A 113,785-nucleotide genomic window follows, 5' to 3' on the forward strand; every position below is an offset into this window, starting at 1 on the left:
CTAACCAGTACTAATGACCCGAGAGGCTTAACCTTACAACACCGAAGGTGTTTTTAGAGAGACGAGATTCAGCTTGTTCAAAGATTGGTTCTGGTGGTTGCACGGGAAGAGAGTGTAACGGCTGGAATGAAACAGAATTTGCCTGGCGGCGATAGCGCGGTGGTCCCACCTGACCCCATGCCGAACTCAGCAGTGAAACGCCGTAGCGCCGATGGTAGTGTGGGGTCTCCCCATGTGAGAGTAGGGAACTGCCAGGCATCAAATCAGTAGAAACCCTCAGCGCAAGCTGGGGGTTTTTGCGTTGGGGCGAAAAAGAAAAAAGCGACCACCCCGCAAGGTAGATATCGGCAGCCCGGCAGGCCAGACTGTTATGCCCAAACAGCTAATTAAGGCTCATTCTACGAATGAGCCTTAATAAATGGTTAGTGCAGAATCTGCGCCAGGAAAGACTGAGTACGTTCCGATCGCGGATTGGAGAAGAAGATCTCCGGCGGCGCCTGTTCGACGATCTCACCCTGATCCATAAAGATCACCCGGTTAGCAACTGTGCGAGCGAATCCCATTTCATGGGTGACGCACAGCATAGTCATACCGTCTTCGGCCAAACCAAGCATGGTATCCAGCACCTCTTTGACCATTTCAGGATCTAACGCCGAGGTAGGCTCATCGAACAGCATGATCTTGGGTCTCATACACAGCGAACGCGCGATAGCGACACGCTGTTGTTGGCCTCCGGAGAGTTGTCCTGGATACTTATGCGCATGGGCCGAAATGCGCACGCGTTCCAGATAATGCATCGCCAGCGCATCGGCCTCTTTTTTCGGTATGCGATGTACCCAGTTAGGTGCCAGCGTACAGTTTTGCAAAACGGTGAGATGCGGGAAAAGATTGAAGTGTTGGAACACCATGCCAACTTCCGTTCTGATTTTTTCAACGTTGCGGCTGTCGCTATTCAGCTCGATGCCATCGACAACAATTCGTCCTTTCTGATGTTCTTCCAGATGGTTGATACAGCGGATCGTCGTTGATTTTCCCGAACCTGACGGGCCACATAGGACAATACGCTCACCTTGTTTCACCTGAAGGTTGATGTCTTTAAGTACGTGAAAATGACCGTACCACTTATTCACGTTTTCCAGCGTAATCATGTAGTCAGCGGATTGTGTTAACGCATTCTGATTCATGGATGACCTCAATGAGACTTATGTCCGGTATCAAACCGTTTTTCCAAATGTTGGCTATAGCGCGACATGCTGAAACAGAAGATCCAATAGATCAGCGCGGCGAAGACGTAGCCTTCGGTAGACATGCCCAACCAAGCGGGATCGACTGTGGCCTGCTGGATACTGCTGAACAGATCGAATAGTCCGATGATGATTACCAGACTGGTATCTTTGAACAGCGAGATGATGGTATTGACCAGACCGGGGATAACCATTTTTAGCGCCTGAGGCAGGATGACCAGAAACTGCATCCGCCAATAGCCTAATGCCAGCGACTGTGCTGCTTCATACTGTCCTTTCGGCAACGCTTGAAGGCCGCCTCGTACCACTTCGGCCACATAGGCGGATTGGAACAGAATGACTCCCACTAAGGCGCGTAACAGTTTGTCTATGTTAGTCCCTTCCGTCAGGAACAGCGGCAGCATCACCGAGGACATGAACAGCACGGTGATCAGCGGTACGCCACGCCAGAATTCAATAAATCCAATGCATAGCATACGGACGATAGGCATTTCCGAGCGTCGGCCCAGCGCCAGCAAGATCCCGAGCGGCAAAGCGCCCGCAATCCCCACGGCGGCGATAATGATGGTGAGTGTGAGTCCGCCCCATTGGCGTGTTTCCACGTGAGGCATCCCACCAAATCCGCCGGACAGCAGCCCCCAGGCGATGAGTGGGTAGACAATGCACCATCCGGCGATATAACGGCCGCGATGCGGCACCTGTTTCCAGAACATGGGGAAAATGCTCAACAGCGCCAGCACCAGCGCGAAGTTGATTCGCCAAATCTCTTCAGTGGGGTAGAGGCCATACATAAAGTGGCTGAAGCGGGCGTGAATAAACACCCAGCAGGCCCCTTCGCGGGTACAGTCATTGCGGGTTGCGCCCAACCAGTTGGCGTCGAAGACCGCCCAGTTCAGAAGTGGCGGCACCCCTTTCCACAGCAGCCAAAGGCAGAAAAGGGTCAGCAGGCTGTTGGGGAGGCTGGAAAACAAATTCCGTCGAACCCATGCGATGGCGCTGCTAACAGGCATCGGGCGATTTGGTGTATGTGAAATCATGTTCACCCTGCTCCTCTAGCGCTCAATTAAGGCGATTTTGCGGTTATAGATATTCATCAGCAGCGAGATGAGCAGGCTGATAATCAGGTAGACCGACATCGTCATGGCAATCGTCTCAATCGCTTGACCGGTCTGATTCAGGACCGTACCGGCAAACAGCGACACCATATCCGGGTAACCAATCGCAGCAGCGAGAGAGGAGTTCTTCACAATATTCAGGTACTGGCTGGTCAGCGGCGGAATGATGACGCGCATTGCTTGAGGCAGGATGACCTTGCGTAGTGTGATCGCTTTTGGCAGGCCAAGCGATAGCGCTGCTTCATGCTGGCCGTGCGATACCGATTGAATACCAGAACGGATGATTTCGGCAATGAAGGAGGAGGTATAAACTGAAAGCGCCAGCGCTAGCGCAGCGAGTTCCGGGATCATGACCAGACCGCCGTTGAAGTTAAACCCTCTCAATACCGGGAGTTCCCAGCTCAATGCACCACCAAAGGTGATGTGCGCCAAGCCCAGCAGTAGTGCAAGGATCAGCAATGGCCACGGCCAGTTTCTTCGATAGACGCCAGTTTCAAGGTGATAGCGCTGATTTATGCGAACGATGAGAACGGTCGCGAGTGCGGTAATAACCACGGCGATTAGGGCTGGAAGGGCGCCAGGCCCGAAATCCGCCGCCGGGATATACAATCCGCGGTTACTCAAAAACACTGCATCCAGCGTACTAACCGCCTGGCGAGGCCCCGGGAGATTGCGTAGTACCGCAAAGTACCAGAAGAAGATCTGCAGCAGAGGCGGAATATTGCGGAACGTTTCGATATAGAAGGTGGATAGCTTACGGAGCAGCCAGTTATCAGACAGCCGGGCCAGACCGACCATAAATCCTAACAAGGAAGCGCAGACAATACAGATGGCTGACACCAACAGCGTATTCAGCAAGCCGACGACGAAGACGCGGGCGTACGTATCGCCCTGCTGATAGTCGATGAGATGCTGGACAATACCAAATCCTGCGGAGTTATCCAGAAAAGCAAAGCCGGACGTAATGCCACGTTGCGCCAAATTAGTAATGGTGTTGTGCAACAGATAGGCTGCGAAAGACAGTACGACGACGACAGCGATAATTTGGTACAGCCAGGCGCGCACCGCAGGATTAGTCAGTGATAAATCACCTTTTACGGTTGGGCGTTGCAGCATGATGAAGCCTCGGTAGCAGTCAAACGGGAGCACGGCGACAAGGCCGTGCCCGATTTACTTGGGGGATTAACGAACGGCGGGCGCGTATTGAATACCGCCATTGGTCCACAATTCGTTCAGTCCGCGTTTGATTTTCAATTCGCTGCCCATACCGACGTTGCGCTCAAATATTTCGCCGTAGTTACCGACCTGTTTAATAATTTTGTAGGCCCAGTCAGCGGGTAATTTGAGATCTTTTCCGTAATTGCCTTCTTTGCCGAGCAGATGAGCCATATCCGGTGTTGTCGGTTTTGCCAGCATCTGGTCGACGTTCTGAGAGGTGACCCCCATCTCTTCCGCGTTCAGCATGGCGAACAGGCTCCAGCGCACGATGGAAAACCACTCTTCGTCTCCACGGCGAACGACCGGTCCCAGCGGTTCCTTGGAGATGACTTCAGGCAGCACGATGTATTCGTTGGGATTAGCCAATTTGATGCGCAATGCATACAACTGAGACTGGTCGGAAGACAGCGTGTCGCAGCGTCCGGACTCCAGCGCTTTGGCGCTCTCATCGGAGCGGTCGAAGGTCACCGGCGTGTACTTCATGCCATGAGTTTTGAAATAGTCGGCGACGTTCAGTTCGGTATCGGTCCCCGCCTGAATACACACCGTCGCGCCGTCCAGCTCCGTCGCGCTTTTCAGCCCGGCTTTGTTGTGGGTCAGGAAACCGATGCCGTCATAATAGGTGACGCCGGTGAACAGCATGCCCATGCCCGCGTCACGCGAAGAGGTCCATGTCGTGTTGCGGGACAGCAGGTCCACTTCGCCTGACTGCAGCGCCGTAAAACGTTCTTTGGCGGTCAGCGGGGTATATTTCACCTTGTCGGCATCGCCGAAAACGGCAGCCGCGACGCCCCTGCAAACATCCACATCAATACCGGCATATTTGCCGCTGGCATCGGCATAGGAAAAACCCGGCAAGCCATCGCTGATACCGCATTGGACAAAGCCTTTTTTCTGTATGGCGTCCAGCGTGGCGCCAGCATGGGCCTGTTGCATCGCCGTCAGAAGAGAAGCGCCTGCGACCAGCGTAGAAATGAACAATTTTTTCATCATCTTATGTGCCTAATGAGTTGTGTGCTGTGGTAATGGACGCAGCGTTGCGTCCGTCCTGTCTGCCGGCGCCGTCATTTGGATATTGGGCCGTGACGTGATTAAGCAAAACTAATGCCAATCCGTGACGGATGCTCTCTGGCTGACGGCGGGGAGTTTTGTGAGGGAGGACACAAAACTTGCAATGTATTGCACCAATATAATCACGGCGCTCAAAAAAATTGCCTGTATTTGGTGCGAAACGACCTCATTGGCGGATTTAGCAGAATGCCGCGATCTTAACCAGTGCATCGCCAAGGTGTTTGTTGTCTTTTTTAGTGCAACTTGTTACTGAATTGCTGGATGAGCGGCGCGGGTAGGGTTGAAGGACGAGACTATGGCGGGCGGGTGAAAGAGATGAATATCAGTAAAATAAAGGAGTTATTCGGCCCTCCGCATCGCGGAAGGCCGGGCGCCATGTCAACGAACGTTATGCCGTTGATAAAAGCGTTCCAAGCGCGTCTGCGCTTTGCTGAGAATGGTACAAAACAGAAGGTAAATAATGGCGGCTTCGACGTAGAGAATGAGCGGTTCATAGGTGACGGAGACGATGCGCTGAGCGGCAAGAAACATCTCCGGCACGGTGATGACGGCAGCCAACGAGGTATCTTTGATCAGAGAGATAAAGGTATTCGATAGTGGGGGAAGGGACACAAATACCGATTGGGGAAAAATGACCCATCGAATAGCCTGAGTTCCCTTCATGCCTAGCGAGTAGGCGGCGTTCCACTGTCCCTGAGGCACGGACAGTATGGCTCCACGTACAATCTCGGAACTATAAGCCCCTACATTAAGGGTGAAACCGATCAGCGCGGCTGGAAATGCGTCCAGAGTGATCCCGGCGCTGGGTAGCCCATAAAAAATCAAAAACAGCTGCACCAGCAGCGGCGTGCCGCGAATGACCCAGACGTAAAAATCGGCAATCCATTTCAGCGGACGAGGCCCGTAAAGCCGGATCAAGGCGACGACGATCCCGAGCGCCAGCCCGAGAATGAAGGAGATAATGGCGAGGGGAACGGTGAACTTCAGTCCAGCAGAAAGCAGACTCCAAAAGGAGTCTGCCATAAGTTGTAGCCAGGGTGGCATCTAACACTCCGATATCTTTGCGGTTACTGGGAAACATCTTCCCCGAAGTATCGCACAGAAATCGTTTTATACGTGCCATCCGCTTTCATCTGGTCCAGCGCGTGGTTAATTGCCTCGACCAGCGGGGTTTGTCCTTTACGCACCAGAATGGCGGACGGATCGCCGCTTTCAGCGGTGGCGGCGACTTTGACTTTCGCATCCGGCTTCTGTTTTTTGAAGTCGAGGAATGACAGATTGTCGTTCAGCGTCGCATCGGCGCGGCCGCTCATCACCAGGTCCAGCGATTGGTTAAACCCATCGGTAGGGACGATATCCGCGCCGTACCGCGTCGCTAGCTTCGAATAATTACTGGTCAGACTTTGTGCGGACTTATGACCTTTGAGATCTTTAAACGTCTTGATCGTGGTGTTGTCGTTGCGGACAACCAGCACAGACTTCGCATCAATATAGGGTTTGGAGAAATCGAATTTCACCTGACGTTCAGGCGTGATACCGACCTGATTAACGACGGCGTCATAGCGGCCTGCGCTCAGCCCGGCGATCAATCCGTCCCAACGTCCTTCGACGAACTCGGCTTTAACGCCGATTTTCTCGGCCACTGCACGGCCTATTTCCACATCAAAACCGACCAATTTCCCCGATTTATCGTGATAGGTATAGGGAGCATAGGTCCCTTCCGTACCGAATTTCATGACCCCCGCGGCCTTAATGGTGCTGAGATCGTCCTGCGCCTGTACCAGAGCACTGGTGACAAGTAACGCGCCAGTCAGTAATGCAACGCTGATTTTTTTCATCGTGGTTCCTACAAAGACGGGAGAGAGCAACCGGCATGCTTATGAGGCCGAGCGGCGAGAATCTACGTGATATCACCACGCATTGCTAATCACATAAGGTGATGGTTTATAGCAACAAAGCATAAATATAGTGGTGCGCGGCGGTTTTTTCCACAACGGGGGAGCCGTTGGTGCTGGCGTGAGGATAAATAAAGAAAAAGGGACGGATAATCCGTCCCTTCGAGCCTGGCGTGATGGCGATGAGCTGTCCGTTAACCCCAGACGGCGTCAGCGATCTCTTTGACCAACGCAATTTTCGCCCACTGCTGCGTTTCGGTGATCTCGTTGCCTTCTTCCGTTGAGGCAAAGCCGCACTGAGTGCTGAGGCACAGGCGTTCCAGCGGTATGAATTGGGAGGCTTCCTTGATGCGGTCAATGACCGCCTGTTTGTCTTCCAGTTCGCCGAACTTGGAAGAGATCAACCCCAGAATCACCTGTTTATCGCCAGACACCTGAGCCAGCGGAGAGAAGTCGCCAGCGCGTTCGGTATCGAACTCGAGATAGTAGGCGGAAACATTTTCACGGGCGAACAGCACGCTCGCTACTGGCTGGTAACCACCGCTGGCGGCCCAAGATGAGGCATAGTTGCCGCGGCACACGTGCGTCGTCAGCACCAAATCTTCCGGCGCGCCTTCCACGCTCGCATTGTTGACCTTCAGATACAGCTCGGCCAGCGTGTGTACTTTGCTGCCTTCAACCGGTTCTGCGTGATGCCCGCAGCCGCAGCTTGTGGAGTTCGGCGTATCGGCGCCGCCGCCGCCCGCGAATTTCGGGTCGACCAGCATGCCCCAGGTGCAGTCATCCAGCTGTAGGTTACGGCATCCCGCCGCATACAGCTCTGTGATAAAGGTTCGGTAGGCCTTGGCGATATCCTGAACCAGCGCATCTTCAGTTGGGTAAAACTCCAGCGTCTTGGCTTTATTGTCAGGACGCTGCAGCTCGGCCAGAAACTGTGCCGCGGAAGGTACGGTCAGTCGCGGTATAATGCCAGGCTCTGCGAACTGGAGCAGGAATTTAAAATGTTCGACGAACGGATGGTTCTCGCCGGAGATCTTACCCGAGAGGTGCGCGGTTTCCGGACGGGTTTCCTTGTCGGCAAACGCGTAGCCTTTGGCGATGAGTTTTTTTTCCACCCCGTTAAGGCCCCACATGAAATCGAGGTGCCACCAGCTACGACGGAATTCGCCGTCGGTAATCACCTGCAAACCGGCTGCTTTTTGTTTATCGACCAGTTCGGTGATCGCTTTGTCTTCAACGGCCCGAAGCGCGTCGGCGGAAAGGTTACCCTGGGAAAATTGTGCCCTGGCATCATGCAGATATTGTGGTCGAAGATAGCTTCCTACTACGTCGGCACGAAAGGGGGGGCGTCGCGTTTGAATGGTTGTCATGAATATAAATGCCTTATTAATTATTTTAGTGGGCAGAGATTATCATGGAACTAATCCCCTCATGAGATGAAATTCTCTCAACGTGATTGAGAGAATTTCACGTTGGGCGGCGTGCGGAACCGAGCGATATATTCATCGACTAGACTGTGGGTATGAACGTGGAGCGGTGGGAAAGGGCGAAAATGACGCGAAGGTGTGCTGATGTGTTAAGAATTCGATAAGCAGGGTAAAACTAGTTAAGAAAGCACGATTTAAGACATTTCGTTATTCAAGACTGCCGTAGTGTGGACGATAGTGCTGTGTAATCTGCTTACTAAAGGCAGGACCATTCGAGGAAGTCAGTTATGAAAAAAATTACGTTGGCTATGGTAATGACGGTTTTTACCGCAAGTAGCCTGCTCTCAACCGTTTCTTTTGCAGCGGGTCCGGATCATCAGGACGGTAAGCAATGGCAGCAGGGACCGGGAAGCCAGCAGCATGGCGGCCATGACGGCAATCGTGGCGGTCAAGCGAACCGCGGCGGACATGGCGAACCAGGCCGGCAGCAGTCACACGTACAGCGCGGAGGCGACCGTGACCACTTTGTCTCCCATGGTCACGATTTCAGAAGGGGCAAACCGGCTCCGGCTCGTTATCGCGGCAATGATTATCGTGTCAACGACTGGCGCGCTCGCGGCTTGAGACAGCCGCCGTCAGGCCAGCATTGGGCTTACATCGACGGCAACTATGTGCTGATTGCCGCCGCGACGGGTGTGATCACCTCGATTATTCTCAACAGCGCCCTGCAACATTAATGTTAACAAGTGCCGGAGCGAGTCTCCGGCACCGCTTATCCCGCTTTTTTTCTCCCGCCCTTATCCGCGCGACTTGTCAGTTCGACAACGTCGGCGTCGATGATTAGCCGAACCAGTCTGCGAGTTTATCGCGGGTCTGCCGTTTGACCTCTTCGTTGATGTACAGGCTGACGGTGCCCATAGCCCCGGCAAGAACGCCCAGATCGTCTGTGAAACCCACCACCGGCAGCGCATCCGGAATGGCATCGACGGGCAGGACGAAGTAAGCCAAAGCGGCGTAGATGGTCGTTTTGGCCCATACCGGCGTATCAGGCCGTTGTGCGGCGTAATAGAGCCATAGCGCTTTTTCAATCACTTCGCGCCCGGCCTTTTTGGCGTAGCCGACTATTTTCGTCCAAAAGCGCGTTTCATTGAAATCGTCTGCCTGAGTGAACTTATTTACCATCGGTTTTCGCTCCTGGTCAGTGGCTCTGTTCATCGCGTGTTGCTGTCTCTCATTGTCGTCCTATCGGTCGACGTTTGGCGTCACGCGGATGACTTCATTATGGCAAAGAGCAGGGCGAATCGGCGGGAAAAGGGCACAAAAAAGGCGCTGATGATGGTTCATCAACGCCTTGTGAAAATACGGATGCCGAACGTTATCAGTTCATGCCGTATTTTTTCAGTTTCTTACGCAAAGTGCCGCGGTTGATACCCATCATCAGTGCTGCACGGGTCTGGTTGCCGCGAGTATATTGCATCACCATGTCCAACAGTGGTTGCTCTACTTCAGCCAGTACCAGCTCATACAAGTCATTCACATCCTGACCGTTCAGTTGAGCAAAATAGTTCTTCAGTGCCTGTTTAACCGAGTCGCGCAGGGGTTTTTGGGTTACCTGAGCCTGAGAGTTTACGGTGGAAACGGTCAGTACGTCAGAATTCACGCGTTGTTCGAACATAGTTCTGTCAGCTCTTTTTCTGTTTACGCAAGATTTTCAAAATATGCCTCCAACGCCTCCAGCTGTTCGCTGGCATCCTCAATGGCGTTGAATGTGCGCCTAAACTGGTCGTCCGGGGCATGTTCCTGGAGATACCAGGAAACGTGCTTACGAGCGATACGGAATCCCTTGCCTGGACCATAAAAGTCATGCAATTCCCGTATATGCCCGATCAGCAAGCGCTTCACCTCTGCCAATGGCATCGGCGGCAGCAGCTCCCCTGTGTCCAGATAATGCTGGATTTCCCGAAAGATCCAGGGTCTTCCCTGAGCGGCCCGTCCTATCATCAGGGCATCGGCCCCGGTGTAATCGAGAACCGCTCTGGCTTTATGCGGGTCAGTAATGTCGCCATTCGCAATGATGGGAATGCCGACGGCCTGCTTAACTGTCCGAATGCTGTCGTACTCGGCCTCGCCATTGAACAAGCACGTACGTGTTCGTCCATGAATGGTGAGAGCCTGGATACCACAATCTTCAGCCAATCTGGCAATTTGTACACAGTTGCGGTGCTCTGGAGACCAGCCCGTACGAATTTTCAGCGTCACCGGTACGTCTACCGCTTCCACCACCGCCGTCAGAATCTGTTTCACCAGATCAGGATGCTGCAGTAATGCAGACCCCGCCATCTTGCGGTTCACTTTCTTGGCTGGACATCCCATATTGATGTCGATGATTTGCGCGCCGAACTCAGCATTGATGCTGGCCGCCGCCGCCATCTCCCCTGGATCGCAGCCAGCAATCTGCACGGCTCTGATACCAGGTTCATCGCTATGCACCATGCGCAAGCGGGACTTGTCCGAACGCCACACTTCCGGATTGGAAGAGAGCATTTCGGACACTGTCATTCCAGCGCCCATCATGTGACAGAGTGCTCTGAATGGGCGATCGCTAATACCAGCCATCGGGGCGGCTATCAAACGATTGGGAAGCTGAAATTGTCCAATGTGCATAGACAAAGAGTGACCATACTGTGTCTGCAAGGGCGCGTATATTACGCATTTTTCACGCGATAGGAAAGGCCAAACTTTGAGCAATTACGCGGAACAGATCAATAAAATGGCGTTTCATCAAAAGAAATTTTCATTTTAACGATACATATCATGTGGTTATGTGAATCCCCACTCTGTGGGCCACGCAGTCGACAAGGGCTTATTAGAAGTGAAAAGACCGTAAAGATGCGGCATCAGGGAGCGATTCATGGGGCAATGAAGGCAATTGGTAGTGAAAAATGCATCATATTCAGTGGAAAGAGGAGCATTCTATCGGTCTGGCGACGGCACTAGAATGCTCCTGATTTCTGTCATTGCCGTGGCGGCAGGTTCCTATTCTTGGTCGATTTCGTCTATCGCCGCGTCAATTTCGTGGCTGATGTGTTCGATGTCAGCGGGAGAAAATTCGATGTCCGGCTGCTCCCCGGTATCACGCAGAATTTTTTGGGCAATGAGACGTGTGACCGGCAGGATGATAGAAAAGTGGTCGCCGTGCGGCACGCTATAGGCATGAAAGGACACGCCCGCGTTTTGTGCATCCTTCTCCATCTGGGGCAATGAATATTCCCAGTAATTATCGCTGCCTTCAAAATAGTAAGTCGGCGATTTGAGGTGCGTGATAAAAGTGCGAGGGGAGCGCAGGTAAAACTCACGCGAATTTTGGGTGTTGAAGGATGGGCCGACGGCGGTGGGGCCGCGACTCAATCTCAATTCTAAATCAGGCACGCCCCCAAGTGAAAACGCTGCGCGGAAACCATGTTGATACTCGTTTCCCAAAAGCGTCATCGTCCCGCCTGTGCTGTGGCCGGCGAGATATATGCGGTCGGGGTCGACGTAAGGAAGTTTAGCCAGATAGTCTCTCGCGGCATGTAAATCGTTAATCTCGCCATAAAACATCTCGAACTTGCCGGGATTGTCATTTTCTCCACGCCAGCTTGGCATCATCGTAACGATGCCGGCCTCTGGGAATGCGCGACCGCTTTGATCGTTGTCGGCGTCCTGAGGTTCCCAAAGGAAGCTTCCTATGCCGCCATAACCTCCGTGGGCCCACACCACGGCCGGATGTCGCTTGCCGTCTTTGGGATCGGGCGTCAGATAGGCGACCAGTTCACCCACGGGCGACGGATATTGTACGGTCTTATACCGCTTCACTGGCGGCGTCTCAGCCTTGCCGTCGGGTTGCAGCGTATCTTTGACCAGCTCGGTCTGAAAACCGGCTCGAGCCTGCGAGAGATCGATATCGCTCAATGGATAGTGCGCGCTAACGGCGGATGTCCCGGCGGCGAACAGCCCCGCCGCCAGCAGAATGGGTTTCAAGTTGCTATAAATCACTGCAATATTCCTTTTGTCGTCAAATAGCCTGACTACCACTGTGTCATGCGGTGTGTGGTTAAACCGGTGAGGAGAAGGGAATGATAAAGAAGCGGAACGCGCGGAATGGCGTCCCGCCAAGGCTTCAGGCGCGTTTACAGCGCCTTTCTGATACCGGTAATTCGGCACCACTCTTCTTTTTCCGCCACAGGATCCAGCGTGAACTTATCCTGATAGGCTTCTGATACGTTCGCGGCCTGTGTCGCTAGCACGCCGGAGAGGCCCAGATGACCACCCGCATTAGGTAATGCGCCGATCAGCGGAGCCAGTTCCCGCAGAGGGCCTGCCAGTATGTTGGCGACGACGACGTCGGCGGAAAGCGCTTCCGGCTGGTCTTGCGGCAGGTACAGCTCCAGACGCTCGGACACGCCATTGCGCTGGGCATTATCGCGGCTGGCCTGAATGGCCTGCGGGTCGATATCGATGCCGATGGCGCGGGCGGCGCCCAGCTTCAGCGCCGCGATGGCCAGAATGCCGGAGCCACAGCCGAAGTCGATGACGGTTTTCCCTTGCAGGTCGAGACCGTCCAGCCATTGCAGGCACAGCGCGGTGGTAGGATGCGTGCCGGTGCCGAAGGCCAGACCGGGGTCCAGCATCACGTTGACCGCCTCCGGATCGGGGATATCACGCCAGCTGGGGCAAATCCACAAGCGCTTGCCGAACTGCATCGGATGGAAATTATCCATCCATTCACGTTCCCAGTCTTTATCTTCTAACTGCTCGATTTTGTGTTTGAAACCCGCGCCCAGCAGCGGTTCCTGTTCCAGGATCGCGACGACGGCCTTCATGTCGGTCTCGGCGTCGTACAGACCGATCACGTCGGTATCGCCCCACAGGCGCGTTTCGCCCGGCAGCGGCTCGAACACCGGCGTGTCATGAGTGTCCTGAAAGGTGACGGACACCGCGCCGCTTTCGACCAGCGCGTCTCCCAGGGGTTCGGCATGTGCGCCGGAAGTATTAATTTTGAGTTGAATCCACGGCATAACGGCCTCTTACTTAACGTCGGATGAAGTAACGGCGGCGGGCGCGGCGTGCCCGAACCGGTTACCAATAATAAATGCCAGCAGGCTTAATGCCAGTGCGGGGACGATCGGATGAAATCCGCCCCATTGGATCTTGAAGCTGGCCAGCAGGGTATAACAGAGCGCACCCCCTATCATGGCGCACAGCGCGCCCGTCGCGTTGGCGCGTTCCCAGTACAGTCCCAGTACCAGCGGCCACAGGAACACGGCCTCCAGTCCGCCGAACGCCAGCAGATTGAGCCAGATAATCATTTCAGGCGGTCGCCAGGAGGCCAGCAGCACCAACAGTCCCAGCACCAGCGTGGTCAGGCTGGACAGGTGTTTGATGTATCTTTCGTTGCTGGCCCGCTGAGGGCGGACGCTGAGATACAAATCTTTGACGATGGTGGCCGATGCCTGCAGCAAATGCGCATTGATGTTGGACATAATCGCCGCCATCGGCGCCGCCAGAAAAATACCGGCGGCCAGCGGAGGCAGAACGGCGATCATCAGCTCAGGCAGAACCTGGTCGGGGATAGTGAGGTTGGGCAGAATCGCTCTCCCCAATGCTCCTGCCAGATGCATGCCGAGCATCAGAACGGTAATGACGAGGGTGCCGATGATGATGCCGCGGTGCAGCGCTTTACTGTCCCGATAGGAGATACAGCGTACCGCCGTGTTCGGCAGGCCGATAACGCCAAAGCACACCAGCAGCCAGAACGAGGTCATGAACGGTCCGGACAGCACATCGCCGGGACCGTGCGGAGAGACCAGCGCCGGGTCGATATGACGCAGTTTTTCCACTGCGACGGGCAGGCCGCCCGCGGCATAAATCACGCCGACCACCAGCAGCAACGTCCCCACCAACATCACGATGCCCTGCATGGCGTCATTGAGCACGCTGGCCCGGAAGCCGCCGAAAGCGGTATACAGCGCGATGGTGACGCCGAAGATCAACAGCCCGGTGTCATAAGGAATGCCGACCGCGGTTTCGAGCAGACGAGCCCCGCCGATAAACTGTACGGCCATGGCGCCGATGAAGGCGACCAGAAGACTGAGGCTGGCGAACCAGACCAGCAGCCGACTGCCGTAGCGGGCGTATAACATATCGTTGAGCGTGATCGCGTTATAGCGCCGCGCCAGAATCGCGAACTTTTTTCCCAGAATGCTGAGCGAGAGCAGCATGGTCGGCACCTGGATCATCGCCAGCAGTACCCAGCCAAGTCCATATTTATAAGCGGCGCCGGGACCGCCGATGAAAGAGCTGGCGCTCACGTAGGTCCCAATCAATGTCATGGCCAGCACGAAGCCGCCCATCGATCGGTTGCCGAGAAAATATTCACGCAGGAAATTGCCTTGCTGGCGGCGGGTATAGGCGTAAACGGACAGCCCGAAGACCAGCAGCAGGTAGGCGATCAGCGGAATGACGATCTGGCTATGCATCCTCATCCTCCAGCGAGATATCGCGGAACAGATGGCGGACCATCAGCCAGCATAGAATGATGAAGGCCAGCGGCAGCAGCAGGCACGACATCTCGAACCAGTGCGGCAGTCCGGTGATGCCGGATTCGTTACCTGGCAGATACGCGGCGGCAATCCACAGCAGCAGGTAACCCAGCGTCAGGCCGAGCGCCCAGCGCGCTTCCCGGTGTGCCTGAAGAAAACGTTTATCCATCTTGTTATACAACCCAATTGGTATTCATCAGTAAGCGTGTGCAAAACAGGGGATTTTACGGTATGTGAGCGCATTGCCTAGCAGGAATTCACGTTCAGGTGCGGATAGCTGGAGATAAACCGGTGCGTTTCTGAATGCGGGAAGGATGCAGAAAAAGCAGTAATCGACTGAATACTCGTTATTTTTATCTTTTATCACGGGGGCGAAAAGACAAGGCCGGTCGACTGCCTGAAAGCGATCGACCGGCCTTTATCTCGTCTGCGGCGTGTTACTGCAGGCCGAGTTTCTTCTCCAGATAGTGGATGTTGGTGCCACCATGCTGGAAGTTTTCGTCGTTCAGGATCTTCAACTGCAGCTCGATGTTCGTCTTGATGCCGTCGATGATCAGTTCCGCCAGCGCATTACGCATACGGGAGATCGCCACGTCGCGGCTTTCGCCATAGGTAATCAGCTTGCCGATCATGGAGTCGTAATAAGGAGGCACGGTATAGCCTGCATAGATGTGCGATTCCCAACGAACGCCAAAACCGCCCGGCGCGTGGAAACGCGTGATTTTACCCGGACTAGGCAGGAAGGTGTTGGGGTCTTCCGCATTGATACGACACTCGACCGCATGGCCGCGGACATGCACTTCTTCCTGTTTGATCGACAGCGGCAGACCGGCGGCGATGCGCAGCTGCTCTTTGATCAGGTCCACGCCAGTGACCATTTCGGTGACGGGATGTTCCACCTGAATACGGGTGTTCATTTCTATGAAATAGAATTCGCCGTTTTCATACAGGAATTCGAACGTACCGGCGCCGCGATAGTTGATGTCCACGCAGGCCTTGGCGCAGCGTTCGCCGATGTAACGGCGCAGTTCGCTGGTGATGCCCGGCGCTGGCGCTTCTTCCAGCACTTTCTGGTGGCGACGCTGCATGGAGCAGTCACGCTCAGCCAGATAGATCGCCTGGCCCTGACCGTCCGCCAGTACCTGAATTTCCACGTGGCGTGGGTTTTCCAGGTATTTTTCCATGTAGACCATATCGTTGTTGAACGCGGCCTTGGCTTCCGCCTTGGTCATGGAAATGGACTGTTCCAGCTCTTTATCGCTGCGGACGACGCGCATACCGCGTCCGCCGCCGCCGCCGGAAGCTTTGATAATCACCGGGTAACCGATGCGTTTAGCAAAGGCGCGGTTCTTTTCCATATCGTCGCCCAGAGGACCATCGGAACCAGGAACGCAGGGAACGCCGGCTTTTTTCATCGCGCTGATCGCGGACACTTTATCGCCCATCAGGCGAATGGTGTCAGCGCGAGGGCCGATAAAGATAAAGCCGGAGCGCTCAACCTGTTCGGCGAAGTCGGCGTTTTCGGACAAGAAGCCGTAACCGGGGTGGATGGCCACCGCGCCGGTAATTTCAGCGGCGGAGATCAATGCGGGAATGTTCAGGTAGCTTTTGGTGGACGGCGCAGGGCCGATGCACACCGTTTCGTCAGCCAGCAATACGTGTTTCAGGTCGCGATCCGCCGTGGAGTGCACGGCGACGGTTTTGATGCCCAGCTCTTTGCAGGCACGCAAAATACGCAACGCGATCTCACCACGGTTAGCGATAACAATTTTATCTAGCATGGTACGCCCCGTTATTCGATGACAACCAGCGGCTCGTCAAATTCAACCGGTTGACCGCTTTCCAACAGAATGGCTTTCACCACGCCTGCTTTATCTGCTTCGATTTGGTTCATCATTTTCATGGCTTCGACGATGCACAGCGTATCGCCGACGTTAACCTGCTGGCCGACTTCCACAAACGCTTTCGCTTCCGGGCTTGGCGTACGGTAGAACGTCCCTACCATCGGCGAACGTACGATGTGACCGCTGATTGCGGCGGGTGCTGCGGCGACTTCGGCTACCGGCGTTTCGGCCACGGTAGCGGTCAGTGCAGGCTGAGGCTGCATCGGCGCATAGGCCTGCTGCATCATCGGATAGGGCTGTGCAGCGGGGGAACGGCTGATGCGTACTGACTCTTCACCTTCGGAAATTTCCAGTTCGGCGATGCCGGATTCTTCAACCAGTTCAATCAGTTTCTTGATTTTACGAATATCCATGAATGGGGTTCCGTACTCTTGTTAATTGGAAATTGACAGGCGTTTTACGGCCGTCTGTAAAGCGTAGCTATAACCATCTGCACCCAGGCCACAAATGACCCCGACTGCCACATCGGACAGATAGGAGTGGTGGCGGAAGGGTTCACGCGCATGCACGTTAGACAGATGAATTTCGATAAAGGGGATGGCGACCGCCAGCAGCGCATCCCGCAGCGCAACGCTGGTATGGGTATACGCCGCTGGGTTGATCAGAATGAAGTCGGTGTTGCCTCTGGCCTGATGAATGCGGTCGATCAGCGTGTGCTCTGCGTTGGACTGCAGATGCGACAGCTGAACGTTCAGCGCCAGTGCTTCTTGTTCCAATCCGTTAACGATTTCCGTCAACGTGGTACGGCCATACTTCTCAGGCTCGCGGGCGCCCAGAAGATTCAGATTCGGACCGTTCAAAAGCAAAATGTTGAACTTATCTACCATTATGCTGCTATCTCCCGCGATTCGCTTGGTGCTGCACAAAATAGCGCGAAGCTATTCGTTTGTCACCTTTCTAGGCGCAAATTGTCCGATGCCTAAAAACAAAGTCGTGCATTATAATCATTTCGTTGCAATTAGCAGCCATATAGTGGCTTTATCTGCGGAGATATTCATCTCAGCTTCCTTTCCGCCCCGTTTCGGCGCTTTTATCACACCGCTAGACCCCGGAGCTTCAGCGCCACCACTGGCGAAATTTTTTATAACGCATCAGTAACAAAATGAGGGCGAGAAGAGTATAGAAAATAGGTTGCGGAGACAACGTTTTAACCGACCAAATGTAGTGGATAGGGGCAAGAATAGCGACGAGATAAAGCGTGTTATGCAATTTTTGCCAGCGAGATCCCAACTTGCGCATCATGGCCTGCGTGGACGTCAGCGCCAGCGCCAGCAGGAATATCCAGCTGACAATGCCGAGCGTGAGATAGGGGCGGGAGAAAAGCTCGCTGACCAGCAGCGAAAGGTGACTGAGTCCCCATTCCAACAGCGCGTAGCTCGTCAGATGCAGCGTCGCCCAGGCGAAGCACCACAGGCCGACGGGCCGTCGACAGCGGATTAGCAGCGGCTGTTTGCCATAGCGCGCCAACGGCGCTATCGCCAGGGCGGCCAATAGCCATTTCAGCGCGATTCTGCCGGTAAAATGCTGGATATCCTTCGCCGGATCGGCGCTCAGCCATCCCTGGTTCGCGGTCAGAAACAGCCACAGTAGCGGCAATATTCCCGCCAGATGAATCAGTACCTTAATCCAAAACAGGTGTCGGGGGTGCAAACGCATTCGACGCTGACTCCACGTGTTGGGCTCGAATAATTTAGAAGTTCGCCCGCAAATCCAGACCGCGGTACAACGAGGCCACCTCGTCTGCATACCCGTTGAACAGCAGGGTCGGTTGCCGCTGCACATCGAGAATACCGCCCGCGCCGATCACCCGTTCCGTCGCCTGCGACCAGCGTGGATGGTCCACGTGCGGGTTCACGTTGGCATAAAAACCATATTCGTTCGGCGCCGATAAGTTCCAGGTCGAGGGAGGTCGTTCGTGCGTGAAGCGGATTTTCACGATGGATTTAATGTTTTTGAATCCGTATTTCCACGGCGCCATCAGCCTCAGCGGCGCGCCGTTTTGCGGCGGCAGCGTTTTGCCGTAAACGCCCACGGCCATCAGCGTCAGCGGGTTCATCGCTTCATCCATCCGCAGCCCTTCGACGTAAGGGTAATTCAGTCCCCCGCCGATAAAGCTGTCCTTTTGTCCCGGCATCTGTTCAGGATCGTAGAGCGTCTGAAACGCGACATAGCGCGCGTTGCCGGTAGGATTGGCGAATGCGATAAGTCGAGAAAGCGGAAAGCCGATCCAGGGCACAACCATCGACCAGGCCTCAACGCAGCGGAATCGATAGATGCGTTCTTCCAGCGGGAAGCGCTTGAGAATGTCGTCCATATCCAGCGTGATGGCTTTGGCGACTTCGCCGTCGATCTCGATTTTCCAGTCTTCGGTTTTCAGGCCGCCCGCGTTGGCCGCCGGGTCCGCCTTATCCAGTCCGAACTCGTAAAAGTTGTTGTAACCGATGACTTTGTCTTCCGGCGTGAGCGGCAGATCCAAGCGCCAGTTCGGCGGCTGATTGAAGGTCAGCGGTTTGCCCGGCGGGGCTTTAGGCCTTTCTCCGCCTTTGAGCCAGGACAGCAAGTCCGCCTGCGCGGACAGCGGTAACGAGAGGGCTGCGGTGGAGATGCCCAGAAACTTCAGCAGTTGGCGACGCTGGTGGAACAGGGCTTCCGGCGTGACATCTGCTTCGGTCGGCGTGCGATTTTTTTTCATGGTATTCCGCCTTTATGCCTGTGTGGTGACTCGATGCGCGGCGTTCAACTGGTGTACCACGGTATGGCTTGGGCCTATTTCTGTCGGCGTGATGGGCGCGGCCGTAAGAAAAGGGGGGCGAACTCCGCGAGTCAACGGGGTTATATCCGGTGTCTCTAAACCGTTTGCGCACGGCTCATCGTCAAAGGGATCGCTAGCAGGGTCCAAATGAGGCGGTTCTTAATATATAGATGATTCCGCCGCGGAGAGATTCCGTGCAATAAAGAAAATTTTTCTCTGTCTGAGCGTCATGCGAAGAGACCACCCGAATAGGGATGGTCTAAAAAGAATAGCCCTGGCGGGTTTAACGCAGCTTCACCAGAGTACGGCCCGTCACCCGGTTAGCGATGAGATCGGCGGCGGCGGCGGGCACCTCTGTCAACCGGATCTCTTTGACGACCTGGTGATAGAACGAGGCGGGCAGCAGTTCGGCCAGCCGTTCCCAGGCCTTTTGTCGGCGCGGCGGCGGCGCCATGACCGAATCCACGCCCTGTAGCCGCACGTTGCGCAGAATGAACGGCATGACGGTCGTCGGCAGCGCGATGCCTCCGGCCAGACCGCAAGCGGCGACCGTTGCGCCATAATTCATCTGCGCCAGCAGGGTCGCCAGCACGTTATCACCCACGGTATCGATAGCGCCGGCCCAGCGCTGTTTCTCCAGTGGACGCGGCGCGGTGGTAAATTCCTGTCGGTCGAGCACCTGACCTGCGCCCAGTTGCCGCAGGTAATCGGCGTTTTCCGTCCGTCCGCTCAGCGCGGTCACCTGATACCCTAGCGCATGAAGCAGCGCAATGGCGGTGCTGCCCACGCCGCCGCTGGCGCCGGTGACGATAATCTCGCCGTCTGCAGGCGTGACGCCGCCTTCTTCCAATGCCATGACGCACAGCATGGCGGTAAATCCTGCGGTGCCAATGATCATGGCCTGACGTGTCGAGAGTCCTTCAGGCAGCGCGACCAGCCAGTCGCTTTTCACCCGAGCCGACTGCGCGAGTCCGCCCCAATGATTCTCCCCGACGCCCCAGCCGGTCAGAATCACGGACTGCCCGACGACGAAAGCGTCGTCGTCGCTGCGGTGTACGGTTCCCGCGAAGTCAATGCCGGGTATCATGGGAAACTGGCGGACAATTTTTCCTTGGCCTGTGATAGCCAGCGCATCTTTATAGTTGATGCTCGACCAGGATACATCGACGGTCACGTTCCCTTCCGGCAGTTGCGTCGGGTCGATGGTGCGGACTTCAGGCACCGTTTTACCCTGGTGCTGTTCGAGAATCAGAGCCTGCATTGCATTACCTCCTTATCAGAGATCGAACAAATGGGTAGAGGGAAGTCAGGTAATGACTATATTGGTAATAGACATGACATGCACTGATAAACCGCAAGGAGCAGGCGGCTGTGCCGCTGCCGCATTTATTCGGTTATAAGGCCTAGGAGTAAAAGACCCAAGGATGAGATTGACCACCAAACTTTCCATGCTGATGACGACGCTGACCCTGTTGGCGATTGCGCTAATGTTCGTCAGCAGTATCTCCAGCTTCATTTACTACAGCCAGAAACGCATGGAGCACCAACTTAAAGCGGTGGCGACCAGCGTCGATCAGGCCCTGCTGGCGAACTCGCCCAGCGAGATCGCAGCGTGGCTGCCGCCGGTGATGAGGAGCCTGGGGATCGTCGAGCTGGAGATCCAGCAGGGGCAGGACAGCAGCGATGTCGTCAGCCTGCGGGAAGACAAGCCCGATGACCGGACGATTATGTATCGCCGGGCGCAGATGTCGCTCATGCAGCATCCCAATATTTCGCTGAAAATGATCTACGTCGATCCGCTGATGGGCTCCCCCCGTTATCTGTTTTCGTTTCTGTCCGTCATGGCGGTGATGCTGGTGATGTCGATCGCCATCTTTTATGCCGTGCGCTGGCTGCGGCGGCAGATGGCTGGGCAGGAGCGGCTTGAAGCGCGCGCGGAGCGCATTCTCTACGGCGACAGCGAAGTGGTGCCGTCCGGCTCTGGTCGCGAATGGCCGGTCAGCGTCAGCGGCGCGCTCGACAAGCTGTTGGGCGATCTGGTGGAAGCACGGGAAGCCAAAGGTCGAGTGGATACACTGATCCGCGCCTTTGTCGCACAGGATGCGGAAACCGGTTTAAATAACCGGTTTTTCTTCGATAACCAACTGGCGACACAGCTGGAAGATCCGGAGTCCGTTGGCACTCACGGCGTGGTGATGATGGTCCGACTACCGGATTTCGACACGTTGCATGGCACTCACGGTTATGACAGCTCGCTGGCGGAATACTGCACGGCCCTGATTAATCAGCTTGCTTTGTTCGTTCACCGCTATCCGGCTGTGCTGGTGGCCCGCTATCACCACAGCGATCTCGCGGTGCTGCTGCCGCATCGAACGTTGAAGGAGGCGGAAGGCGTCGCGGCGCAGATGGTGCGGGACGCTGAGCGCCTGCCCGCGCCGTCTTGCATTGATAAAGACGATATTTTGCATATTGGCATCTGCGCCTACCGCGGCGGTCAGCGGGTGGATCAGGTGATTGAGAATGTGGAAGACGCAACCCGTCATGCCGTATTGCAAGGTGGCAGCGGCTGGTGCGTTTTTGACCGTCGCGTGCCGGAAAAAGGACGGGGGAGCGTGAAGTGGCGCACGTTGCTGGAAGACACGCTGTCGCGCGGCGGCCCGCGTCTCTACCAAAAACCGGCAATCACCAGTGAAGGCAGGGTGCATCACTACGAGCTAAGCAGCCGTATCGACGATGGCACGCAGGAATTACTGGAAGCAGAGTATATGCCGCTGGTGCGCCAGCTCGGTCTCACCGCCAGCTACGAACGGTTGCTGGTGACCCGCACGCTCGCGCTGATAGCGGGTGATACCGACGTTACGCTGGCAATCCCTATTACCGTGGATTCCCTGCTACAGCCTTCATTCCTGAGGTGGTTATGCGAAGCGCTGCAACAGAGTGCTCACGAACAGCGTTCTCGTCTGCTGCTGGAACTGGCCGAGGCCGACGTGTGTCAGTACCTCGGCCGTTTGCGTCCGGTGATTGCCGAACTGACCGGGCTGGGCTGTCGGTTGGTGGTGGCGCAGGCTGGTCTGACGCTGGTGAGCAGCGACTATATCAAGTCACTGCCGGTCGAGGTGATCAAACTGCATCCGGCGTTGGTGCGCGGGGTCGATCAGCATCCGGAGAACCAGCTATTGATCCACAGCCTGACCGAAGCCTGCGTCGGTACGAAGACGCGCGTTTGCGCCGTCAGCGTTCGTACCCGCGAAGAGTGGCTGACGTTATTGGATAAGGGGGTTCGCGGTGGTCAGGGCGCATTGTTTGCCAACTCGGCGTCCGTCGGGAATACGCTGAAAAAATATTCACAGCAGTTCCATGTTTAATATGAATGTCCGGCCCGATTTAGCGTAGAATGAGCGCGCCGTGGAGAGCATGTCGTTACTGCTGATATCACCGCGAAAATGTTAGATTTTATGTCCGTTGTCGGCGCAAATTTTCGGGATTGTGCGCGGCCAGTCTAGATGCCGCCTGAGGGTACCCCCCTCCATGAGTTTCGTGCCTAACCCAAATTTGTGCGGCATACGTCTTTTTCACCGTAGCAGAGCCTGTTCGCGCCTTGTCGCTGCTGCGTGTGGTTGGTAAAGTAGGCGGATTTTATTTATTTCCGCCCCCAGCTTGCAGGATTATCCTTTAGTTATGTTTAAGAAATTTCGTGGCATGTTTTCCAACGACTTGTCCATCGACCTGGGTACCGCCAATACCCTGATTTATGTAAAAGGACAGGGCATTGTATTGAACGAACCTTCCGTGGTGGCGATTCGCCAGGACCGCGCGGGTTCTCCGAAAAGTGTTGCCGCAGTAGGCCATGACGCCAAACAGATGTTGGGCCGTACGCCGGGCAATATCGCGGCTATCCGTCCAATGAAGGATGGAGTGATTGCCGATTTCTTCGTGACTGAGAAAATGCTGCAGCACTTTATCAAACAGGTGCATAGCAACAGCTTCATGCGCCCCAGCCCGCGCGTGTTGGTCTGTGTTCCGGTCGGTGCGACTCAGGTTGAACGCCGCGCGATCCGTGAATCCGCACAGGGTGCGGGTGCGCGCGAAGTGTTCCTGATTGAAGAACCTATGGCGGCGGCTATCGGCGCGGGGCTGCCGGTATCTGAAGCGACTGGCTCCATGGTGGTGGATATCGGTGGCGGTACCACGGAAGTGGCGGTGATCTCCCTGAATGGCGTGGTCTACTCCTCTTCGGTCCGCATTGGCGGCGACCGCTTCGACGAAGCCATCATCAATTACGTTCGCCGTAACTACGGATCGCTGATCGGCGAAGCGACGGCGGAACGCATCAAGCACGAAATCGGCTCCGCCTACCCGGGCGACGAAGTCCGTGAAATTGAAGTGCGCGGCCGTAACCTGGCTGAAGGGGTACCGCGTGGCTTCACGCTGAACTCCAACGAAATTTTGGAAGCCCTGCAGGAGCCGCTGACCGGCATCGTCAGTGCGGTCATGGTCGCACTGGAACAATGCCCGCCAGAGCTGGCGTCCGACATTTCCGAACGCGGCATGGTGCTGACCGGCGGTGGCGCTCTGCTGCGCAACCTGGACCGTCTGCTGATGGAAGAGACCGGCATTCCAGTGGTGGTCGCGGAAGATCCGCTGACCTGCGTTGCGCGTGGCGGTGGTAAAGCGTTGGAAATGATCGACATGCATGGCGGCGATTTGTTCAGCGAAGAATAATCCGGCCTGCCAGAAATAAAGAAGGGGGAAACCGTATGGATGAAGGTTTGTTGTGTTCATCCCGTCTGGTTGCCCCCTTTTTCATTGTCGAGGAATACGCCATTTTATGAAGCCGATTTTTAGCAGGGGTCCCTCCTTGCAACTGCGACTTTTTCTAACCGTCATCACCGCCATTGTCATCATTATTGCTGACAGTCGGCTCGGTACGTTTGTCAAAATCCGCACTTATATGGATACCGCCGTCAGCCCGTTCTATTTTCTGGCGAATGGTCCGCGCGCGGCGTTGGACAAGGTCTCGGCCAAGCTGACCTCCCGGGAACAGCTGGAGCGCGAGAACGCGGCGCTGCGCCAGGAGCTGTTATTGAAGAACAGCGACCTGTTGCTGCAAGGACAGCTCAAGCAGGAGAACGCGCGGCTACGCGAACTGCTGGGCTCTCCGTTGCGGCAGGATGAACACAAGATGGTGACGCAGGTCCTCTCCGCCGGTATCGACCCTTACAGCGATCAGGTTGTGATCGACAAAGGCGCCGTCAACGGCGTGTATGAAGGCCAGCCGGTCATCAGCGATAAAGGCGTTGTCGGACAGGTGATCGCCGTCGGACAACTGACCAGCCGCGTGTTGCTGATTTGCGATGCTTCTCACGCACTGCCGATCCAGGTGCTGCGTAATGACATCCGCTTGATTGCCGCGGGCAACGGCTGCACGGAAGATTTGCAATTGGAGCATTTGCCGAACAATACCGATATCCGTGTCGGAGATGTGCTGGTCACCTCCGGTCTGGGGGGACGCTTCCCCGAAGGCTATCCCGTGGGCGTCATTTCTTCGGTGAAAGTCGACACTCAACGTGCCTATACGGTCATCCAGGCGCATCCCACGGCGGGACTGCAGCGTTTGCGCTATCTTCTCCTATTGTGGGGAGGGGATAACGACGCCCACGCCGCCATTTCTCCGCAGGAAGTGCAACGAGTAGCGAACGAACGCCTGATGCAGATGATGCCGCACGTGCTGCCGTCTCCTGACTCGATGGGACCGCCGGCGCCCCCGGCGAACGTGGCTTCTCCGACGGATAGCGCTCCTGCGGGCGGTCGCGCGCCGAGGGGCGAGCAATGAATCGTTATCGTCGCAACGGCAACGGGATTATCTGGCTGTCGTTCCTGATAGCACTGGTGCTGCAAATTATGCCGTGGCCGGATGACATCTATATGTTCCGCCCCTCCTGGCTGACGTTGTTCCTGATTTACTGGGTGATGGCGCTGCCGCACCGGGTAAATGTGGGAACCGGCTTCATTCTTGGGATCATCACCGATCTGATTCTTGGAGCGACGCTGGGCGTGCGCGCGTTGGGACTGAGCATCGTGGCCTATCTGGTGGCGTTTCGCTTCCAGCTCTTCCGCAACATGGCGCTGTGGCAGCAGGCCTTGATCGTCATGCTGCTGTCGCTGTTGTTGGATCTGTTGGTCTTCTGGGCAGAGTTTTTGGTTCACGACGTGACGTTTCGTCCGGAAGCGCTATGGAACTGCGTGGTCGATGGTGCGTTGTGGCCGTGGCTGTTTTTATTGATGCGGAAAATCCGCCGTCAGTTCACCGTACAATAGAGGTCGTGCATGACAGCACTGTATTTAGCGTCATCGTCTCCCCGGCGTAAAACTCTTCTGGAGATGTTGGAGATCCCGTTCGTGACGCTGACGGCTGACGTGGAAGAGCAGAGACGGCCTGGCGAAACGCCGGAACACTACGTGAGTCGTCTTGCGCAGGATAAAGCGGCGGCGGGCGTGGCCGTCGCGCCGCAGGATCTCCCTGTGCTCGGCGCGGACACCATCGTGGTTCTGGAAGGCGATGTGCTGGAAAAACCACGCGACGAGGCGCACGCCGCCGAGATGCTGCGGACGCTGTCCGGCCGTCGGCATCAGGTGATGACGGCCATAGCACTGGCCGATAAAGAAAAAACATTAAGTCAACGTGTGGTCACCGAAGTGGTTTTTCGGCGGCTCTCAGAACAGGATATCGTTAGCTACATTGCCAGCGGTGAACCCATGGATAAAGCCGGCGCCTATGGTATCCAGGGCAAAGGCGGGTGCTTCGTAAAATCCATTGCGGGAAGTTACCACGCTGTTGTGGGACTGCCGCTGGTGGAAACCCTTGACTTGTTCAGCCGATTTGCCGAACTGCGTACAGCAAGAGGAACCCATGACCGCTGAGTTACTGGTAAACATTACACCTTCAGAAACGCGCGTCGCTTACATTGACAACGGCACGATGCAGGAAATTCACATCGAGCGCGAAGCCAAGCGCGGCATCGTCGGCAACATCTATAAAGGGCGGGTCAGCCGCGTGCTGCCCGGCATGCAGGCGGCGTTTGTCGATATTGGTCTGGATAAGGCGGCTTTTTTGCACGCCTCCGACATCATGCCGCATACCGAATGCGTGGCGGGCGACGAACAGAAAAACTTCCACGTCCGCGACATTGCGGAGTTAGTGCGTCAGGGACAAGATCTCATGGTGCAGGTGGTCAAGGACCCCTTGGGCACCAAAGGCGCGCGTCTGACGACGGACATCACACTGCCTTCGCGCTATCTGGTCTTCATGCCGGGCGCCTCGCACGTCGGCGTCTCCCAGCGTATCGAAAGCGAAACTGAACGTGAGCGCCTCAAACGTATCGTTTCCGCCTACTGTGACGAACAGGGCGGATTCATCATTCGCACCGCCGCCGAAGGCGTGGGCGAGCAAGAGCTGACGGAAGACGCCGCTTTCCTGAAACGCCTGTGGGCCAAGGTGATAGAGCGTAAAAAGCGCAATAAAACCCGTTGCCAGCTGTATGGCGAACTGGCATTGGCGCAGCGTATCCTGCGGGATTTCGCCGGCGCGGAGTTGGATCGCATTCGCGTCGACTCTAAGCTGACCTTCGACTCTCTGGTGGAGTTCACCTCCGAATATATCCCCGAGATGGCCAGTAAGCTGGAGCTTCATGCGGGTAAGCAGCCGATTTTCGACCTCTACGATGTGGAGAACGAGATTCAACGCGCGCTGGATCGCAAGGTGGAGCTAAAGTCAGGCGGCTATTTAATCATCGATCAGACCGAGGCGATGACGACGATTGATATCAACACCGGCGCCTTCGTCGGGCATCGCAATCTGGATGAAACCATCTTCAATACCAATATCGAAGCGACGCAGGCGATAGCCCGCCAGCTGCGACTACGTAATCTGGGCGGCATCATCATCATCGACTTTATTGATATGAGCAACGAAGACCATCGTCGCCGCGTGCTGCATTCGCTGGAGCAGGCGCTCAGTAAAGATCGGGTAAAAACCAGTATTAGCGGTTTCTCTCAACTAGGATTAGTGGAGATGACCCGTAAGCGTACCCGTGAGAGTATCGAGCACGTATTGTGCAGCGGCTGCCCCACCTGTCACGGTCGCGGGACGGTGAAAACGGTTGAGACCGTCTGCTACGAAATCCTGCGTGAAATAGTGCGCGTACACCATGCTTACGATTCCGACCGCTTCCTGGTTTACGCCTCGCCGCGTGTTGGCGAGGCGCTGAAAGGCGAAGAGTCCCATGCTCTGGCCGAGGTGGAAGTCTTCGTCGAGAAGCAGGTCAAAGTCCAGATCGAACCCCTGTACAGTCAGGAGCAGTTCGACGTAGTGATGATGTAATACAGACGGCGTGTGAATACCGGCGGCCGGCGATAGCGGAAAACGCAGAGTCGACGCGGTGCGGAGACGGCATATCTGACAGCCTCGCTGCCGGTGATGGACAACAAGGAGACATGCGTGAGGCGACTGCCCGGAATCTTACTTGCTACGGGAGCCACCCTTATTGTACTGGTTGCGCTGGGGGTCAGTGGACTGAGGCTTGTCATGCCGCATCTGGACGATTTGAGGCCGAGGCTGGTGGCTTGGGCGCAGTCAATCTCCGGGACTTCCATCGAGGTCGCGGGTCTTCACGGCAGCTGGGAGCCGTTCGGCCCCACGCTGGAAATCAACCATATTCGCATTCAGCATCCGGATGCTGACTGGCAGTCCGAACGGGTCACGCTGGCGCTGGATGTGTGGCAATCCTTGCTTCATCTGCGCTGGCAGTTCCGCGATCTGACCTTTTACCAGATGCAGCTGGACATCAAACATCCCCTCAATTTTTCGCAAAAAAATAACGATAGCGGCTGGCAGGCAAATCAAGTGGCCGACCTGTTTCTGCGGCAGTTCGACCGCTTCGATTTGCGCGACAGCCATATCACCTTTTTGACGCCCTCCGGCCCGCGAGCCGAACTATTTATTCCCCAACTCACCTGGCTAAATGGCCACAACCGCCATCGCGCCGAGGGGCAAATCAGCCTGTCGAGTTTTAACGGACAGCATGGCGTGGTGCAGATGCGCATGGATTTGCAGGACGATCAGGGATGGCTGAATGACGGCACACTTTATCTGCAAGCCGATGATATCGACATGAAGCCCTGGCTGAGCCGCTGGTTGCGAAGGAATACCGGTCTGGAGAATGCGGACTTTAGTCTGGCGACCTGGCTGCATGTGCGTAACGGCGAGATCGCCGGGGGCGACATTCTGCTGAATAAAGGGACGGCGGGCTGGCGCGACGGCAAAGAGACCCATCGCATCAGCGTCGACAGTATGATGCTGCAGGCTAGTCGACAGGATAGCGGCTGGCAGTTGACCATCCCAACATTGAATGTTGCGACGGACGGGCAGGACTGGCCTCAGGCGGCCGTCTCCGCGCTGTGGCTTCCTGCCGATAAGCCGGTCGATGGCGAGGCGCTACAGGGCGAACTGCGAGTTCGCAGCGGCAGTTTGGCGCTGGAGCGTTTTACGCCGCTATTGCCCTTGCTCTCTTCCGCGATGCCAGAGCTGAAAACACGCTGGCAGGCGTTGCAGCCAAAAGGCCAACTGACCACGCTGGCGCTGGATATTCCGCTGGCGACGCCGCAGGACAGTCGCTTTCAGGTGGGTTGGCAAGATGTCAGCTGGCAGCCCTGGCAGATGCTACCGGGCGTTGACCATTTTTCCGGTACGGTGAGCGGAAGCGTGGGAAGCGGTCAGGTGCATCTTCAACTGAAACAAAGCACGTTGCCTTATCCAGGCATGTTCCGCGCGCCGCTGGAAATGGCGAAGGTGGAAGGGAACCTGTATTGGCGGAGCGACGACCAAGGGTGGACGCTATGGTCGAAGGGGTTGGACGTCCAGGCCAAATCGCTCTGGGCCAACGGCGATTTTGACTACCATCATCCCGCGCAGGGTGAGCCGCAGCTGAATATTCTCGCCGGGCTGCGTTTAAGCGATGGGGCGGAGGCGTGGCGTTATTATCCCGAACATTTTATGGGAAAAAGTCTGGTCAATTACCTCAGTCAGGCGGTGCAGGGCGGCTCGGTAGACAACGGCACCCTGATATTTTCCGGCAACCCATCGCACTTTCCCTTTGCGCATCATGATGGACAGTTTCAGGTGTGGGTGCCGCTGAAAAACGCCAAGTTCGGCTTTCAGCCCGGCTGGCCCGCATTGGACAGTGAAAATATCACGCTCAATTTCCTGAATAACGGGCTGTGGATGAATGCGCCGCAGGCGCGGCTCGGCAATGTTAAAGGCCGGAACATCGATGCCGCGATCCCCAACTTTCAGCAGGAGCTGCTGCTGATAAATGGCGACCTGAACGGCAGTGGCAAAGATGTGAGTGATTACTTCATGCAGACGCCGCTGAAATCCACGCTGGGAACGACGCTGCAACAATTGCAGATCGGCGGTAACGTGGCCAGCACGCTGCATTTGTCTATCCCGCTGAACGGTAAGCAGGTACGGGCGAGCGGCGAGGTCACGATGAATGACAATAGCCTGTTCATCAAACCGCTAGGCGTCACGCTGCGCCAGCTCAACGGTCGCTTCAGTTACGACAACGGTAATTTGAAGAGCGAGCCGTTGCAGGCCAGCGTATTCGGCCAGCCGCTGACCGCCAGTTTCACCACGGAAGAGCAGGAAAACGCGTTTCAGGTCAATGTGGATCTGCTGGGGAGCGTACAACCGGCGCGGCTGCCGGGCTTACCTGCCGACGTCGTGAGTGCGTTGGGCGGCAACGCGACGTGGAAAACACAAGTGGGCGTGACGCTGCCGCACAAGGGCGGCGTCACCTACGATATCAACGCCCAGGCCGACCTGAAAGAAGTAAGCAGTCACTTACCTTCTCCGCTCGACAAGGCCGCAGGCAAAGCGCTCCCGGTCCAGCTGAGCGCTAAAGGCGATCTGCGCGGCTTTACGGTACAGGGCGTGTTGGCGAAAAGTCAGCGATTTAACAGCCGTTGGCTGCTGAAGAAACAGTCGGTCGTGTTGGCACAGGCTGTCTGGCAGAACGGCGGTAAAAATATGCCGGCTCTGACCGGCGAGGACGGCATCACGCTGCATCTCCCGGAGCTTGACGGCGAACGCTGGCTGGGGCTGCTGTCCGGCGCGAAGTCCGGCCTGGGGTCGGGAGGCGGCGGACTTTCGCTCCCGGCGCGCGTCACCGTGACGACGCCGCAGTTGACGCTGGCGGGCCAGCAATGGCGCGATCTGGCGCTGAGCGCGTATTCCACTGCGGGCGGCACCGCGGTGACGGCGCGCGGCCGCGAGATCGACGGACGCCTGGAAATCCCGCGTACCGGCGTGTGGCGGAGCGACGTGCGCTATCTTTACTACAACCCTCAATGGTCCGGGAGCGCGGCTTCCCAGACGTCGGGCAAAGCTTCCGCGCCCTTTACCATCACCAACGAAACTTTTGCCGGGTGGCCTACGCTACAGGTGAACTGCACCGAATGTTGGGCGATGGGACAAAATCTGGGCCGGATTCAGGCTCTGTTGGTGCCTGAGAGAAACAAAATTTCGATCCGCCACGGGCTGGTGGATGACGGCAAGGCGCGTTTGACGATCGACGGCAGCTGGCAGCAGGCCGAGGGGGGAAGCCGCACTTCGCTGAAAGGCGTGCTGTCCGGCGATAGCCTGACGGAGAGCGCCGAGTGGCTGGGCATTGCCACGCCGCTGCGGGGTGAGTCATTCAACATCGATTATGATCTTTACTGGCATGGCGAGCCGTGGTCTCCGGACGTGCCCACGCTTAGCGGTATCCTGCAGACGCATCTTGGCAAAGGGGAAATCACCAGCGCGAGCAGCGGGTCGGCCGGGCAACTGCTGCGCCTCATCAGCTTCGATGCGCTGCTGCGCAAATTGCAGTTCGACTTCAACGATACCTTTAACAAAGGCTTCTATTTCGACAGCATCCGCAGCTCCGCCTGGATTAAGTCCGGCGTGCTGCATACCGATAATCTGTTGGTCGACGGGCTGGAGGCGGACATCGCGATGAGCGGCGATGTCGATCTGGTGAAGCGGCAGATCAACATGGAAGCCACGATCGCGCCGGAGCTGTCCGGTACGGTCGGGGTGGCCGCGGCTTTTGTGGTCAATCCCGTCGTCGGCGCGGCGGTATTTGCCGCCAGCAAAGTGCTGGCGCCGCTGTGGAATAAATTTTCCCTGATTCGTTACCATATTTCCGGTAGTGTGGATCAACCGAAGATTCAGGAAGTTCTGCGCGAAAAGCAGAAAGCCCGCGCGGCGACATCCGGCCAGTAAGGGCGGTATGTTTATCTGATTACCTTGACATTAAGAGTGACATCCTATGAGTCTGACGTTAGTCAGTGAGCAATTACTCACAGCCAACAAGCTGAGCCTAAACGATTTAAACGCCATTCTGGAGACGCTGAATGCGCGTCGTCTGGACTATGCCGATCTCTATTTCCAATCCAGCTACCATGAGTCTTGGGTATTGGAAGATCGCATCATCAAAGACGGGTCCTACCATATCGATCAGGGCGTGGGGATCCGGGCCGTCAGCGGCGAAAAAACGGGGTTCGCCTACGCCGACCAAATTACCTTGAACGCCCTGCAACAAAGCGCTCAGGCGGCCCGCAGTATTGTAAGAGAACAGGGCGACGGACGCGTGCATGCTCTTGGCGAGTCGGCGCATCGCGCGCTGTATCCGAGCCAGAACCCGCTAGATAGCCTGACGCGGGAAGAGAAAATCGCCCTGTTGCAACGCGTGGACGCCACCGCGCGTGGGGAAGACGCCCGCGTGCAGGAAGTCAGCGCCAGCCTGACCGGTGTGTATGAGCTGGTGCTGGTGGCGGCAACCGATGGCACGCTGGCGGCGGATATCCGTCCGCTGGTGCGCCTGTCCGTCAGCGTACTGGTGGAACAGGACGGCAAGCGTGAACGTGGCTCCAGCGGCGGCGGCGCGCGTACCGGTTACGACTATTTCTGGCAGTCTGTGGACGGCGAAGCGCGGGCGGAAGCCTGGGCGAAAGAAGCCGTACGTATGGCGCTAATCAACCTTTCCGCCGTCGCGGCCCCTGCGGGGTCGATGCCCGTCGTGCTGGGCGCGGGCTGGCCGGGCGTGCTGCTGCATGAAGCGGTCGGTCACGGTCTGGAAGGCGACTTCAATCGTCGCGGTACCTCCGTATTCAGCGGCCAGATAGGCAATCTGGTGGCATCTGAACTCTGTACCGTGGTGGATGACGGCACGATGGAAGGCCGTCGCGGCTCGCTGGCGATGGACGATGAGGGCGTTCCGGGTCAGTACAACGTGCTGATCGAGAACGGCGTATTGAAAGGTTACATGCAGGACAAGCTCAACGCCCGCCTGATGGGCGTCGCGCCGACCGGCAACGGTCGCCGTGAGTCCTATGCGCATCTGCCGATGCCGCGCATGACCAACACTTACATGCTGGACGGGAAATCCACGCCGGAAGAAATTATCGCCAGCGTCGACTACGGCCTGTATGCGCCGAACTTCGGCGGCGGTCAGGTGGACATCACCTCCGGCAAGTTCGTGTTTTCCACGTCGGAAGCCTATCTGATCGAAAAAGGTCGCATCACCAAGCCGGTCAAAGGCGCGACGCTGATTGGTTCCGGTATCGAAGCCATGCAGCAGATCTCTATGGTGGGCAACGATCTCTCGCTGGATATGGGCGTCGGCGTTTGCGGTAAAGAAGGCCAGAGTCTGCCGGTCGGCGTCGGTCAGCCGACGTTGAAGCTGGACAGCCTGACGGTAGGCGGCACGGCTTAATCACCCTCCGTTCTCCTCCGTCGTCTCGGCGTGCTGTCAGGGCGCCGCCGGCGGAGGCGTCTCCTGGCGATATCCTTGATAGGTCAGCGCCACCTTTTTGAAGTACTCCGTCAGATAATTAATGCACACCTGCACCTTCAACGGCAGATGATCCTTGCGCGTGTATAACGCATAGACCGGCCGCGGATCGGAATGGTAGTGGGAAAACAGAATCTCCACCTCACCGCGTTTAATCTCCTCAAGGACCCACATCAACGGCACATGCGAAATGCCCGCGCCGTGCTTGAGCCAGCGGATTAGCGTCTGGGAATCATTGGTGACGAAACGCCCCTGCGGCTTCAGACGCGTCGTCAACCCTTCCGGCGAGATCAGCTCGAATTCGCTGTCGGGCCGCACGCTGTATTCCAACCAGGAAAAGTTGTCGATGTCAGACAGTTTCTCTGGCGCGCCGTTCTGCGTCAGGTAGCTTTTGGCGGCGCAGACCACCATCGGCATCGAACCCAGACGGGTGGAAAACAGACTGGAGTCCTGCAGCGCCCCTACGCGAATCACGATGTCCAGACCGTCGGCGATCAAGTCCGGCGCGGGGATGCCGCTGACCAGATTGACGGACAGCCCCGGATACTCCTTCAGCATTTCCGCCGTCATCGTCGCCAGGACGTTTTGAGCCATGGTCGAGGTGCTGCCGATACGCAGCGTACCGATCGGCGTGTTGGTAAACGCATACAGCTGATCGTGAACTTCATGCGCTTCGACCAACATGCGACGGCAGCCGTGGTAATAGATTTTTCCCGCCTCGGTCAGCCCGATGCTGCGCGTACTGCGGTTCAGCAGCTTCACCTGCAACGCATTTTCCAGCTTGGTTACCGTTTGGCTGACGGCGGAGACGCTCATTTTCAACTGCCGGGCGGCGGCGGTAAATGAACCGAACTCCACCACTTTGGCGAAGACGGTCATGCTTTTTAATCGTTCCATTATTAAGCCTGGCTTAAAAGTGATTTAGATCACGCTGGGTAGATAAGGTCATAATAAACATCCATAATAAGGCGTGTCTAAACAGGAAGCGCGGTGTTCTCCTCGCCGGATTCCTGCCTTTGTTACCTCAATGAATGAAAAAGTAACCGCTTCATCATACCGATCATTCGTTATGTGTGTTCTTCATTATTGTTATCAGTCTTGCTGTGTCTTCCCCTCGCCCGCAGTCAATGGCTGCGGGCGGAGGTTTTTTTTGGTTATTTGCTATGCTGCTTACAGGGCGTATTACGCATCAGAGTGAGAGATAAGAAAAAGATGAATTCGCTTCCGGTCATGGTTCTGTTCGGCCTGTCGTTCCCGCCGGTATTTTTTGTCCTGCTGGTCTCGCTGGCGCTGTTTTATATTTGTCTCCGTCTGCTGCAGCCGACCGGGATCTACGATATCGTCTGGCATCCTGCGCTGTTCAACACCGCGTTGTTCTGCTGTCTGTTTTATCTGCTTTTCCGTTTCGGTCTTTGAGGTCGTTGTGAATACATCCGCTCTGACAATCTATCTGAAAAAATTTGCTCGCATCGCCATTACGCTGGTGTTGGTCCTGTTGGCCATCATGGCGATTGTGCGGGTGTGGGCGTTCTACACCGAGTCCCCCTGGACGCGCGACGCGCGATTCACCGCCGATATCGTCGCTATCGCGCCCGACGTCAGCGGACTGCTGACCGCCGTCAACGTCCACGATAACCAATTGGTCAAGAAAGGCGACATCCTGTTCGAAGTCGACAGACCTCGCTATCAGCAGGCGCTGGCCGAAGCGCGGGCGAACGTCGAATATTATCAATCGCTGGTCGTTGAGAAAAAACGGGAAGCAGGCCGTCGTCTGAAGCTCGGGACGCAGGCGCTGTCGCGCGAAGAAATCGAACAATACGGCAATACGCTGGAAACCACGAAACATCAGTTGGCGCAAGCACAGGCCGCGCTGGAACTGGCGCAGCTCGACCTGGATCGCACCGTCGTCCGCGCTCCGTCGGAGGGTTGGGTGACCAACCTGAATTTGCAGGTCGGTGAATTTATTACCCGCGGCGCGACCGTGGTCGCGCTGGTGAAAAAAGATTCTTATTACCTGTGGGCGTATATGGAAGAGACCAAGCTGGGCGGCGTTCGTCCCGGCTTACGGGTGGAAATCACGCCGCTCGGCAGCAACCGCATTTTGTACGGCACCGTGGATAGCGTGGCGGCGGCGGTGACTAACAGCAATATCACCACCGACAGCAGCGGTTTGGCGACGGTCGACTCCAATCTGGAGTGGGTGCGGTTGGCGCAGCGGGTGCCGGTGAAGATTCGGTTGGACCAACAGATGGGTAACCTCTACCCGGCGGGTACCACTGCGACGGTCGTGGTCACAGGGGAAAAAACGGAGCATACAAAATCCATGTCGCCGATGTTGAAACTGATGCACCGGCTGCGCGAGTTCGGGTAAAGCGCCGCCATGTTCAATTTCCCCGGATTCATCCGGCTGCGGTTTGCCTTCAAGCTGAGTTTCGCGATCCTGCTTTCGCTCATGCTCGGTTTTTATATGCAGCTTGAAACCCCGCGCTGGGCGGTGCTGACCGCCGCGATCGTGGCCGCCGGCCCCGCCTTCGCCGCCGGCGGGGAGCCATTTTCGGGCGCTATTCGCTATCGTGGGCTGCTGCGTATCCTGGGCACATTTATCGGCTGTATCGGGGCGCTGGTCATTATTGTCAGTACGGCGCGCGCGCCGGTCGTGATGCTGATGCTGAGCTGTCTGTGGGCGGGAGCCTGCGTATGGATCTCCTCGCTGGTGCGGGTGGAAAACTCCTACGCTTTTGGGCTGGCCGGCTATACCGCGCTGATTATCGTTGTGACGACGCAGAGTACGCCGCTTCAGGCGCCGCAGTTCGCCGTCGAACGCTGCAGCGAGATCGTGCTCGGCATCATGTGCGCTATCCTGGCGGATCTGCTGTTCTCCCCGCGATCCATTAAACAAGATATCGATCGTGCGATGAAAGCGCTGCTGTTGGATCAGTTCCAGCTGTTGCAACGCTGCGTGTCCGGCGCCTCGAAAGAGGAGCTGGATGCTAACTGGCATGCGCTGGTGCGTAATACTCAGGCGCTGAACGGCATGCGCAGCCAGCTGCGCGTCGAGTCGTCCCGCTGGCAGAACAGCAACCTGCGCCTCAAAAGCATGGTGACGCAGTCCTGGCTGATGATCACCCAGGCCTGTGAAACCTACCTGATCCTGCAAGACACCCAGGCGCCTATCAATGGCGCGCTGGCCCTGATGTTGGAGCAGCCCGTGACGTCGTCGGAAGAGGGACGTCAGCGCTTACGCCAGCTGCGCTATCTGGTGGCCGTCAACGGCGCCAGCCTGCCGCCGTCGCTGGTCGGCTGGGTCGCGACGGCGACGCGTTACCATTTACTGATGCGGGGCGTGCTGAACAACGGTCGTATCAACCGCATTGAGGCGGATGCGCTGACGGCGGACGCAGCGGTCAAAGCTACGTCGGCAGAAACCCATCACGCCATGATCAACGGGGTGCGGACCTGGGCGGCCACCACATTGGGGTGCCTGTTCTGGCTGGCGACGGGATGGAATTCCGGCAGCGTCTGCATGGTGATGCTCGCCGTCGTCACCGCGCTGGCGATGCGCTTGCCCAATCCGCGCATGATGGCCAAGGATTTTCTGGTCGGGACGCTGTTCGCGCTGCCGCTCGGCTCCTTGATGTTTATGCTGGTGCTCCCCGCCACCCAGCAAAGTCAGCTATTGCTGTGTCTCAGCCTCGGCCTGATGGCGTTCTTTATTGGTATCGAGGTACAGAAGCGACGGCTGGGATCGCTGGCGTCGCTAGCGACGACCATCAATATTCTGGTGCTGGATAACCCGATGACCTTCGATATCGCACAGTTCCTGGACAGCGCCATTGGGCAAGTCATCGGTTGCTTCCTGGCTTATCTGGTCATTTTGCTGATTCGGGACAACTCGCTGGCCTGGACGGGACGGACGCTGATGAACCGCTTCGTTTTCGGCGCGGTGTCGGCATTGAACACGCGTCAGGAACGGCGGCAGGACAACTACCTGCCCGCGCTGTATCAATACCTGTTTCTGCTACTGAACCGCTTTCCGGGCGATATCGCCAAGTATCGGCTGGCGCTGTCGCTGATTATCGCGCATCAAGGGCTGCGGCAGCTGGATATCCCGGTTAGCGAAACGCTGGCGTCGCATCATCGGCGGTTGCGCGCAACCGCCGGTCGGGTGATCAAGGCGAAACAGGATACGGCGCGCAGCCGCTATTTCACACAGCTGCTGGAGGAGATGGACGCGTATCAGCAGGCTTTGTTGGACCACCGGGTAGCGGAAAAAACCATTGCGTCGGTCAGTCGCCTGATCGCGCTGCTGCGGCGAAATCAGCATGCTTTCATCGGCTAACGACGCCGGACACGCGCAGGCTCACCGTGCCGCCCGGCGGGCTATCTTTGTTTAGGTGGACGGTCTAATATCTTCCTTCAACCCACTGTTCGACTTCTTCCACCGCATCGTGTGTGGCGACACGCGCGGATGACGTATAGGTAACGACGCATTATGACTTTGCATCTTTGGTTGGTTTACACCGGCGTGATCGTGGCGTTGATCGCCATACCCGGCCCGTCGGCGCTCATTAGCATGACTCATGGTTTACGCTATGGACAAAGACGCGCGATCGCCACCATCGCGGGCGGGGCCAGCGCGGCGTTGCTGCTGATGACCGGCTCGGCGCTCGGACTGGGCGCGATCCTCGCGGCGTCGACGACGGCGTTTATGCTGCTGAAGGGGGTAGGCGCGGCTTATCTTATCTGGCTGGGTATTTCGGCGTGGCGGGCGAAAACAGGCCCGGTGGCGGAAACAGAAAGCGTGGCGCTGCCGGTTGATGAACCCGGCATATTCACGCTGTTTAGACGCGGTTTCACGGTGGGGATCAGTAATCCGAAGGATCTGCTGTTCTTCGCCGCGCTGTTTCCCAATTTTATCGACACCAGCGCGCCGCACGTCGGTCAGTTCGCGCTGCTGGCGCTGACCTGGACGGTGCTGGATTGCAGCATCATGTTCTGTTACGCCTGCATGGGAAAACGCGTGTCTTCCCTGTTTTCGCACCCGAAACGCCTGCGGATGTTCAACCGCGCGTCCGGTTCGCTGTTTATTTTTGCGGGCACCGCGCTGGCGGCATCAGCCAGGTAGCGCTAGGGCGGACCGGCGGCGAGGAACACGCCAACTGCCGGTCACGGTCTTACGCTTCGGTTTCGGCCAGTTCTCGCAGATATTGATACAGCTGACGGGAAGATTTCGGGGGCTTGTTCGCGGCCTGTTCTTTCTGGGCATTCCGCAGTAATGAGCGCAGCTGCTGGCGATCGGCCTGCGGATAAAGCGTCAGCACGTCAGTGATGGCATCGTCTCCCTCCGCCAGCAGACGATCACGCAGTTGCTCCAGCTTATGGAACAGCGCCACCTGTTGGTTATGGCGGTTCTTCAACTTATCCAGCGCCTGCTGAATGGGTTCCGGGTCGCGTGCGCGCAGCATTTTGCCGATCAATTGCAACTGACGTCGGCGGCCTTCTTTCTTGATGCGCTGGGCCAGCTCGACGGCGGCCAGCAGCTCTTCATCCAGCGGGATGCGTTCGAGGGCATTCTTCCCCAAGGCGACCAGTTCCGCCCCAAGATCTTTCAGGGCTTCAGCATCACGTTTGATTTCGCTTTTGCTGACCCAGATAATTTCGTCGTCGTCTTCTTCCTGGCTGGTAGGCGGGACGTCGTCCTGCCAGTCTTCGGGGTGTTTATTCATGCGTGGTTTCCTCAAAAAGAGGCCGATCCTATCAGGTTATGGCTTGCTGCGAAATTGTCGGCAGATCCTGTTAGACTCAAGGATATCACGCTACCTCTTTATTACGCAGAGGTATGGCACGAATCGCGCGCAGACGCGCCTCGTGACCGCCTACAGTATCAGGATGTTTTCTTACTCATGATGGCGAATCAATGACAATTATCACTCAGGTTGCAGAGCAGCGAAAAACGCTGGAACAGGCAGTGGCGCAGGCGCTGGAGTTGGCCCGCGCCGGTTCGGACGCGGCGGAAGTCGCGGTAACCAAGACCACGGGGATCGGCGTCAGCACCCGCTATGGCGAGGTGGAAAACGTTGAATTCAACAGCGACGGCGCGTTAGGCATCACCGTCTACCATCAGCAGCGCAAAGGCAGCGCGTCCTCGACGGATCTCAGCCCGCAGGCCATTGCCCGTACGGTGCAGGCGGCGCTGGATATCGCCCGTTACACCTCGGTTGACCCGTTCGCCGGTCCGGCGGATGAAGCACTGCTGGCGTTTGATGCGCCGGATCTCGATCTGTTTCATCCCGCTGAACTGGATGCGGAGCGCGGCATTGAGCTGGCGGCCCGCGCGGAGCAGAGCGCGCTGCAGGCGGATGAACGTATTACCAACACGGAAGGCGGCAGCTTCAACAGCTACTACGGCGTCAAGGTCTTCGGCAACAGCCATGGCATGTTGCAAAGTTACTGCTCGAGCCGCCACTCCATGTCCAGCTGCGTGATCGCCGGCGAAGGCGGCAACATGCAGCGCGATTATGCTTATACCCTCGGACGCGCGCTGGACGATCTTGAAACGCCGGAGTGGGTCGGTCAGGAGTGCGCGCGCCGCACGCTGTCGCGACTGGCGCCGCGCAAACTGTCTACGATGCAGGCGCCGGTGATGTTCAGCGCGGAGGTGGCGACCGGCCTGTTCGGCCATCTGGTGGGCGCGATTAGCGGCAGCAGCGTTTATCGCAAATCGACGTTCCTGCTGGACCAGTTGGGCCAGCAAATCCTGCCGGAGTGGCTGACGATTCGTGAGTTGCCGCATCTGCGCAAAGGACTGGCGTCCACGCCGTTCGACAGCGAAGGGGTACGCACGCAGGAGCGAGACATCGTGAAAGACGGCGTGCTGCAAACCTGGCTGATGACCTCCTACGCGGCGCGCAAACTGGGGATGCAGAGCACCGGTCACGCGGGCGGTATCCACAACTGGCGCATCGCCGGACGCGGTCTGGACTTCGACGGCATGCTGCGTGAGATGGGAACCGGCCTGCTGGTAACCGAACTGATGGGACAGGGCGTGAGCGGCGTAACAGGCGACTATTCACGCGGCGCGGCTGGCTTCTGGGTGGAAAATGGTCAAATCCAGTACCCCGTCAGTGAAATCACTATCGCGGGAAACCTGAAGGACATGCTGCGCAATATCGTCACCGTTGGCGACGATATTGAAACCCGCAGCAACATCCAGTGCGGATCGGTCCTGCTGCCAGCCATGAAGATCGCCGGGGCGTAATTTCTGGGGCGCGCGGTGCATTTTACGTCGCGCGTCCGCTACAGCTTCAGCCTCAATCCATCGTATGCAGCATGCACATGCTTCGGCAATGGGTGCTCCCGCAACCAGCGATCCAGCGAATGACCGATATGCGTCAGGTACATTTTCCCCGGCTTTAACCGTTCAAAGATGTTTAGCGCCAAAGTCAGATCGTTGTGATTCCTGGGCGGCGTGGGCTGCGGGGGGGCGCTGCAGTCGAGCACGAGATAATCCACCGGCCGTCCGGCCAAGAACCGCTCGGTTTCTTCCGGTAGACCCACGGTATCCGTGAGGTAGGCCAGCGAAGCAAACTGCGTCTGAAACAGATAACCATAGGTCATTCTGGAGTGATTCAGGGGCAACGGGGTGGTTGGCACGCGGCCAAACGCGACCGTCTCAAAGGGTTTCAGCGGCGGCTGAAATTGCAGAATGCCGGGGTGTTTATAGAGATCATCGCAGCCGTTCGGATCGGGCGGGCCGAACACGGGGATCGTCTCGCCGCAGCCCCAGCGCAGTGGGAAGAGTCCCTGAACGTGGTCCATGTGGTAATGGGTGAGCAGAAAGCGGCGAATCTCCCCGGCGCTGAAGCGGCTGTCCAGATCGGGCAAGCCCGCGTCGATCAGCGTCATTTCCCCATGATCGATCAGCGCGGCGCAGCAGGCGCGCCGCCGCCGTTGCGGAGACGACCTTGCGCTTTGGCATACGCCGCAATTACAACCGAAGGCGGGAACCTGCTGCGCGCCGCCGGTGCCCAGGAAATGAAATATCGACGTGTGCCGCTTTTCATCACACATTCTCTTTCCTCTCCGTTTGGGACAGCAACTGCCAGAACTGCGCCAGCGTCTGGGGAAGAGGACCGTCGTTATGCAGTAAAGCGCAGTCTGGCGGTAAGTTGCGCTGTTGCTCCTGCGCTCGTAACAGTCGCTCTTCGATCTGACGCGCATTTTCCCGTCCGCGCGTCAGCAGCCGTTGACGCAGGGTCGACGGCGACACCGCCAGACAGAGCGGAAACAGCCGCGAGCCGTAACGTCGTTGCGCCTGCTTGAGGTAAGCGCGCGAGCCGTTGACGGCCACATCCAGATCCCGTTCCAGCCACAGATCGATTTCGATGCCGATGGCGTAATGGTGATGATGCGCCCGCCAGTCCAGAGCGAACAAGCCGTGATGACAGCGTTGGCTAAACTCGTTCACCGTGAGCGACACGTGGTTTTCACCGGGCAGACCGGCAGGTCGCGTGATGTAGCGGTGAGCGACCAGCAGGCGTTGCGGGGAGCTGGCGCGAATGGCATCCAGCAGACTGTCCTTTCCTGCGCCCGAAGGCCCTATCAAATAGATCAGTCTGCTCATTTCAGAAAACCCTCTCGCCTTGTCGCCATACCCGTTTCAGCACCATCTGCGGGCCATGACGACGGACCAGTACCAGGTCGGCGCGCATTCCCTCTGCGACCAGACCCCGATCGTTCAGTTGCAAAGCTTGCGCCGGGTTATGGCTGATCAACGCGATAGCCTGAGGCAGACTGTAGTTGTTGCGCTCGTCCTCGGCTATGAGAAAAGCGGCTTCCAGCAGGCTGGCGGGATAGTAGTCCGAAGAGAGAATATTCAGCAGGCCTTCTTCCGCCAACTGATGCGCGGCGACGTTGCCTGAGTGCGAGCCGCCGCAGATCACGTTGGGCGCGCCCATCAGCACCTGCATACCGACCCGATGGGCGGCGCGCGCGGCGGCGGCCGTCGTGGGAAATTCGGCGATAGACACGCCGTGGCGGTAGGCGTCCATCACATGATCTTCCGCGGCGTCGTCGTGGCTGGCCAGCGTAATACCTTTGGCCTGGCACAAACTGACGATGCCTTGACGGTTGGCCTGGGACCAGCGCTGCGAGCCTTCAATCTGTTCCGCTTCGAACTGCGCCATTTGCTCATCGTTCAGGAGGTATTTGCCTTTATAGTACTCATGGTACTTCTCTCGCGAGGCGAACTGGCGCTGCCCTGGCGAGTGGTCCATCAATGACGCCAGCGTGACCGACGGCAGATCGCAAAGCTGTTCAAACAGCGGCAGCGTATCTTTATGAGGGAGTTCGCAGCGCAGGTGCAGCAAATGTTCCGCGCGATTCAGGCCGGCTATCTGGGTCGCAACCACCGTGTCGGTCATTTTGAGCAGGTTGTCGAGGCGGTGGCCGCCATCCCGGATATCGCCAACGGAGATCGCATCCAATACGGTGGTGATCCCGCTGGAGATAATGGCGGCGTCGTGCGCGCGCATCGAGGACGCCGGCGGCCAACTGACGCCGGGACGCGGGGTGAAGAATTTGTCGAGGTTGTCGGTATGCAGCTCAATCAGTCCTGGGATCAGCCAGGCGCCGTCGCCGTCCAACGCGCCCGGCAGGCGGCTCGGCGCATCGCTGATGTGCTGAATCACACCTCGATGAACCGACAACGATCCGCTGATGATTTCGTCCGACATCACCATCCGTACATTACTAATGATCATAGGACTCCTCCTCCTGAGACGCGCTGACGGACATGGCATAGATGCGGTCCGAGACCCGAGCGCGAACTTCTTCATCATGGAAAATACCGACGATAGCCGCGCCTCCCGCTTTGGCCTGAATGATGGATTGCGTAACGGCTTCGCGATTGTCCGCATCCAGCGAAGCGGTCGGCTCATCCAGCAGCAAAATGGGGGAGTCGCCGATCAGTCCGCGGGCGATATTGACCCGCTGCTGTTCGCCGCCGGAGAACGTAGCAGGCGCCAGCGACCATAACCGTTCCGGCACATTCAGCCGGGTCAGCAGCTCACCGGCGCGGATTTCGCTTTCCTGACGTGGGATACCCCGCTCCAGTAAAGGTTGGATGACGACGTCCAGCGTGCTGATGCGTGGGATGACCCGCAAGAACTGGCTGACCCAGCCGATCGTATGTCGACGGACGTCGAGGAGGTCGCGAGCGTCGGCTGACACCATATCCACCCAGCCGTTCTGATGGCGCGCGTAGATATGGCCGCTATCCGGCTGGTAGTTGCCATAGAGCGAACGCAGCAGCGTAGATTTTCCGCTGCCGGAATGGCCGTGGAGGGCGATGCACTCTCCGCTTTTCACCGTCAGATTGATGTCTCTGAAAACCGGCAATCTAACGCCCTGCTGGTTATGCAATACGAACGTTTTACTTACATTTTCAATGCGTAGGCGAAGATCCATAATTGACGCCTCCTGGGGAGATGGCTCTGCTAGAGGATGGATGACACCAGCAGTTGGGTATAAGGATGATGAGGATCGTCCAGCACGCGGTCGGTCAGTCCCTGTTCGACGACTCGTCCCTGTTTCATGACCAGCAGCCGATGGGACAGCAGACGCGCTACGCCCAGATCGTGGGTGACGATGACGACGGCCAACTGCATGTTCGTCACCAGCGTACGCAGCAGATCCAGCAGGCGAGCTTGTACCGAAACATCCAGTCCGCCGGTCGGCTCATCCATAAAAATGAGGCGCGGCGAGGTCACCAGATTGCGGGCGATTTGCAGACGCTGCTGCATCCCGCCGGAGAAGGTGGTCGGCAGATCGTCCATACGTTCAACAGGCAGCTCGACGTTGCGCATCCAGTGCGCGGCCGTCTCGCGGATGTGGCCGTAATGACGGTCGCCGATAGCCATTAGACGTTCGCCGATGTTGCCGCCTGCGGAAACCGCCGAGCGCAGTCCCAGCAGCGGATGCTGCCAGACAATACCCCATTCGGTGCGTATCAGCGCCCGACGCTGACGTTCGCTGATGTCATAAATCGGCCATGTTCTTTGCTGGCGATCTCGGTAGGTGACGGAGCCATGCTGGGGCGCCAGACGGGCGGAAATCGCGTTCAGCAGGGTAGTTTTACCTGACCCGGACTCTCCGACAATTCCCAGAACCTCACCGGGCCAGAGCTGGAACGACACATCCTGGAATCCTTTCCCCGGCGCATAGAGATGGGTGAGCGCATCGACGGACAGCAGCGGACCGTCATGCTCATGGTGGTTATTGAGTGTTCCCATGCTTTTTCTCCTGGTTGTCCCGTTGCTGCTGGCAATAGTCGGTATCTGAGCAAACAAACATGCGGCTGCCCGCATCGTCGATGACTACTTCATCTAGAAAACTGTTGCGTGAGCCGCAGATTGCGCACGGCTCGTCCCAGTGCTGCACGGTGAAAGGATGGTCGTCGAAGTCGAGGCTTTCGACCGGGGTATAAGGGGGAACCGCATAAATGCGTTTTTCGCGCCCGGCGCCAAACAGTTGCAGGGCCGGCATCATGTGCATCTTGGGATTATCGAATTTGGGGATGGGAGAGGGGTCCATCACGTAGCGCTGATTGACTTTGACCGGATAGGCGTACGTGGTGGCGATGTGCCCATAGCGCGCGATGTCCTCATACAACTTGACCTGCATGACGCCGTACTCTTCCAACGCGTGCATTTTTTTGGTTTCCGTCTCCCTCGGCTCGATAAACCGTAACGGCTCTGGGATCGGGACCTGGTAGACGATGATCTGGTCCTCCTTTAGCGGCGTCTCCGGTATTCTGTGGCGCGTCTGAACGATGGTCGCTTCTGTCGTCCTTTCCGCCGTTTTCACTTTCGCGACGGTTCGGAAGAAGTGACGGATAGAGACGGCGTTGGTGGTATCGTCGGCGCCCTGATCGATGACCTTGAGGACATCGTCCGGCCCGATAATGCTGGCGGTCACCTGAATACCGCCGGTTCCCCATCCGTAAGGCATGGGCATCTCCCGGCTGGCAAAGGGCACCTGATGGCCGGGAATGGCAATGGCTTTGAGTATGGCGCGGCGGATCATGCCCTTGGTGTTTTCGTCCAAATAGGCATAGTTGTAGGCTCTTTCTTCAATTTCTTCAGCAACGTTAGTCGTCATGATGTGGGTCTTCCTGCGTGGATAAATACTCCTGTCGAAGACGCTTGAGGAGTTCCAGCTCTGATTGAAAATCGACGTAATGTGGGAGTTTCAGGTGAGAGACGAAACCGGCCGCTTCGACATTGTCGACATGAGACAGAACAAACTCTTCATCCTGCGCCGGGCCATGAATGTCTTCGTGATAGTCGGCGGCCTGTAGAGCACGATCCGCGAGGGCGACGGTGATCGCTTTGCGTTCGGCTCGCCCAAAGGCCAGACCATAGCCGCGGGTGAAGTGCGGGGCCTGTTTCATGGGTTTGATAAAGCCATTGACGGTTTCGCACTCCGTTACCAGGATGTCGCCGATTTCCACCGCCATATCCACTTCCTGAATGAACATCACCACCGTGACCAGGCCTGTGCGGATTTCGCCAACAAAAGGGTGATTGCGGCCATAGCCGCGCTGGGTGGAGTATCCCAGCGACAGCAAAAACCCCTCATCGCCGCGGATCAACTGCTGTAGCCGCGCCGAACGCGGACACGGATAGCTCGGCGGATCGACGGTGATATCCGCCGGCTCTTCGTCGCGTTCATCCACCGGCGGCACCAGCTCCTGCTGTGTCAGGAAGTGAAAGGCATGAGGAACCGTGTCCTCGATGGGTGCCTCATCCTGTGTTTCCGGCTCCGTCGGGGCGGTTGGCGGTTCGCCCTCCGCCAACAGCGTGAAGTCCAGCAGCCGATGGGTATAGTCGTAAGTCGGCCCCAAGAGTTGCCCGCCTGGAAGATCTTTGAAGATGGCGGAAATGCGCCTTTCCAGACGCATGGATGCAGTAGCCAGCGGTTCGCTCACCCCCCAGCGCGGCAGGGTAGAACGGTAGGCGCGCAGCAGAAAAATCGCTTCGACGAGATCGCCGCTGGCCTGCTTGATTGCTAGCGCAGCCAGTTCACGGTCGTAAATATTGCCTTCGGTCATGACGCGGTCGACCGCCAGACCGAGCTGTTGTTCAATCTGTTCACAGCTCAGTTCCTGAATATGCGGCTGACCGCGCCGACGACAGGCTTGAAGTTGGTGTGCGGCTTCAATGGCTTTTTCACCGCCTTTCACTGCAACATACATCAGCACTCCTCCACTCGAGTGGTTCGGGGGATAGCGAGCAGCTTCTTGCCGGAGGTAAACAGAAAATCGAGTCCCATCGGGAAAGGATGTGGCCGCTCACAGAGATAGCGCCGTATCGCGCTGGGAAGATGCGGAGAGATGATTTTGACGTTATTCACGCCAGGGCCGCTGAGCTTCAGGCATCTGCCGTTGTTAAGCCCATCAACTTCCATAATGATGGTGGCCGATTTCTCCGGCTCTATTTCGTTGCCGCAGGGGAAACACATCAGATCGTGTTGGATGGGGCGACTATCGAACTTGTTAGTTTTCCCGTTCAACAGGACGAAATACGCTTCTGCCGCGTTAGAAGTAATCGGCACATTGGTATGTAAACACAGCGTTCTCAGCAACAGTGGGTTACTGATATTTCGATCGATGAACAGCGGTGTTTTCTGGCTGGTCAGTGTCAACAGCACCGCGATAGTGGATGATGAAATGTTGTTCAGTTCCTCGATGCCGGGAACGGTCACCGTTGCCCCGGGTTCGCTCATGGCTTTGACGATTTTTCTGAAGCAGGCCTGAGTGCCGAATACCGGATTGGAGAATCCATTCAAAATGTCCATGATTACTCTCCTCTGACCAACGTAAAGAAGTTGACTCGACTGGTGGCGACTTCACGGCGCTGTTGGTCATGTTCAGCTTGCAGTTGCTTGGCGAGAGGGGAAACCAGACGCTTCCACAGCGGGTTGAAAGCAGACTGGGTTTGTAATAAGGCATCGATGAAGGCACAGCGTTCCGCATGGGGTTTGTCTCTGCCGACGATATAGCTGTAGCCGCAAATTCCGTCCTTGAGTTGCAATGCCGCGCGGGTCACGGTCATGTCGCCCACCATAAAACGCTGTCCTGTGGTTTCCATGCGACCTTGTAGTTGGAGCAGGCCGATCTCCGTCGGCCGCAGCAGTTGATAGTCCACGGCAATATTGAGGGGTTGCCAATATGACAGCAGTGCTTCGGCACGGCTGCGTGACAGTACGGACATCCAATAAGCGCGTTGCTCTTTCTTCGTCATCATTTACGCCTCCGGCTCTTGCTGTTGTGATTGCTTCGACAAATAGGCAAAACACGCGGTCTGATCCTGTGGCGCCCTGAGGGCTTCGGCGGTATCCAGATAAATACGCTGGATAGGGTCGAAAAAGGTGCTATGGACCGTTTGTTCACGAAACAGGGCGTGAGCCAGATCCAGGTCCTTGATACGGATATCTAACGGAACGGAAATCAGGTTTGATGGGTGAAGATAACGATTCAGCATTACATCCATATAGGTGGAGCGACCTCGCCCCAACGGTAGTGCTTGCTGCAATGTCGTCTGGCTGATGCCGCACTTCTCGGCTAACAGAATCGATTCTGCGGCGACCAGCAGGTGGACGGCCTCACAGTAGTTGTTGATGACTTTCATCGTCTGTGCGGCCCGGTTGCTGTCCATGACGACATAGTTGTCGCTCAGAGAGGAGAGCAACGCGGGGAGGACATCGGAAAAGTCAGTCGGTATTGGGCCTGCCCAGCAGGCCAGTTTGCCGGTGCGCGCGCCTTCGGGGCCCCCGGAGACGGGGGCTTCCAGGTAGTGAGCGCCGTGGCGCAGGAAAAAAACCTCCATTTGCTGGCTGTCCTGGGGGCCGATGGTGCTGATGTTGACAATAAGTGGCTGATATTTTTTGAGTCTGCTGGTTATTTCCGGCGTGCAAAAAAGGGCTTTCATGGCCTCAGCATCTGTCAGACAAACCAGAATAATTGATCGTTCACGCGTGAATAACTGGCTGAGTGAATTCACAGCGCGTGCGCCGTTGCCGCTTAGGGCTTCGGCTTTACTCACCGTACGGTTGTAGAGGCTGAGAGAGTATTGGCACTGACGTAATCTGAGTGCGATCGCCTTTCCCAATACGCCGATGCCAACCAGAGAAATGTGTTTTGTCATAGGGAGCATCCTTTCAACGTCACCGCTTCGGGGAAGGGGTGGCAGGGGTGTTATCAGCTGGAATGAGCTGGCTGCGACAGGAACCGCATAAAGCAGGTTCGATTCTGGGAAGGCGATGTCGTGGGCCTTCCTAGATTGTCGCGGTGTCCAATGCGGCATTTCACTTCGATAAACTGACTCCCCTGACTCATCAGCGCCTTGTGAAGCGTTGCCCGCAGGGCTTCTCGGCTTCCTACCGCTGTGACCCTGCTATAGCCACAGGCGGCAGCGATGGGCGCTAAGGGGAGGCGCGACGCCGCCGTCCGCTGACCGCCGACTGACTCATGGGCGCCGTTATTAATGACGATATGGATAAGCGTGGGGGAAAGGGCGCTATTGGTCAGCCCGCCCATGTGCATCAGCGTCGCGCCATCGCCATCCAGACAGACGACTTTCTTACCCGGTCGACCTTCGCTGATACCCAGCGCTATCTGGCTGGCGAGGCCCATGCCGCCTACGGTCAGAAAGTCGCGTTCGTGCTCTTCCCCACGCTGTTCTCGTAGCTCGAACAGTTCGCGCGACAGCATTCCGGTGGTACTGATGATGGGGACATCGGCCGGTAGTGCGGACAGGACTTCCGCGACGATCTCCTCGCGCAGCAGCGTGGCCGAGGTTCGCGCCGGCTGCCTGGCTTGTTGGCAAGGAGAGAAAGTATGTTTACGTACGACCAGGGCGACAGGACGTTTTTCGCGTTGCGCCTGTTCCAGCAGCTGTTCTATCTGCGGGAAGTCAATATCAGGCTCGCCTTCCAATATATGATAGGGAATATTGATTACATCTAACTGCGGTAGTGTGACCCGACCTTGCATCACATGCTGTGGTTCGTCATTCAGTTGGGTTCCGTCGGGTTTGGTTTCACCACGCCAGCCGATAATAAATAGCATCGGGATGCTGTAAACGTCTGTCGCCGCCAGCGAACAAATTGGATTAACGATATTTCCCAGTCCGGAATTTTGTAAATAAACCACAGGTATTGAGTTTGTTGCCAAATGATAGCCAATGGCCATTCCTGCCGCAGTGCCTTCATTGCAAGCTAACTGATGCCGAATATCTTCTTTTGTTCCGTCGATAGCCAGACAGAATTCTTTTAATAAAGAGTCAGGGACGCCACTATAGAATCGAATACCTTTATGGTGTAAAAAACCCAAAAAATCGTCAGGGTTAATCATGATAAGTTCCTTCTTTTTTAATGATTAATTGTGTTGCTGGATTATTATTCTTGGGTGATTATTTCGTTCCGGGAATTAAGTTGAGTATCTCCTTTATAGAAATACATTTGTCTTCGATTTCTCGTGTGCGGCCATATTTGAGAATTTGGGGGAGAATTTCTCGCATGGCCGGATAAGATGCGCGCAACATATGGTTAGCATAAATAATGATGTTAAAACCACTTTTGACCAGGTGTTCGAACGTAATTTCATTAAAACTGGTCGGTACGCAAACTAAAGGGATCTGCGGATAGTGACTGCGGAATATTTTAGCAAATTCGAGAATTTCATCCGGGGTTCTAAGCCGACTATGGATCATGATGCCGTCGGCTCCCGCCTCGACATAACGCAGTGCGCGGTCGATGGCATCGTCCATACCGGTTTCCAATATCAGGCTTTCAATGCGTGCAATCAACATAAATTCCGGCGTCAACTGAGCCTCTTTGGCCGCTCTGATTTTCGTGCAGAAGTCATCCACCGTAGCTTGGGTCTGTTTCACTTCATTGCCGAATAGAGAGTTTTTCTTCAGACCGGTTTTATCCTCAATGATGATGGCGGAAATTCCCAGATTTTCGGCCTCTCGGATGTGGTATACCAGATGTTCTATCTGGCCGCCGGTATCACCGTCAAAAATTAATGGGCTGTTCGTAACATTGAAAATATCAGCGATGGAATTAAAACGGCGGCTGTAATTGACTAATTCCGTATCGGGTTGACCTCTCAAAGTAGAATCGGTCAGAGAGCTGGACCAAAAAGCATCAAATTTGTGATTCACTCCTCCTTTTATATATTCGGCCTCTTCAATCAGCATGGCGGATAATGGACTGTGGGCTTCCATGACGCGGATCGCTTTTTTGTTATTTAGTAGTTCCCTCAATGCGCCACGACGAGAACCTGGCGTTTGGCCTTTATTGGCTATACTTTTAGACATATTAATATCCTCATCTATGTATTCCTTTTACTTAATCTTAACCCGTGGTTACTCAACACCGCCAAATGATATGAGATTACTCCGGCTTACTCATTCATAATTTGGATGGGGAGTGTCTTCGTATTTTTATTAATAATGGCTTTCATTTCAAATCAGATCTTTTTTTTGATTTTTTTTATGGCTATTTATATCTGCATGAAGTTAAAAGAGAAAATGGCAGTATTTGTTAATTCAAATAGGATAAACTCCTTATTAATCTCGCGAATACATATGATCGTCTATTGTTTAAGGCCATTTCTGGTTTTTGGGCCTAAGGACAATTTGAGATTTCTTTATAAAAATGAAGATAAGAAAATAACTACATGTTATTTATCCGGTTTAGTTGTGAACTCGGGCTTTTTTTAAATTAACAAAAAGATTGGGGACCTTTATAGGAACACGTGTTTTTAATTTATCGGCTGCGAAAGGTATGATCCTAAAATAGTTTAGGCGTAGGGAATTCTGGGCGATAACAAGGCGAGGGGAAATGGAAGGTACGAAGACGAAAAAATGAGCTGAAATCTGGTTATTCTTCGTCAAAGCCGGCGTCGAATAGTTTTACGACGGCCGCGAGCGCTTCGTTTTCGTCCGGACCGGTCGCTTCGATTTCAATACGCCGGCCCTTGGCGGAATCCAGCATCAGCATGGCAATCACGCTGCTGGCTTCCGCCTGCGTGCCGCTCTCATTGCGCAGAATGACTTCAGCATCGAAGTTTTGTACGAGCTCGAATAGCTTCATCGCCGGACGGGCGTGCATACCCAGACGGTTTTTGACTTCAACGGTATGTCTTACGGTCATGATTTACGTTTTTCCAGCGTACGGTGGCGTAGTTGCACGTTTTTGCCTCTGGAGCGGAAGTAGTCGGCCAACTGCTCGGCGATATACACCGAACGGTGTTTACCGCCGGTGCAACCAATGGCGACGGTCAGGTAGCTGCGATTGTTGGTTTCCAGCATCGGCAGCCATAGCTCAAGGTAGCTGCGCGTTTGATAAATAAAATTGTGCACTTCGGTATGGCGATCCAAAAACGCCGCGACGGGTTTGTCCAGCCCGGTCATGGGGCGTAGTTTGGGATCCCAGTGCGGATTTGGCAGGAAGCGGACGTCGAACACGTAGTCGGCGTCGATAGGAATGCCGTGCTTGTAGCCGAATGATTCAAATACCATCGTTAGCTCGCGTTCCCGCTTGCCCAACAGGCGGGCGCGCAGCATCTCCGCCAATTCGTGCACCGACATCTCGGAGGTGTCGATGATCAAATCGGCGCGGGAGCGCAGCGGCTCCAGCAGATTGTTTTCTTCGTCGATGGCATTTTCCAGCGACAGGTTCTGGCTGGACAGCGGGTGCAGGCGACGAGTGTCGCTATAGCGGCGGATCAGCGTATTGCGATCGGCGTCCAGAAACAGCAGCTGCGGCGAGAAACTGCTTGGCAGTCGGGTCAGCGCCTGCTCCAGCACTTCCGGCGTTTCCGGCATATTACGTACGTCAATGCTGACCGCCGCCGAGATGTTCCGCGCGGCCAGGGTATTGGCCAGATCCGGCAGTAGAATCACAGGCAGGTTATCCACGCAGTAGAAACCCATGTCTTCCAGCGCGCGCAAGGCCACGGATTTTCCCGAGCCTGAACGACCACTGACAATCATCAGCACCATCTGACGACTCCCCTCAGGCAGCGGAATGGTGAAGGTCTCGCTGCCACCGTTAGCTTATGTAAGTCATCCGGCCTTGGCCGGAATGATTACCGGACGCGAGCGTTGGCGCACGGCGTCCGGTCGTTTCATTTTCTTGGTCTGGATGCGCTTCGCCCTGATATTTTAGGGCTGCTCGTCGCTATCCGATTCGGTCATGATCTGATACAGCTCTTCGTCGCTCTGCGCACCCCGCAACCGACGGCACAGCGCCTTATCCGACAGCTGTCTGGCGGCTAGCGCCAGCGTATTTAAATGGGTTTTACATTGTTCGGCGGGAACCAGCAAGGCAAACAGCAGGTCCACGGGCTGGTTATCTATGGCATCAAAGGCGACGGGTTTCTCCAGATGGATGAAGACGCCCACGGCGCTCAATGTGTCCTCGTTATCGAGCTTCCCGTGAGGAATAGCAATACCGTTGCCAATACCGGTGCTGCCCATCCGTTCACGCGCCAGAATGGCTTCAAAAATAATCTGCGAGGGCAAATTGAGCTGTGCCGCAGCGAGTTCGCTGATGATTTCCAGAGCGCGCTTTTTACTCTGGCAGCTCACGGCGTTGCGGGTGCACTCCTGTCGAAGTACGGCGCTGAGTTGCATAATGGAATCGTTATTCATTTTGTATTCACCTGACAACACTCGGGCCTCCAGCTACCGAAAGGGCTGCCCTTTCGGTCCCTGCGCCTGGAGGCGGGGGAACAATCAGTGCTGCTTCAGTTTATCCTTATGTTTGTTTAACTGTCGCGCCAGTTTGTCGATGAGAAGATCGATGGCGGCATACATCTCTTCCGCTTCCGATGTGGCATGCAGCTCACCGCCGCTGACGTGGATCGTGGCTTCAGCAATCTGCTGAATTTTCTCCACCTTCAGCACTACGTACACCTGATTAATGCGATCGAAATATTGTTCCAGCTTCGCAAACTTCGTATTGAGAAATTCGCGCAAGGCATCGGTAATTTCAACATGGTGTCCGGTAATGTTCAGCTGCATAGCGTCTTCCTTCTCAGTTCAAGGTCAAACCAGTTGTTTACGCTGGTTGGACGGTGGGATGGATAAAGACTCGCGATATTTGGCGACGGTGCGCCGGGCCACGATGATTCCCTGATCGGAAAGCAGAGTGGTCAGCTTGCTGTCGCTCAACGGTTTGGCGGGATTCTCCGCAGCGATTAATTTTTTGACCAACGCCCGGATGGCGGTAGACGAGGCCTCTCCGCCGCTGTCCGTGTTGACGTGGCTTGAGAAAAAATATTTCAGTTCGAAGATGCCGCGGGGGCTGTGCAGGAACTTCTGCGTCGTGACGCGAGAAATGGTGGATTCGTGCATTTCCACTGCCTGGGCGATATCCGCCAGCACCATCGGCTTCATGTACTCTTCGCCGTGGTCGAAGAAGGCCTGCTGTTGTTCGACAATGCAGCGGGTCACTTTCAGCAGCGTGTCGTTGCGGCTCTCCAGACTTTTGATGAGCCAGCGGGCTTCCTGAAGGTGACTACGAATGAACTGACCGTCGCTGTCGCTGCGCGTGCTGTTGCCCAGCGCGGCATATTGTTGGTTGATTTGCAGCCGCGGTACGCTGTCGGTATTGAGTTCGACGGACCATTGGTCCTGCACTTTACGCACCAGAACGTCGGGGATCACGTATTCCGACTCGCCGGTGTTGATGGACTGTCCCGGACGCGGATCGAGGGATTGAATCAGGGCCAAGGCTTCTTTCAGCACGTCTTCTTTTAAACGGCTGGCGCGAATCAGCGTACGGAAGTCATGATTCGCCAACAGGTCGAGATATTCGCTGACGATCAGCTTGGCTTCTTCCCAGCGCGGCATCTTATTGTCGAACTGGGACAACTGCACTAGCAGACACTCGCGTAGATCGCGCGACGCGACGCCCACCGGATCGAAGCGCTGTACCCGTTTCAGGACGGCCTCCACTTCTTCCATCGTCAGCTCTTCATTACCGACGCTGTCGCGGATTTCTTCCAGAGAAACGGTGAGGTAACCCGTGGGATCGACGGCGTCGACGATGGAGGTGGCGATGGCGGCATCGGTGTCGGAGAACGGCGTCAGCTCCACCTGCCACATCAGATAGTCTTGCAGGGATTGTGTGGTTTCGCCCTGGTAGACCGGCAGCTCATCATCGCGGTAGTCGGTGCTGGTGCCGGAGGGCGTGCCCGCCGTATAGATTTCATCCCAGGCGGCGTCCAGCGGCAGCTCGTCGGGCATCTCTTTCTGCTCCAGCGCCTCCCGGGTATCCAGCGCTTCGCTGCTGCTGCTTTCTTGCGTCTCGACCTCCTCGTGGGGATCGGTTTGTTCCAGCAAGGGGTTGCTTTCCAGCGCCTGTTGAATTTCTTGCTGGAGTTCAAGCGTGGACAGCTGCAACAGGCGGATTGCCTGCTGTAACTGTGGCGTCATTGCCAGTTGCTGGCTAAGCCTGAGTTGCAAACCTTGCTTCATAAATAGCGCTAACTTCCCTTGGATAATACGAACAAAAATATGACGTCAGAGTCGGAAGCCTTCGCCCAGATAGACACGTTTGACCTGTTCGTTGGCCAATATATCCGCCGGTGTTCCGTGGGCGATGAGATGGCCCTGGCTGACGATATAGGCACGTTCACAGACGTCCAGCGTTTCGCGGACGTTATGGTCGGTGATGAGGACACCCAGACCGCTGTCGCGGAGGTGTTCAATAATTTTCTTGATATCTATCACCGAAATTGGGTCCACCCCGGCGAAAGGCTCATCCAGCAGGATGAACTTAGGATTGGCTGCGAGCGCTCGGGCGATTTCCACTCGACGACGCTCCCCACCGGAGAGGGATTGTCCCAGACTATCGCGTAAATGAGCAATATGAAACTCTTCCATCAGCTCATTGGCGCGGTCAGCCTGCTGTTCCTGCGTCAGATCCTTACGGATTTGCAGCACGGCCATCAGGTTATCGTAAACGCTCAACCGCCGGAAAATCGACGCCTCCTGCGGCAGGTAGCCGATGCCGCGGCGCGCGCGGTCGTGAAGCGGCAGCAGACTGATATCATCGTCGTCGATAATGATGCGGCCTTCATCGCGCTGGACGATGCCGACGACCATGTAAAACGTGGTCGTTTTGCCTGCGCCGTTCGGACCCAGCAGGCCGACGATTTCGCCGGAATTGACTTTCAGGCTGACGTTTTCCACAACCTTGCGGCCTTTGTACGCCTTAGCCAGATTTTCTGCGATTAATGTAGCCATGAGTTATTGCGTCGCTCGCTGTTGCGGTTTGGGGGCCTTGGCCGGGGCGGTGCGCTGGCCATTTTTGTCCTGCAGCTGAGAAGGCACCAGCACCGTGGTCACGCGCTTGCCTTTATCGCTGAATGCTTCCATCTGCTGCTGCTTGACCAGATAGGTGATGCGGTCGCCTTTGACATTGCTGTCCAGCTGTTCCAGATAGGCGTCGCCGGTCAGGATGACGTTGTCTTTATCCAGCTCATATCGCATTTTCTGTGAGTGGCCTTTGACCGGCTTTCCGTTGTCCTGCATCTGGTAGAACGTCGCCGGATTCCCAAACCCTTCGATGACTTCGCGGCCTTGCTGGCCCTGTGGACGGGTGACGACGACTTTGTCCGCCTGAACCTTGATCGATCCTTGCGTGACGATGACATTGCCGGTAAATGTGACGACGTTGCCCTGCATGTCTAACGACTGCTGGTCGGAGTCGATATGAATCGGCTGATCGGTATCGCCGGTCAGCGCCAATACCGGCATGCTGGCGGAAAACAGCGAGCTGGCGATCAGCGTGTAGCGCAGTGCTTTATTGATTTTTTGGAATTTCATAGGAGGTTTTTACCTTTTCGATCAACTCTGCTGTCTTGTTGCGCAGATTTCCGCGCATTTTCAAACCATTGGAGGTAAAGCTGGCACCGTAAAGCGTGACCTCATCATCGGATGAGACATCCTGGGTGACCAGGTTTACCTGGGCATTCTCTGTTTTGACCCGTTCCAGCTGCGAATCTGTCGTCAGACTGTTCATCTCGACATGGCCGTACAGATACAGCATGCGGTCCTTAGTCAGTTTGGCCCGATCCGAGCGGACTGACCAGGTGGCGACGCCTAATTCGTTGTACATCGTGGCCACCGGCTGGGTGAACCAGGTCAACTGGTCATTTTCGTAATATTCGGCTTTTTCAGTCACCAGCTTGTAGGCCAGTTTTCCCGTTGGGTCATACACCACGGTGAGGTTTTGCTGAGTGGTATAGGTCGGCGCGTTGCTCTCCGACACGGCAGGCGTTGCGTCATCGTTGGTACCGGTCAGATTCAGGCCGATCAACACCAGTGCGATCAGGGCCAGCAGGGCGGTCAGCCAGCGCTTTGTTTTATTCATATCGACAACCCTTTAGCGAACTCCAGCTTGTCCTGCGCCTGTAAAATCAGGTCGCAAATCTCGCGTACGGCGCCGCGCCCGCCTGCGGTGCGCGTCACATAATCCGAGCGGGGCAACAGCAGCGGATGGGCATCCGCCACCGCGACGCTCAGTCCGACTTCCGCCATCACCGGCCAGTCGATCAAATCGTCGCCGATATAGGCGACCTGATGGGCCTCAAGCGCCAGTTTATCCAACAGCTCGCGGAAGGCCAAAAGCTTATCAGACTGTCCCTGATATAGGTGAGAAATCCCCAGGGTCTTGCAGCGGTCTTCCAAGAGCTTGGCTGAACGACCGGTGATAATGGCGACGTCAATGTCAGACGTCAGCAGGCAGCGGATACCGTAGCCGTCCCGAACGTTGAACGTTTTCAGCTCTTCGCCCTGATTGCCCATGTAGATTAGGCCGTCGGACAGAACACCGTCCACGTCGCAGATGAGCAGTCGGATTTCTCGGGCCTTGTCCATCGCTACGCCGGCGACAGGGCCGTAGCAGGTCTCGGTATTCGGCGGGGTTTCACTCATTTCACGCTTGTCCTTGGTTTACAGCCGGGTTGAAGTCGTTGGGTCAATTCAGGGGTGACGGCGTGGCTGGATTAAACCACACCTGCACGCAGCATGTCGTGCATATGCACGACGCCGACCAGGCGATCGTCTTGCGCGACCATCAGTGCCGTCACATGACGCGATTGCATCAGGTTCAACGCATCCACGGCCAGCATTTGCGACGTGACGCGGATACCGCCGGCGGTCATGACGTCGACGATGCGCGCGCTGTTCAGATCGATATTCAGATCGAATATACGGCGCAGGTCGCCATCGGTGAATATTCCCTCGATAGTGCCGTCAGGAGCGCAGATGGCGGTCATTCCCAGATTCTTACGGGTGATCTCCAACAACGCGTCGCGCAGGGAGGCATCGCGAGGAACGCTGGGGATTTCGTCGCCGCTGTGCATGATATCGTTCACCCGCAGTAACAGTTTGCGGCCAAGTGCTCCGCCCGGATGGGACAGCGCGAAGTCCTCCGCGGTAAATCCTCGGGCCTGTAGCAGCGCCACGGCAATCGCGTCGCCCATTACCAGCGTAGCAGTTGTGCTGGAGGTAGGGGCCAAGCCCAGCGGGCAGGCTTCCTGCGAGACATGAATGCAGAGATGGTGGTCGGCGGCTTTTCCCATGGTGCTTTCGGGATTGCCGGTCATGCAGATCAACGGGACGTGCAGACGTTTGAGTACGGGGATCAGGGCCAGGATCTCATGGGATTCGCCGGAGTTGGAGATGGCGATAACAATATCCTGAGCGCTAATCATTCCCAGATCGCCGTGGCTGGCCTCGCCGGGATGCACGAAGAAAGACGGGGTTCCGGTACTGGCGAAAGTGGCGGCGATCTTGCAGCCGATATGACCGGATTTTCCCATTCCCATCACGACGACTTTGCCCGTGCAGCGGAAAATCATCTCGCAGACGCGGGTAAAATTATCATCAATATATTGATCCAATTGCGCCAACGTTTCGCGCTCAATGGATAAAACCTGTTTCCCTGCGCTCTGGAAATCGAAATCGGAGGGTAGCTCAAAGTGTGACATGTAAAACGTCCTGCGTGGCCGTTAAGGCCCGGCTATGAAAAAAAGAACAGCACGGTGAGGTAAGCGATAAACGCGCACAGCAATAGCGCGCCCGCGCCCTGACCGATGCACCGTTTCTGGCGTAGGCATAGTGCCGCCAGCAGTACGCTGGCCCCTAGCATCACCCAATAGTCGCGGCTGAATGCCAGTGGGTTCAACGCGCCGGGAGAAAGCAGCGCCGGTACGCCCAATACAATGCCGATGTTAAAAATGTTGGAACCGATCAGGTTGCCGAGCGCAATGTCGTCCTCTTTCTTCAGCGTGCCGACGATTGCGGTGGCGAGTTCAGGCAGGCTGGTGCCGATAGCCAGCACCGTCAGACCGATGGTCAATTCGCTGATATTGAAGCTGCGGGCGATCACGGTGGCATTGTCCACGACGATGCGGGTCGCCATCGGCAAAATAATGACGCCCAGTACCAGCCACAGCAAGGCGACGGCAGCGTTATTGTCTCGAGGCAGCTCATCCATCTGCTCGCGCGTTAGGCTATCAACCCCCGCTCGTTGGGCCGTGCGGGCCATGCGCAGTATCAGCGTGATGGAGATCGTGGCGGCCAGCAACAGTATTACGCCATCCAGTCGGCTGAGGGCATGGTCGTACAGCAACACTCCGCACAACGCGGTGACGATTAACATCAGCGGCAGTTCCCGGCGCACCAGCACCGAATGGAAGGTCAGCGGACGAATCAACGTGGCGCTGCCGAGGATTAGCAGGATGTTGGCGATATTGGAGCCGAGCACGTTGCCCACCGCCATATCGATCTGGTGATTCATCGCCGCGTTGACCGAGACCATCAGTTCCGGCAACGAGGTACCCAGTCCCACAATGGTAATGCCGATCACTATCGGCGGAATACCGAAGGCGCGGGCCAATACGGCGGCGCCGTAAACCAGACGGTCGGCACCATAAACCAGCAGAATCAAACCAACAATCAAGAGTACTGTCGCAAAAAGCATGCAGCGTCCTTTATTCAGGTATAATCACCGGTTTATTGGCGCACAAACCAGTATTTTTGGGACGAAGAGTGAATAAAAAAAATCATTTTTCATCTTTGGCGCTAATTTTGACTGTGTAGTGTGAAAAAGTAAAACCAATGGCAACTTTGGTCACGAATAAGTGATGGCCGTTTGTCACAGTGAATGCCCGATGCGTCATCCGGCGTTGAAGGGCGGTGCAACGTACGGTCTAAATGCTGATGACTGCGCCGAACGCGCAGTCGGAAAGGAAACACATGATGAATCCCGAAGTCTCTAACCTGGTTGAAGTTCGAGGGCTCAGTTTTCGCCGGGGGAATCGGCAGATTTTTAGCGATATTTCCCTGAACGTCCCTCAACGCAAAGTGACGGCCATCATGGGGCCGTCCGGCATCGGCAAAACCACGCTGCTGCGCCTGATTGGCGGCCAGCTGCCGCCGGATCAGGGCGAAGTCTGGTTCGACGGCGAAAATATTCCTGCGCTTTCTCGTTCCGGGCTGTACGAAGCCCGTAAAAAAATGAGCATGCTGTTTCAATCCGGCGCGCTGTTTACCGATCTCAATGTGTTTGACAACGTCGCCTGGCCGCTGCGGGAACACAGCCAGCTTCCGCCGGAATTACTGCATACTATCGTGATGATGAAGCTCGAAGCGGTAGGGCTGCGCGGAGCCGCCTCTATGATGCCGTCCGAATTATCCGGCGGCATGGCGCGGCGGGCGGCGCTGGCGCGGGCTATCGCGCTCGATCCGCAGCTCATCATGTTCGACGAGCCGTTCGTCGGGCAGGATCCCATCACGATGGGCGTGCTGGTCAAACTGATCGATGAACTCAATCATGCGCTCGGTGTCACCTGTATTGTGGTTTCCCACGACGTCCCCGAAGTGCTGAGCATTGCGGATTATGCTTATATCATCGCTGACCAGCGCGTCGTCGCTGAGGGCTCGCCGGACGATTTGCAACACAACGCCGACCCGCGCGTGCGTCAGTTCCTCGACGGTATCGCCGATGGGCCGGTGCCTTTCCGCTATCCTGCGGGAGATTACACACGCGAACTGTTGAAAGCTGGGAGTTAATGTATTCATGCTATTTCAGGCATTAGCGTCTTTTGGACGCGTCGGCATCAGCGTTTGTATGTCGTTCGGACGTGCGGGACTCATGCTGTTCAATGCGTTGGTGGGGAAACCGGAACCGGCCAGGCAGTGGCCGTTGCTGCGCCGTCAGCTCTACAGCGTGGGGGTGCAATCGCTGTTGATCATCATGGTGTCCGGCCTCTTTATCGGTATGGTGCTGGGGCTGCAGGGCTATCTGGTCCTAACGACCTATAGCGCGGAGGCCAGTCTCGGCATGATGGTGTCGCTGTCGCTGCTGCGCGAGCTGGGACCGGTGGTGACCGCGCTGCTGTTCGCCGGTCGCGCCGGGTCTGCCCTGACGGCGGAAATCGGATTGATGAAGGCTACGGAGCAGCTGTCCAGCATGGAAATGATGGCGGTAGATCCATTGCGCCGCGTCGTCGCGCCGCGATTCTGGGCTGGTGTGATTACGATGCCATTACTGACGGTGATTTTCGTCGCCGTGGGGATCTGGGGCGGCGCGCTGGTCGGCGTGGATTGGAAAGGCATCGACAGCGGTTTTTTCTGGTCGGCGATGCAAGGGGCGGTCGAATGGCGACTGGATATCGTAAACTGCATGCTGAAAAGTCTCGCCTTTGCGATCACCGTGACCTGGATCGCCCTGTTTAACGGATATGACGCCATCCCGACGTCGGAGGGCATCAGCCGTGCAACGACGCGAACCGTCGTGCATTCATCGCTGGCGGTTCTGGGATTGGATTTTTTGCTGACAGCACTGATGTTTGGGAACTAAGTGATGCAAACGAAGAAACATGAAATCTGGGTCGGCGTGTTTATGCTTATTGCGCTGGGCGCCATCATTTTTATCTGTCTGAAGGTCGCCGATCTGAACACGCTGGGACACCAGCAGACGTACCGTTTATCGGCGACATTCGATAACATCGGCGGACTGAAAACGCGTTCGCCGGTGAAAGTCGGCGGCGTCGTCATCGGTCGGGTGGACAGTATCGAGTTGGATCCTAACACCTACCTGCCGCGCGTTACGATGGCGATCGACAAGCGCTACGACCATATTCCTGATACCAGTTCATTGGCGATTCGTACGTCGGGCCTGCTGGGAGAACAGTATCTGGCGCTGAATATGGGCTTCGAAGACCCGGAGATGGGGACGTCGATCCTCAAGGACGGCGGTACCATCCAGGACACCAAATCGGCGATGGTGCTGGAAGATCTCATCGGGCAGTTCCTGTATAAGAGCGGCGGCGGCAACGAGCATACTGAGCCGAACGGCAGTGCGCCAGCCAGCGCTCCGGAATCCCAGAACAACCCCGTGACTCCACATTCTTAAGAGGATACCTGCATGTTGAAACGTTTACTCATGGCGGCGGCGCTACTGGTGATGGCCCCCGCGGCGCTTGCCGCCGACCAGACGAATCCTTACAGCCTGATGGCCGACGCCGCACAGAAAACCTTTGACCGCCTGAAGAATGAACAACCGGGTATCCGTCAGAATCCCAACTACCTGCGCAATATCGTACGTGAAGAGCTGCTGCCCTATGTGCAGGTGAAATATGCCGGCGCGCTGGTGCTGGGACAATATTACAAGGGCGCGACGCCCGCGCAACGCGAAGCCTATTTCAAGGCGTTTTCCGCTTATCTGGAACAAGCCTACGGCCAGGCGCTGGCGTTGTATCACGGCCAGACTTACCAGATTGCGCCACAACAGCCGCTGGGGGATGCCAACATCGTGTCTATCCGCGTGACGATTGTTGATAACGGCGGGCGCCCGCCGGTGCGGCTGGACTTCCAGTGGCGCAAGAACAGTCAGACCGGCCACTGGCAGGCCTATGACATGATCGCCGAAGGCGTGAGCATGATTACGACCAAACAAAACGAATGGGCGTCGATACTGCGCCAGCAGGGTGTCGACGGCCTGACCCGCCAGCTGCAAATTTCTGCGCAGCAGCCGATCACGCTGGACCAGAAAAATGGCTGATCCGCTGAGCTGGCAATCGCAGGAAGGCACGCTGACGCTGAAAGGCGATTTGGATCGTGAAACGTTGCTGCCGCTTTGGCAACAGCGCGAGGCATTACTGGAGAACGTGGTCGGACTGGACGTCAGCCAGCTACAGCGGGTGGACTCCGCGGGTCTGGCGCTATTGGTGCATTTTTATCACCAGCAGACGCAGAAGGGCCGCGAGCTGCGGATTATCGGGGTGAGCGACCGGCTGAAAACGCTGATCGACTTGTATAACCTGAACGACGTCATTCCGGTGCAATTAACCTGCTAATGCACGGTGTTTACGGCCCTCCGTCCCCTGTTGCCTTTTGCGCAACGGGGGATTTCTTTTGTTTAAGATAGCGGCGGATTCCTCTAAGATACCCGCTGTTTATCATCCCCCCCAGACGTAGAATTGAGAGCGATGGAAAATAAAGAAATCGAATCTGTGCTGATGAGCGCATTGGCACTTCAGGAAGTTCATGCATCCGGCGATGGAAGCCATTTTCAGGTGATTGTGGTCGGTGATTTATTCGCCGGCATGAGCCGCGTTAAACAGCAGCAGACGGTCTATGCGCCGCTGATGGAATATATCGCGGACAACCGTATTCACGCCCTGTCAATCAAGGCTTATACCCCCGAAGAGTGGCAGCGCGATCGCAAGCTCAGCGGCTTCTAAATAGCGCGGCGCTATTGAACTGAATTATTGAGAAATCGTCACTATGGATAAATTTCGTGTGCAGGGGCCGACCCGGCTCTCTGGTGAAGTCACTATCTCCGGGGCTAAAAATGCGGCTTTGCCGATCCTGTTTGCCGCTCTGTTGGCTGAAGAACCGGTAGAAATACAGAATGTCCCGAAACTGCGGGATATCGACACCACGATGAAGCTGCTCGGACAACTCGGTGCTCGTGTGGAACGCAACGGTTCCGTCCATGTCGATGCCAGCGGCGTCAACGTTTTTTGCGCGCCTTACGAGCTGGTGAAAACCATGCGCGCCTCTATCTGGGCCTTGGGGCCGTTGGTGGCACGCTTCGGTCAGGGACAGGTTTCGCTGCCGGGCGGATGCGCTATCGGCGCGCGTCCGGTCGACCTGCATATCAACGGTCTGGAGCAACTGGGCGCGAAGATTTCCCTGGAGGAAGGTTACGTCAAGGCCCATGTTGACGGACGTTTGCAGGGTGCGCATATCGTCATGGACAAGGTCAGCGTGGGCGCCACGGTGACGATCATGAGCGCGGCTACGCTGGCGGAAGGTCAGACGATTATCGAAAATGCGGCCCGTGAGCCGGAAATTGTCGATACGGCCAACTTTTTGAATACGCTGGGCGCCAAAATCAGCGGCGCGGGCAGCGACCGTATTGTCATCGATGGGGTAGCGCGTCTGGGCGGCGGCGTTTATCGCGTGCTGCCTGACCGCATTGAAACCGGCACCTTCCTGATCGCCGGCGCGATCTCTCGCGGTAAAGTCGTCTGCCACAGCACGCGCCCGGATACGCTGGATGCGGTGCTGGCTAAGCTGCGCGAAGCCGGAGCGGATATCGAAATCGGCGAAGACTGGATTAGTCTGGACATGCATGGTCAGCGTCCTAAAGCCGTGACGATCCGCACCGCGCCGCACCCAGGGTTCCCAACCGATATGCAGGCGCAGTTTAGCCTGCTGAACCTGGTGGCGGAAGGCACCGGCGTGATCACGGAAACCATCTTCGAAAACCGCTTCATGCATATCCCTGAGCTGATCCGTATGGGCGCGCAGGCGGAGATTGAGAGCAACACCGTTATCTGCCACGGCGTAGAAAAACTCTCGGGCGCACAGGTGATGGCGACCGACCTACGGGCATCGGCGAGTCTGGTGCTGGCGGGTTGTATCGCGGAAGGCGCGACGCTGGTCGATCGCATCTATCACATCGATCGCGGTTATGAGCGCATTGAAGATAAGCTGCGTGGTCTTGGCGCGAACATCGAACGCATCGCGGGCGCGGAGTAAGTTTCTTCGGCCATAAAAAACGGGACGATAGTCGTGAGGCTGTCGTCCCGTTTCTCGTTCTGTGACCGGCAACGCGTGACGTTACGCGCTAGTTCGCCGGGAATTCCTGAATGGTCACGTCGAGCGTCATCTCTTTATTGTCGCGGAAAATCACGACCGGGATCACCGTGCCGGGGCGCAGCTCCGCCACCTGGTCCATGGTTTCAATCACGGACCGCGCCGGTTTGTTGTTCACCTTCAACAGCAGATCGTCTTGCTTGATGCCCGCTTTGTCCGCCGGACCGTCCGGTTCGACCTTGCTGACGATGATGCCCTGCAGGCGCTCCAGTCCGGCATTCTTGTTGCCCACTCGTTCAATCTGGGCGCCGTTGATACCGATGTAACCACGGATGACCCGACCGTCGCGAATGAGCTTACCCATCACTTTCGTCGCCAGCGCGACAGGGATCGCAAAGCCAATTCCTTCCGGCGTTCCGCCATCGTTGCTCTTATCGAAAGACAGGGTATTAATGCCGACCAACTCTCCCAGCGTATTGACCAGTGCGCCGCCGGAGTTGCCCCGGTTGATGGAAGCGTCGGTCTGAAGAAAGTTCTGGCGGCCTGATGAGCTGAGTCCGACTCGCCCGGTGGCGCTGATGATGCCCTGTGTGATGGTTTGCCCCAGATTGTAGGGGTTGCCAATGGCCATCACGACGTCGCCGACGTGTGCGGTGCGATGATCGTTGATAGAGATAGCGGGCAAGCTGGTCGCTTCGATTTTTAGTACCGCCAGATCGGTCAGCGTATCCGATCCGACCAGCAACGCCTCGTATAGGCGGCCGTCCTGCAACGTGACGACGATTTGTTCGGCGTCTGTGATGACGTGTTTGTTGGTAAGAATATAGCCTTTGTTGTTCATGATAACGCCCGAACCCAGCGTGCGAACGTTGAGTTCGTCTTTGCCGCCGGCCCGATTATAGACGTTGACGACCGCTGGCGCGGCGCGGCGCACCCCCTGGTAATAGCTGACGGGGGCCTCATCCAGCGTCGACGCCTCCTCTTTCAGCAGATTGCTGGAGCGCAGTGCGGGGAGGGCCAACAGCAAGATCGCGGCTACGACGATACCAATCAATGCTGAACGTATCAGTTTGGTTAACATGAGCGTTTGGGACTTGAAGAAGAATAAATCGCAGAATAACAAAGATGGTAGGACGCCGCACGGCGCGGCGTCCAGTTTTTAGTGGGATTAGCGTAACAGCAGATAAATCGATTCGTCTCCGCGGATGATATTTAGAGCCAGTACGGTCGGCTTGGCTTCCAGTATCTTGCGCAATTGAGCGATGTTTTCCACGCGTTCACGGTTGACGCCGATGATGACGTCCCCTTTCTGCAGCCCAATTTTACTGGCGGCGCTGTCTTTGGCGATGTTGTCGATGGCTACGCCTTTGCTGCCGTTCTTCAATTGACCGTCGGTTAGCGTGGCGCCCTGCAGGCCAGGAGACAGCGTTTCCGCGTTAGTGGACGCGTTGGCGCTATTGTCCAGAACAACGGACACTTCTTGCTGTTTGCCGTCGCGAATAAGTCCGATTTTCACGGTTTTACCTGGAGCCGTAGTACCTACTTTGGCTCGCAGCTCGGCGAAGCTGTTGATCGTCTTACCGTCCAGAGAGACCAGAACGTCGCCGGCTTTGATACCGGCTTTGGCCGCCGCGGATTTCGGCAATACCTCGCTGACAAATGCGCCGCGCTGCGCATCCACCTTGAAGGCCTTAGCCATTTCAGAGGTCATCTCGCTGCCTTTGATGCCAAGCAGGCCGCGTTTGACTTCCCCGAACTCCAGCAACTGCTGAGTCAGGTTCTGCGCCATGTTGCTGGGGATGGCGAAGCCGATGCCGATATTGCCGCCGCCGGGCGCCAGAATTGCAGTATTAATCCCAATCAGCTCGCCGTTCAGGTTGACCAGCGCGCCGCCGGAATTACCGCGGTTGATGGAGGCATCGGTCTGAATGAAGTTTTCTAGCCCTTCCAGATTCAGCCCGCTACGACCCAGTGCAGAGATGATGCCGGAGGTGGCGGTTTGACCCAAACCAAAGGGGTTGCCTACGGCGACGGCGAAGTCGCCGACGCGGAGCTGATCGGAATCCGCCATCTTCACGGCGGTCAGGTTTTTCGCGTCGCTTAGCTGCAGCAGGGCGATATCCGTTTGCGCGTCGCGGCCGATGAGCTTGGCGTCGTATTCACGGCCGTCATTCAGCTGTACGCGAATTTTGTCCGCATTGTTGATCACATGGTTATTGGTCAGTACGTAACCCTTGGCGGCATCAATGATAACGCCCGAGCCAAGCCCTTCAAACGGACGGCTCTGTTTTTCGGCCGGCGCGTTGGGACCAAAAAAGAACTTAAACTCTTCCGGGATGCGCTGATTCTGAACCTGAGTGCCTTCCACGTGGACGCTGACCACGGCGGGCAGGACTTTTTCCAGCATGGGGGCCAGGCTCGGCAGCGATTGACCGGCGACTACCGCGGGCAGAGCGGCTTGGGCTACAGGCAGCGAAGATAGGGACAGTCCGATACTAATGGCTAGTGCGCTGAATAACATCGATGTTTTTTTCATTGATTGTTAACTCTCTCTCGACCTGCGTAGAAATAAAATGATGATATATAAACTCAATCTTGTGGTGAAGAGTCAGACCGACTATTCACGTGTAAAGTTCATTGCGGTTTTATTCGCGAAATGTAAGGAGCGGCCTGTGATGCGGAAAATAAGCGCGGGGCAAGGAATACCCCGCGCGTAGGGAATAAGGGGAATTATTTACGTAACGGCGTTTCGCCGCGCAGCAGTCCAGAGGCGCTTTCCGAGTAATCACGCGGGGGCATTTTCACCGGCACCTGATCGTTGTCTGATTCGGCTTCCGTCAGACGATAATTGAACGGATTTTCGCGTGACTGCTCTTCAGGAAGCAGCTCATTCGAGCTTTTAGCCATGTGCTGATACAGCTTGCGATAGTCGTCCGCCATGTTGTCCAGCAGTTCGGCGCTACGGGCGAAATGACTCACTAGCTCCTGACGATATTGCTCCAGATCGGCTTTGCTCTTCTCCAGCTCGTGTTGCAGTACCTGCTGCTGGCGCAGTTTGCGATTGCCGAAGCGCATCGCTACCGCACCGATGATGACACCGATAACAAGTCCAATCAGCGCGTACTCCCAGGTCATAATGACTCCTATTTGACTTCGTTGTTCCGTCGTATTTTTCACTCAATAATAGTCACTATAACCGCTAAGCTTGCCAGAGTGGAGTCCTGAAACAGGATGTAATAAACCAGTGGGTGAACATGCGCCGCCGCAGAAGCGGCAACTGCTATGATTTAGACGCTAAACTGAGGTTCTTCAACGAGAAAAGACCGTTTATCTCCTCTTAATAGGGATCTGGCCGCAATGCAGAATATGACGCCGATAACGCTTTACCAGCAGGCTTTAGCAACGCAGGATTATCAGCCGGATGAGGTGCAGCGCCAAACGGTGCTGCGACTTGACGATATCCACCGTGCATTGACGGCGCGTCAGCAGGCATCTACGGCGAGCAAGCCGTTAAGCTGGATCCAGCGTCTCTGCAGGAAAAAACAGCCAGCGCAGGCGCTGGTTGAAGGGCTTTATCTGTGGGGCGGAGTGGGGCGGGGAAAAACCTGGCTGATGGACCTGTTTTTCCACAGTTTGCCCGGCGAACGCAAGTTGCGTCTGCATTTCCATCGCTTCATGCTGCGAGTTCACGAAGCGCTGAATCGGCTACAGGGACACGAAAACCCGCTGGAGCAGGTAGCGGATGAATTCAAAGCGCAGACCGATGTGCTGTGCTTCGACGAATTTTTCGTCTCCGACATTACCGACGCGATGCTGCTGGCCGAGCTGCTCGGCGCGTTGTTCGCGCGAGGAATCACGCTGGTCGCGACGTCTAATATTCCGCCGGACGAGCTTTATCGCAACGGCCTTCAGCGGTCGCGATTTTTACCGGCCATTGAGCTGATTAAGCAGCACTGCGCTGTAGTCAATGTCGATGCGGGCATTGATTACCGACAGCGAACGCTGCGGCAAGCTCACCTTTATTTTTATCCGCTTGATACGCATGCCGATGATGCGATGCGGAAAATGTTCACGGATCTCTCTGGGCATACGTCCGAGGGTGAAACGCTGGAGATAAACCATCGTGCGATGCCCGTGTTGGGCAGTCGTAACGGCGTGTTGGCGGTAAGCTTCGCCACGTTGTGCGCCGATGCGCGCAGCCAGAACGACTACATCGCGTTATCTCAGCGTTATCACTGCGTTCTGCTGCATCACGTCACAGTGATGGGAGAGGCGGAGGAGGACGTCGCGCGGCGTTTTCTGGCGTTGGTCGATGAATTTTATGAGCGCCGGGTGAAGCTGATAATGTCGGCGCAGGCGCCGATGGTTGAACTCTATCAGGGCGCTCGCCTGGTGTTCGAATATCGCCGCTGCCTGTCCCGATTGCAGGAGATGCAAAGCGAAGACTACCTGCAACTGCCCCATTTGTCGTAAAGGGGGCTGCTGCCTTTTCTATCAATGTGGTAGAAAAAAGGTCGATTTTTGATGTCGGCTTCTCTATAATCCTGCGACCCCACGTTACAACAAAGTTTTTTTCCCGAAACTTTAATCGCGCTGGCAATAGCTATTCGAAGGGGTAGGTTTGCTGGACTAGATAGCCGTGTGAACCTCAACACTATTTATTGAAGCGTTTGTGTGTTCACCAACGTGTAACTTAAATTGGGTAAGCTTTTAATGAAAACTTTTACAGCTAAACCAGAAACCGTAAAACGCGACTGGTACGTTGTTGATGCGAGCGGTAAGACTTTGGGCCGTCTCGCTACTGAACTGGCTCGTCGTCTGCGCGGCAAGCATAAAGCGGAATACACTCCGCACGTTGATACTGGTGATTACATCATCGTCCTGAACGCTGAAAAAGTTGCTGTTACCGGCAACAAACGTTCTGACAAAGTGTACTACCACCACACCGGCCACATCGGCGGTATCAAACAGGCGACCTTTGAAGAGATGATTGCCCGCCGTCCTGAGCGTGTGATTGAAATCGCGGTTAAAGGCATGCTGCCGAAGGGCCCGCTGGGTCGTGCTATGTACCGTAAACTGAAAGTTTACGCGGGTAACGAGCACAATCACGCGGCACAGCAACCGCAAGTTCTGGACATTTAATCGGGATTATAGGCAATGGCTGAAAATCAATACTACGGCACTGGTCGCCGCAAAAGCTCCGCCGCTCGCGTGTTCATCAAACCGGGCAGTGGCAACATCGTTATCAACCAGCGCAGCCTGGATCAGTACTTCGGTCGTGAAACTGCCCGTATGGTAGTTCGTCAGCCGCTGGAACTGGTCGACATGGTTGGCAAACTGGATCTGTACATCACCGTTAAAGGTGGTGGTATTTCCGGTCAGGCTGGTGCAATCCGTCACGGTATCACCCGTGCACTGATGGAATATGATGAGTCTCTGCGTTCTGAGCTGCGTAAAGCTGGCTTCGTTACGCGTGATGCTCGTCAGGTTGAACGTAAGAAAGTCGGTCTGCGTAAAGCACGTCGTCGTCCTCAGTTCTCCAAACGTTAATTTCCGGCTGCTTTGCAGCGAAATCAGCGTCAGAAACCCGGTGCTCGTCACCGGGTTTTTTTTGCCTGTTTCTCCGTGCGTCTAAAAAATTGTCTTTAATTCCTTACGGTTAACAATGAATTGGCGCTTATATCCCCCCAAAACGCACAAAATCTGATACACTAATCGCCGGTTTTGTACCTGTTTGCCAGCTAGTAAGTTTTGATAAAACGACAGCTGTCGTCAGCGGTTTCTTACCCCAGTAAGAAGTTCAAACGCGGCAAGGCCTGCAGGATAATATTCGATCGGTTCTATGCCGTATTTTCTCGATAAACTTGGAGGTTTTCATGGCTGTCGCTGCCAACAAACGTTCGGTAATGACGCTGTTTTCCGGCCCGTCCGATATTTTCAGCCATCAGGTACGTATAGTGCTGGCGGAAAAAGGAGTGAGTGTCGAGATCGAACAGGTAGATGCGGATAATCTGCCGCAGGATCTCATTGACCTCAATCCCTACGGTTCTGTCCCGACGTTGGTGGATCGTGAACTGACGCTGTATGAATCCCGCATCATCATGGAATATCTGGATGAGCGTTTCCCGCATCCGCCATTAATGCCGGTCTATCCAGTCGCACGCGGCAACAGCCGTCTGATGATGCATCGCATCGAGCAGGACTGGTATTCGCTGTTGAAAACCATCTCCACTGGTACGGCGGCGCAGGCCGACGCAGCACGTAAACAACTGCGTGAAGAGTTGCTGGCCATTGCGCCGGTATTCAATGAAACGCCTTATTTCATGAGCGAAGAGTTCAGCCTGGTGGATTGCTACCTGGCACCGCTGTTGTGGCGTTTGCCGTTGCTGGGCATCGAGCTGAGCGGAGCGGGTTCTAAGGAGCTGAAAGGTTACATGACGCGCGTCTTTGAACGCGACGCTTTCCTGGCTTCTCTGACCGAAGCCGAGCGTGAAATCCGGTTACAGACCCGAGGTTAAGATACATGGCTCTGTCTCAGCTATCACCGCGCCGACCGTACTTGTTACGCGCTTTCTATGACTGGTTACTTGATAACCAGCTTACGCCGCATCTGGTGGTGGATGTTTCTTTGCCCGGCGTGCAGGTGCCGATGGAGTTCGCCCGCGATGGACAGATAGTGCTCAACATTGCGCCGCTTGCCGTGGGCAATCTCGAATTGGCTGACGATCTTGTACGCTTTAACGCTCGTTTCGGTGGTGTGCCTCGCCAGGTGATGGTTCCGATGGCGGCGGTCATGGCGATCTACGCCCGTGAAAACGGCGCTGGCACCATGTTTGAGCCTGAACCCGCCTATGAAGCCGGTGAAATCCCCGATGACGCGCTGGAGCAGGATGATGAGCCGCACAAGCCGTCGTTACGCACGGTCGACGATGTTGCCACGCCCCCTTCCGGCAATGAAACGCCGGACGACGAACCCCCTTCGCCGCCTCGCGGCGGGCGTCCTGCGCTGCGGGTGGTGAAGTAACTCAGTACAAAAGGGCACGACTCTGGTGCCCTTTTTTATATCCACAAATCCTTTCGATATTGCTTTCCCGATTTCATCTCCACGTCCCCTCAGCATTGTCTATATAAAAATATAGAGACAAACTGATGTCCTGAAACCGATCTTTATAGGAGAAAGGAAATGGAAGGGCATTGTTTATGCGGTGCGGTCACGCTGTCTACTGAATGTGATACCCATGACGTTTCCGTTTGCCACTGCAGTATGTGCCAGACCTGGAGCGGTGGTCCGCTGATGTCAATCGACTGCAAAGATGATCTTGTTATCGACGGCAAAGACTTTGTTGCTTATTTCCGGTCTTCAGCGTGGGCGGAGCGCGCATTTTGCCGTCAGTGCGGCTCGCACTTGTTTTACAAGCAGCTGACGCCGGTGACCTATTTCGTGCCGGTAGGACTGTTCGGCAGCGATGAGAACACCCGCATGGTGTCGCAAATCTATATCGACAAAAAGCCGTGCTTTTATGCCTTTACCCAGCAAACGCCGGAAATGACGGAGCAAGATATTTTGGATTCGTACCAATCTCAGGGTTAGCCTGGCTGGCCAGTAAAAAGGGCGGCCCAATGGCCGCCCTTGCGCTATTAAAGATTGCTAATCACACGTCGAGATAGTTCAGGATCCCGTCTGCGGCCTTGCGGCCTTCAGCAATGGCGGTCACGACCAGGTCCGAGCCGCGAACCGCATCTCCGCCGGCGAAGATTTTCGGGTTGCTGGTCTGGAAAGCGCTGTCGTTCTCTTCCGGAGCGACAATACGTCCCTGATCATCCAAGGCTACATCGTGATCGGTCAGCCACGCCATTCTGTGCGGACGAAAACCGAATGCCGTGATGACCGCGTCGGCCTCCAAAATGTGCTCCGATCCCGCAACGATCTCCGGTCGGCGACGCCCGTTGACATCCGGCGCACCCAATTCGGTGCGCGCCATGCGCACGCCGCAGACCTTGCCCGCGTCGTTGATTTCGATGCTTATCGGCTGCAGATTGAACCGGAACTCAACGCCTTCTTCACGCGCATTCTTCACCTCACGGCGCGAACCCGGCATGTTCTCTTCGTCACGACGATAGGCGCACGTCACATGCGTCGCGCCCTGACGGATAGAAGTTCGCACACAGTCCATCGCCGTATCGCCCCCGCCTAGTACGATGACGCGTTTGCCCTCCATCGAGACATAGGCTTCCGGCGCGGCCGTTTCGAAACCCATCAGCTGTTTGGTGTTGGCGATCAGGAACGGTAGCGCGTCGTATACCCCCGGCGCATCCTCGTTCTCCAGCCCCCCGCGCATGGACTGATAGGTACCCACGCCGAGGAAAACGGCGTCGTGGTGGGCTAGCAGGTCGGTCAGCTGTATGTCTTTGCCCACTTCGGTATTCAAATGGAACTCAATGCCCATGCCGGAGAAAATTTCGCGGCGTTTGGTCATCACGCTTTTTTCCAACTTGAAGGCGGGAATACCAAATGTCAGCAGGCCGCCGATCTCCGGATGACGGTCGTAGACATGGGCTTTAACGCCGTTGCGGGCCAAGACGTCTGCACAGGCCAGACCGGCTGGACCCGCGCCGATAATCGCCACGTTCTTGCCGGTGCCCTGAACGCCGGACATATCCGGTTTCCAGCCCATCTCGATGGCTTTATCGTTGATGTAGCGCTCGATGTTGCCGATTGTGACCGCGCCGAACTCATCGTTCAGCGTGCAGGAACCTTCACACAGGCGATCCTGCGGACAAACGCGCCCGCAGACCTCAGGCAGGCTGTTGGTCCGGTGAGAAAGCTCGGCGGCTTCGATAATACGTCCCTCATTGGCAAGCTTAAGCCAGTTGGGAATGTAGTTATGCACCGGGCACTTCCATTCGCAGTAAGGGTTGCCGCAGGACAGACAACGGTCTGCCTGGGCTTTGGACTGACTTTCTGAAAATGGCTCGTAAATTTCAATAAACTCAATTTTCCGGACTTTCAGCGGTTTCTTCGGCGGATCTACGCGCTGTAAGTCGATAAATTGATAAACGTTTTGACTCATGATGACCTCTTACTGCGCCAGAACCCGCAGCTCGGCTGCGGAACGACTACGATGACCCAACAGCGCCTGCACATCACTGGACTTTGGTTTCACCAGTGCAAACTTCGCCGCCCATACCGGCCAGTTGGCGAGGATTTCTTCGCCGCGTGAGGAGCCGGTGTGCTGAACATGTTCGGTAATCATGCCGCGCAGATGTTCTTCGTGGATCGCCAGGCTATCGACATCCAGGACTTCGACCAGCTCCGGGTTGACGCGCTTACGGAACTCACCGTCTTCATCCAGCACGTAGGCGAAGCCGCCGGTCATCCCGGCGCCGAAATTCACGCCGGTGCGCCCCAGAATACAGACGATGCCGCCGGTCATATATTCACAGCCGTTGTCGCCAATGCCTTCCACCACCGTGATGGCGCCGGAGTTACGCACGGCGAAGCGTTCCCCTGCGCGCCCGGCGGCAAACAGCTTGCCTCCGGTGGCGCCGTAGAGGCAGGTATTGCCGATGATGCTGGCGTCGTGGCTACGGAAGGCGGAGCCGACGGGCGGGCGTATGGCAATCATGCCTCCCGCCATGCCTTTACCGACATAGTCGTTGGCGTCGCCGGTCAGCGTCAGCTCTACACCACCGGCGTTCCAGACGCCAAAGCTCTGACCTGCGGTGCCGGTGAAATAGGCTTTGATCGGATCGCTTGCCAGTCCCTGATCGCCGTATTTTTCAGCGATAGCGCCGGAGAGTGTCGCGCCGACGGCACGGTCGGTGTTGCGAATGTCGAAGTAAAGCGTCTTGCTCTGTTTGGCTTCGATGTAGGGCTGGGCCTGTTCGTGCAGGGCTTTATTCAACACCCCTTTGTCGAACGGCGGGTTGGTCTCGGTGCAGTACAGCGCCTTGCCGGGATGCGGTGTTGCTGTCTCTAACAGCGGCGCCAGATCCAGTTTATTCTGCTTGGCGGTAAACCCGTCCAGCTCCGTCAGCAGGTCGGTGCGGCCAATCAGGTCCACCAACTGGCTGATGCCCAGCTCGGCCATCAGCTCACGAGTTTCCCGCGCGATGAAATGGAAATAGTTGATCACGCGTTCCGGCAGACCGTGATAGTGATCGCGGCGGAGCTTGTCGTCCTGAGTGGCCACGCCGGTGGCGCAGTTGTTCAGGTGGCAGATACGCAGATATTTACAGCCGAGCGCCACCATCGGTCCGGTGCCAAAGCCAAAGCTTTCCGCCCCCAGAATGGCGGCCTTGATGATATCCAGCCCGGTTTTGAGTCCGCCATCCACCTGCAGGCGGATTTTGTGACGCAAACCGTTTGCGACCAGCGCCTGCTGCGTTTCGACCAGACCCAGTTCCCACGGACAGCCCGCATATTTTACTGAGGTCAGCGGGCTGGCGCCGGTGCCGCCGTCATAGCCGGCGATGGTGATCAGGTCGGCATAGGCTTTCGCGACGCCGGTGGCGATGGTGCCCACGCCGGGTTCGGAAACCAGCTTCACCGAAATCATCGCTGTCGGATTGATTTGCTTCAGGTCGAAAATCAACTGCGCCAGATCTTCGATGGAGTAGATGTCATGATGCGGCGGCGGCGAAATCAGCGTCACGCCGGGGACGGAATAACGCAATCTGGCGATGTACGGCGTCACCTTGTCGCCCGGCAACTGGCCGCCTTCGCCCGGTTTTGCGCCCTGAGCCACCTTAATCTGAATCACGTCGGCGTTGACCAGATAGGCCGGAGTAACGCCGAAGCGGCCCGAGGCCACCTGTTTGATGCGCGAAACCTTGTTGGTGCGATAACGCGCCGGATCTTCGCCGCCTTCGCCGGAGTTGGAGTAGCCGCCCAGCGTATTCATGGCCTCTGCCAGCGACTCGTGCGCTTCCGGACTGAGCGCGCCGATGGACATGGCGGCGGTGTCGAAGCGTTTGAACAGCTCCGACGCAGGTTCTACCTGATCGAGAGCGATAGCCGTACTTTTCTCCTGCGGCTTCAGCGCCAGCAGGTCGCGCAGCGTCGCCGCCGGGCGTTCGTTGACCAGTTTGGCGTAGCGCTGATAGTCGTCGTATTCGCCGCTCTGGACTGCCGTTTGCAGCGTTTTCACGACGTCCGGGTTATAGGCGTGGTATTCGCCGTTATAGACGAATTTCAGCAGGCCGCCATGTTCGAGCGGTTGCCGTTTCAGCCAGGCGCGTTTAGCCAGATTTCGCAGATCTTGCTCGAAGTCGCTGAAGTTGGCGCCGCCGATGCGGCTCACCACGCCGGGGAAGCAGCTGCGAGTGATGTCCTCATGCAGGCCGACCGCTTCGAACAGCCGTGAGCAACGGTAGGAAGCCACGCTGGAGATGCCCATTTTGGACATGATCTTGTACAGGCCTTTGTTGATGCCGTTGCGGTAGTTCAGCATGACGGCGCGGTGCGCTTTATCGATAGTGCGGTTGTCCACCATGCGCGATAGCGTTTCGTAAGCCAGATAGGGATAAATCGCGGTCGCGCCGAAACCGAGTAACACGGCGAAATGGTGCGGGTCGCGGGCGCTCGCGGTTTCAACAATGATGTTGGCGTCACAGCGCAGGCTCTGTTCGACCAGACGGCTATGAATGGCTCCCACCGCCATAGGAGCGGGCACCGGCAGGCGATCTTTGGCGATCGCGCGGTCGGTCAGCACCAGTAGCACCGTGCCGTCGCGGACTTTGCTTTCCGCTTCGTCGCACAGTTTCCCTATCGTTTCCTGCAGCGTCTGCCGCTGAGGATCGAACGTGAGATCAATCTGGTCGGCGCGGTAGTGCTCCTGATCCTGATGGATCAGCTGATTAAAATCGGAGTAGAGCAGAATCGGCGATTTGAAGGTAAGACGATAGGCCTGTCCTTCCGCTTCGCTGAAGACGTTCATTTCACGTCCAATGCAGGTGGCGAGCGACATCACGTGCGCTTCCCGCAGCGGGTCGATCGGCGGGTTGGTGACCTGCGCGAACTGCTGTCGGAAATAGTCATAGACGATACGTGGACGACTGGAGAGCACCGCAAACGGCGTATCGTCGCCCATCGAGCCGGTGGCTTCCTGGCCGTTCTCGCCGAGCACGCGCAGGATTTGGTCCAGCTCTTCGTTGCTGTAGCCAAACTGCTTCTGATAGGCCTCAAGCTGCACGTCGTCCAGATCGCGTTGTCCGACCTGATCGTCCGGCATCTCTTCGAACGGCACCAGACGTTTGACGTTCCTCTCCATCCACTCTTTGTAGGGATGGCGGCTTTTCAGGTCGTTGTCGGTTTCGCCAGAGTGAAGGATGCGTCCTTCCTGCGTGTCGATAACCATGAGTTCGCCGGGACCGACGCGGCCTTTTTCCACCACTTCATCCGGCTGGTAGTCCCAGATCCCGACCTCGGAAGCACAGGTAATCAGCTTGTCGGTGGTGATGACGTAACGCGCTGGGCGTAGCCCGTTGCGATCAAGGTTACAGGCGGCGTAGCGGCCGTCAGACAATACGACGCCAGCCGGACCGTCCCACGGTTCCATATGCATGGAGTTGAAGTCGAAGAACGCGCGCAGCTCAGGGTCCATGTCTGGGTTATTCTGCCAGGCGGGTGGCACCAGCAGGCGCATGGCGCGCACGATGTCCATACCGCCGGCGAGGAACAACTCCAGCATATTGTCGAGCGAGCTTGAGTCCGAGCCGGTTTCATTGACGAACGGCGCCGCATCGCGCAGATCCGGGATCAGCGGCGTTTTGAATTTGTAAGCACGTGCGCGAGCCCACTGGCGGTTGCCGGCGATCGTGTTGATTTCGCCGTTGTGGGCCAGATAACGGAATGGCTGCGCCAGCGGCCAGCGCGGCACGGTATTGGTCGAAAAACGCTGATGGAACAGGCAAATAGCCGATTCCAGACGAAGGTCGGCGAGGTCCAGATAGAAGCGCGGCAGATCCGCCGGCATGCACAGACCTTTATAGATCGTCACCAGATTGGAGAAGCTGCACACGTAGAAATCTTTATCCTGCACGCGTTTTTCAATGCGGCGGCGAGCCATGAACAGGCGTCGCTCCATATCGCGCTGGCGCCAGCCGGCAGGGGCGTTAACAAAAATCTGTTCGATACGCGGCAGGGAGGAGAGGGCGATTTCGCCCAGAACATCCGGATTGGTCGGCACTTCGCGCCAGCCCAGAACGGACAGCGTCTCGTTCTGCAGCTCTTCTTCCACAATTCGGCGGGTCGCTTTGGCGACAGCTTCGTCCTGGCTGAGGAACATCATGCCGACGGAGTAATTTTTCGCCAGCCGCCAGCCGCGCTCTTCCGCGACCAGGCGGAAGAAACGATCGGGCTTCTGAAGTAATAAGCCGCAGCCGTCGCCTGTCTTGCCGTCGGCGAGGATCGCGCCACGGTGTTGCATACGGGCCAGTGCGTGAATGGCGGTACGCACGACCTTGTGGCTTGGCTCGCCTTCTATATGGGCGATGAGTCCGAAGCCACAGTTGTCTTTTTCTTGGGATGCATCGTACAACATATGAATGAACCTCCCCAGGCTCTGTATGACTGCCTCATCGCCAGTCCAATGCAGGCGACTTTACCGCGAGCGACCCCTCACTGAGAGTGAATATCTCAGCGGAAAATGTCGCTCTCTGTTTCCGGACTCTCGTGACGGTCTCACAAGGGGTGATGACTTGCTTGATGAGGGAGTCTTCTTGTTACTGCATAAATATGACGAGTCGTAGTCTCGTCAGGAAAGCTTCCAGCCATTTCCCAAATTAGCGAGAAACCCAGTTCAGGTCAAATCCCCTACACAAATCGGTATTTCAGGGATAATGTTTACTTATGATTATGATAAGTAAGGGTTTTACCAACAAAAAGAAGACAGGGTATCTACGCGAGACGCAGATGAAATGTGAGTTGTATCACTACAAGAAAGCCGGATTTCTGTCCCGACGTGCTGCGTTATCTCGACTTAATGGCATCTTATTCTGGTAGTTTTCCGTTTTTTAACTCATGTCACTGTTTTTTTATCTCTGGTCAACTTCTAATGCGACGCGAGCAGGTTATTAGCAAAATTAATTAGTCTATTTATGACTTTATTTGCACTAAAAAAGAATAATTATTCAAGTTGGGCGGGGGCGGACTTGATCGGCGTCATCGCAGGCTGAGTGAGGAAAAGGTAGGCTGCACCTCCCGCGGAGGAGGAAAGTCAGAATATGCAATTACAAAGATTAATCAATATGTTTGGCGGCGATCTTCAGCGTCGCTATGGCGAGAAAATTCACAAGTTGACTCTGCATGGCGGCTTTAGTTGCCCAAATCGCGACGGCACATTAGGTCGGGGAGGTTGCACGTTTTGCCATGTGGCTTCGTTCGCCGACGAACAGATGCAGCAGCGCAGTATCGCCGAACAGCTGTCCGCCCAGGCCGGTAAAGTCAACCGCGCCAAGCGTTATTTGGCCTATTTCCAGGCCTATACCAGCACGTATGCCGAAGTGCAGGTTCTGGCAGCCATGTATCGCGAAGCGCTGACACAGGCCGATATGGTGGGCCTGTGCGTGGGCACCCGGCCTGACTGCGTGCCGGACGCCGTGCTGGATCTGCTGTCAGAGTATCGCCAGCAGGGTTATGAGGTTTGGCTGGAGTTGGGACTGCAAACGGCCAACGACAAGACATTACACCGTATCAACCGCGGCCACACTTTTGACTGTTACCAGCAGACAACGCGCCGCGCCAGAGAACGCGGTCTTAAAGTGTGCACACACCTGATCGTCGGCCTGCCGGGAGAGGACGAGAGTGCCTGCCTGTCGACGTTGCGCCGAGTCGTCGACGGTGGGGTAGACGGTTTGAAGCTGCATCCGCTGCATATCGTTGACGGCAGCATCATGGGCAAAGCCTGGCGTGCGGGACGATTGCCGGAACTCCCGCTGGCGCAATATGTGAAAACGGCTGGTGAAATGATTCGCCATACGCCCGCGGACGTGGTCTTCCACCGGATCTCCGCCAGCGCCCGTCGTCCGACCCTGCTGGCGCCCCTGTGGTGCGAAAATCGCTGGACCGCTATGGTGGAGATCGACCGCTATCTGTCGCAGTATGGCGTTCAGGGTTCCGCTCTGGGCGACGCCTTTTGTTTTGTTCCCGCCTGACGTTATACCTCGTTCTTAAATCCTCTGCTCATTTCCCGCGCATCATGACTTTTACGGTATGATTTGCGGGATCTCGATGAAGGAAAAATTCTATGAAGCAAATCCGGCTATTAGCCCAGTATTACGTTGATTTAATGGTGAGACTTGGGCTGGTTCGCTTTTCCATTCTGCTCGCTTCCGTGCTGGTGCTGTTGGCGCTGGTGGTCCAGATGGCGGTGACCCTGCTGCTCAGCGGTCAGGTCGAACGCATCGATGTGGTGCGTTCCATCTTTTTTGGCCTTCTAATCACGCCTTGGGCAGTTTATTTCCTGTCGGTAGTGGTCGAGCAGCTTGAAGAGTCTCGACAGCGCCTGTCGCGTTTGGTGGCCAAATTAGAGGTGATGCGACATCGCGATCAGGAGCTGAACGCCAAACTGCAGAACAACATTGCTCAGCTTAATCAGGAAATCACCGACCGAATCAAGGCTGAAAAGTCGCGCCTTGAGATGCTCAGCAAACTGCGCGAAGAAATGGCGCGGCGCGAACAGGCGCAGGTGGAACTGGAGCAGCAGTCGGCGCTGTTGCGCTCCTTCCTTGATGCGTCGCCGGATCTGGTTTACTACCGCAATGAAAATAAGGCGTTTTCCGGCTGCAACCGCGCGATGGAACTGCTGTTGGGCAAGAGCCAGAAACAAATGATCGGCCTGACGCCCTTCGACGTTTATCCGCAGGATATCGCGGCCAAAGTCGTCGAGACGGACGAAAAGGTGTTTCGCCACAACGTGTCCCTGACCTACGAACAGTGGCTGGTGTATCCGGACGGTCGCAAATCCTGTTTCGAGTTGCGCAAGGTGCCGTTTTACGACCGACAGGGCAAGCGACATGGGCTGATGGGTTTTGGCCGCGATATAACCGAGCGCAAGCGTTACCAGGACGCGTTAGAGAAGGCCAGCAGGGAGAAGACGACCTTCATCTCAACGATCAGCCACGAGCTTCGTACGCCGCTTAACGGCATTGTCGGTCTCAGCCGCATTCTGCTCGACACCCATCTGGATGCGGAGCAGCGAAAATACCTCAAAACTATTCACGTCAGCGCCATCACCCTCGGCAATATCTTCAACGACGTGATTGAAATGGACAAGCAGGAGCGGCGTAAAGTTCAGCTGGATAATCAGCCGGTGGATTTCATTGGATTCGTCGCCGACCTGGAAAATCTGGGCGGCCTTCTGGCCGAACCCAAAGGCTTGCAGTTGGACGTGGTCCTTGAGCAGCCGCTGCCGAAAAGCATCATCACCGATGGCACACGTTTGCGGCAGATTCTTTGGAACCTGCTGAGCAACGCCGTGAAATTTACCCAAAGCGGTAAGGTGGTGATCCGCGTCGGGCACGATCAGCGTAATGTTTTGCGTTTCGAGGTCGCGGATTCAGGCATGGGTATTCCGGATGAGGAGCTCGAAAAAATCTTTTCCATGTATTACCAGGTGAAGGATAAGAACGGCGGTAAACCGGCTACCGGAACCGGCATTGGTCTGGCCGTTTCCAAACGGCTCGCGCAAAACATGGGCGGTGATATTCAGGTCGCCAGCAAATTGGGCGAAGGCTCCTGCTTCACGCTGACGGTGTCCGCGCCGATGGTGGAAGAGGCGAAAACGAATGAGAACGGCGATGAAACACTGCCGCTGCCTGCATTGCATGTCATGCTGGTGGAAGATATCGAACTGAACGTGGTCGTCGCGCGCTCGGTGCTGGAAAAGCTGGGCAGTAGCGTTGAAGTGGCGATGACCGGTCAGGAAGCGTTGGCGATGTTCGACCCCGACGAGTTCGATCTGGTGCTGCTGGATATCCAACTGCCGGACATGACCGGATTGGATGTGGCCCGCGAGCTGCGCGCCCGCTACGGACAGCAGACGTTGCCGCCGCTCGTGGCGCTAACCGCCAACGTACTGAAGGACAAAAAAGACTATCTGGATGCGGGCATGGACGATGTGCTGAGCAAACCGCTGGCGGTTCCCGCGCTCACGGCGATCATCAAACAGTATTGGGATACGCCCGAAAATAGCGAGCCGGAGGCTGTCGCCGATGGAGCTGTCGATGCCTCTGCGGCCGAATCGATGCTGGATGTCGCCATGTTGCAGCAGTATCTGGATCTGGTCGGCCCCTCATTGATTCGCCAAAGCCTGGAGATGTTCGAGCAAATGATGCCGGGTTACCTGGCGGTGCTGGAGTCCAACATGACGGCGCGCGACCAGAAGGGCATCGCAGAGGAAGGTCACAAAATCAAAGGCGCTGCGGGTTCCGTCGGGTTACGGCATTTGCAGCAGGTGGCTCAACAGATTCAAACAACGACGTTGCCTGCATGGTGGGACAATGTGCATGAGTGGATTGACGAATTGAAACAAGATTGGCGTCATGACGTTGAGGTGTTGAAAGCGTGGGTCGATCAGGCTGAAAAAAAATGACCCCGACCGAAGCCGGGGTGCGCGAATTATGCGCCAACACCAGGGAAACTGGTACACCTGCAATTGATTTCAGGTTTGTTAGCTCGCAAGTGCGGTAAGTACATTTCACGTAACTGACAACATAACAAAACGTCGTTGCTCGTTACGAGTATCCTTAAAATGTGTGATGTAGATTAGTGTTTGTCAATTAAAAAATCAATTAGTTGATGTAATGAAATGAGGACTTAATGATGAAAAAAGTCGGTGTCGTACTCAGCGGATGTGGTGTTTATGATGGTTCAGAAATCCACGAAGCGGTTTTGACTCTACTTGCAATCGACCGTGCTGGAGCTGAAGCCATCTGCTTTGCGCCGGACAAAGATCAGCTGCATGTCGTCAATCATCTTAGCGGCCAAGTGACTGACGAAAAGCGTAATGTCCTTGCGGAATCAGCACGGATCGCACGTGGAAAAATCCAGCCTCTTTCCGCGGCTGACGCGGAACAGCTCGATGCGCTGATTGTTCCTGGTGGTTTCGGCGCAGCGAAAAATTTAAGTGATTTTGCGACCCGTGGAAGCGAGTGTCAGGTCGACGAAGAATTAAAAATACTCACCCAGGAAATTTATAAGAAAAGTAAACCAATTGGCTTTATTTGCATCTCCCCGGCCATGTTGCCGAGACTGCTTGGTCTTCCTGTCAGGCTTACAATTGGTAACGATATTGATACAGCTGAAGCCATCGAAGCGATGGGAGGAATGCATGTGACTTGTCCGGTTGACGACATTGTCGTGGATGCCGAACACAAGGTGGTGACGACGCCGGCCTACATGCTGGCGAATTCCATCGGCGAGGTGGCTCTGGGGATTGAGAAACTGGTTGCCCATGTTTTGGAATTGACTGAATGAAATCAGGCCGAGTCCTAAGCCTATTCGTCGGTGGCATCAAACGCGCGATCGTCCGAGTCATTGTCATCGTGTTGGGGAGCTGGTTACTGGCTATTACGCTGTTTGCATTCCTGCCGGTACCCTTTTCCGCGGTAATGATCGATCGTCAGATTAGCGCATGGCTGCGCGGTGACTTTTCTTATGTCGCGCATTCTGACTGGGTTTCGATGGATGAGATAGCCTATGTCATGCCGCTGGCCGTGATCGCGGCGGAAGACCAAAAGTTTCCACAACATTGGGGATTCGACCTCGATGCGATCGATGCCGCTTTGCGACATAACGAGGAAAATGAAGGACGCATTCGCGGCGCTTCCACGCTGTCTCAGCAAACGGTCAAGAATTTGCTGTTGTGGGACGGGCGCAGTTGGGTGCGCAAAGGACTTGAGGCCGGCCTGACGACGGTGATGGAGCTGGCGTGGACCAAGCGTCGGATTCTGACCGTTTACCTGAATATCGCGGAGTTTGGTCCTGGGATTTTTGGCGTTGAAGCTGCTTCTCGGCATTTTTTCCACAAGTCTGTCAGTCGCTTAACCGCCAGCGAGGCAGCGCTTTTGGCCGCCGTGCTGCCTAACCCAATCCGGTTTCGCGTCGATCGTCCATCAGGTTACGTGATCCGTCGTCAGCAATGGATACTGCGACAAATGCGCCAGATGGGCGGGGATGCCTTCCTCAAAAACAACAAGTTACGATAATGCTACGGGTCTGTTTTGTAAAAAACAGGCACCAGGGAAGGCGTTTGTCTTTCCTCACAGAATAGAAGGCGTTGAGAGAGCCAAAAAAAACAATAGCCAAGCTAATGTATTCGCAAATCCAGCATGATGTTCTGTTGTTTAACGGTGTTTCCAGGCGATGCGTCGGAGCATAAAAAGGGTATGCGGGGCATATTTGGCGGGTGTAAAGAGAAGTACGCCACGGCGTGAGTCGCCAGGTGGGGCTGTAAGGGCCTGAGCCCGCCGCTGAGGCGGGTCAGGCAGCTTGGAAGAGCGGAGGGTTATTCGAGATAGGTAAATGCCGTGGTGACGTGTTTGACGCCGCTGACTTTGCTGGCGATTTCCGCAGCGGCGGCTCCCTCGCGGCGAGTCACCAGACCTAACAGAAAGACCTCGCTGTTTTCCGTGGTCACTTTGACGTTAGAAGACTTGACCTGATCGCTGGCCAGCAACTGAGAGCGCACTTTGGTGGTGATCCAGGTATCCATTGACGCGGTGCCCAGGCTAATCGGCGTCCCCTGGCGGATTTCGTTATACACCTCCGTCGTCCCTTCCACGCCCAGCGCAATCTGCTTGGCTCGGCTGGACAGCTCTGTATTCGGCGACTGACCGGTCAACAGGACTTTGCCCTGGTACACCGTCGCGATGATGCGGGCTTCCTTACTTAACTGCTGGTCTTTTGCCAATGTATTGGATACGCGCATTTCTAACGTACCATCATCAACCTGAGTCCCTACCGTACGGGGATCGGTCGCGGTTTTGGTCGCGACGGCTGCGCTGCCGATAGCGACCGCGCCGATACAACCTTGTAGCAGCAGAGCGGCAGACAGCACGGCAATGCAAGAATATATCCTCATGAGGTACTCCTTAATCGTTCTGGTGTGGGAAGAGCGTGTTGTCTATCAGATCGCACAAGCAATTTACCGTCAACATGTGCATTTCCTGAATGCGAGCGCTGCGGTGCGATGGGATGCGGATTTCCACATCCTGTTGTCCCAGCAGGCCCGCAAGTTCGCCGCCATCGTAGCCGGTTAACGCAACGATAGTCATGTCACGGGTCACGGCGGCTTCTACCGCTTTGACAATGTCGCGGCTGTTTCCATGCGTGGATATCGCCAAGAGGATATCCCCCGTTTGTCCCAAGGCCCGAACCTGTTTCGCATAAATCTCCTCATGCAACCGGTCGTTCGAAATCGCCGTCAGCACCACGTTGTCGGCATTCAGCGCAATAGCGGGCAAGCTGGGACGCTCCGTCTCGAAGCGGTTAATCATGTTGGCGGCAAAATGCTGGGCGTTGGCGGCGGAAGTGCCGTTCCCGCAACTCAGGATCTTGTTGCCATTCAGCAAAGATTGCACCATCGCGACGGCTGCCCGCGAGATCGCATCCGGCAAAGCTTCTGCCGCGGCGATCTGGGTTTGGATGCTCTCGGTAAAACAGACTTTAATTCTATCCAGCACGTTTGGGTAACCTATTCTTTTGTTTTCGGAATTAACCAATTATTCCTGATTGCCGAACGCGTTCGGCAACCACTCCAGCTGGTCGCCGGTGATGGCCAGTACGTCGAAACGACAGTCGGTATGTTCGAAGCCGCCGCCTTGACGCGATAACCACACGGCGGCCGCCTGCAGTAACCTCTGCTGTTTGCGCCGGGTTACGCTGGCGGCTGCACCGCCAAAGTCCGCGTTGCGACGGTAGCGCACTTCGACGAAAACCCATATCGGACCGTCGCGCATTATCAAATCCAGCTCGCCGCCGCGTAGCGCCACGTTGCCCGCAACAAACGTCAGGCCGGCGCGCTCAAGATAGCGCCGAGCCTGTCGTTCGTAATCGTTGCCGGTTTCTCGGGTCTTCAGGATGCCGGCACCAGCTGTCCCTGGCGGAACTGCAGCCAAGTGAGTTTGCGGTTCACGACGCAATCCGGCGTGGCGCTCAGTTGCCCCGTTGAACCCTCCAGATGATAGCCCGGCTGTTGACGTAATGAGGAGAAGTTGTTCGCCAGCGTCCAGGCATCCATTCCCATGGCGAAGAGGCGCACCAGCGAGTAGTCGTTGCGGAACTGTGCCGTCGTCTGCTGCATCAGCGACGGATTCGCGCCCGTCAGCAGCGGAATATCGCTAAACTGCAGCCCTTCCATTTCCAGACGGAAATCAGGTCCCAGACCTGCCTGGTAGCTGCGCGAACTGGCATAAAGCGCGGCGCGTACGCGTGATTTGTTGCGCAAGTCGATCATGGGTTTGATTAACGATAGTTCGTCGGGTGTGGCGATGATATAGACCGCGTCTACGCCGCCCGCGCTAGTCTCCGCTGGGGTAGGCGGCACCTGCGCCGGAATATTCAGGCCGCCGATAGTGGTGCCTGAGGGTGGCTGAGGTGACGTTGACTCGGTGACGATCGGCTGTCCGTTAAGCGCAATACCGGCGCCGTTATTAATGGCCTGTTTCAACTCGGCGGCGCCACCGATGCGCTGCTGCAGCGGCGTGGCGCCGCCTTGTTGCTGCCAGGCGGCGGCGAAAGCGGCCGTGACGCGATCGCCCAGACCACCGCGCGGTGCCAGGACCAGCGGCTGCTGTTTGCCCTGGCTGTGAATAAATTGCGCCGCATCCCGAGCTTCATCTTCCGGCGACAGGGCAAAATAGCAGATGTTGGGGCTAGGCTGGATATGCTCCGGCTGATTCAGCGCCAGCACCTGCAGCGTGGTTTGGGTCGCTGGTAATTGCTCGACATCGCTTTTCAGCAGTGGTCCCACAATCATGGTGGCGCCGTCTTTTTGTGCCTGAGCAATGATGTCGGTCAACGGCTGTCCGGTCGTATCGTAGACCTTCACCGCCACATTGCCGGACGCTGGAGCAGGCGCTGCGGCTGCGTTGTTGGGGGCAGGGACAGGTGCGTCGGAAGCCGGTGGTTCCTGCGTCGGCGACGATGGCGTTGGCGCCTGATTCGCCGTCGCGGCGGTCTCGGCGTCTCCCGGCGCTGGGGCAACGGCGGCGGTGGCTGGCGCTTGCACCGGGGCGTTCTGTATGGCCTGACCGTCCCGTGCTGCGCTGAAACCGGCCTGAATGGCTTTCGAATAGACCTGCGCTTGACCGCTCAGCGGCAACAGCAACGCAATACCGCCGGAGGTCGACAGATTTGGCCCGGTGCCCTGCGGCTGTGTTAATACCGTCGGCAATGTTTTCGCGGCCGGATGACGCGGATAGCGCGTTTGCCAGTCGGCAATCGCCGTTTTCAGTTCGGCAGGCGCAGCGACGTGGCTTTGATAGGTCGTCAGCAGGTCGAGCCAACCCGCCAGGGTATTCTCGTCGGCGTTGATCGCGATGGCGCTGATGGTCTGTGGGCTGAGGCGAGTGAGTGCGAACCAGGTCAGATCGATGTTGCGCTGATGGGCATCGCCTTGTAACTGCGGTTCCTGAGCGATATAAGCGCGGATCAGGGTCAGCGATGGCTGAGCCTGATTGGCGCTAATCAACGCCTGATAGTAGCGATCTCGTTGCTGGCTGGATAGCGCTTTGACATCCAGCTGGGACAACGTGCTGTTGGCGGCGTTCATATCATTGCGCGCGACCGCCAGTTCTGCGTTCAGCAGACGCTGTTCGAGCTGTTGTCTGTCGTTGAGCGAAGCGGGCAGGGCGCTCCACTGCGCGAGGGCCTGAGGCAGCTTGCCTTCCTGTATCAGGGCATGAATAGCAAGTAATTGCCAGTCAGCCTTGTTATCATCCCCGCTTTGCTGCACCTGCTGCAGGTAATAATCAGATGTGGCGCCAGCCTTGAGGGCTACTTGCTGGTTGGAAGGGCTTTGGGGCGCCAAGCTCGGACAGCCAGCGAGAACGAGCGCCGCCAGCATGACAGGAATGACTCGGCCTGTATGGGGGCGGACAGAATTTAAGGGAAGCATACTGTATCCAGTGATAAATTCAGAGATGCTCAATATTAAATCGGCAACCCGGATGAAACAATGAATCAAGACCAACAAGCGGAGATTTCTGCCTCCACCCTTTACATTGTCCCGACGCCTATCGGCAACCTGGGAGACATCACTCAGCGCGCGTTGGACGTTCTGAAGAGCGTCGATCTCATTGCGGCAGAGGATACTCGCCATACCGGTTTATTGTTACAGCATTTCGCGATCAATGCGCGGCTGTTCGCACTGCACGATCACAATGAACAACAGAAAGCAGAGCAATTACTGAGCCGTTTGCAAAGTGGAATGAGCGTGGCGCTGGTTTCGGACGCCGGAACGCCGTTGATTAACGATCCGGGTTATCACGTGGTAAGGCTTTGCCGCGAAGCCGGCGTGCGCGTCGTGCCGCTGCCGGGCGCGTGTGCGGCGATTGCCGCGCTGTCCGCCGCCGGGCTGGCGTCGGACCGTTTCTGTTATGAAGGCTTCCTGCCGGCGAAAACCAAGGCGAGAAAAGACACGTTGCAGGCGATGCTGGAAGAACCGCGTACGCTAATTTATTACGAATCCACGCATCGCTTGTTGGACAGCCTGCGCGATATGGTCGCCGTACTGGGACCGCAGCGTTATGTCGTGCTGGCGCGTGAGCTGACTAAAACCTGGGAGTCCATTTATGGCGCGCCAGTGGCCGAGCTTCTGGCGTGGGTAGAAGAGGACGATAACCGCCGCAAAGGCGAAATGGTACTGATTGTTGAAGGATATCACCGAGACGACAGCGCGTTGCCCGCGGAAGCGCTGAGAACGCTGGCGTTGCTGCAAGCCGAGCTGCCGCTGAAAAAGGCGGCGGCGCTGGCCGCCGAGATCCACGGCGTGAAAAAGAACGCCCTGTACCGTCATGCGCTGGAGCAAGACGGGGAAAAGTGAGCCAATAGGGATGACAAGGGCGGCGATTTGCCCTATCATCCGCGCCGGAGTTGACCAGACAGTCGCCGCTTCGTTGCCGTCCCTTTCGGGGGAGACAGATGGAGGGGAGGAAAGTCCGGGCTCCATAGGGCAGGGTGCCAGGTAACGCCTGGGGGGCGCGAGCCCACGACAAGTGCAACAGAGAGCAAACCGCCGATGGCCCGCGCAAGCGGGATCAGGTAAGGGTGAAAGGGTGCGGTAAGAGCGCACCGCGCGGCTGGCAACAGTTCGTGGCATGGTAAACTCCACCCGGAGCAAGGCCAAATAGGGGTTCACATGGTACGGCCCGTACTGAACCCGGGTAGGCTGCTTGAGCCAGTGAGCGATTGCTGGCCTAGAGGAATGACTGTCCACGACAGAACCCGGCTTAACGGTCAACTCCCTCACTTTCGACCGGCGTGTTGCTGATGCAATGCGCCGGTTTTTTTATGCCTGCCATTTCCCTTCGAACGCCTCGCTCGTGACGGCTTCAATTCAAATTTTTTGACGTTTTTGGTCATTGTTATCCGACTGTTTTCCAACGATCTGACGCGTAGAGTAACGACTGTGCACTCACGCTATTTCGATGCTAACCAAAGGTCCTGTTATGAACGTTTCCCGGATGCCCGCATTTTTCCTCGGTCATGGTAGCCCGATGAACGTGCTGGAAGACAATATCTACACGGAGACCTGGCGGAAACTGGGTGAAACGTTGCCCCGTCCGAAGGCGATAGTGGCGGTATCCGCCCATTGGTTTACCCTCGGCACCGCCGTGACGGCGATGGACGCGCCGCGTACGATCCATGATTTCGGCGGTTTTCCACAGGCGTTGTTTGATACCCAGTATCCTGCACCGGGATCTCCGGCGCTTGCTCGGCAGATTCAGCAGCTGTTGTCGCCCGTGCCGGTGCATCTCGACGAACGCGATTGGGGGCTGGATCATGGCAGTTGGGGGGTCTTAATCAAGGCGTTCCCGCAGGCGGATATTCCGGTGGTGCAGTTGAGCGTCGATGGTACGCAACCGGCGGATTATCACTATCAACTGGGGCAGCGTCTGTCCACGCTGCGCGATCAGGGGGTGATGATGGTCGCCAGCGGCAACGTCGTCCACAACCTGCGTCAGGTGAAGAGAGAGGGCGAAGCGGCGCCGTATCCTTGGGCTAGCGCCTTTAACCAGTTTGTCCGAGATCATCTGACTTATCGCGGCGACAACCATCCGCTGGTGGATTTCATGCAGCACCCGGAGGCGGCGCTCGCTAACCCGTCCCCGGATCACTTCCTGCCGCTGTTATATGTCTTGGGATGTCGACAGGGTAAAGAGCCGGTGTCAATACTGATCGACGGTATCGAAATGGGCTCTCTCAGCATGCTTTCGGTGCAGGTTGGTTGATCAGGACTCACGCAGGAGAGCCGCCGCGTTGACGACGGGCTGTTGTGCGCGCTTTCGCCGCGCTAGGCCGCCTCAAGGGGCCTTATTTCCGTCAATAAAGGCGATCATGTTATCTGCGCCCTCTTTCAACTGCGGCGTGGCGTCCGGGTTGTTTAAGGCTTTTTCCGCCCACTGCTTGGCCTGTTCAAAATCTCTCGGCAACTGCGGGTGTTTGCTCAATATGACAGACATCAGCAGTTGAGCGGGAGCAAAACCGGCTTCAGCCGACTTTTTCAGGTAAATCAGTCCACTTTCCGGATCGTTTTCATTTGGCATTCTGCCAAGGTAAATCTTGGCCAGTCGGAATTGCGCATGCACGTCGTTGGCGTCAGCTTCCTGCTTCAACCATTTAATACCTTCCGCCCGATAGGGCGGCCAGTTACTGCGAAGCAGCTGATCGGTGAGCTGATGTCGGTCTTCTGCGCTGCCGTTCTCCGCCTTGTCCCTCAACGTGTTGAGCCGTTGTTCTTCCTGCGTGATTTCCTGTGCCAAAGAGTGGGGCGTCGAGTCTTGCGCGGCGGGTTCGTTTTGTGCGTAAGCAGCCGTATGAAGACCGACCAGGAGTGCCATCACTAGCGTTTTTTTCATGTTCGTCCCTTGTGTTCAAGTCCATCAAAAAATCAAAACAGCCCTCATCGTGATGAATCTGGTCATCAATGATTGCTACTGCGGCTAGATGAAATATTTAACCAAACGGAGACGTTTTCAAAGCGCGAATAAAAGGGCGAAAATGATTTTCTTGCTGAGAACAGGACCAATAAGGAAGAAAAGAGAAGGCGCAGACGACGGGGTGTGCCGCCGTCTGCGGGAGCGTTAATCCAGAATAGAGTGCGGATAAAAACGCGATAAGTCCTGTGTAATTAATGAGGTATCTTCTCGTAAACCGATGCCGCAGGCTTTGTCGCCGACCAGCCAACTGCCTATCAGCGTGTAGCTGTCGCCGAATTTCGGCAGCGGATGGTATTGCTGCACGATTTTCCCCTCTTCGCCGTAAGGACCGTCGGCAGAGGCGATTTTATGACCGTTCTGGACAATCTCGATATTCGCGCCTTCACGAGAAAACAGCGGTTTGACGACGTAATTTTCCATCGCCGGATGCGCATCTTCCGCGAAGTAAGCGGGAAGCAGGTTCGGATGGTTGGGGAACATCTGCCAAAGCAGAGGCAGCAGCGCCTTGTTGGAGATAATGCTTTTCCAGCCTGGCTCCAGCCAGCGTACGCCCGCGTCGGCCAGCTTGGTGGAAAACGTTTCCCGCAGCATGAATTCCCACGGATAGAGCTTGAACAAATTGCTAATCACCTGATCCTGAGGATCGGTAAACTGGCCGCGTTCGCCCAGACCGATTTCGTCGATATACAGAAAATCCGTCGCGATGCCCGCTTCCTCAGCGCAATCCTGCAGATATCGGACGGTGCCGCGATCTTCCTCGGTGTCCTGACAGCAGGTGAAGTGCAGCAGGCCGAAGCCATGCTGCTGACGCAGCGCGGCGAAGCGTTCGATCAGCTGTTCCTGAATGCTGTTGTACTGGTCGGCATTCTGCGGCAGTTTTCCGGCGTTGATCTGATCTTCCAGCCATCCCCACTGGAAGAACGCCGCTTCGTAGAGCGAGGTGGGCGTGTCGGCGTTGTTTTCCAGCAGCTTCGCCGGATTGACGCCGTCGTAGGCCAGATCCAATCGGGAATACAGCGCGGGCTGTTGGCTTTTCCACGATTCACGCACAAAATCCCAGGTGTGTTTGGGGATACGAAACTGGGTCAACAGCGCTTCGCTGTTGACGACATTCTCCACCACCTGTAGACACATTTGATTCAGCTCTTCCGTCGTTGACTCCAGCTCTTCGATCTGCGCCAGCGTGAACTGATAGTAAGCTTCTTCGCACCAGTAAGGTTCGTCATACATCGTGTGGAAATTGAAGCCGAACTCGGCGGCTTTTTCACGCCAGTCAGGGCGTTCCGCTATCGCTATTCTCTTCATTGTGTCAGCGCCTTACCCACCCATTGAACTGTGGCTGCGGTAGGTTGAACCAGAGCGTGAAGAAGTGCTGTCTTTCCCTTTTCTAAGCTGCTGTTGCTGTCTGGCGATGGACTCGCCAAAGCCGCCGCGCATTGTCGTGGTGGTGGTCGCGGGTTTCGGCGTCATCGCGGTTTTCGGTACGGTGATCGTGCGGCCGCTTGTGGCGCTGCCATAGCTTTTGCCGCTCGCATCGACGAACTGACCGTTAGCCGGGCTGGCCGCCGAACGTGGACTGAACAGCGGCTGCTGGGCATATCCGCCGCCGCCCATCATGCGACCCATCATATAGCCCGCCATTAACGGCATCCAGAAGCTGCCGCTTTCGTGCGGCTGCGCCGTCATACCGGCCTGGGCCGGTGCGTTTTGGTTCGAAGCGGTGGTCGCGGGCGTCTGCATACACTGCGCTTCGCCGAATTCAGCGGCGCAATCTTCCTGACTCCGATACTTCGGCGCGGTCTTCTCGGCTTCTTTCAGTGCGTTGTTATAGGTTGTGGTGCACTGGTCTTTCATGGACGGGTTAGCGCGAGTACAGTCGTCCGCGTTTTGATAGAGCGAAACGGTTTCATCCGTCTTTTCGCAGCCGGCTAGCATGAATACGGAACCCATGGCCAGCGTCAGCGGCGCCAGAGGAAAGCGACGCCAACTTTTACGGAAGCGGTCGTAGTTGATGTTGCGTGTTCTTTTCATTGTGTGGCGTCTTCCTGAGGAGAGGGCATCTTGCCCAACATAGCAATAAAGGTTTGTAGAATAGGTGAACAGCTTGACTTTTAAAAGCCAGGCCGAGGTGGGCGCAAGCATTTTACGCAGCTATACAATTCGCTCTGAAAGAAAATTTTCGTTTTAGAGTAAATTCGCTGTGAAGGGCGTTGTTGTTAAACGATGCGGCGAAGGCAGGCTACCGCCGCATCATGCTCAGGCTGGGTAAAACGCGATCAGTTACCGGCGGCGAAAACGGTGCGGGTGCTGTCGTCTGCGGTAGGCGCCGGAGTCGTGGAAACCGGTTTGCCTAACGTGGCGTTCAGCGTGCGCAGATCATTTTCGTTCAGCGTTCCCAACGCGTATTTCAAGTTCAGCTCGTTGATCAGATAGTCGTAACGCGCGCCGGATAGTTGCTGCTTCGCGTTATACAGCGTGGTTGTCGCATCCAGAACATCAACGATGGTGCGGGTCCCTACCTGATAGCCGGCTTCCATGGCGTCCAAAGAACTTTGCGCGGAAACGACGGCCTGCTTGTAGGCCGCGATGCTGCTGATGGACGCGGCGATGTTGTTGTGAGACGAACGCAATGTCTGAATCATGCTGCGGTGCGCGCTCTCCAGATTTTCGCTGGCGGCCACGTAGCTATGCTGAGCCTGTTTGACCTGAGAGTTGGTCGCGCCTCCGCTGTACAACGGCAGGGAGAAACTCAGGCCGACCTGATTCTGGCCGATATCGCTGTCGTTGTAGCTGCCTTCTGTTGCGCGAGACCCGGAATAACGGGAGTTGCTCACGCCGGTCGAGGCGGATAAATCCAACGTCGGCATGTAGCCGGTCTGCGCCGAACGAATCTGCTCGCGGGCCAGATCCTGGCTCAAACGGGAGGATAAGAGGCTGAGGTTGCGGCTTTCCGCCGTTTTCATCAGCGTATTGATCGGCTCCGGTTTTTTAGGCGCGAAGTTGTCGGTATTCACGCTGGCCAGTTCAGGATAGACATTGCCGGTCACCTGACGCAGCACTTCCAGGTAGTTGTCCAGCGCATTGCGAGCGGTGACTTCGCTTGCCAGCACGCTGTCGTACTGCGCACGGGCATTCTGCACATCGGTGATGGCGACCAGACCTACGTTATAGCGCTGAGTGGTTTGATCCAGCTCGCGATAAATAGAGGCTTTCTGGGCGGTGACATACGACAGCGAATCAATCGCTCGCAGGACGTTGAAATAGGCGGTGGCGGAGTTCAACAACAGCGTTTGCTGCGCGGTCTGATAGGTGACGTCTTCGATGCCGGCCTGTTTTTCCTGCAGCGTCAGCGCGCGCCACTTGGACATATCAAACAGGGTTTGAGTCAACTGTAGCGAAGCGCTCTTCACGTTGTTGTTCACGTCTTTGCTGTCACGGAAACCGCTGGTATAGGTATAATCCGCACCCAGACCCAGCTGCGGCAACAAAGGAGAACGCGCTTCATTGATTTTCTCAAAGGCGGCGTCACGAGTCGCTGCAGAACTGCGTAAATCGGGGTTTGTCGTTTTAGCCTGTTGATAAATCTGTAACAGATCTTCCGCCTGGCTCATGAAGCTGAAGCCGCTCAGACCCAAGCCGATAAGAAGAGGGAGCAATTTCTTCATTTGCATTCCTTGTTGTGCAGCAAAGTTGCTATGGTAGCGCCATCTGGAGACGATAAGTTGCCGATTCTAGCAGAATCTTACAATACGATGAGGTGGCTGAATGTGCCATCCTACGGCGACATCAGCGCCCTGATGCATATTATCGACCGCCGCAGAGTGGGAACAATTTCCCGTTGATGCATCCGGTTCCGTCAAAAAGCCGTGAGCATAAATGCTCCGTTTCTGACGGTTTCGTCCTGTCTTGACGGTAACGTCGGACGTCAGGTTCGGGTCAATAGCGTTTCAATCGCCGGGTACGCCGGCCAGCATCCCCAGTAGCAATATACACTGAGATTACGAGACTTATCACAGGAGTACAAAGATGGCGTCTTCAAAAACTCGTCCGTTCACCTTTACCAAAGACGATGTTGAAATTATTGCACGTGAAACGCTGTACAAAGGTTTTTTTTCGCTGGACCGCTACCGTTATCGTCACCGTCTGTTCAAGGGCGGTATGAGCGGCGAAGTCAGCCGTGAGATTCTCGAGCGCGGCCATGCGGTCGTCCTGTTGCCGTACGATCCTGTGCGAGACGAGGTGGTGTTGATTGAACAGATTCGTATTGCCGCCTACGATACCAGTGATTCTCCGTGGCTGTTTGAGCTGGTCGCTGGCATTATTGATCCCGGCGAAAGCCATGAAGACGTAGCCCGGCGTGAAGCGCAGGAAGAAGCAGGCCTGACGGTGGGGCGTTGCCGTGAGGTGCTCAGCTATCTGGCGAGTCCGGGCGGAACAAGCGAGCGCCTGACCATTATGGTGGGAGAAGTGGATACCCGTACCGCACAGGGCGTGCACGGGCTGGCCGAGGAGAACGAAGATATACGCGTTCAGGTGGTCAGCCGCGAACAGAGTTATCGCTGGGTCGAAGAGGGAGTGATTGATAACGCAGCCTCTGTCATTGCCTTGCAATGGCTGGCGTTGCACCATGAAAAACTGAAAACCGAGTGGGTGGATTGAATTCATGAAACGTTATACTCCCGACTTTCCCGAAATGATGCGGCTATGCGAAATGAACTTCGCGCAGTTGCGCCGTCTGCTGCCGCGTCAGGATGAGGTGGGTGAAAAAGTGGAGTATCACGTACAGCAGGCTCGCTATCGTTTAACGATTCTTGAGTCTACCCGCTATACCTCGCTGGTGGAGATCCAACAGATTGCGCCAGCGGTAAGTTACTGGAGTCTGCCGACGCTGGTTGTGCGGCTCTATCACGATGCGATGGTCGCGGAAGTGTGTTCCAGCCAGCAGATATTTCGCTTTAAGGCACGTTATGATTATCCCAATAAAAAGTTACACCAACGTGACGAAAAGCATCAAATCAATCAGTTCCTTGCTGATTGGCTAAAATACTGTTTAGCGTATGGTTCGATGTCGGTTCCGGTTTATTAGGCAGATTTCACAGACCAAGGACACCATTTGGAAAGCCAGTTGACACTTCCTGTGGCGCGTGGGGCCAGAATCAGGATTTTACAGATCACAGATACCCACCTGTTTGCTGGCAAGCAGGAAACCCTGCTTGGTGTAGATACCTATCACAGTTACCACGCGGTGCTGGAGGCTATCGCCGCACGGCAGCACGACTTCGACCTGATCGCCGCTACGGGCGATTTGGCGCAGGACCAATCGCTGGCTGCGTATGAACACTTCGCTGAAGGGATCCGCCGCTTTGACGTGCCCTGCGTCTGGCTGCCCGGCAATCATGACTTCCAACCGGCGATGGTGGATGCGCTAGCGTTGGCCGGCATCGCGCCCTCGAAACATGTGTTGTTGGGAGATCACTGGCAGGTGATCTTGCTGGACAGCCAGGTCTTCGGCGTACCGCATGGCGAGTTGAGCGACTATCAGCTGGAGTGGCTGGAGCGGCTACTGGACCGCCACTCCAATCGCTATACCCTGTTGATGCTGCACCATCACCCTCTGCCTTCGGGCTGCACCTGGCTTGACCAGCACAGCCTGCGCAATGCTCACAGTCTTGACGCCGTATTGTCCCGCTATCCCAACGTCAACACGGTGCTTTGCGGGCATATTCATCAGGAGCTGGATCTGGACTGGCACGGTCGACGCCTGTTGGCGACGCCCTCCACCTGCGTGCAGTTCAGACCGCATTGCACCAACTTCACCATAGACAACGTCGCTCCGGGCTGGCGTTATCTGGAGCTCTTGCCGGACGGCGGCGTTGAAACGCAGGTTGTCCGCCTGGAAGGCAATGCCTTTCTGCCTGATATGGATTCGGACGGTTACTGATGCCTACCTTGCTTTACCTTCATGGGTTCAATAGTTCGCCTCACTCCGCGAAGGCAACGGCGCTGGGCCGTTGGCTGGCTGAACATCATCCCGACATCGATATGATCGTTCCCCAATTGCCGGCCTATCCGGCGGAAGCGGCGGAATTGATGGAGAGTCTGGTCATGGAGCGCGCGGGTCGGCCGCTGGGCATTGTGGGTTCCTCGCTGGGCGGATATTACGCCACCTGGCTGTCCCAGTGCTTCATGCTGCCTGCGGTGGTGGTGAACCCCGCCGTCAGGCCGTTCGAGCTGTTGATCGATCATCTGGGGCCTCAGCACAATCCCTACACCGATGAACAATATGTGCTAGAGTCTCGGCACGTTTACGATCTTAAAACCATGCAGGTCGAACCGCTGGAATCCCCGGATCTGCTTTGGTGCTTGCTGCAATCCGGTGATGAAATCCTGGACTATCGGCAGGCCGTGGCCTATTACACCGCCTGTCGTCAGACGGTGGAGTCCGGCGGCAATCACGCGTTTATGGGATTTGAGCACTTTTTTGCGCCTATCGTTGATTTTCTAGGGCTGAACAGGCGCTGACTGCCATGACGTTAATGGCGGGGAACGGGCCGGAGCCACAGCGCAGGGGGCCCGTCATCCGAGTGCCGGTTGCACGACGTCATATCATTTCAAACAACGACTTAACTCATTCAAACCATGACACAATCAAGTTATAACGCTGACGCCATTGAAGTCCTCAGCGGACTGGAGCCGGTGCGCCGTCGTCCAGGTATGTATACGGACACCTCCCGCCCGAACCACTTGGGACAAGAAGTGATCGATAACAGCGTCGATGAAGCGCTGGCCGGTCATGCTCGTCGCATTGAGGTGATTTTGCATGCCGACCAATCGCTGGAGGTTATTGACGACGGCCGAGGAATGCCGGTCGATATCCACCCAGAAGAGGGGGTGCCTGCGGTCGAACTGATCCTATGCCGCCTGCATGCAGGCGGTAAATTCTCCAACAAAAGCTATCAGTTCTCCGGCGGTTTGCACGGCGTGGGGATCTCGGTGGTCAACGCCTTGTCAACACGTGTCGAAGTGACCGTCCGTCGCGGCGGTCAAGTCTACGATATGGCGTTTGAGAACGGCGATAAAGTCCAGGATCTGACGGTAACCGGCACCTGCGGCCGTCGCAACACTGGTACGCGCGTTCATTTCTGGCCTGACGGCAGCTTCTTCGACAGCCCGCGCTTCTCCGTTTCCCGACTAACGCATCTGCTGAAAGCTAAAGCGGTGCTGTGCCCGGGCGTAGAGATCATCTTCAAAGACGGTGTCAACAATACCGAGCAGCGCTGGTGCTATCAGGATGGCCTTAACGACTACCTAAGCGAAGCGGTCAACGGCCTGCCCACGCTGCCGGAGAAACCGTTTACCGGTGCGATCAAGGGCGACAGCGAGGCGGTCGAGTGGGCGTTGTTGTGGCTGCCGGAAGGCGGAGAGCTGCTGACGGAAAGCTATGTCAACCTGATCCCGACGCTGCAAGGCGGTACGCACGTCAACGGCCTGCGTCAGGGACTGCTGGACGCGATGCGGGAGTTTTGCGAATTCCGCAATATTTTGCCGCGTGGCGTCAAGCTAAGCGCGGACGATATCTGGGAGCGCTGCGCTTATGTCCTGTCTGTGAAAATGCAGGACCCGCAGTTCGCGGGGCAGACCAAAGAGCGTCTGTCGTCGCGTCAGTGCGCGGGCTTCGTTTCCGGCGTCGTCAAAGACGCTTTCAGCCTGTGGCTGAACCAGAACGTACAGGCGGCTGAGCAGCTGGCGGAAATGGCGATATCCAGCGCCCAGCGCCGTCTGCGCGCCGCGAAGAAAGTGGTGCGTAAAAAGCTGACCAGCGGACCGGCGCTGCCGGGCAAACTGGCGGACTGCACGGCGCAGGATCTGAATAAAACCGAACTGTTTCTGGTGGAAGGGGATTCCGCGGGCGGCTCTGCTAAACAGGCGCGTGACCGTGAGTATCAGGCGATCATGCCGCTGAAGGGCAAGATCCTGAATACCTGGGAAGTCTCCTCCGACGAGGTGCTGGCGTCGCAGGAAGTCCACGACATCTCCGTGGCGATCGGCATCGATCCGGACAGTGAGGACCTGAGCCAGCTGCGCTATGGCAAGATCTGCATTCTGGCGGATGCCGACTCGGATGGTCTGCATATCGCTACGCTGCTGTGCGCGCTGTTTGTCCGACACTTCCGTTCGCTGGTCGCTGGCGGTCATGTGTATGTGGCGATGCCGCCGCTGTACCGTATCGACCTTGGAAAAGAGGTGCACTACGCGCTGGATGAAGAGGAAAAAAATAGCATTCTGGAGCGCCTCAAACGTAAAAAAGGCAAGCCTAACGTTCAGCGTTTCAAAGGTCTGGGCGAAATGAACCCGCTCCAGCTGCGTGAAACGACGCTGGACCCGAACACGCGCCGTCTGGTGCAGTTGACCATCGGCGAAGAAGATGTCGAAAAGACGATGGCGACGATGGACATGCTATTGGCGAAGAAGCGCTCGGAAGATCGCCGCAACTGGTTGCAGGAGAAAGGCGATGAAGCGGAAATTGAGGTCTGACTGCTAACGCAGTGGCATGCCGATGAAAGTCACGCTGGAAGAAATGCAGGCGTTTGTCGTGGTGGCGGACAGTGGCTCCTTCACCGCCGCCGCCGATCAACTAGGTCAAACCACCTCCGGCATCAGCCGTGCGTTAAGCCGGCTGGAGAACAAACTCGGCGTCACGTTGTTGCACCGCACGACGCGTCGGTTGGTCTTATCCGAAGAAGGCCAGCTGTTTTTAGTGCATGCTCGCGGCGTCATTCAGGCGGTCGAGCAGGCTGAAGAACAGCTGATGCTCTCCCGAGAGCAGCCCTGCGGCCGCCTGCGGATCAATGCCGCGACGACCTTTATGCAGCACGTGATCGTTCCCCTTATCCCAGAATTCCGCCGCCGTTATCCGCACATCCTCCTGGAGTTGAATACGGATGAAGTCTTTATCGATCTGCTCGAACAGCATACCGATATCGCCATCCGCATCGGTGCGCTGCGGGATTCCTCGATCCACGCCCGACGGCTCGGCGCCAGTCAGGTGAGAGTCCTGGCCAGCCCAGACTATTTGCGGCGACAGGGCGCTCCGCGCACAGTAGAAGCGCTGAATGAGCACACGCTGCTGGGGTTTACTCAGTCAGAGAGCCTGAATCAGTGGCCGCTGCGGCATGCCGGCGGAGAGTTCTTAACGATCACGCCGACCATTTCGGCCTCTAACGGCGAAATGCTGCGGCAGTTGGCGCTGCGGGGAGAGGGAATAACCCGGCTGTCGGACTTTATGACCTGCGAGGATGTGGCGGCGGGTCGATTGGTGCAGATTCTGCCGGAGCATACCGTTGATATGCGCCTGCCGGTGAATGCGGTGTATTACCGAACGCACCCGTTGGCAGGGAGAATCGCCTGTTTTCTTGATTTTTTGAGTGAAGAGATGGCGCAGCACCCGCTATAAACAGGACACAGGAGCGAAGGCTGCGCCGATGAGGATTAGTCGAAAATTTTATCCAGGTGCTCGCGGTAACGGGCGACGTCGCCGTCGATATCGGGCTGCTTGATCACGTCGTTGCAGATGAACGTCGGGAGGGCAGCCAGTCCGATGAACTCGTTGGCCTTATGGAACGGCAGGTAGACGCCGTCCACACCGACGCCGTGGAAGAACTGATCTTTGTCGGTAAATGCTTCCAACGGCGCGTTCCAGGTCAGAGAAAGCATGTAGGTCTTGCCTTGCAGCAAACCGCCTGAGCCATACTTTTTACTGTCGTCGGAACGGGTACGACCGTCGCTGGCATACAGTGAGCCGTGGCCTTCGGTGAAGACTTCATCGATATATTTTTTCAGCGTCCACGGCGCGCCCATCCACCATCCGGGCATTTGATAGATGATGGTGTCGGCCCACAGGTAATTTTGTACTTCCTGCTGGATATCGTAACCATCGTCTACCTTAGTAACGCGGACATCATAGCCTTTTTCTCGCAGGAAATTGGTCGCCACGTCCGCCATCGTGTCGTTCAGCTGTCCTTTGGAATGGGCAAAAGCCTTGCTCGCATTGATAAGCAAAATGTTATGCATAGCCGAGATCTCACTTTTCGATGAGTCGTTAATGAATTAAGAGGTAGTGTACTCAGCGGCATTGAGGAGAAAAATGCATGGTGGCGCATAACACTCTTGACTGATAAGCAACAATCACAGGTAAACGCCAGGTGCAACAGCCATATCGGGCACTGTGACAGTCAACCATAAGTTGCGGTACTATCGCGGGCAGCTTCTATCACACTGACGGGGTTGATCTGTTTGAAAACAGCCAGCGCCACGGTTTAAGGATAATCAATGAGTGAATTGACTCATGACGGCGCAGAACGCCTTGCGCTGCACACGTTTACAGAGAACGCCTATCTCAACTACTCCATGTACGTCATCATGGACAGGGCGCTGCCGTTTATCGGCGACGGCCTGAAGCCGGTTCAGCGCCGCATCGTTTATGCGATGTCGGAGTTGGGATTGAACGCCAGCGCCAAATTCAAGAAATCCGCGCGTACCGTCGGCGACGTGCTGGGTAAATACCATCCGCACGGCGACAGCGCCTGTTATGAAGCGATGGTGCTGATGGCCCAGCCGTTTTCCTATCGCTATCCGCTGGTCGACGGCCAGGGAAACTGGGGGGCGCCGGATGATCCAAAGTCCTTCGCCGCGATGCGTTATACCGAATCTCGCCTGTCTAAGTACGCCGAAGTACTATTGGGAGAGCTGGGTCAGGGCACGGTGGACTATACGCCGAACTTCGACGGCACAATGCAGGAGCCGAAAATGCTGCCGGCTCGGCTGCCGAACGTGCTGCTGAACGGTACCACCGGCATCGCCGTCGGGATGGCGACGGATATTCCGCCGCATAACGTGCGTGAAGTCGCCGCCGCCACGGTGGCGCTGATCGACAATCCGGATGCGACGCTCGACGAACTGCTGGAACGGGTACAAGGCCCAGACTTCCCGACCGAAGCGGAAATCATCACGCCGCGCGAAGAGCTGCGAAAGATGTACCGGACAGGTCGCGGATCCGTCCGTATGCGCGCCGTGTGGAAGAAAGAAGAGGGGTCTGCCGTCATCACCGCGCTGCCGCATCAGGTGTCCGGCGCTAAGGTGCTGGAACAGATCGCCAGCCAGATGCGAGCCAAGAAGCTGCCGATGCTGGAAGACCTGCGGGATGAGTCGGACCACGAAAACCCCACGCGTCTGGTGCTGGTTCCTCGCTCGAACCGTATCGATATGGAGATGGTGATGAACCACCTGTTCGTCACCACCGATCTGGAAAAAAGCTACCGCATCAACATGAACATGATCGGTCTGGATGCTCGCCCCAGCGTTAAAGGGCTACGCGAAATCCTGACCGAATGGCTTGTCTTCCGTCGCGCTACCGTCCGCCGTCGACTCAATTACCGTCTGGAAAAGGTACTCAAACGCCTGCATATTCTGGAAGGTCTGCTGGTCGCGTTCCTGAATATCGACGAAGTGATCCATATCATTCGTACCGAGGACGAACCTAAGCCGGTGCTGATTAAGCAGTTCAGCCTAAGCGAAACGCAGGCGGAAGCGATTCTGGAATTGAAACTTCGTCACCTCGCCAAACTGGAAGAGATGAAGATTCGCGGCGAACAGGACGACTTGGCGAAAGAGCGAGATCAGTTGCAGGCGCTGCTGGCCTCCGAGCGTAAACTCAACACGCTGCTGAAAAAAGAGATCGAAGCCGATGCCAAAGCGTATGGCGACGAGCGTCGTTCTCCGCTGCGCGAGCGTGGCGAAGCGAAGGCGATGAATGAGCACGACTTGCTGCCCTCCGAGCCGGTGACGATCGTGCTGTCCGAAATGGGGTGGGTGCGCAGCGCCAAAGGTCATGATATCGATCCCGCCGGGCTGAGCTATCGCGCCGGCGATACGTTCCGCGCTGCTGCGCGCGGGAAGAGCAACCAGCCGGTGGTCTTCATCGACACCACCGGCCGAAGTTATGCGCTCGACCCGCTGACGTTGCCATCGGCCAGAGGGCAGGGCGAGCCGCTGACTGGCAAGCTGACCCCACCGCCGGGCGCGACGGTAGAGCAGGTGTTGATGGCGGCGGATGACCAGCGCTTGTTGCTCTCTTCCGACGCTGGCTACGGCTTCATATGCACCTTCAGCGATCTGGTGGCGCGCAACCGCGTTGGTAAAAGCGTGCTGACGTTGCCGAACAACGCGAAGGTCATGCCGCCGCTCAGCGTACAAAGCGACGACGATTTGCTGCTGACGATCACCGCCGCCGGGCGGATGCTGCTCTTCCCTGTAGCGGACCTGCCGCAGTTGTCGAAAGGCAAGGGCAACAAGATCGTCTCCATCCCTGCCGCTCAGGCGGCCAGCGGCGAAGACAAAATCGGCTGGCTGTTTATCATCACGTCGAAGTCTTCTGTGACGCTGTATGTCGGAAAACGCAAGCTGACCCTGCGGCCGGAAGATTTGCAGAAATTCCGTGCGGAACGCGGCCGTAAAGGCACGCTGTTGCCGCGCGGCCTGCAACGGGTGGATCGGGTGGAAGTGGTATCTCCGCCGGCCCCTGAGGATAAGAACGGCGACGCGTAACGCGCGCGTTGTCAGCGCCGCGGCGACCGCGGATGAGATAACTGACGCCTTATTTTTCGGTGTGTTTCACCGGGGGATAAGGCGTTTTTAGGTTGTGCTTCTGACCACGGCGTTCATGCTGAATATTGGATACATTCGGAAGCAAGGTTCGCCGTGTGTTTTGGAAGGAAGCCGCTATACTACGGCGGCAGTTGGCTAATGAGGTTGTTATGGTATTTCTTCTTCGCTTGGTGGTCGTGATAGTGTCTGCGATCCTAATTTGTCTGTTTGGCTTTATCTATTGTTTATTCAGCCCGAAAAATCCGCAGCACGTATCGACGTTTGGTCGTATGTTTGGGCGGCTTTCGTGGGTATTTGGCCTGAAGGTCGAAATTCGCGTTCCTGACGATGCCTCTCGCTACGGCGATTGTATCTACATCGCCAATCATCAGAATAACTATGACATGATCACGGCGGCCAACGTCGTACAGCCTCGCACCATTACGGTCGGGAAAAAGAGCCTGGCCTGGATCCCGTTTTTCGGCCCATTGTACTGGATTACCGGCAACCTGCTGATTGACCGCGACAACCGCGCGCGCGCGCATGGCACCATCGCGCAGGTGGTGCAGCACATCAAAGAACAACACATTTCCGTGTGGATGTTTCCGGAAGGTACCCGCAGCCGCGGGCGTGGGCTGATGCCGTTTAAAACCGGCGCTTTCCATGCGGCCATCGGCGCGGGCGTGCCCGTAGTGCCGATCTGCATTTCCAACACGCATAACAAAGTGAAGCTCAATCGTTGGAACAACGGTTTGGTCATTGTCGAAATGCTGCCGCCGGTCGATTGCAGCGCCTACGGCAAGGATCAGGTCCGGGAACTGGCGGCGCACTGTCACGATGTGATGGCGGAAAAAATTCGGCAGCTCGATGCGGAAGTCGCCGCGCGGGAAGCCGCTAAAAAACGATAGCCGTTAGTCCAGCCGCACAGTCCGGTGGCGGCGTATCAGCAGACCTGAACTTCCTTCGTGAAGTCATAGGTAGCATGCGGTTTTACAGGTTTTCGGAGTGATTATGTCATTAAGCCGACGTCAGTTTCTTCGGGCATCTGGTGTGGCCCTGTGTTCCAGTGCCATACCGTTGACGGCCAAGGCCGATGTTTCTACCAACATGTTACCTATTCCCCCTCTTATCGAGTCCCGACGCGGGCAGCCGGTCTTTCTGACCTTGCAGCGCGCGCACTGGGCTTTTTCAGGCAATCGCAAAGTCCCGGTTTGGGGGATCAATGGCCGCTATCTTGGCCCCACCGTTCGGGTTTACAGCGATGATGACGTCAAGCTGATCTACAGCAACCGCTTGACTGAGCCGGTGTCGATGACTGTCAGCGGTCTACAGGTGCCTGGCTCGTTAATGGGGGGCGCTAGCCGCATCATACCGGCCGGTATGGATTGGTCGCCGGTACTGCCTATCCGCCAGCCCGCCGCCACCTGCTGGTATCACGCCAATACGCCGAACCGCATGGCACCGCACGTCTACAATGGTCTTGCGGGCCTGTGGCTGGTGGAAGATCGCATCAGCCGATCGTTGCCGATCCCCAATCATTACGGCGTCGATGATTTCCCGCTGATGATTCAGGACAAGCAGCTCGACGGATTTGGCACGCCGCAGTACGACCCGCCGAGCCGCGGCGGTTTCGTCGGCGACATCCTGTTGGTCAATGGCATGCAGACGCCGTTTGTCGAGGTGTCGCGCGGCTGGGTGAGACTGCGATTGCTCAACGCTTCCAACGCGCGTCGTTACGTTTTACAAATGAGCGATAACCGGCCTATGTATCTGATCGCCAGCGATCAGGGCTTCCTGCCCGCGCCGTTGGGGCTGAATCAGCTGCCGATCGCGCCGGGCGAGCGTCGTGAAATCTTGATTGATATGTCGAATGGCGACGAGGTGACGCTGACCGCAGGTGAGTCGGCCGGCATCATGGACCGCCTGCGCGGCCTGTTTGAGCCGTCCTCGATACTGGTGTCCGGCCAGGTTCTAACCTTGAAGCCGACCGGCATGCTGCCGTTGGTGACTGACACGCTGCCTATGCGGTTGATGGCCGACAACATTGTGGATAGCGCTATCAGCCGTACCCGTGAATTCCGGCTGGGCGACACCCTGCCGGGCATCAACGGCGCGATGTGGGATATGAACCGGACGGATGTGCAGACGCAGGTTGGACGCTGTGAGCGCTGGCTCGTGCATGCGGATACGCCGCAGCCCTTCCATATTCAGGGCGCTGCTTTCCTGGTGCGCAGCGTTAACGGCGGCAGAATTCCGCCGGAGGATAATGGCTGGAAAGATACGGTATGGGTGGAGAACGACGTGGAGCTGCTGGTGTACTTCAATCAGCCCTCGGTCGACCGCTTCCCGTTCCTGTATTACAGCCATACGCTGGAGATGGCCGACAAAGGGTCGGCCGGACAACTTGTGGTGCAGGCGAACGCCTAAACGCGTTCGCCCGATGAGGTTAGTGATGCGGGGCTGAGGAGAAACGCTGCTGCAACTCCTGCCAGTCCGGCGCGCCATTCGCGCCGGGCCGGGATACCACGCAGGCGGCGACGCGATTTGCTAGATCCACCGCGTCGGCCAGCGGCCAGTGTGCCGACAGCGCGGCCAGCAGCCCGCCGCTATGCGCATCGCCGGCGCCAATGGTATCGACGACGTCCACCGGATAGATCGGCGCGTGGCGAGGGGGCTGGCCCGGTGCGCACAGCCAGGCGCCGTCTTTGTCCAGGCGGCAAATCAGCGTCAGCTGATGGCGGGCGGCGTACTCTGTGGACAGGGCGATAGGATCGCCGTCGCCGCACAGAAAGCGGGTTTCGTCCCGGTTCAGCGTCAGCAACACGTTGGTATTGTCCAGCGCTGTGATGAAGGCGGTCGGCACATCCGCAATACGCGGTCCGAGATCCACCAGCTTAGGTTGAGGCTGCGCCAGCAGCCAGTCGCGCAGCAGCGCGCCATGCTCACCGCTCAGCTCGTAGCCGCTGGCATAGATCAGCGCGTCTTCCGGAATGACCAACTGCGCCAGCTTCTCCTTCGACCACTGCGACTCGCAGCCGGACACCGATATGAACGTGCGTTCGCCGTTCTCTTCGGCCAGTGCGAGGCACCAGCCGTTATCCTGATCATCGCAGCGGAGCTGCACCTCCAACCCCAGCGCGGCCATCTCCGCCGCGACGCGTTGACTCCACGGTCCGTTGCCTACGGTCATTCCATTGATGACCGGCACCTGAAGTCGACGGAGGGCGCGGGCGACGTTGAATGCGCAGCCGCCGATTTGGTAGCCCAGATCTTTCGCTTCAATATCCTCTCCGCTCTTCGGCAGCCGCTTCACGGCCATGACGTTGTCGCCGACAGCCGCGCCGATCACCACCACAGGCGTGGTGGCCTGAAAGTCCTGCTTCATGATTTCTCCTTGGGTTTACATAGCAAATACAGACCGTACGTCGCCAGGCTAATGCCAAAAGAGAGGAAAATGCCCAGGCTGGAATTGGCGAAGATCCCGACCGCCAGCGGACCGTCGATGAACCCGGTTTTGGTGACCAACAGGCCGCAAACCGATCCTAATAGCCAGCAGCCCAGCGGGATCCAGCGTACGCCGCGGTTTTCTCCATTTAGGCCGAAGAGCGACGCGGCGGAATAGCCGCGATGCTGCCGCAGGCTCAAATAGTCAAGGATGAACATCGCCGCCCATGAGCCGAGGAACACGCCGCAAAAGATCAGGAATGAAATAAACGGCGTGAGAAAATCGCCGGAAACGAACAGGACGTAAATCGCCACGCCCAGCATCAGAATGGCGTCGATGGTCACGGCTACCGACTGGCGGACTTTAATGCCGATGGTCAGCAGATTGAGGCTGGCGGAGTAAAGGCTCAGTACCGCAATGGTGACGACGCCAGCGGTGGCGGTTAACAGATAGGGGACGGACATCCACGGCGGAAGCACGGTGCCGATCAGCGCGATGGGGTTGGCAGAACTGGCGAGATCGGTCAGCTGAGAAGAGAGCAGTATGCCCGCCAGCATCAGCAGAACCAACGGCAGGCTGGCGCCGCCGACCACGGCGGCGAAGATGCTTCGGCGCGGCGTGGCAGGGTGAAGATAGCGGCTATAGTCCGCGCCCGCGATGGTCCAGCCGACCCCGGTGCCTGCGGCAATCACGGAAAGCGCTGGCAGGAAACCGGTCAGCCAACTGCCGGACGGCATCGCCAGCACCTGCTGCCACGGCGTATTGAACAGAATGAAGATGACGACAATCAGCGTCATAGTGCCGAAAATCTTGCTGAACCAATTTTGCATCGCGAACAGCACATTTTGACCGAGCAGGCTGACGATGATGGTCAGGCCGGCGAACAGCACCAGACAGATAGCGGTCAGCGTATGGCTGGCGTTGAAGCCCACCGCCGTAAATAGCGCGGCCAGCGTCATAGTACCGGTGATGACGTTGACGGCTTCCCAGCCGATCAGGCAGAACCAACTGAACGCAGTAGGGGCGATATTGCCGCGTAACCCGAAAATGACGCGGGAAAGCGTCAAGGTCGAGGTCCGGCCCGTTTGTCCGGCAAAGGAGGTGTAGCCCACAAGAGAGAAGCTGGCGACGCCGATGACGGCGGCCAGAACGGACTGTATGAAGGAGAGTCCGAAGGAGACGATGATGGCGCCGTAAACGATGCCGAGAATGCCGATATTCGCGGCGCACCAGATCCAGAAAAGCTGTAGCGGGGTGCCCGTTCGTTCGGCCTCGGGCACCAGATCAATACCTGTTTCTTCTACCTTCCAACCTTTGGGTTCAGGTTGTGTATCACCTCGTTGCGTTCCATCCATTCCAATGTGCTCCTCTTTATTCTGAATGCATAAAGTTTTGCAGCATGAGGAGTTAAGTCAATCTCATTGGCCTGATTGATGATGGAGACCCATGCTGCGGGAAAGGCGTTGATGCCATGAAGCGCACCGCAAATCGCGGTGGCCATCGCGCCAATTGTATCCGTATCGCCGCCAAGATTGGCAGCTAATATCGCACAGCGTTGAGGTTGAGTGACGGCGAGGTCGACGAGCGCCAGCGCCATTGGCACGGATTCCAGCGTATCCATGCCTGCGCCCAGCGTATCGTACAGTTCTGAAAGCGCCAGAGCGTCAGGCACATTACGCAGCGTAGCGGCCTGGGTGAAAGCCTGTTCGATGCGGCGGCTCAGTTTTGGACTGAAGGTGGTGATGCGCTGAAGTTGGACTTCCTCCGCCAAGCGAGGCAATTCGTTTTTGATCGTCTTCCACTCCGCGCCGTCGATGGCGCGGCTGATGGCCCAGGCAATGACTACTGCGCCCGCAACGGCGATATCGGACTGATGCGTCGGGCTGCAGGAGAGCCGTACCGCGTGGATAAACGCGGCCTTATCGGCGGTGGACATTAGGCAGCCCATTGGCGCTACGCGCATGGCGGCGCCGTTAGTCACGCCGTTAGCGTTGATTTCATGCACGGGGGTGCCGGAACGAATGGCGTTCAACGCGGCCTTGGAACTGGGGCCAAGAACGTTTTTTTCAAATGCGTTGATGCGCGTCGCCCACGCCAGAATGTGTCGGGCTATGCGTTCAGGCTCGACGGCGCCTTTGGCTTCGATCACGGCGTTAATCAGCGCGATGGCCTGTTGGGTGTCGTCGGTGAATTCTCCTGCGATGAGACCGCAGGCGGCGATATTGACGTCTGGTCCTGGCAGAAAGCAATCGATCCAGCCAAAGTGCTGGCGGACCCGTTCCTGCGGCCAAAGTTCTGATGGCATCCCCATCGCGTCACCCGCCGCTTGCCCATAGAGACAACCGAGGATGGCGTCGTGGGGATGTTTTATTACGGTCATGAAGACCCCTGGTGTTGGCTTAGTTTCCTAATACCGTGGCTAATGTATAAAAAGCGTGCGTTAATTGCAAGTCCAATTTAAAGCCTTTATGATGCCAATGTAAATCCTAGGTACGTTACCCTGCATATTATAAGTATCCAGGCGGTGGGGAATTGATAAAAATTGCCTCATCAAAGATCCCAACCACAAGGCAGCTATGGAAGAATTTTTTATTCAGTTACGGTCCTTGCTGGACAAACCGTCATCTGCTCCGCGCTACATGCAACTGGCTAAAGCGCTCGAACATACTATTCAGCAACGGCGTGACCTAAGTGGTCATTTTTTACCGCCGGAGCGTCAGCTTGTGCAACTGTTGGGGCTGTCCCGCGTCACCGTTTCTCGTTCTCTTGCGCTGCTTGAGCAGAAAGGGTTGATTCTCCGCCAGCAGGGCGTCGGCACGCGCATCGCCCTCCAGCTCGACTATGCGTTAACCAGCGATGAACCAGGTTTTTCCGCGCTGGTTCAACAGCGGGGCGGCGTAGCCAGCAATAACGGGTTGGAACGTATTACCGACGTTGCCATGACTCCTGCGCTGTCATTGGCGATGAATCTTCCGGAAAGCGAAGTGCTGACCAAACTTCGTCGCGTCAGACTACTGAACAATGAGCCAGCGTCGCTCGAGACGGTATGGATCCCTCAGCGGTGGTTACCTCAACCGGAAGAAATTGAACATTCGCTATACGGTTATTGGCGCGAGCGGCACATCTTTCCAGAAAATCGGCGTTATCGCCTACGCGCCGTCAGCGCAACGCGGGAAGTGTCGAAACTGCTGAAAGTGCCGAACGGCATGCCGTTGCTCTTCAGCCGCCAACACACCTTCGACGCCAAGGGCGAATTACTGGAATATTGCGAAATTTATTGCCGTAGTGATATCTACGAATTTGAAGTGTCTGACTAAACGTGCCTGCCGGTGCGCAGCGCCGGCCTGACCGGCGCTGCGACGGGAGGCTATTACGCGTCTGCGGGGGGCTGATCCGGATCGGGGCCGAGACGCTTGCCGCTGTCTAGCGTAGCGATCTGGCTTAACTCCTCTTTTTCCAGTTCGAAATCAAACACATCGAAGTTCTCACGGATGCGGGTCGGCGTCACGGATTTCGGGATCACGACTAACCCGTTATCAAGATGCCAGCGGATAACGATCTGCGCTGGCGTCTTACCGTATTTTTTCGCCAAATCGCGGATGACGGGCGTATCAAATACGCCTTTCCCGCCCTGCGCCAGTGGACTCCAGGACTCTGTCTGAATGTGATGCGTGGTATTCCAGGCATGCAGCGAGCGCTGTTGCAGCAGCGGATGCAGTTCGATCTGGTTAATGACCGGCATCACGCCGGTGGCTTCCTTGAGACGCTGCAGATGGTGCGGATGAAAGTTGCTGACGCCAATGCTTTTGGTCAGCCCCTGTTCCTGCAGTCGAATCAAGCCCCGCCATGCCTCGATATAGGTATCGTCTGGGCTGCCTTTGGGCGGCCAGGGCCAGTGGATCAGGTAGAGGTCGACATAGTCCAGCTTCAGCTTGCGAAGGCTCTCCGTCAGCGCCTGTACCGGGCGACCTTGATCGCTGTTCCAGAGTTTGGTGGTGATATACAGCTCATTACGTGGCAGCCCGGCAGACTTCAACGCTTCGCCCACAGCGGCTTCATTTTGATAAATGGCCGCGGTATCGACGGCCTTGTACCCCGTTTTCAGCGCTTCATTCACCGCAACGATCGTGTCTTCATGGCTGGCTTGCCATACGCCCAGTCCCAACTGCGGGATGGTTTTGCCGTCACTCAGTTTAATGATGGGTTGTGTCGTCATAGCATTCTCCTTGTTCCGGCCCGACCACGGAGCGCGGTCGATGCCGACTGCAGGTCCGCTTTACGGCTTGCCGTAAAGCGAATAACGGCGGTTTACGCAATGCGAAAAGCCGCCGGAGTGCGTGTTACCGCGGGGGAATGTTTTCCCGATTGGCAGCGCTAAACAGCAGTGTAGCTGAAAGCTGAAGGGGGGCGATTTGCCTTAGCGGGCGGCCTCGTAGACGCGTTGGCTGTCGGCCAGCGTAATGTCCTTGTGTTCGCCCAGCGCCGTCATACCATGTTCCTCAAGCTTTTCCACCAGCGCCGGGATGCTGCTGCCGTCTAACTGATAGTCCGACATCCGCGTGGGGACGCCCATACGTTCGAAGAACCCGCGGGTGGCTTCAATCGCGCCGTCAATGCGGCCCTCTTCGCTGCCATCGCGGAGGTTCCATACCCGCTCAGCGTACTGTAGCAGTTTCTCCCGTTTCTGCGCTTTACGGTCACGCAGCATGGCAGGCAGAACGACCGCCAATGTCTGCGCATGGTCCAGACCGTGCATGGCGGTCAGCTCATGTCCCAGCATATGGGTGGACCAGTCTTGCGGGACACCGGCGCCGATCAATCCGTTCAAAGCCAGCGTGGCGCTCCACATCACGTTGGCGCGCACGGCATAATTATCCGGCTCTTCCAGCGCGCGCGGACCTTCCTCGACCAGCGTCAGCAGCAGCCCTTCGGCGAAGCGATCCTGAACCTTCGCGTCGACCGGGTAGGTCAGGTACTGCTCCAACGTGTGGACAAAGGCATCAACGACGCCATTGGCAATCTGGCGTTCAGGCAAAGTATAGGTGACGACCGGGTCCAGCACGGCAAACTGCGGACGTACCAACGTCGAGTGAAACGCTTGTTTGTCGCCGCTGGCTTTCCGTGTGATCACCGCGCCGCTGTTGGACTCGGAACCGGTAGCCGGGAGCGTGAGCACCACGCCGATCGGCAGCGCCTGAGTGATGTCCTGTCCGCCGGTTTGCAGGATATGCCACGGATCGTCCGACGCCGTGTAGTTTGCCGCCGCCGCAATGAATTTGGTGCCGTCCGCCACTGAACCGCCGCCGACGGCAAGCAGGAAATTGATGTGCTCCCGATGCACGACCTCCACGGCCTTCATCAGCGTTTCATACGTCGGATTGGGTTCAACGCCGGAAAACTCGGCGATGCTGCGGCCCGCCAGCGCGGCGTGGACCTGGTCGAGCACGCCGTTGCGTTTGATGCTGCCGCCGCCGTAGACGATCAGAATGCGCGCGTTTTGAGGGATTTCAGCGGCGATGCCGGCGATTTGTCCTTCTCCGAACAGAATCTTGGTAGGGGTATGCAGGGTAAAATTATTCATAGATTACTTATCCAGTTTGAAGCCTTGCTGAAGCAGGGCGGGTAGGACTTCGGGGAAGTAGATGTGCTGGTAATAGTCCGCAGTGTTAGGTCCCCAGGCGGCGCCGTCGGTGCGGCCGATTTCTTCCCAATGTTTCGTCAGCGTTTCATCGTATTGTTTGATGGCGTCGTCCAGCGAGTCGTCCTGATACACTTCTTCATGACGGAAGGTGCTGATGGGCAGACGGGGCTTCTGATGCGCCGGTTGGTCGACGTAGCCCAGGACCAGACCCGCGACAGGGAACGTGTGTTCCGGCAGTTCAAGGAGTTTGATCATCGTCTGCGGATCGCGGCGGACGGCGCCGATGGGGACGATGCCCAGTCCATAGGAATGTGCTGCGGCGATCAGGCTGCCCAGGGCAATGCCCACATCGGTACTGCCGGAAACGATGCTCTCCACGCTTTCGTGCGCGTGCTGTTCAAAGCCCGCCAGGGCGATGGCTCGTTCGCTTTTATGCATGTCCAGCACCAGCGTCAGGAAGACCGGGGCCTGCGCAATCCAGGCTTGTCCGCCGGCCAGTTCGGCGATGCGGGCGCGTCGCGCCGGATCGCGAGTGACGACAACGGAAACCTGTTGTGAATTAACGGAAGTCGGGGCGCGGTAGGCGGTTTCGATGATCGCGGAAAGGACGTCTTCAGGAATCGCCTTGTCCAGATAGCTGCGTTCGCTGCGATGGCTCGTCAATAACTTGATTGTCTCGTTCATTCTTTCCATCCCTTCGTTGTTTTGATTTTCTTTAGTCCATCGGAGTGTCCGACGGCGTGGTCTGATATTCATTCTCGGGATCTGGCGGCGAGGGTACAATGCTCATTTCTGTTTCGTTATTGCCTATTTCTGCAAAGGAGTGCAGGAATTGATGCTTGACGGCCGCATTTATGTCATTTTATTGCCATATTCTGCAAAGGATGAAGATATGCAAAGTGAAACACAACGCCAGCGGCTGGCGCGCATGGCCAGGCAATATGTGGGACAAAGCTGCGTCACCGTCACGCCGATCCCGCAGGTCAGGGTCATCTATGCCGAAGAGCACTGTGTGCGTCGGCCGGTGATGTATGACCCCAGTATCGTCATGATGTTTCAGGGCCACAAAGTGGGTTTCATGGGCGAAAAGACCTTCCGCTATGATCCGGACAACTATTTGCTGATGACGGTGCCGTTGCCGTTTGAATGCGAAACCTTCGCTACGCCGGAGCAACCGCTGATTGGCCTTTCGATACGTATGGAAAGCGCGATGTTGCAGGATCTGCTGATGGACATTGGCGACGATGAGTGCCCGGAACGTCCGAGCGCCGACACCACCGGGGTATGCAGCGTACCGCTTGGCGACAAAATGCTGTGTGCGGCGGAACGGTTGCTGGAGGCGATGGCGACGCCCAAAGACGCCAAAGTGCTGGGGCCGGGCATCGTGCGTGAGATCATCTATTACGTGCTCTGCGGCGTAGGCGGGGCGGCGCTGCAAGCGGTGGTCAACCGGCATACCCACTTCAGCCAGATCGCGCGCGCGTTGCGGCGCATCGAACACGACTATGCGGACAGCCTGAACGTCGAGCAGTTGGCTGCGGACGTGAATATGAGCGTGTCGGCCTTCCATCACAATTTCAAGGCGGTGACGAA

General features: G+C 56.5%; 108 protein-coding genes, 1 rRNA gene, 1 other RNA gene and 2 pseudogenes (1 of these 112 cut by a window edge). 46 read left to right on the forward strand and 66 right to left on the reverse strand.

The genetic code is table 11. The features are described from left to right. The first annotated feature begins 141 nt into the window (after positions 1-141). A 5S ribosomal RNA gene (rrf, locus tag BLU64_RS11700) occupies positions 142-257 on the forward strand. Positions 258-422: 165 nt separating this feature from the next. Here the strand turns inward: rrf and BLU64_RS11705 are convergent. From BLU64_RS11705 to BLU64_RS11735, 8 genes and pseudogenes are all read right to left on the reverse strand, one after another. Then, entirely contained in the window at positions 423-1,184 is a 762-nt protein-coding gene (locus BLU64_RS11705) for an amino acid ABC transporter ATP-binding protein (protein ID WP_026743960.1), read from the reverse strand. 8 nt (positions 1,185-1,192) lie between these two features. Next, positions 1,193-2,281, reverse strand: coding sequence for an amino acid ABC transporter permease (locus BLU64_RS11710; RefSeq protein ID WP_036153549.1), 1,089 nt, complete (start codon positions 2,279-2,281; stop codon positions 1,193-1,195). Positions 2,282-2,296: 15 nt separating this feature from the next. After that, positions 2,297-2,851 (reverse strand): annotated as a pseudogene (locus tag BLU64_RS17885) (ABC transporter permease subunit); the annotation flags it as partial. Between the two features lie 71 nt (positions 2,852-2,922). Beyond that, a pseudogene (locus BLU64_RS17890) lies at positions 2,923-3,475 on the reverse strand (ABC transporter permease subunit); the annotation flags it as partial. A 66-nt stretch (positions 3,476-3,541) separates the two neighbouring features. Further along, a complete protein-coding gene (locus BLU64_RS11720; protein WP_026743963.1) occupies positions 3,542-4,567 on the reverse strand; it encodes an amino acid ABC transporter substrate-binding protein in 1,026 nt (341 codons plus the stop codon). Between the two features lie 459 nt (positions 4,568-5,026). Then, positions 5,027-5,692: an amino acid ABC transporter permease gene (locus BLU64_RS11725; protein WP_026743964.1), complete on the reverse strand. Its 666-nt coding sequence runs from the start codon at positions 5,690-5,692 to the stop codon at positions 5,027-5,029. Between the two features lie 23 nt (positions 5,693-5,715). Further along, entirely contained in the window at positions 5,716-6,486 is a 771-nt protein-coding gene (locus tag BLU64_RS11730) for an amino acid ABC transporter substrate-binding protein (RefSeq protein WP_026743965.1), read from the reverse strand. A gap of 251 nt (positions 6,487-6,737) precedes the next feature. Then, entirely contained in the window at positions 6,738-7,913 is a 1,176-nt protein-coding gene (locus tag BLU64_RS11735) for a uroporphyrinogen decarboxylase/cobalamine-independent methonine synthase family protein (protein WP_074728814.1), read from the reverse strand. A gap of 344 nt (positions 7,914-8,257) precedes the next feature. On the opposite strand from BLU64_RS11735, the gene BLU64_RS11740 reads away from it, so the two are divergent. Continuing rightward, positions 8,258-8,707: an RcnB family protein gene (locus BLU64_RS11740; protein WP_026743967.1), complete on the forward strand. Its 450-nt coding sequence runs from the start codon at positions 8,258-8,260 to the stop codon at positions 8,705-8,707. Positions 8,708-8,810: 103 nt separating this feature from the next. On the opposite strand, the gene BLU64_RS11745 is transcribed toward BLU64_RS11740, so the two are convergent. The 13 genes from BLU64_RS11745 to acuI form a co-directional block, all read right to left on the reverse strand. Then, positions 8,811-9,152 carry a YkvA family protein gene (locus tag BLU64_RS11745; RefSeq protein WP_026743968.1) on the reverse strand — a complete coding sequence of 114 codons (342 nt, stop codon included), beginning with the start codon at positions 9,150-9,152 and terminating at the stop codon, positions 8,811-8,813. Positions 9,153-9,348: 196 nt separating this feature from the next. Continuing rightward, complete coding sequence (gene fis / locus BLU64_RS11750) at positions 9,349-9,645, reverse strand: DNA-binding transcriptional regulator Fis (protein WP_012883002.1); 297 nt, start codon at positions 9,643-9,645, stop codon at positions 9,349-9,351. A gap of 23 nt (positions 9,646-9,668) precedes the next feature. Beyond that, complete coding sequence (gene dusB / locus BLU64_RS11755) at positions 9,669-10,634, reverse strand: tRNA dihydrouridine synthase DusB (RefSeq protein ID WP_036153551.1); 966 nt, start codon at positions 10,632-10,634, stop codon at positions 9,669-9,671. Positions 10,635-11,006: 372 nt separating this feature from the next. Next, positions 11,007-12,176, reverse strand: coding sequence for an alpha/beta hydrolase family protein (locus BLU64_RS11760; protein ID WP_244888425.1), 1,170 nt, complete (start codon positions 12,174-12,176; stop codon positions 11,007-11,009). Continuing rightward, positions 12,140-13,027 carry a 50S ribosomal protein L11 methyltransferase gene (gene prmA, locus BLU64_RS11765; RefSeq protein WP_026743971.1) on the reverse strand — a complete coding sequence of 296 codons (888 nt, stop codon included), beginning with the start codon at positions 13,025-13,027 and terminating at the stop codon, positions 12,140-12,142. Before prmA ends, BLU64_RS11760 begins: the two co-directional genes overlap by 37 nt. Positions 13,028-13,036: 9 nt before the next feature. Then, the gene (gene panF / locus BLU64_RS11770) at positions 13,037-14,488 is read right to left on the reverse strand and encodes a sodium/pantothenate symporter (protein WP_074728816.1); all 1,452 of its coding nucleotides are present in this window, start codon (positions 14,486-14,488) and stop codon (positions 13,037-13,039) included. Next, on the reverse strand, positions 14,481-14,720 hold the full coding sequence (locus tag BLU64_RS11775; RefSeq protein ID WP_026743973.1) for a YhdT family protein: 240 nt from the start codon (positions 14,718-14,720) through the stop codon (positions 14,481-14,483). The genes panF and BLU64_RS11775 overlap by 8 nt, the downstream gene beginning before the upstream one ends. 268 nt (positions 14,721-14,988) lie before the next feature. Then, positions 14,989-16,332: an acetyl-CoA carboxylase biotin carboxylase subunit gene (gene accC / locus BLU64_RS11780; RefSeq protein WP_026743974.1), complete on the reverse strand. Its 1,344-nt coding sequence runs from the start codon at positions 16,330-16,332 to the stop codon at positions 14,989-14,991. A gap of 11 nt (positions 16,333-16,343) precedes the next feature. Continuing rightward, positions 16,344-16,808 (reverse strand): acetyl-CoA carboxylase biotin carboxyl carrier protein, encoded by a 465-nt coding sequence (accB, locus tag BLU64_RS11785; RefSeq protein WP_074728818.1) that lies wholly within the window; start codon positions 16,806-16,808, stop codon positions 16,344-16,346. Positions 16,809-16,829: 21 nt separating this feature from the next. Next, complete coding sequence (aroQ, locus tag BLU64_RS11790) at positions 16,830-17,282, reverse strand: type II 3-dehydroquinate dehydratase (RefSeq protein WP_026743976.1); 453 nt, start codon at positions 17,280-17,282, stop codon at positions 16,830-16,832. A gap of 229 nt (positions 17,283-17,511) precedes the next feature. Next, on the reverse strand, positions 17,512-18,111 hold the full coding sequence (msrQ, locus tag BLU64_RS11795) for a protein-methionine-sulfoxide reductase heme-binding subunit MsrQ (protein WP_026743977.1): 600 nt from the start codon (positions 18,109-18,111) through the stop codon (positions 17,512-17,514). A 34-nt stretch (positions 18,112-18,145) separates the two neighbouring features. After that, the gene (msrP, locus tag BLU64_RS11800; RefSeq protein ID WP_074728819.1) at positions 18,146-19,147 is read right to left on the reverse strand and encodes a protein-methionine-sulfoxide reductase catalytic subunit MsrP; all 1,002 of its coding nucleotides are present in this window, start codon (positions 19,145-19,147) and stop codon (positions 18,146-18,148) included. Between the two features lie 343 nt (positions 19,148-19,490). Continuing rightward, complete coding sequence (gene acuI / locus BLU64_RS11805) at positions 19,491-20,468, reverse strand: acrylyl-CoA reductase (NADPH) (RefSeq protein WP_026743979.1); 978 nt, start codon at positions 20,466-20,468, stop codon at positions 19,491-19,493. Between the two features lie 163 nt (positions 20,469-20,631). On the opposite strand from acuI, the gene csrD reads away from it, so the two are divergent. The 8 genes from csrD to tldD all read left to right on the forward strand — a co-directional run bounded on the left by csrD (position 20,632) and on the right by tldD (position 33,024). Further along, on the forward strand, positions 20,632-22,572 hold the full coding sequence (csrD, locus tag BLU64_RS11810) for an RNase E specificity factor CsrD (protein ID WP_026743980.1): 1,941 nt from the start codon (positions 20,632-20,634) through the stop codon (positions 22,570-22,572). Between the two features lie 313 nt (positions 22,573-22,885). Continuing rightward, on the forward strand, positions 22,886-23,929 hold the full coding sequence (gene mreB, locus BLU64_RS11815) for a rod shape-determining protein MreB (RefSeq protein ID WP_003855260.1): 1,044 nt from the start codon (positions 22,886-22,888) through the stop codon (positions 23,927-23,929). A gap of 106 nt (positions 23,930-24,035) precedes the next feature. Further along, on the forward strand, positions 24,036-25,040 hold the full coding sequence (gene mreC, locus BLU64_RS11820; protein ID WP_026743981.1) for a rod shape-determining protein MreC: 1,005 nt from the start codon (positions 24,036-24,038) through the stop codon (positions 25,038-25,040). Continuing rightward, positions 25,037-25,525: a rod shape-determining protein MreD gene (gene mreD, locus BLU64_RS11825; protein ID WP_026743982.1), complete on the forward strand. Its 489-nt coding sequence runs from the start codon at positions 25,037-25,039 to the stop codon at positions 25,523-25,525. Before mreC ends, mreD begins: the two co-directional genes overlap by 4 nt. Before the next feature lie 9 nt (positions 25,526-25,534). Further along, entirely contained in the window at positions 25,535-26,128 is a 594-nt protein-coding gene (locus tag BLU64_RS11830; RefSeq protein ID WP_074728821.1) for a Maf family protein, read from the forward strand. Continuing rightward, a complete protein-coding gene (gene rng / locus BLU64_RS11835) occupies positions 26,118-27,587 on the forward strand; it encodes a ribonuclease G (RefSeq protein ID WP_074728823.1) in 1,470 nt (489 codons plus the stop codon). The genes BLU64_RS11830 and rng overlap by 11 nt, the downstream gene beginning before the upstream one ends. A 117-nt stretch (positions 27,588-27,704) precedes the next feature. After that, positions 27,705-31,532, forward strand: a complete 3,828-nt coding sequence (gene yhdP / locus BLU64_RS11840; RefSeq protein ID WP_074728825.1) for an AsmA2 domain-containing protein YhdP — start codon at positions 27,705-27,707, stop codon at positions 31,530-31,532. 46 nt (positions 31,533-31,578) lie between these two features. Then, positions 31,579-33,024, forward strand: a complete 1,446-nt coding sequence (gene tldD / locus BLU64_RS11845; RefSeq protein WP_074728826.1) for a metalloprotease TldD — start codon at positions 31,579-31,581, stop codon at positions 33,022-33,024. Positions 33,025-33,060: 36 nt separating this feature from the next. Here the strand turns inward: tldD and aaeR are convergent, their stop codons facing one another. After that, positions 33,061-33,999, reverse strand: coding sequence for an HTH-type transcriptional activator AaeR (gene aaeR, locus BLU64_RS11850; protein WP_026743987.1), 939 nt, complete (start codon positions 33,997-33,999; stop codon positions 33,061-33,063). A gap of 315 nt (positions 34,000-34,314) precedes the next feature. Here aaeR and aaeX point away from each other — a divergent pair, with 315 nt between their 5' ends. The 4 genes from aaeX to BLU64_RS11870 all read left to right on the forward strand — a co-directional run bounded on the left by aaeX (position 34,315) and on the right by BLU64_RS11870 (position 38,227). Then, positions 34,315-34,518: a p-hydroxybenzoic acid efflux pump operon protein AaeX gene (aaeX, locus tag BLU64_RS11855; RefSeq protein WP_026743988.1), complete on the forward strand. Its 204-nt coding sequence runs from the start codon at positions 34,315-34,317 to the stop codon at positions 34,516-34,518. 7 nt (positions 34,519-34,525) lie between these two features. Next, on the forward strand, positions 34,526-35,473 hold the full coding sequence (aaeA, locus tag BLU64_RS11860; protein ID WP_074728828.1) for a p-hydroxybenzoic acid efflux pump subunit AaeA: 948 nt from the start codon (positions 34,526-34,528) through the stop codon (positions 35,471-35,473). A 9-nt stretch (positions 35,474-35,482) separates the two neighbouring features. Further along, positions 35,483-37,441 carry a p-hydroxybenzoic acid efflux pump subunit AaeB gene (aaeB, locus tag BLU64_RS11865; protein WP_074728830.1) on the forward strand — a complete coding sequence of 653 codons (1,959 nt, stop codon included), beginning with the start codon at positions 35,483-35,485 and terminating at the stop codon, positions 37,439-37,441. Positions 37,442-37,594: 153 nt separating this feature from the next. Beyond that, positions 37,595-38,227 (forward strand): LysE family translocator, encoded by a 633-nt coding sequence (locus BLU64_RS11870; RefSeq protein ID WP_026743991.1) that lies wholly within the window; start codon positions 37,595-37,597, stop codon positions 38,225-38,227. A gap of 49 nt (positions 38,228-38,276) precedes the next feature. On the opposite strand, the gene yjgA is transcribed toward BLU64_RS11870, so the two are convergent. Next, on the reverse strand, positions 38,277-38,828 hold the full coding sequence (yjgA, locus tag BLU64_RS11875; RefSeq protein ID WP_074728832.1) for a ribosome biogenesis factor YjgA: 552 nt from the start codon (positions 38,826-38,828) through the stop codon (positions 38,277-38,279). Positions 38,829-39,019: 191 nt separating this feature from the next. On the opposite strand from yjgA, the gene pmbA reads away from it, so the two are divergent. After that, a complete protein-coding gene (gene pmbA, locus BLU64_RS11880; protein ID WP_026743993.1) occupies positions 39,020-40,360 on the forward strand; it encodes a metalloprotease PmbA in 1,341 nt (446 codons plus the stop codon). Between the two features lie 38 nt (positions 40,361-40,398). Here pmbA and phnP read toward each other — a convergent pair whose 3' ends face one another. The 23 genes from phnP to BLU64_RS12000 form a co-directional block, all read right to left on the reverse strand. Then, positions 40,399-41,172 carry a phosphonate metabolism protein PhnP gene (gene phnP / locus BLU64_RS11885; RefSeq protein WP_051625591.1) on the reverse strand — a complete coding sequence of 258 codons (774 nt, stop codon included), beginning with the start codon at positions 41,170-41,172 and terminating at the stop codon, positions 40,399-40,401. After that, on the reverse strand, positions 41,165-41,725 hold the full coding sequence (gene phnN / locus BLU64_RS11890; RefSeq protein WP_026743995.1) for a ribose 1,5-bisphosphokinase: 561 nt from the start codon (positions 41,723-41,725) through the stop codon (positions 41,165-41,167). Before phnN ends, phnP begins: the two co-directional genes overlap by 8 nt. Before the next feature lies 1 nt (position 41,726). Further along, a complete protein-coding gene (gene phnM, locus BLU64_RS11895) occupies positions 41,727-42,863 on the reverse strand; it encodes an alpha-D-ribose 1-methylphosphonate 5-triphosphate diphosphatase (protein ID WP_074728834.1) in 1,137 nt (378 codons plus the stop codon). Beyond that, the gene (gene phnL, locus BLU64_RS11900; protein ID WP_026743997.1) at positions 42,853-43,569 is read right to left on the reverse strand and encodes a phosphonate C-P lyase system protein PhnL; all 717 of its coding nucleotides are present in this window, start codon (positions 43,567-43,569) and stop codon (positions 42,853-42,855) included. The genes phnM and phnL overlap by 11 nt, the downstream gene beginning before the upstream one ends. A gap of 29 nt (positions 43,570-43,598) precedes the next feature. Further along, positions 43,599-44,393 carry a phosphonate C-P lyase system protein PhnK gene (gene phnK / locus BLU64_RS11905; protein WP_036153561.1) on the reverse strand — a complete coding sequence of 265 codons (795 nt, stop codon included), beginning with the start codon at positions 44,391-44,393 and terminating at the stop codon, positions 43,599-43,601. Continuing rightward, complete coding sequence (locus BLU64_RS11910; protein WP_051625592.1) at positions 44,377-45,261, reverse strand: alpha-D-ribose 1-methylphosphonate 5-phosphate C-P-lyase PhnJ; 885 nt, start codon at positions 45,259-45,261, stop codon at positions 44,377-44,379. The genes phnK and BLU64_RS11910 overlap by 17 nt, the downstream gene beginning before the upstream one ends. Beyond that, a complete protein-coding gene (locus BLU64_RS11915; RefSeq protein ID WP_074728836.1) occupies positions 45,251-46,357 on the reverse strand; it encodes a carbon-phosphorus lyase complex subunit in 1,107 nt (368 codons plus the stop codon). Before BLU64_RS11915 ends, BLU64_RS11910 begins: the two co-directional genes overlap by 11 nt. After that, on the reverse strand, positions 46,357-46,959 hold the full coding sequence (phnH, locus tag BLU64_RS11920; protein ID WP_074728838.1) for a phosphonate C-P lyase system protein PhnH: 603 nt from the start codon (positions 46,957-46,959) through the stop codon (positions 46,357-46,359). The genes BLU64_RS11915 and phnH overlap by 1 nt, the downstream gene beginning before the upstream one ends. A 2-nt stretch (positions 46,960-46,961) precedes the next feature. Then, entirely contained in the window at positions 46,962-47,405 is a 444-nt protein-coding gene (phnG, locus tag BLU64_RS11925; RefSeq protein WP_026744002.1) for a phosphonate C-P lyase system protein PhnG, read from the reverse strand. 3 nt (positions 47,406-47,408) lie between these two features. Then, a complete protein-coding gene (locus BLU64_RS11930) occupies positions 47,409-48,308 on the reverse strand; it encodes an NAD(P)-dependent oxidoreductase (RefSeq protein ID WP_026744003.1) in 900 nt (299 codons plus the stop codon). Between the two features lie 53 nt (positions 48,309-48,361). Next, a complete protein-coding gene (gene aepY, locus BLU64_RS11935; RefSeq protein ID WP_074728839.1) occupies positions 48,362-49,516 on the reverse strand; it encodes a phosphonopyruvate decarboxylase in 1,155 nt (384 codons plus the stop codon). Between the two features lie 58 nt (positions 49,517-49,574). Beyond that, positions 49,575-50,486, reverse strand: coding sequence for a phosphoenolpyruvate mutase (gene aepX / locus BLU64_RS11940; protein ID WP_026744005.1), 912 nt, complete (start codon positions 50,484-50,486; stop codon positions 49,575-49,577). A 565-nt stretch (positions 50,487-51,051) separates the two neighbouring features. Further along, positions 51,052-51,324: a PTS phosphocarrier protein NPr gene (gene npr, locus BLU64_RS11950; protein WP_026740687.1), complete on the reverse strand. Its 273-nt coding sequence runs from the start codon at positions 51,322-51,324 to the stop codon at positions 51,052-51,054. Then, positions 51,321-52,175: an RNase adapter RapZ gene (rapZ, locus tag BLU64_RS11955; protein WP_074728841.1), complete on the reverse strand. Its 855-nt coding sequence runs from the start codon at positions 52,173-52,175 to the stop codon at positions 51,321-51,323. Before rapZ ends, npr begins: the two co-directional genes overlap by 4 nt. 162 nt (positions 52,176-52,337) lie before the next feature. Further along, complete coding sequence (gene ptsN, locus BLU64_RS11960; protein ID WP_026744008.1) at positions 52,338-52,826, reverse strand: PTS IIA-like nitrogen regulatory protein PtsN; 489 nt, start codon at positions 52,824-52,826, stop codon at positions 52,338-52,340. Between the two features lie 84 nt (positions 52,827-52,910). Then, positions 52,911-53,198 carry a ribosome hibernation promoting factor gene (gene hpf / locus BLU64_RS11965; protein ID WP_026744009.1) on the reverse strand — a complete coding sequence of 96 codons (288 nt, stop codon included), beginning with the start codon at positions 53,196-53,198 and terminating at the stop codon, positions 52,911-52,913. Between the two features lie 24 nt (positions 53,199-53,222). Further along, a complete protein-coding gene (rpoN, locus tag BLU64_RS11970; protein ID WP_074728843.1) occupies positions 53,223-54,656 on the reverse strand; it encodes an RNA polymerase factor sigma-54 in 1,434 nt (477 codons plus the stop codon). Positions 54,657-54,701: 45 nt separating this feature from the next. Next, a complete protein-coding gene (gene lptB / locus BLU64_RS11975; protein ID WP_026744011.1) occupies positions 54,702-55,427 on the reverse strand; it encodes an LPS export ABC transporter ATP-binding protein in 726 nt (241 codons plus the stop codon). 3 nt (positions 55,428-55,430) lie between these two features. Then, a complete protein-coding gene (lptA, locus tag BLU64_RS11980) occupies positions 55,431-56,009 on the reverse strand; it encodes a lipopolysaccharide ABC transporter substrate-binding protein LptA (RefSeq protein WP_026744012.1) in 579 nt (192 codons plus the stop codon). Further along, the gene (gene lptC / locus BLU64_RS11985) at positions 55,987-56,556 is read right to left on the reverse strand and encodes an LPS export ABC transporter periplasmic protein LptC (protein ID WP_026744013.1); all 570 of its coding nucleotides are present in this window, start codon (positions 56,554-56,556) and stop codon (positions 55,987-55,989) included. Before lptC ends, lptA begins: the two co-directional genes overlap by 23 nt. Continuing rightward, on the reverse strand, positions 56,553-57,119 hold the full coding sequence (kdsC, locus tag BLU64_RS11990; protein WP_026744014.1) for a 3-deoxy-manno-octulosonate-8-phosphatase KdsC: 567 nt from the start codon (positions 57,117-57,119) through the stop codon (positions 56,553-56,555). The genes lptC and kdsC overlap by 4 nt, the downstream gene beginning before the upstream one ends. Before the next feature lie 71 nt (positions 57,120-57,190). After that, positions 57,191-58,177 carry an arabinose-5-phosphate isomerase KdsD gene (kdsD, locus tag BLU64_RS11995; RefSeq protein WP_074728845.1) on the reverse strand — a complete coding sequence of 329 codons (987 nt, stop codon included), beginning with the start codon at positions 58,175-58,177 and terminating at the stop codon, positions 57,191-57,193. Between the two features lie 32 nt (positions 58,178-58,209). Further along, positions 58,210-59,172: a calcium/sodium antiporter gene (locus BLU64_RS12000; protein WP_074728847.1), complete on the reverse strand. Its 963-nt coding sequence runs from the start codon at positions 59,170-59,172 to the stop codon at positions 58,210-58,212. Between the two features lie 278 nt (positions 59,173-59,450). Here BLU64_RS12000 and mlaF point away from each other — a divergent pair, with 278 nt between their 5' ends. From mlaF to murA, 7 genes are all read left to right on the forward strand, one after another. Continuing rightward, a complete protein-coding gene (gene mlaF / locus BLU64_RS12005) occupies positions 59,451-60,263 on the forward strand; it encodes a phospholipid ABC transporter ATP-binding protein MlaF (RefSeq protein ID WP_026744017.1) in 813 nt (270 codons plus the stop codon). A 7-nt stretch (positions 60,264-60,270) separates the two neighbouring features. Next, on the forward strand, positions 60,271-61,053 hold the full coding sequence (mlaE, locus tag BLU64_RS12010; RefSeq protein WP_026744018.1) for a lipid asymmetry maintenance ABC transporter permease subunit MlaE: 783 nt from the start codon (positions 60,271-60,273) through the stop codon (positions 61,051-61,053). Between the two features lie 3 nt (positions 61,054-61,056). After that, complete coding sequence (mlaD, locus tag BLU64_RS12015) at positions 61,057-61,608, forward strand: outer membrane lipid asymmetry maintenance protein MlaD (protein ID WP_026744019.1); 552 nt, start codon at positions 61,057-61,059, stop codon at positions 61,606-61,608. A gap of 12 nt (positions 61,609-61,620) precedes the next feature. Further along, positions 61,621-62,256 carry a phospholipid-binding protein MlaC gene (gene mlaC / locus BLU64_RS12020; RefSeq protein WP_026740701.1) on the forward strand — a complete coding sequence of 212 codons (636 nt, stop codon included), beginning with the start codon at positions 61,621-61,623 and terminating at the stop codon, positions 62,254-62,256. Then, the gene (gene mlaB / locus BLU64_RS12025; RefSeq protein ID WP_026740702.1) at positions 62,249-62,551 is read left to right on the forward strand and encodes a lipid asymmetry maintenance protein MlaB; all 303 of its coding nucleotides are present in this window, start codon (positions 62,249-62,251) and stop codon (positions 62,549-62,551) included. The genes mlaC and mlaB overlap by 8 nt, the downstream gene beginning before the upstream one ends. 132 nt (positions 62,552-62,683) lie before the next feature. Beyond that, positions 62,684-62,938 carry a BolA family iron metabolism protein IbaG gene (ibaG, locus tag BLU64_RS12030; protein WP_026740703.1) on the forward strand — a complete coding sequence of 85 codons (255 nt, stop codon included), beginning with the start codon at positions 62,684-62,686 and terminating at the stop codon, positions 62,936-62,938. Positions 62,939-62,981: 43 nt separating this feature from the next. Next, positions 62,982-64,244, forward strand: a complete 1,263-nt coding sequence (gene murA / locus BLU64_RS12035) for a UDP-N-acetylglucosamine 1-carboxyvinyltransferase (protein WP_026744020.1) — start codon at positions 62,982-62,984, stop codon at positions 64,242-64,244. An 88-nt stretch (positions 64,245-64,332) separates the two neighbouring features. Here murA and degS read toward each other — a convergent pair whose 3' ends face one another. The 3 genes from degS to zapG form a co-directional block, all read right to left on the reverse strand. After that, the gene (degS, locus tag BLU64_RS12040) at positions 64,333-65,382 is read right to left on the reverse strand and encodes an outer membrane-stress sensor serine endopeptidase DegS (RefSeq protein WP_026744021.1); all 1,050 of its coding nucleotides are present in this window, start codon (positions 65,380-65,382) and stop codon (positions 64,333-64,335) included. 87 nt (positions 65,383-65,469) lie between these two features. Continuing rightward, positions 65,470-66,837 (reverse strand): serine endoprotease DegQ, encoded by a 1,368-nt coding sequence (gene degQ, locus BLU64_RS12045; protein ID WP_074728849.1) that lies wholly within the window; start codon positions 66,835-66,837, stop codon positions 65,470-65,472. Between the two features lie 194 nt (positions 66,838-67,031). After that, positions 67,032-67,436 carry a Z-ring associated protein ZapG gene (gene zapG / locus BLU64_RS12050; RefSeq protein ID WP_026744023.1) on the reverse strand — a complete coding sequence of 135 codons (405 nt, stop codon included), beginning with the start codon at positions 67,434-67,436 and terminating at the stop codon, positions 67,032-67,034. 222 nt (positions 67,437-67,658) lie between these two features. Between zapG and zapE the strand changes: the two genes are divergently transcribed. The 6 genes from zapE (at position 67,659) to BLU64_RS12080 (ending at position 71,892) form a co-directional block, all read left to right on the forward strand. Beyond that, positions 67,659-68,774: a cell division protein ZapE gene (gene zapE / locus BLU64_RS12055; RefSeq protein ID WP_026744024.1), complete on the forward strand. Its 1,116-nt coding sequence runs from the start codon at positions 67,659-67,661 to the stop codon at positions 68,772-68,774. Positions 68,775-69,014: 240 nt separating this feature from the next. Further along, a complete protein-coding gene (gene rplM, locus BLU64_RS12060) occupies positions 69,015-69,443 on the forward strand; it encodes a 50S ribosomal protein L13 (RefSeq protein WP_026740709.1) in 429 nt (142 codons plus the stop codon). 15 nt (positions 69,444-69,458) lie between these two features. After that, positions 69,459-69,851: a 30S ribosomal protein S9 gene (rpsI, locus tag BLU64_RS12065; RefSeq protein WP_026740710.1), complete on the forward strand. Its 393-nt coding sequence runs from the start codon at positions 69,459-69,461 to the stop codon at positions 69,849-69,851. Between the two features lie 326 nt (positions 69,852-70,177). After that, on the forward strand, positions 70,178-70,819 hold the full coding sequence (sspA, locus tag BLU64_RS12070) for a stringent starvation protein SspA (RefSeq protein WP_026744027.1): 642 nt from the start codon (positions 70,178-70,180) through the stop codon (positions 70,817-70,819). Positions 70,820-70,824: 5 nt separating this feature from the next. Beyond that, positions 70,825-71,325, forward strand: a complete 501-nt coding sequence (gene sspB, locus BLU64_RS12075; RefSeq protein ID WP_026744028.1) for a ClpXP protease specificity-enhancing factor — start codon at positions 70,825-70,827, stop codon at positions 71,323-71,325. 159 nt (positions 71,326-71,484) lie between these two features. Next, positions 71,485-71,892: a GFA family protein gene (locus BLU64_RS12080; protein WP_026744029.1), complete on the forward strand. Its 408-nt coding sequence runs from the start codon at positions 71,485-71,487 to the stop codon at positions 71,890-71,892. Positions 71,893-71,953: 61 nt separating this feature from the next. Here BLU64_RS12080 and BLU64_RS12085 read toward each other — a convergent pair whose 3' ends face one another. Continuing rightward, entirely contained in the window at positions 71,954-73,372 is a 1,419-nt protein-coding gene (locus tag BLU64_RS12085; RefSeq protein ID WP_026744030.1) for a glutamate synthase small subunit, read from the reverse strand. A gap of 9 nt (positions 73,373-73,381) precedes the next feature. Continuing rightward, on the reverse strand, positions 73,382-77,845 hold the full coding sequence (gltB, locus tag BLU64_RS12090) for a glutamate synthase large subunit (protein ID WP_074728851.1): 4,464 nt from the start codon (positions 77,843-77,845) through the stop codon (positions 73,382-73,384). 682 nt (positions 77,846-78,527) lie between these two features. On the opposite strand from gltB, the gene mnmL reads away from it, so the two are divergent. The 4 genes from mnmL (at position 78,528) to mtgA (ending at position 83,510) form a co-directional block, all read left to right on the forward strand. After that, positions 78,528-79,457, forward strand: a complete 930-nt coding sequence (gene mnmL, locus BLU64_RS12095; RefSeq protein ID WP_074728852.1) for a tRNA modification radical SAM protein MnmL/YtqA — start codon at positions 78,528-78,530, stop codon at positions 79,455-79,457. A 92-nt stretch (positions 79,458-79,549) separates the two neighbouring features. Further along, positions 79,550-81,895: an aerobic respiration two-component sensor histidine kinase ArcB gene (gene arcB, locus BLU64_RS12100; protein ID WP_074728854.1), complete on the forward strand. Its 2,346-nt coding sequence runs from the start codon at positions 79,550-79,552 to the stop codon at positions 81,893-81,895. Positions 81,896-82,125: 230 nt separating this feature from the next. Continuing rightward, positions 82,126-82,779 carry an isoprenoid biosynthesis glyoxalase ElbB gene (elbB, locus tag BLU64_RS12105; protein ID WP_074728904.1) on the forward strand — a complete coding sequence of 218 codons (654 nt, stop codon included), beginning with the start codon at positions 82,126-82,128 and terminating at the stop codon, positions 82,777-82,779. Further along, positions 82,776-83,510, forward strand: coding sequence for a monofunctional biosynthetic peptidoglycan transglycosylase (gene mtgA, locus BLU64_RS12110; protein ID WP_026744035.1), 735 nt, complete (start codon positions 82,776-82,778; stop codon positions 83,508-83,510). Before elbB ends, mtgA begins: the two co-directional genes overlap by 4 nt. A gap of 299 nt (positions 83,511-83,809) precedes the next feature. Here mtgA and dolP read toward each other — a convergent pair whose 3' ends face one another. Genes dolP through BLU64_RS12130 form a run of 4 tightly spaced genes read right to left on the reverse strand, consistent with a single transcriptional unit; the run spans position 83,810 to position 87,421 of the window. Further along, the gene (gene dolP, locus BLU64_RS12115) at positions 83,810-84,385 is read right to left on the reverse strand and encodes a division/outer membrane stress-associated lipid-binding lipoprotein (RefSeq protein WP_026744036.1); all 576 of its coding nucleotides are present in this window, start codon (positions 84,383-84,385) and stop codon (positions 83,810-83,812) included. Positions 84,386-84,395: 10 nt separating this feature from the next. Then, on the reverse strand, positions 84,396-84,986 hold the full coding sequence (gene diaA / locus BLU64_RS12120; RefSeq protein WP_026740721.1) for a DnaA initiator-associating protein DiaA: 591 nt from the start codon (positions 84,984-84,986) through the stop codon (positions 84,396-84,398). A 39-nt stretch (positions 84,987-85,025) separates the two neighbouring features. Beyond that, positions 85,026-85,382: a YraN family protein gene (locus BLU64_RS12125; protein WP_244888426.1), complete on the reverse strand. Its 357-nt coding sequence runs from the start codon at positions 85,380-85,382 to the stop codon at positions 85,026-85,028. After that, the gene (locus tag BLU64_RS12130) at positions 85,379-87,421 is read right to left on the reverse strand and encodes a penicillin-binding protein activator (protein WP_074728858.1); all 2,043 of its coding nucleotides are present in this window, start codon (positions 87,419-87,421) and stop codon (positions 85,379-85,381) included. Before BLU64_RS12130 ends, BLU64_RS12125 begins: the two co-directional genes overlap by 4 nt. 60 nt (positions 87,422-87,481) lie before the next feature. Here BLU64_RS12130 and rsmI point away from each other — a divergent pair, with 60 nt between their 5' ends. The 3 genes from rsmI to ygiD all read left to right on the forward strand — a co-directional run bounded on the left by rsmI (position 87,482) and on the right by ygiD (position 89,756). Next, positions 87,482-88,348: a 16S rRNA (cytidine(1402)-2'-O)-methyltransferase gene (gene rsmI, locus BLU64_RS12135; protein WP_026744039.1), complete on the forward strand. Its 867-nt coding sequence runs from the start codon at positions 87,482-87,484 to the stop codon at positions 88,346-88,348. Between the two features lie 46 nt (positions 88,349-88,394). Next, positions 88,395-88,773: RNase P RNA component class A (rnpB, locus tag BLU64_RS12140), an RNA gene on the forward strand. A 200-nt stretch (positions 88,774-88,973) separates the two neighbouring features. After that, positions 88,974-89,756: a 4,5-DOPA-extradiol-dioxygenase gene (gene ygiD / locus BLU64_RS12145; RefSeq protein WP_074728860.1), complete on the forward strand. Its 783-nt coding sequence runs from the start codon at positions 88,974-88,976 to the stop codon at positions 89,754-89,756. 72 nt (positions 89,757-89,828) lie between these two features. Here the strand turns inward: ygiD and BLU64_RS12150 are convergent, their stop codons facing one another. The 4 genes from BLU64_RS12150 to tolC form a co-directional block, all read right to left on the reverse strand. Beyond that, positions 89,829-90,383: a tetratricopeptide repeat protein gene (locus BLU64_RS12150; RefSeq protein WP_026744041.1), complete on the reverse strand. Its 555-nt coding sequence runs from the start codon at positions 90,381-90,383 to the stop codon at positions 89,829-89,831. A 225-nt stretch (positions 90,384-90,608) separates the two neighbouring features. Continuing rightward, positions 90,609-91,769: a glutathionylspermidine synthase family protein gene (locus BLU64_RS12155; RefSeq protein WP_026744042.1), complete on the reverse strand. Its 1,161-nt coding sequence runs from the start codon at positions 91,767-91,769 to the stop codon at positions 90,609-90,611. A 12-nt stretch (positions 91,770-91,781) separates the two neighbouring features. Then, on the reverse strand, positions 91,782-92,495 hold the full coding sequence (locus BLU64_RS12160; RefSeq protein WP_026744043.1) for a DUF1190 family protein: 714 nt from the start codon (positions 92,493-92,495) through the stop codon (positions 91,782-91,784). A 245-nt stretch (positions 92,496-92,740) separates the two neighbouring features. Further along, positions 92,741-94,129 carry an outer membrane channel protein TolC gene (gene tolC / locus BLU64_RS12165; protein ID WP_026740730.1) on the reverse strand — a complete coding sequence of 463 codons (1,389 nt, stop codon included), beginning with the start codon at positions 94,127-94,129 and terminating at the stop codon, positions 92,741-92,743. Between the two features lie 361 nt (positions 94,130-94,490). Here tolC and nudF point away from each other — a divergent pair, with 361 nt between their 5' ends. The 6 genes from nudF (at position 94,491) to BLU64_RS12195 (ending at position 99,918) form a co-directional block, all read left to right on the forward strand. Beyond that, on the forward strand, positions 94,491-95,123 hold the full coding sequence (gene nudF / locus BLU64_RS12170) for an ADP-ribose diphosphatase (RefSeq protein WP_026740731.1): 633 nt from the start codon (positions 94,491-94,493) through the stop codon (positions 95,121-95,123). A 4-nt stretch (positions 95,124-95,127) separates the two neighbouring features. Then, the gene (locus tag BLU64_RS12175; RefSeq protein WP_026744045.1) at positions 95,128-95,550 is read left to right on the forward strand and encodes a DUF1249 family protein; all 423 of its coding nucleotides are present in this window, start codon (positions 95,128-95,130) and stop codon (positions 95,548-95,550) included. Positions 95,551-95,577: 27 nt separating this feature from the next. Then, positions 95,578-96,405: a 3',5'-cyclic-AMP phosphodiesterase gene (gene cpdA, locus BLU64_RS12180; RefSeq protein ID WP_074728861.1), complete on the forward strand. Its 828-nt coding sequence runs from the start codon at positions 95,578-95,580 to the stop codon at positions 96,403-96,405. Beyond that, positions 96,405-96,986 (forward strand): esterase YqiA, encoded by a 582-nt coding sequence (gene yqiA, locus BLU64_RS12185; RefSeq protein WP_026744047.1) that lies wholly within the window; start codon positions 96,405-96,407, stop codon positions 96,984-96,986. Before cpdA ends, yqiA begins: the two co-directional genes overlap by 1 nt. A 117-nt stretch (positions 96,987-97,103) precedes the next feature. Further along, positions 97,104-98,999 carry a DNA topoisomerase IV subunit B gene (parE, locus tag BLU64_RS12190; RefSeq protein WP_026744048.1) on the forward strand — a complete coding sequence of 632 codons (1,896 nt, stop codon included), beginning with the start codon at positions 97,104-97,106 and terminating at the stop codon, positions 98,997-98,999. 22 nt (positions 99,000-99,021) lie between these two features. After that, positions 99,022-99,918, forward strand: a complete 897-nt coding sequence (locus tag BLU64_RS12195; RefSeq protein WP_074728906.1) for a LysR family transcriptional regulator — start codon at positions 99,022-99,024, stop codon at positions 99,916-99,918. 35 nt (positions 99,919-99,953) lie between these two features. On the opposite strand, the gene BLU64_RS12200 is transcribed toward BLU64_RS12195, so the two are convergent. Continuing rightward, positions 99,954-100,535, reverse strand: coding sequence for an NAD(P)H-dependent oxidoreductase (locus tag BLU64_RS12200; RefSeq protein ID WP_074728863.1), 582 nt, complete (start codon positions 100,533-100,535; stop codon positions 99,954-99,956). 258 nt (positions 100,536-100,793) lie between these two features. Between BLU64_RS12200 and parC the strand changes: the two genes are divergently transcribed. From parC to ftsP, 3 genes are all read left to right on the forward strand, one after another. Then, on the forward strand, positions 100,794-103,067 hold the full coding sequence (gene parC / locus BLU64_RS12205; protein ID WP_074728865.1) for a DNA topoisomerase IV subunit A: 2,274 nt from the start codon (positions 100,794-100,796) through the stop codon (positions 103,065-103,067). Positions 103,068-103,276: 209 nt separating this feature from the next. Then, positions 103,277-104,014 carry a 1-acylglycerol-3-phosphate O-acyltransferase gene (locus tag BLU64_RS12210; RefSeq protein ID WP_026744052.1) on the forward strand — a complete coding sequence of 246 codons (738 nt, stop codon included), beginning with the start codon at positions 103,277-103,279 and terminating at the stop codon, positions 104,012-104,014. A 103-nt stretch (positions 104,015-104,117) separates the two neighbouring features. Next, entirely contained in the window at positions 104,118-105,533 is a 1,416-nt protein-coding gene (gene ftsP, locus BLU64_RS12215) for a cell division protein FtsP (RefSeq protein WP_074728867.1), read from the forward strand. A gap of 19 nt (positions 105,534-105,552) precedes the next feature. Here the strand turns inward: ftsP and BLU64_RS12220 are convergent, their stop codons facing one another. The 3 genes from BLU64_RS12220 to BLU64_RS12230 are packed head-to-tail and all read right to left on the reverse strand — an operon-like array spanning position 105,553 to position 108,931. After that, positions 105,553-106,491 (reverse strand): PfkB family carbohydrate kinase, encoded by a 939-nt coding sequence (locus BLU64_RS12220; protein WP_074728869.1) that lies wholly within the window; start codon positions 106,489-106,491, stop codon positions 105,553-105,555. Further along, positions 106,488-107,906, reverse strand: coding sequence for a purine-cytosine permease family protein (locus tag BLU64_RS12225; protein ID WP_074728871.1), 1,419 nt, complete (start codon positions 107,904-107,906; stop codon positions 106,488-106,490). Before BLU64_RS12225 ends, BLU64_RS12220 begins: the two co-directional genes overlap by 4 nt. Continuing rightward, positions 107,852-108,931: an ADP-ribosylglycohydrolase family protein gene (locus BLU64_RS12230; protein ID WP_051625593.1), complete on the reverse strand. Its 1,080-nt coding sequence runs from the start codon at positions 108,929-108,931 to the stop codon at positions 107,852-107,854. Before BLU64_RS12230 ends, BLU64_RS12225 begins: the two co-directional genes overlap by 55 nt. A gap of 196 nt (positions 108,932-109,127) precedes the next feature. On the opposite strand from BLU64_RS12230, the gene BLU64_RS12235 reads away from it, so the two are divergent. After that, the gene (locus tag BLU64_RS12235) at positions 109,128-109,868 is read left to right on the forward strand and encodes a GntR family transcriptional regulator (protein WP_074728873.1); all 741 of its coding nucleotides are present in this window, start codon (positions 109,128-109,130) and stop codon (positions 109,866-109,868) included. A gap of 53 nt (positions 109,869-109,921) precedes the next feature. Here the strand turns inward: BLU64_RS12235 and dkgA are convergent, their stop codons facing one another. The 3 genes from dkgA to BLU64_RS12250 form a co-directional block, all read right to left on the reverse strand. Continuing rightward, the gene (dkgA, locus tag BLU64_RS12240) at positions 109,922-110,767 is read right to left on the reverse strand and encodes a 2,5-didehydrogluconate reductase DkgA (RefSeq protein ID WP_026744057.1); all 846 of its coding nucleotides are present in this window, start codon (positions 110,765-110,767) and stop codon (positions 109,922-109,924) included. Positions 110,768-110,968: 201 nt separating this feature from the next. Then, positions 110,969-112,132, reverse strand: coding sequence for an alcohol dehydrogenase (gene yqhD / locus BLU64_RS12245; RefSeq protein WP_074728875.1), 1,164 nt, complete (start codon positions 112,130-112,132; stop codon positions 110,969-110,971). Positions 112,133-112,135: 3 nt separating this feature from the next. After that, positions 112,136-112,876: a nitroreductase family protein gene (locus tag BLU64_RS12250; protein WP_026744059.1), complete on the reverse strand. Its 741-nt coding sequence runs from the start codon at positions 112,874-112,876 to the stop codon at positions 112,136-112,138. A gap of 208 nt (positions 112,877-113,084) precedes the next feature. Here BLU64_RS12250 and BLU64_RS12255 point away from each other — a divergent pair, with 208 nt between their 5' ends. Continuing rightward, positions 113,085-113,785: the 5' portion of an AraC family transcriptional regulator gene (locus tag BLU64_RS12255; RefSeq protein WP_026744060.1), read on the forward strand. 214 nt of this gene lie beyond the right edge of the window; only the first 701 of its 915 coding nucleotides appear in the window; it begins with the start codon at positions 113,085-113,087; its stop codon lies off the right edge, out of view.

Origin of the sequence: Lonsdalea quercina, from assembly GCF_900107885.1 — a bacterium.
In the GTDB taxonomy this organism is placed as follows: domain Bacteria; phylum Pseudomonadota; class Gammaproteobacteria; order Enterobacterales; family Enterobacteriaceae; genus Lonsdalea; species Lonsdalea quercina.

Bases quoted from the DNA above. Each gene is read 5' to 3' on its own strand.
- BLU64_RS11705 (WP_026743960.1), bottom strand. From the start codon at position 1,184: ATGAATCAGAATGCGTTAACACAATCCGCTGACTACATGATTACGCTG.
- BLU64_RS11710 (WP_036153549.1), bottom strand. From the start codon at position 2,281: ATGATTTCACATACACCAAATCGCCCGATGCCTGTTAGCAGCGCCATC.
- BLU64_RS11720 (WP_026743963.1), bottom strand. From the start codon at position 4,567: ATGAAAAAATTGTTCATTTCTACGCTGGTCGCAGGCGCTTCTCTTCTG.
- BLU64_RS11725 (WP_026743964.1), bottom strand. From the start codon at position 5,692: ATGCCACCCTGGCTACAACTTATGGCAGACTCCTTTTGGAGTCTGCTT.
- BLU64_RS11730 (WP_026743965.1), bottom strand. From the start codon at position 6,486: ATGAAAAAAATCAGCGTTGCATTACTGACTGGCGCGTTACTTGTCACC.
- BLU64_RS11735 (WP_074728814.1), bottom strand. From the start codon at position 7,913: ATGACAACCATTCAAACGCGACGCCCCCCCTTTCGTGCCGACGTAGTA.
- BLU64_RS11740 (WP_026743967.1), top strand. From the start codon at position 8,258: ATGAAAAAAATTACGTTGGCTATGGTAATGACGGTTTTTACCGCAAGT.
- BLU64_RS11745 (WP_026743968.1), bottom strand. From the start codon at position 9,152: ATGGTAAATAAGTTCACTCAGGCAGACGATTTCAATGAAACGCGCTTT.
- fis (WP_012883002.1), bottom strand. From the start codon at position 9,645: ATGTTCGAACAACGCGTGAATTCTGACGTACTGACCGTTTCCACCGTA.
- dusB (WP_036153551.1), bottom strand. From the start codon at position 10,634: ATGCACATTGGACAATTTCAGCTTCCCAATCGTTTGATAGCCGCCCCG.
- prmA (WP_026743971.1), bottom strand. From the start codon at position 13,027: ATGCCGTGGATTCAACTCAAAATTAATACTTCCGGCGCACATGCCGAA.
- panF (WP_074728816.1), bottom strand. From the start codon at position 14,488: ATGCATAGCCAGATCGTCATTCCGCTGATCGCCTACCTGCTGCTGGTC.
- BLU64_RS11775 (WP_026743973.1), bottom strand. From the start codon at position 14,720: ATGGATAAACGTTTTCTTCAGGCACACCGGGAAGCGCGCTGGGCGCTC.
- accC (WP_026743974.1), bottom strand. From the start codon at position 16,332: ATGCTAGATAAAATTGTTATCGCTAACCGTGGTGAGATCGCGTTGCGT.
- accB (WP_074728818.1), bottom strand. From the start codon at position 16,808: ATGGATATTCGTAAAATCAAGAAACTGATTGAACTGGTTGAAGAATCC.
- aroQ (WP_026743976.1), bottom strand. From the start codon at position 17,282: ATGGTAGATAAGTTCAACATTTTGCTTTTGAACGGTCCGAATCTGAAT.
- msrQ (WP_026743977.1), bottom strand. From the start codon at position 18,111: ATGCGTTTGCACCCCCGACACCTGTTTTGGATTAAGGTACTGATTCAT.
- msrP (WP_074728819.1), bottom strand. From the start codon at position 19,147: ATGAAAAAAAATCGCACGCCGACCGAAGCAGATGTCACGCCGGAAGCC.
- acuI (WP_026743979.1), bottom strand. From the start codon at position 20,468: ATGCAGGCTCTGATTCTCGAACAGCACCAGGGTAAAACGGTGCCTGAA.
- csrD (WP_026743980.1), top strand. From the start codon at position 20,632: ATGAGATTGACCACCAAACTTTCCATGCTGATGACGACGCTGACCCTG.
- mreB (WP_003855260.1), top strand. From the start codon at position 22,886: ATGTTTAAGAAATTTCGTGGCATGTTTTCCAACGACTTGTCCATCGAC.
- mreC (WP_026743981.1), top strand. From the start codon at position 24,036: ATGAAGCCGATTTTTAGCAGGGGTCCCTCCTTGCAACTGCGACTTTTT.
- mreD (WP_026743982.1), top strand. From the start codon at position 25,037: ATGAATCGTTATCGTCGCAACGGCAACGGGATTATCTGGCTGTCGTTC.
- BLU64_RS11830 (WP_074728821.1), top strand. From the start codon at position 25,535: ATGACAGCACTGTATTTAGCGTCATCGTCTCCCCGGCGTAAAACTCTT.
- rng (WP_074728823.1), top strand. From the start codon at position 26,118: ATGACCGCTGAGTTACTGGTAAACATTACACCTTCAGAAACGCGCGTC.
- tldD (WP_074728826.1), top strand. From the start codon at position 31,579: ATGAGTCTGACGTTAGTCAGTGAGCAATTACTCACAGCCAACAAGCTG.
- aaeR (WP_026743987.1), bottom strand. From the start codon at position 33,999: ATGGAACGATTAAAAAGCATGACCGTCTTCGCCAAAGTGGTGGAGTTC.
- aaeX (WP_026743988.1), top strand. From the start codon at position 34,315: ATGAATTCGCTTCCGGTCATGGTTCTGTTCGGCCTGTCGTTCCCGCCG.
- aaeB (WP_074728830.1), top strand. From the start codon at position 35,483: ATGTTCAATTTCCCCGGATTCATCCGGCTGCGGTTTGCCTTCAAGCTG.
- BLU64_RS11870 (WP_026743991.1), top strand. From the start codon at position 37,595: ATGACTTTGCATCTTTGGTTGGTTTACACCGGCGTGATCGTGGCGTTG.
- yjgA (WP_074728832.1), bottom strand. From the start codon at position 38,828: ATGAATAAACACCCCGAAGACTGGCAGGACGACGTCCCGCCTACCAGC.
- pmbA (WP_026743993.1), top strand. From the start codon at position 39,020: ATGACAATTATCACTCAGGTTGCAGAGCAGCGAAAAACGCTGGAACAG.
- phnP (WP_051625591.1), bottom strand. From the start codon at position 41,172: ATGTGTGATGAAAAGCGGCACACGTCGATATTTCATTTCCTGGGCACC.
- phnN (WP_026743995.1), bottom strand. From the start codon at position 41,725: ATGAGCAGACTGATCTATTTGATAGGGCCTTCGGGCGCAGGAAAGGAC.
- phnM (WP_074728834.1), bottom strand. From the start codon at position 42,863: ATGATCATTAGTAATGTACGGATGGTGATGTCGGACGAAATCATCAGC.
- phnL (WP_026743997.1), bottom strand. From the start codon at position 43,569: ATGGATCTTCGCCTACGCATTGAAAATGTAAGTAAAACGTTCGTATTG.
- phnK (WP_036153561.1), bottom strand. From the start codon at position 44,393: ATGGGAACACTCAATAACCACCATGAGCATGACGGTCCGCTGCTGTCC.
- BLU64_RS11910 (WP_051625592.1), bottom strand. From the start codon at position 45,261: ATGACGACTAACGTTGCTGAAGAAATTGAAGAAAGAGCCTACAACTAT.
- BLU64_RS11915 (WP_074728836.1), bottom strand. From the start codon at position 46,357: ATGTATGTTGCAGTGAAAGGCGGTGAAAAAGCCATTGAAGCCGCACAC.
- phnH (WP_074728838.1), bottom strand. From the start codon at position 46,959: ATGGACATTTTGAATGGATTCTCCAATCCGGTATTCGGCACTCAGGCC.
- phnG (WP_026744002.1), bottom strand. From the start codon at position 47,405: ATGACGAAGAAAGAGCAACGCGCTTATTGGATGTCCGTACTGTCACGC.
- BLU64_RS11930 (WP_026744003.1), bottom strand. From the start codon at position 48,308: ATGACAAAACACATTTCTCTGGTTGGCATCGGCGTATTGGGAAAGGCG.
- aepY (WP_074728839.1), bottom strand. From the start codon at position 49,516: ATGATTAACCCTGACGATTTTTTGGGTTTTTTACACCATAAAGGTATT.
- aepX (WP_026744005.1), bottom strand. From the start codon at position 50,486: ATGTCTAAAAGTATAGCCAATAAAGGCCAAACGCCAGGTTCTCGTCGT.
- npr (WP_026740687.1), bottom strand. From the start codon at position 51,324: ATGACCGTAAGACATACCGTTGAAGTCAAAAACCGTCTGGGTATGCAC.
- rapZ (WP_074728841.1), bottom strand. From the start codon at position 52,175: ATGGTGCTGATGATTGTCAGTGGTCGTTCAGGCTCGGGAAAATCCGTG.
- ptsN (WP_026744008.1), bottom strand. From the start codon at position 52,826: ATGAATAACGATTCCATTATGCAACTCAGCGCCGTACTTCGACAGGAG.
- hpf (WP_026744009.1), bottom strand. From the start codon at position 53,198: ATGCAGCTGAACATTACCGGACACCATGTTGAAATTACCGATGCCTTG.
- rpoN (WP_074728843.1), bottom strand. From the start codon at position 54,656: ATGAAGCAAGGTTTGCAACTCAGGCTTAGCCAGCAACTGGCAATGACG.
- lptB (WP_026744011.1), bottom strand. From the start codon at position 55,427: ATGGCTACATTAATCGCAGAAAATCTGGCTAAGGCGTACAAAGGCCGC.
- lptA (WP_026744012.1), bottom strand. From the start codon at position 56,009: ATGAAATTCCAAAAAATCAATAAAGCACTGCGCTACACGCTGATCGCC.
- lptC (WP_026744013.1), bottom strand. From the start codon at position 56,556: ATGAATAAAACAAAGCGCTGGCTGACCGCCCTGCTGGCCCTGATCGCA.
- kdsC (WP_026744014.1), bottom strand. From the start codon at position 57,119: ATGAGTGAAACCCCGCCGAATACCGAGACCTGCTACGGCCCTGTCGCC.
- kdsD (WP_074728845.1), bottom strand. From the start codon at position 58,177: ATGTCACACTTTGAGCTACCCTCCGATTTCGATTTCCAGAGCGCAGGG.
- BLU64_RS12000 (WP_074728847.1), bottom strand. From the start codon at position 59,172: ATGCTTTTTGCGACAGTACTCTTGATTGTTGGTTTGATTCTGCTGGTT.
- mlaF (WP_026744017.1), top strand. From the start codon at position 59,451: ATGAATCCCGAAGTCTCTAACCTGGTTGAAGTTCGAGGGCTCAGTTTT.
- mlaE (WP_026744018.1), top strand. From the start codon at position 60,271: ATGCTATTTCAGGCATTAGCGTCTTTTGGACGCGTCGGCATCAGCGTT.
- mlaD (WP_026744019.1), top strand. From the start codon at position 61,057: ATGCAAACGAAGAAACATGAAATCTGGGTCGGCGTGTTTATGCTTATT.
- mlaC (WP_026740701.1), top strand. From the start codon at position 61,621: ATGTTGAAACGTTTACTCATGGCGGCGGCGCTACTGGTGATGGCCCCC.
- mlaB (WP_026740702.1), top strand. From the start codon at position 62,249: ATGGCTGATCCGCTGAGCTGGCAATCGCAGGAAGGCACGCTGACGCTG.
- ibaG (WP_026740703.1), top strand. From the start codon at position 62,684: ATGGAAAATAAAGAAATCGAATCTGTGCTGATGAGCGCATTGGCACTT.
- murA (WP_026744020.1), top strand. From the start codon at position 62,982: ATGGATAAATTTCGTGTGCAGGGGCCGACCCGGCTCTCTGGTGAAGTC.
- degS (WP_026744021.1), bottom strand. From the start codon at position 65,382: ATGTTAACCAAACTGATACGTTCAGCATTGATTGGTATCGTCGTAGCC.
- degQ (WP_074728849.1), bottom strand. From the start codon at position 66,837: ATGAAAAAAACATCGATGTTATTCAGCGCACTAGCCATTAGTATCGGA.
- zapG (WP_026744023.1), bottom strand. From the start codon at position 67,436: ATGACCTGGGAGTACGCGCTGATTGGACTTGTTATCGGTGTCATCATC.
- zapE (WP_026744024.1), top strand. From the start codon at position 67,659: ATGCAGAATATGACGCCGATAACGCTTTACCAGCAGGCTTTAGCAACG.
- rplM (WP_026740709.1), top strand. From the start codon at position 69,015: ATGAAAACTTTTACAGCTAAACCAGAAACCGTAAAACGCGACTGGTAC.
- rpsI (WP_026740710.1), top strand. From the start codon at position 69,459: ATGGCTGAAAATCAATACTACGGCACTGGTCGCCGCAAAAGCTCCGCC.
- sspA (WP_026744027.1), top strand. From the start codon at position 70,178: ATGGCTGTCGCTGCCAACAAACGTTCGGTAATGACGCTGTTTTCCGGC.
- sspB (WP_026744028.1), top strand. From the start codon at position 70,825: ATGGCTCTGTCTCAGCTATCACCGCGCCGACCGTACTTGTTACGCGCT.
- BLU64_RS12080 (WP_026744029.1), top strand. From the start codon at position 71,485: ATGGAAGGGCATTGTTTATGCGGTGCGGTCACGCTGTCTACTGAATGT.
- BLU64_RS12085 (WP_026744030.1), bottom strand. From the start codon at position 73,372: ATGAGTCAAAACGTTTATCAATTTATCGACTTACAGCGCGTAGATCCG.
- gltB (WP_074728851.1), bottom strand. From the start codon at position 77,845: ATGTTGTACGATGCATCCCAAGAAAAAGACAACTGTGGCTTCGGACTC.
- mnmL (WP_074728852.1), top strand. From the start codon at position 78,528: ATGCAATTACAAAGATTAATCAATATGTTTGGCGGCGATCTTCAGCGT.
- arcB (WP_074728854.1), top strand. From the start codon at position 79,550: ATGAAGCAAATCCGGCTATTAGCCCAGTATTACGTTGATTTAATGGTG.
- elbB (WP_074728904.1), top strand. From the start codon at position 82,126: ATGAAAAAAGTCGGTGTCGTACTCAGCGGATGTGGTGTTTATGATGGT.
- mtgA (WP_026744035.1), top strand. From the start codon at position 82,776: ATGAAATCAGGCCGAGTCCTAAGCCTATTCGTCGGTGGCATCAAACGC.
- dolP (WP_026744036.1), bottom strand. From the start codon at position 84,385: ATGAGGATATATTCTTGCATTGCCGTGCTGTCTGCCGCTCTGCTGCTA.
- BLU64_RS12130 (WP_074728858.1), bottom strand. From the start codon at position 87,421: ATGCTTCCCTTAAATTCTGTCCGCCCCCATACAGGCCGAGTCATTCCT.
- rsmI (WP_026744039.1), top strand. From the start codon at position 87,482: ATGAATCAAGACCAACAAGCGGAGATTTCTGCCTCCACCCTTTACATT.
- ygiD (WP_074728860.1), top strand. From the start codon at position 88,974: ATGAACGTTTCCCGGATGCCCGCATTTTTCCTCGGTCATGGTAGCCCG.
- BLU64_RS12150 (WP_026744041.1), bottom strand. From the start codon at position 90,383: ATGAAAAAAACGCTAGTGATGGCACTCCTGGTCGGTCTTCATACGGCT.
- BLU64_RS12155 (WP_026744042.1), bottom strand. From the start codon at position 91,769: ATGAAGAGAATAGCGATAGCGGAACGCCCTGACTGGCGTGAAAAAGCC.
- BLU64_RS12160 (WP_026744043.1), bottom strand. From the start codon at position 92,495: ATGAAAAGAACACGCAACATCAACTACGACCGCTTCCGTAAAAGTTGG.
- tolC (WP_026740730.1), bottom strand. From the start codon at position 94,129: ATGAAGAAATTGCTCCCTCTTCTTATCGGCTTGGGTCTGAGCGGCTTC.
- nudF (WP_026740731.1), top strand. From the start codon at position 94,491: ATGGCGTCTTCAAAAACTCGTCCGTTCACCTTTACCAAAGACGATGTT.
- BLU64_RS12175 (WP_026744045.1), top strand. From the start codon at position 95,128: ATGAAACGTTATACTCCCGACTTTCCCGAAATGATGCGGCTATGCGAA.
- yqiA (WP_026744047.1), top strand. From the start codon at position 96,405: ATGCCTACCTTGCTTTACCTTCATGGGTTCAATAGTTCGCCTCACTCC.
- parE (WP_026744048.1), top strand. From the start codon at position 97,104: ATGACACAATCAAGTTATAACGCTGACGCCATTGAAGTCCTCAGCGGA.
- BLU64_RS12195 (WP_074728906.1), top strand. From the start codon at position 99,022: ATGAAAGTCACGCTGGAAGAAATGCAGGCGTTTGTCGTGGTGGCGGAC.
- BLU64_RS12200 (WP_074728863.1), bottom strand. From the start codon at position 100,535: ATGCATAACATTTTGCTTATCAATGCGAGCAAGGCTTTTGCCCATTCC.
- parC (WP_074728865.1), top strand. From the start codon at position 100,794: ATGAGTGAATTGACTCATGACGGCGCAGAACGCCTTGCGCTGCACACG.
- BLU64_RS12210 (WP_026744052.1), top strand. From the start codon at position 103,277: ATGGTATTTCTTCTTCGCTTGGTGGTCGTGATAGTGTCTGCGATCCTA.
- ftsP (WP_074728867.1), top strand. From the start codon at position 104,118: ATGTCATTAAGCCGACGTCAGTTTCTTCGGGCATCTGGTGTGGCCCTG.
- BLU64_RS12220 (WP_074728869.1), bottom strand. From the start codon at position 106,491: ATGAAGCAGGACTTTCAGGCCACCACGCCTGTGGTGGTGATCGGCGCG.
- BLU64_RS12225 (WP_074728871.1), bottom strand. From the start codon at position 107,906: ATGGATGGAACGCAACGAGGTGATACACAACCTGAACCCAAAGGTTGG.
- BLU64_RS12230 (WP_051625593.1), bottom strand. From the start codon at position 108,931: ATGACCGTAATAAAACATCCCCACGACGCCATCCTCGGTTGTCTCTAT.
- BLU64_RS12235 (WP_074728873.1), top strand. From the start codon at position 109,128: ATGGAAGAATTTTTTATTCAGTTACGGTCCTTGCTGGACAAACCGTCA.
- dkgA (WP_026744057.1), bottom strand. From the start codon at position 110,767: ATGACGACACAACCCATCATTAAACTGAGTGACGGCAAAACCATCCCG.
- yqhD (WP_074728875.1), bottom strand. From the start codon at position 112,132: ATGAATAATTTTACCCTGCATACCCCTACCAAGATTCTGTTCGGAGAA.
- BLU64_RS12250 (WP_026744059.1), bottom strand. From the start codon at position 112,876: ATGAACGAGACAATCAAGTTATTGACGAGCCATCGCAGCGAACGCAGC.